The following is a 113,815-nucleotide window of genomic DNA, read 5'->3' on the forward strand; positions in this document are numbered from 1 at the left end:
CGATCCGATGGTGTAGAAGCCCTCGTTGAAGCTGCGCAGCCAGCGGGCGGCGAGGTCGAGGTGGCGGCTGGTGAGCTGGGCGTCGAAGAGCTGGCGGGCGAGGGCGGCGGTGAGGGCGGAGCCGTCGCGCACCGGGTCGTCGCCGGGCCGGGCGGGGTCGCTCCGGCGGGACTCGCCCGGGCGCAGGGCGGCGACGGCGTCGCGGAAACGCTCGTCGAGGTTCTGCGGGGTGGTCACGCGACCCAGCATTGCCGACCATGGCCAGCCCCGCCACCGCGCGCACGACGGCTCCTGACGGGGTGATCCGGTGCCCGTTCCGCCGCGGGCGCCCGGCGGCTCGTGGTCGGCTCGGCGTATGGCGATGTGGGCAGGCGTCGGCCGGGTGGTGCTCTCCGCACTGTGGTTCGCCGCGGTGGGGACGGCCTTCCTGGTCATCGACCTCTACATGTAAGACTCCCGGTCATGGACACCACGGTGATCACCGTCCGGACCGGAGACCGGCCCGTCGTGCGCGACATCACGCGGGAGGCCGAGGAGTTCACCCGCGGCCGCGGCGACGGCCTGCTGCACGTCTTCGTCCCGCACGCGACGGCCGGGGTCGCGATCATCGAGACCGGGGCCGGCTCCGACGACGACCTGCTCACCGCCATCGACGAGCTGCTGCCCGCCGAGGACAAGTGGCGGCACCGGCACGGCTCGCGGGGGCACGGCCGCGACCACGTTCTGCCGGCCTGGATCGCCCCGTACGCGACACTGCCGGTGATCGACGGCCGCATCGCGCTGGGCACCTGGCAGTCGATCTGCCTCGTCGACCCGAACGGCGACAACGCGCAGCGACAGGTGCGGTTCAGCTTCCTGGCCGGCTGACCAGTGCTGAGCAGAAGTTACTGGTCAGTACCTGTGTCGAGCGTCGCGTAGCGGACCGGTAGGCGTGACGCCAGCCACCGGGAGGGGGCAGGATGGAGCCATTAACGTGCGGTTCACACGATGGGGCGCACAGCCCGACACCGACCTAGAGGAATGCCTGTGGCCACGGAGCGCAAGCGCCCGGTGATCAGCGACGGCCTGCCGAGCCAGCTTCCGGACATCGACCCCGAGGAAACCAGCGAGTGGGTCGAGTCGCTCGACGGAGTCATCGACGAGAACGGGGCCAAGAGAGCCCGGTACGTGATGCTCCGCCTGCTCGAACGGGCCCGGGAGCGACAGGTCGGCGTCCCGCCCCTGACCTCCACCGACTACATCAACACGATCCCGCCGGAGCAGGAGCCCTGGTTCCCCGGTGACGAGTTCGTGGAGCGGCGGATCCGGGCGTACATCCGGTGGAACGCCGCGATGCTGGTGCACCGCGCGCAGCGACCCGACATCGGTGTCGGCGGCCACATCTCGACGTACGCGTCGAGCGCCAGCCTCTACGAGGTCGGCATGAACCACTTCTTCCGCGGCAAGGACCACCCGGGCGGCGGCGACCACATCTTCTTCCAGGGCCACGCCTCCCCCGGCATGTACGCCCGCGCGTTCCTCGAGGGCCGGCTGAGCACCGACCAGCTCGACGGCTTCCGCCAGGAGCTGTCGCACGCGCCGCACAGCCTGCCGTCGTACCCGCACCCCCGGCTGATGCCGAACTTCTGGGAGTTCCCGACGGTCAGCATGGGTCTCGGCCCGCTGAACGCGATCTACCAGGCCCGGTTCAACCGCTACCTGCACCACCGCGGCATCAAGGACACCAGCCAGCAGCACGTCTGGGCCTTCCTGGGCGACGGCGAGATGGACGAGGTCGAGTCGCTCGGCGCGATCGGCCTGGCCGCCCGCGAGGAGCTCGACAACCTGACCTTCGTCGTCAACTGCAACCTCCAGCGCCTCGACGGCCCGGTACGCGGCAACGGCAAGGTCATCCAGGAGCTGGAGGCGTTCTTCCGCGGCGCGGGCTGGAACGTCATCAAGGTCGTCTGGGGCCGCGAGTGGGACCCGCTGCTCGCCGCCGACACCGACGGCGCGCTGGTCAACCTGATGAACGTCACGCCCGACGGCGACTACCAGACGTACAAGGGCGAGTCCGGCGCGTACGTGCGGGAGAACTTCTTCGGGCGCGACCCGCGCACCCGCAAGATGGTCGAGCACATGAATGACGACGAGGTGTGGAACCTCAAGCGGGGTGGCCACGATTACCGCAAGCTGTACGCGGCGTACAAGGCGGCCACCGAGCACACCGGCCAGCCGACCGTGATCCTCGCCAAGACGATCAAGGGCTGGACGCTGGGCTCGCACTTCGAGGCCCGCAACGCCACGCACCAGATGAAGAAGCTGACCCTGGACGACCTCAAGGGCTTCCGGGACCGGCTCTACCTCGACATCCCGGACAAGCAGCTGGAGGAGAACCCCTACCTCCCGCCGTACTTCCACCCCGGCGAGGACTCCGACGAGATCCAGTATCTCCAGGAGCGGCGCAAGGAGCTGGGCGGCTACCTGCCGTCGCGGCGGACGAGGACGATTCCGCTGGCAATCCCGGAGTCGGCGAGGTTCGGCGACGTCAAGCGGGGTTCGGGCAAGCAGAAGGTCGCCACCACGATGGCGTTCGTCCGCCTGCTCAAGGACATCATGAAGGACAAGGAGTTCGGCGCCCGCTGGGTGCCGATCATCCCGGACGAGGCGCGTACGTTCGGCATGGACTCGCTCTTCCCGACGCGGAAGATCTACTCGCCGCACGGCCAGACGTACACGTCGGTGGACCGCGAGCTGTTCCTGTCCTACAAGGAAGCCACCAACGGGCAGATCCTGCACGAGGGCATCAACGAGGCCGGCTCGACCGCCAGCTTCATCGCCGCGGGCACCGCGTACGCGACCCACGGCGAGCCGATGATCCCGCTGTACATCTTCTACTCGATGTTCGGCTTCCAGCGCACCGCCGACGAGCTGTGGGCGGCGGCGGACCAGATGACCCGCGGCTTCCTGCTCGGCGCGACTGCGGGGCGCACCACGCTCAACGGTGAGGGCCTCCAGCACGAGGACGGCCACTCGATGCTGATCGCGGCGACGAACCCGGCCGTCGTCGCGTACGACCCGGCGTTCGCGTTCGAGATCGCGCACATCGTCGAGAACGGCCTGCACCGCATGTACGGCGAGCAGCAGGAGAACGTCTTCTACTACCTCACCGTCTACAACGAGCCGATCCTGCAGCCCGCAGAACCGTCCGGCGTGGACGTCGAGGGCCTGCTCAAGGGCATCTACCGGTACGCCCCGGCACCGGAGACGACGGGTCCCAAGGCGCAGCTGCTCGCCTCCGGCACCGGCGTGCAGTGGGCGCTCAAGGCCCAGCAGCTGCTCGCCCAGGACTGGGGCGTCGCCGCGGACGTGTGGTCGGTGACCTCCTGGACGGAGTTGCGCCGCGACGCGGTCGAGGCCGAGGAGCACAACCTGCTCCACCCGGGCGACCAGCCGCGCAAGCCGTACATCCAGACCAAGCTGGAGGGCACGGAGGGCCCGGTGGTCGCGGTGAGCGACTGGATGCGCGCGGTGCCCGACCTGATCAGCCGCTGGGTGCCGAACGACTACACGTCGCTGGGCACCGACGGCTTCGGCATGAGCGACACCCGGCACGCGCTGCGCCGCCACTTCCACGTGGACGCGGAGTCGGTCGCCGTGGCCACGCTGCGCCAGCTGGCGCTGCGCGGCAAGGTGCCGTCGCACGTGCCGGCCGAGGCGGCGAAGAAGTACGCGATCGACGACGTGACCGCCGCGCCCGTGGGCGAGACCGGCGGCGACAGCTGAGGTAGCCGTGCGGGATGCGCCCCTGAACCGGGGGCGCATCCCTCAGTACCCCCGTCAGGCCGGGACGTAGGTGATGACCTCGACGCCGGTGGTGGTGGTCCAGGTGTCGGCGAGCTTCAGCGCGATCTTGGTGCCGTCGTGCCACAGCTTGCGGCCCTCGCCGACGACCACCGGGTAGACCATGATCCGGTACTCGTCGACGAGGTTGTGCCGCGTCAGGTGGTTGAGCAGGTCGGCGCTGCCGTTGAGGAGCAGGCTGCCGGGCTCGGTCTTCAGCTTCGCCACCGCGTCGGCGACCTCGCCCTGGAGGAAGGTCGCGTTCCACTCCGGCTCGGTGAGGCTCGTCGTGGCGACGTACTTGGGCATCGAGTTCATCCGCTTGCCGAACTCACCCGTCGCGGCCTCCATCTGCGGCCATGCGGCCTTGAAGCCCTCGTACGTCCTGCGGCCCAGCAGCAGCGCGTCGGTCTCGTGCAGGTTGCGCTCCTGCCAGGCGCCGAGCTCGTCGTTGAAGTAGGGGCCGCTCCAGGCCGGCTCCTCGAAGACGCCGTCGAGGGTCACGTACGACACCGCCACCAGCTTGCCCATGCAGCTCAGCTCCTTCGGATTCACCACCCGGTCAGTCAACTGGTAAGTAGACCACCCTTACGGCAGCGTCCAGCGCTGGTTGGCGCCGGCGAAGCAGTCCCAGATCTGCAGCCGGGTGCCGTTGGCCGAGCTGTTGTTCGAGGCGTCCAGGCAGCGGCCGCTTGCGGGGTTGCGCAGCGTGCCGTCACCCTGCGATTGCCACTTCTGGGCGCCCGTACCGTTGCAGTCGTAGAGCTGCACCAGCGAGCCGTTGGCCGTGCCGGCCGCCGTGACGTCGAGGCACTTGCCGAGCGCGCGCACCGTGGCGTCGGTGCCCACCGTCCACGTCTGAGCGGCGGTGCCGTTGCAGTCGTACAGCTGGACCGGGGTGCCGTTGGCCGACGAGGCCCCGGCGACGTCGACGCACTTGCCGGCGATGCCCGTGATCCGTCCGGTGCGGCCCGACGGCGGGTCGGTCGGCGGGGTGGTGCCGCCCGTCGCGGTCGCGTAGATGGCGCTGACCAGCGAGTTGGCGCCGGTCGCGTCCTGCGAGAGTTCCCAGTTCATGATGCCTCCGGCGTTCGCCATGGCCCACTGGGTCTTGCGCCGGATCGTCGGCAGGCCGTTGTAGCACTCGTTGACGCCGCTGATCGTGGCGCAGTCCTGGTTGGCGAAGGCGGGGTTGACGGCGACGATCTCGGCATACGTCTTGTAGCCGGGCCGGCTGTAGAACGGCACGCCGAGCACCGCCTTGGCGGCGGGCAGGCCGCGACCCTTCCAGAAGTTGACGCTGTTGACGGACCAGTCGTAGTTGGCGTGCGGGCTGCCGCCGTCGTACGCCATGATGTTCAGCCAGTCGACGACGCCGAAGACGGCGGGCTGGACGCCGTTGGCCGTGCCGCCCTCGGAGACGACCGCCGCGGTCAGCAGCTTGCCCTGGTTGTGCAGGGCGGTGCCGAGCTGCTGCATCAGCGCGGTGTAGTTGTTGCCCGAGGCGCCGGGGTCGGGGTATTCCCAGTCGATGTCGATGCCGTCGAGCCCGTACTGGTTGACGACGCTCAGGACGCTGGTGACGAACGTCGTCCGCGAGCCCGAGCCGGCCGCCAGGGACTCGAAACCGGAGTCGTTGCCGTCGTTCCACCCGCCGATGGCCAGCGAGACCTTGACGTTGTTCTGGTGGCCCAGCGAGACGAGCTGGGACAGCTTGGCGGTGTTCTCGATCGGCTGGAGGGTGCCGTTGCCGTTGGGGAGCGCGAACGCGTAGTTGATGTGGGTCAGCTTGCTGTACTGGATGCTGGTCACGCTGCCGGCCCAGGAGGGCATGTAGCCGACGCTCTTGAAGTTGTTCGGCAGCACGGCCGCCTCGGAGGTGCCCTGCACCGCCAGGGCGGTGGCGAAGCCGCCCGCGGCGACGACCAGGGCGGCTGCGGCGGAGGCGAACCTTCTTCTTCCAGGCATGGGGATGGGACCTTCCTTCCGGCGTGGGGGCGCCGTGGGGGACGTGGCCGCCAAATTTTAAGAAGATTAACTAATAGACGTCAATATAAGCCTTGATAAAAGGCCGCCGGAAACCGTCTCGACGCGCGCCGTAGGCTGATCCCGTGACTGTACGAGTACGCTTCGCCCCTTCTCCGACGGGAATGTTCCACGTCGGCGGCGCCCGGTCGGCGCTGCAGAACTGGATCGTCGCTCAGCAGAGCGGCGGCGCCTTCGTCCTGCGTATCGAGGACACCGATGCGGCCCGCAACCGTCCCGAGTGGACCGAGGGCATCATCTCGGCGCTCGACTGGATCGGCATCGAGCGCGGCGCCTACGAGGGCCCCTACTTCCAGTCGGCCTACGCGAGCGAGCACACCGCCGCTGCCACCCGCCTCTACGGCGAGGGCCGCGCTTATTACTGCGACTGCACCCGCGACGACGTCGTGGCCCGCTCGGGCAACACCCACACCGGCTACGACGGTTTCTGCCGTGACCGCGCGCTCGGCCCCGGCGAGGGCCGGGCACTGCGCTTCCGTACGCCGGACGAGGGCGCGACCGTGGTCGTCGACCTGGTCCGCGGTGAGCCCACCTTCGAGAACAAGCTGCTCGAGGACTTCGTCATCGCCCGCAGCGACGGCTCCGCGGTCTTCCTGCTCGCCAACGTCGTGGACGACATGACCATGGGCATCACCCACGTCATCCGGGCCGAGGAGCACCTGCCCAACACCCCCAAGCAGCAGCTGCTCTGGGAGGCGCTGGGCATGAAGCCGCCGGTGTGGGCGCACGTGCCGGTCATCGTCAACGAGAAGCGGCAGAAGCTGTCGAAGCGCCGCGACAAGGTCGCCCTGGAGTCGTACCGCGACGAGGGCTACCTCGCCGCCGCCATGCGCAACTACCTCATGCTGCTCGGCTGGGCGCCCACCGGCGACCGTGAGATCGTGCCGTGGGAGACGGTCGTGCAGGAGTTCCGCCTCGAGGACGTCAACCACTCCCCCGCCTTCTTCGACGTCAAGAAGCTGCGGGCGTTCAACGGCGAATACATCCGCGCGCTGTCGTCCGAGGAGTTCGCCGCGGTCTGCGCGCCCTGGCTGGGCGGCACCGGCACCATCCCCGCCCCGCCGTGGGACCCGGCGAAGTTCGACTCCGCGGTCTTCGCCGCCGTCGCGCCGCTCGCACAGACCCGCATCGCGGTCCTGAGCGAGATCGTCGACTACGTCGACTTCCTCTTCCTCGACGAGCCCGTCTCCGACGAGCAGTCCTGGACCAAGGCCATGAAGGAGGGCGCCGGCGACATCCTCGACGCGGCCGCGGCCGCGTTCGGCGCCCTGACCGAGTGGACGGCCGAGCCGTTGAAGGCCGCCCTGGAGCGGGTCGGCGAGGAGCGCGGCCTCAAGCTGGGCAAGACCCAGGCGCCGGTCCGGGTGGCCACCACCGGGCGTACGGTCGGGCTGCCGCTCTTCGAGTCCCTGGAGATCTTGGGCCGGGAGCGGTCCCTCGCCCGGCTGGCGGCGGCCCGCGCGAAGCTCGGCTGACGTTCGTAACCATTTCGGTATGCGCCCGCCCGGGGTTTCCCGGCGGGCGCATACCGCATCCGGAACCCGCTGGCCATCGCTGACAGTCGTACCGGTACGACTGTCAGCAGCACGAGTGACGCGGTGATCCACGGCTTGCGCGCGCTGGGTACTATTCGCGCGCTGATCAGCAGTCGTCGTACATCCTCACCAGCGATTCCGGATAGCTCCAAAGGTCACGACCTCGGGATGCGCCCGGACGAATCTGCGGGGAGGCTGTGAGAACGCGCGCAGCGGAGCAAGGTCCATCACGCAGGCGGGGGAGGCCGGACGTGGCTCGAGGAACGATCAGGCGGTTGGTGTCCGCGACGGGCATGCTCGCCGCGGCGGTGGCGCTCAGCGCCGGGCTCGCGCCGGCCGCGCACGCCGCGCCGCGGCAGGACTCCACGGTCGAGGCCCCGAAGGCACCGCCCAAGCCGACCACCGTCCAGATCGCGGGCAAGTTCACCGGCGGCAAGATCATCATCCAGCAGACCGAGCGGCCCGAGCTGTTCCAGCGGGTGCTGAGCGAGGTCAACTGGCTCTCCGGCGCCGCGCCGACGACCACCAAGCCCAAGGCGGACAAGCTCGGTCCCAAGTACACGGTGACCGTGCTGATCAAGGACAAAGCCACCCAGCTTTACGACCTCTACCCGATGGCCTCAGGCGGCCCGCGGGCGTACCGGCCGGCGAAGCAGCCCAGCGGCAAGAAGGCGGCCGGCTGGTTCTACGGCCGGCTCACCATGTCGGAGTCGCTGCGGCTCAGCGGCATCCCGCTCAAGGAGAAGCCGGACGTGGTCAGCGGCGGCATCGGGGGCGGCATCGGCCAGGACGTCGAGAACGGCGAGCTCGACCCGATCGCGGTCGGCAGCGACGTGCTCGGCCAGATGCGCCGGCTCCTGCTCATCAACGGGGCGGTGCTGGTAGTGGTGCTCGCCGGCCTCGGCGGCGTCGCGTACCTGATCCGCCGCCGGGTCTAGCCGCTCAGCCCGCCGGGCGGACCGGGATCTTGAAGATGGGGCAGGCCGGGGCCGGGGCGTTGCAGCGCTCCCCCAGGCCGAACCCGTCCGGCAGGCGCGGATCGGTCGCCGCCTCGGCCACCTCGCGCGCGGTCAGCGGCGGCTCGCCCCGGCCGGCGTCGCCGGTGCCGCGCTCCCCGGTCGCCTGGATCGCCACCGTGCGCCCGTCGACCACCCGGCGGGCGATCACCTCGTGCACCTGCCAGTCGACGTCCGCGGTGTCGGCGTAGCGGGCGTACTCGATGCCGGCACGCGTGCGGTCGGGACGCGCGCACGACTGCTCGTCCGCGAGCACCGGCAGGCAGAGCCCGGCCGGCGCGTCGAAGATGGCCACCTCGATCAGGCCGTGGGGGCGCCCGTCCTCGTCCATCACCGCGTACTGGCGCCAGCCGGAGCCCGAGGACGGCATGCGCGGGACGATCCGGAAGCCCTTCTTGTCGACCGGGGGCGCGAGCGCGCCGAGCACCGGGTCCAGCACCGCGGACGGGCGGGGCTGGGCGACCGCCACGGCCGCGGCTGAGCGGGGCTTCGGGCCGGGCAGCAGGACGGTGGCGAGGGCGTACCCGAGCAGGATGACGATCACGACCGCGACCAGCCCGGCGAGGATGACGGTACGGGCCCGCGAGCGACGCAGCTTCACCGCGCGCCGGAAGATCTCCTCGACGGCGTCGCCGACGGGCGGCTCGCTCTCGCACGCCCGCTCCAGGACGGCGGTCATCGCGGCACTCATCGGGCCACCGCCGGGCGGGTGATCCGCATCAGGCCGTCGAAGGCGGTCAGGCCCTCCGCCTCGTACTCGGTGACCTTGCCGCCGTCGATGCCGAGCACGTCCGCGGTGTCGTTGACCGACAGGTGGCAGTAGTGGTGGAGCACCACGACCGCCCGGCACTTGGGTGAGAGGCGGCGCAGGGCGTCGAGGACCAGCACGGTGTAGACGTCACCGAACGCGGCGTCCACGTCGGCCTCCCCCTGGGCCTCCGGCGGGGCGACGAAGACGTGCTCGCGCCGGCCGTGGCTGGGCTTGAACGCGGCCATCAGGTCCCCGTACGCCCACAGGTCCAGGTCGCCGACGTCGGGATCGGTCAGCGCGCGGGCGAGCGTGTCCCGGGCGAGTTCGCCGGCCCGCTCCCAGTCACCACACATGAGGAACGCGGCGCGGCGCAGATGGACGTACCTCTGGGCCACGTAGTCGTCGGTCATCGCGCCTCCTGCGTACCGTTTGCCCCTTTATAGGCCACGAACGGCCCGGCGCGGCGCGGAACGGGGGTCACGCGACCCGGACGGTGACCTCCACGAGCCGGACCAGGTCGTCCAGGTCGGCGTCGAACTCCTCATCGGCCTCCCTCGCGGGCGGTCCTTCGTCGGAGGCAGCAGCAGCTGTGGCAGGGTCGGTGGAGGGCGGCAGGCCGCCGGTGATCTCGCCGGTCGTGTACCCGAGCAGGAACGCACAGATCATCCGGGTCAGCCGCGGCACCTCATCCGCCGGGACGCCGGCGTCGTGCAGCGTCGCCCGCAGCGCCGCGGTCAGCCACGAGTTCCCCGGCGACGGGCGGTTGAGCAGCAACGGGTACGCCCCCGGATGCCGGCGGGACAGCGCCCGTACCGCCCGTCCGAGGGCCCGGAGCCGGAGCCGCCAGTCGATGTCCGCCGGGTCGTCGCCGTGCCTCGAGCCCAGCTCGAGGTGGAGCAGGTCGACCAGGCCGTCGAGCAGCGCGTCCTTGCCGCCGACGTACGGATAGAGTGCCATCGAGGTGAGCCCCACGCGTTCGGCCACGGCCCGCATGGACATGGCGGCCAGCCCGCGTTCGTCGACGAGGGCCAGGGCCTGGTCGAGGATCAGCCGTCTCTTGTCGTCCACGCCCTAACCGTGTCGGCCGGCGGGCCGTACGGACGCCGGACGCGCCGCGGGACGGCCGTCAGTCACTCCCCAGGGTGAGACTCGGTGCTCAGCACCAGCGGCCGGGAGGACGGCCCCGGCCGGCCGCGCGACGCCGCGGGCGGACGGCGCCGTGCAGGTGGGCGCCCGCCCAGCCGCGCAGCTCGGATCGGCAGCCCACGCGGTGCGGGAGATCGTCGACCGGTTCGTCGCCGGCCGGCGCCACAGCGAGCACGGCGGCGTCGGACGCGGAAGCCTGGTTCTCCTCCGCGGCATCGTGCTCCGTCTCGGCGCGTACGCCCTCGTGGTCCGTCACTCCTGCCTCCTTCCGCCCGGTCGCCGGTACCCGTGTCTGATCGGCACCGCGGGGCCCGGGTTGACCCTCGCGGGCACGCGGTCCGCGCGGTGCTAGGACGACACCCTGCCAGGTCACCGACCGGAATCGCGGTGAAGGCGCACCGCTATTACGGACAAAAATCCCAAAGCACCCAGGGATCCGGCCGGCGGCACCGGCCCGGCACGGCCCTGACATGCTGGTCGGGTGGCAGAGCAGGGCAAGTCCGGGGGTACGGCGAAACGGCCGCCCCTCGCCGCCACCCTGCGCCGCGTCGAGCGCAGTGCCGGCGCTCTGGCCTCCGCAAGTGTCGCTCGGATGGACGAGACGCTGCCGTGGTTCCGCGCCCTCCCCGCCGACCAGCGCTCCTGGGTGATGCTCGTCGCCCAGGCCGGCGTGCGGTCGCTGGTCGAATGGCTGCGCTCGGGCGGCACCGCGGCCGGCACCCAGGAGATCTCCGACGAGGTCTTCGCCGCCGCACCCCGGGCCCTCGCCCGATCGATCACGCTGACCCAGACCGTCCAGCTGATCAAGGTCACCATCGACGTCGCCGAGTCGGAGGTCGCCCACCTGGCCGCCGCCGGCGAGGAGGGGGCCCTCACCGAGGCCATCCTCAAGTTCTCGCGCGAGATCGCCTTCTCCGCCGCCCGGGTGTACGCCCGCGCCGCCGAGTCCCGGGGCGCCTGGGACGCCCGGCTGCAGGCACTCCTGGTCGACGCCCTGCTGCGGGGCGACTCCTCCGACGTGCTCGCCAGCCGCGCCGCCGCCTTGGGCTGGGCCGACGCCCCACCCGTGGCGGTGGTGGTCGGGCGCTCCCCCGGCGGCGACCACACCGCTGTGCTGCACACGGTCTACCGGGCCGCCCGGCGCGCCCGGGTCGAGGTGATCGGCGGGGTGCACGGCGACCGGCTGGTGGTGGTGATGGGCGGCGCCGCGGATCCGATGGCGATCGCCGATCAGCTCGCCGGCGCCTTCGGGGAGGGTCCGATCGTGGTGGGCCCGGCCGTACCGTCGCTGGATCATGCCACCGAATCGGCCCGCGCCGCCCTCGCCGGTTTCCGGGCCGCGCCGGCGTGGCCGGGCGCCCCGAACCCGGTCGCGGCCGACGCGCTGCTGCCGGAACGGGCGCTGGCCGGCGACACCGAGGCCCGGCGGGCGCTCAAGCACGACGCATACGGGGCGCTGTCCCGGGCGGGCGGCGGCCTGCTGGAGACCCTCGACGCCTTCTTCGCCACCGGCGGTGTGCTGGAGAGCGCGGCGCGGGAGCTGTACGTGCATCCCAACACGGTGCGATACCGCCTCAAACGCGTCGCCGAAGTGACCGGTTTGTCCCCGCTGGACGGGCGTGACGCGTTCGCCCTCCGGATGGCGCTGACCATCGGGCGGCTCGATCCTGCGAGCTAGATCACGCCAACGAGGCAGCCTCGCGGGGGTGACGGAAGCCCCTTTAAATACCCACGTATCGGGGCAAACCTGGGGGTGGTTTGTAGGAACCCCACAACGCCGATCGTAGGGTTTGGTCTCCGGCAGCAACCGCGGAACCCGCCCTCATCCGGGAGAGTCGAAGACGTGCTCGCCGTATTGTCGCCCGGCCAGGGTTCCCAGAAGCCCGGCTTCCTCTCCCCATGGCTGGAACTCCCGGGCGCCCAGGCCCGGCTCCGGTGGTTCTCCGTGCTCGCCGGCGTCGACCTGATCCACCTCGGCACCGAGGCCGGCCCCGACGAGATCAAGGACACCGCGCGCACCCAGCCCCTGCTCGTCGCCGCCGCGCTGCTCGCCGGTGACCACCTGCCGATGCAGGACGTCGCCGTCGTCGCCGGCCACAGCGTCGGCGAGCTCGGCGCCGCCGCCCTCGCCGGGGTCTTCCCGCCCGAGGCCGCGATCACCCTCGCCGGGGTCCGGGGCCGGGAGATGGCCGCCGCCTGCGCCCTCGAGCCGACCGGCATGAGCGCCGTCCTCGGCGGCGACGCCGACGCGGTGGTGGCCGCCATCGAGGAGCACGGGCTGCACCCCGCCAACCGCAACGGCGCCGGCCAGATCGTCGCCGCCGGCGCCCTCGACGCGCTGGCCAAGTTCGGCGCCGAGCCGCCCGCCGCGACCCGGGTACGGGCGCTCGCCGTCGGCGGTGCGTTCCACACGCCGTACATGGCGCCCGCCGAGCAGGCCCTGGACGCGGTCGCCGGCGGTGTGACGGTCACCGACCCGGCCCGCACCCTGCTGTCGAACCGCGACGGTGCCGCCGTCGCGCGGGGCCGCGAGATGATGCAGCGCCTGGTCCAGCAGGTCACCGCGCCGGTGCGCTGGGACCTGGTCATGGGGACGCTGCGCGACCTGGGCGTCACCGGGATCATCGAGCTGCCGCCCGCGGGCACCCTGGCGGGCCTGGTCAAGCGGGAGCTCAAGGGCGAGCACGCCGCCGAGATCGTCACCCTCAACACGCCGGACGACCTGCCCGCCGCCCGCGACCTCATCGCCCGGCACGGCGGGCATCCCGAGTGACGCACCCCGTCGCGACAGAAGGAGCACTCTCATGACAGCGGGTTCCCGCATCGTCGCGATGGGCCACTACCAGCCCTCGCGTGTGGTCACCAACGACGAGCTGGCCACGATCATCGACACGAACGACGCGTGGATCCGCGACCGGGTCGGCATCGCCGAGCGCCGGATCGCCGACGCCGAGACGGTCGCCGACATGGCCACGTCCGCGGCGGAGAAGGCCCTGGCCGGTTCCGGGCTGACCGCCGCCGACATCGACATGGTGGTCGTGGCGACGTGCTCCTCGATCGACCGCTGCCCGAACGTTGCGACGCGGGTGGCCGCCACGCTCGGGATCAACGCGCCCGCCGCGTTCGACCTCAACACCGCGTGCTCCGGGTTCTCGTACGCGCTGGGCACCGTGGACCACGCCATCCGCGCCGGCGCGTCCCGCAACGCCCTCGTCATCGGCGCGGAGAAGCTGTCCGACGTCACCGACTGGACCGACCGTTCGACCGCGGTGCTGTTCGGTGACGGTGCCGGGGCGGCGGTCGTCAGCGCGGTGCCCGACGGCGAGCAGGCCGGCGTCGGGCCGGTGCTCTGGGGCTCCGCGCCCGAGAAGGGCGACGTGCTGCGGATCGAGGGCTGGCGGCCGTACATCCAGCAGGAGGGGCAGAGCGTCTTCCGCTGGGCCACCACCGCGCTGGCCCCGTTCGCCCTGCAGGCCTGCGAGCGTGCCGGCGTCAAGCCGGAGGAGCTGGCCGCCTTCGTCCCCCACCAGGCGAACACCCGCATCATCGACGGTATCGTGAAGCGACTCGGCCTCGGCCCCCACGTGGTCGTCGCCAAGGACCTGATCGAGTCCGGCAACACCTCCGCGGCCAGCGTGCCGCTGGCCCTGTCCAAGCTCGTCGAGCGCCGCGAGGTGCCCTCGGGCGCCCCGGTCCTGCTCTTCGGTTTCGGCGGCGGCCTCACGTACGCCGGGCAGGTCGTCCGCTGCCCCTGAGCAGCCGGCCCACCCGTCGAGTTTTCCCCACCATCGAGAGGAACATCGCACAATGGCTACCCGCGCTGAGATCACCTCCGGCCTCGCCGAGATCCTGGAGGAGGTCGCCGGGGTGAACCCGGACGACGTCGCCGAGGACAAGTCCTTCACCGACGACCTGGACGTCGACTCGCTGTCCATGGTCGAGGTCGTGGTGGCCGCCGAGGAGAAGTTCGGCGTCAAGATCCCCGACAACGAGGTCCAGAACCTCAAGACCGTCGGCGACGCCGTCTCCTTCATCGAGGCGAATCACTGACATGAGCACTACAGACGTCGTCGTCACCGGGCTCGGCGCGACGACCCCGCTCGGCGGGGACGTCGCGTCCACCTGGGACGCCATGCTCGCCGGCCGCTCCGGGGTGAGTGCCCTCACCCAGGAGTGGGCCGCGCAGCTGCCCGTACGCATCGCGGCCCAGCTCGCGGTCGAACCCTCCGAGGTCCTGGAGCGGGTGCGCCTGCGCAAGCTGGACCGCTCCGAGGCGATCGCGCTGATCGCCGCCCACCAGGCCTGGGCCGACTCGGGCCTGGCCGACTCGGGGCTCGACCCCGAGCGCCTGGCCGTCAGCTTCGGCAGCGGCATAGGGGGTGCCCAGACCCTGCTCAACCAGGACGACATCCTGGAGGCCTCGGGGCCGCGCAAGGTCAGCCCGCACACCGTGCCGATGCTCATGCCCAACGGGCCCGCCGCCTGGGTCGGCATCGACCTCCGCGCGCAGGCCGGGGTGCACTCGATGGCCAGCGCCTGCGCGACCGGCGCCGAGGCCCTCGCGCTGGGCCTCGACATCATCCGCTCGGGCCGCGCCGACGTGGTCGTCGCCGGCGGCACCGAAGCGGTGGTCCACCCGCTCCCGATCGCCGGCTTCGCCTCGATGCGCGCCATGTCGACGCGCAACGACGACCCGGAGAAGGCCTCCCGCCCGTGGGACAAGGGCCGCGACGGCTTCGTCCTCGGCGAGGGCGCCGGCGCCCTGATCCTCGAGCGTGCCGACCACGCCGCCGCCCGCGGCGCCACCGTGTACGCCCGCCTCGCCGGCGCCGGCATCACCTCGGACGGCTACGACATCGTCCAGCCGGACCCGGAGTGCCGCGGCGGCATCCGCGCGATGAAGCGGGCGATCAGCGACGCCGGCCTGACCGGCGCGGACATCGTCCACGTCAACGCGCACGCCACCTCCACCCCGGCCGGCGACATGGGCGAGATCAAGGGGATCCGCGCGGCCATCGGCGACCACCCCCTGCTCACCTCGACGAAGTCGATGTCGGGTCACCTGCTCGGCGCCGCCGGCGCGCTCGAGTCGATCGCCACGATCCTCGCCATCCGCGACAACGTGGTGCCGCCGACGATCAACCTCGACGACCCGGACGACCGCCTCGACCTCGAGGTGGCGGCGCACAAGGCCCGCCAGCTCGAGATCCACGCGGCGATGAACAACTCGTTCGGCTTCGGGGGCCACAACGTGGCGCTCGTCTTCACCCGCGCCTGACGACACCGGTAGGGGGTGTCTCCGCGAGACACCCCCTACGCGCAGGCGCTACGCGGTAGCCCGGGCACTGCGACCGGGGACCGGCCCGGCGCCTTCGCCTTGCCGGCCAGCACCGCCGCCAGCGCGGTCAGCGACAACCGGCTCGACGAGTACGTGGCCACGAGCGTCGGCGACGCCGCGACGGACAGCAGATACGGCGTGTCCATGCTCACCGTCACGGCCGCCTCCGGGCTGAGGTCGACGCGCTTGTCGCCGTACCCGACTAGGTGCACGACCTTGCCCCCCGCGGCCCGGACGTCGACGCCCGCCTTTTGCAATTCCTCGACCAGCGCGAGCCGCGCGGTCTCCCGGTCGCCCGCGGCGGTGACGGTGACCGGCCCGCTGACCAGCGGCCCGGAACAGGCGCCCCGGAGAACGGTGATCGACGCGGCGTCCGCCTTGCCGACCGCCCGGTGATGATCGGGCGAGTCGAGCGAGGACAGGGCGGGCTGCGCCCGGCCGGCCTTGCGGAACCTCAGGGTGAGCACCCGGGTGACGGCCTCGACCAGCCGCGCCCGCGGGAGGCTGCCGTCCTTCAGCGCGGCCACGATCCCGTCCCGGGCGCCGGCGATGTCCGGCGGCATGAGCAGCAGGTCGTTGCCCGCGTTCAGGGCCCGGACCGCCGCCTCGCCCGCGGGCCACTTCATCGCCGGAGCCATGTTCATCGCGTCGGTGACGGCGACCCCGGTGAACTTCAACCGGCCCCGCAGCACATCCGTCATGATCTTTCGAGAGAAGGTGGCGGCCACGCCCTTGTCGAGGCCCTCCACGTCGAGGTGCCCGGACATCACCAGGCCTGCCCCGGCGTCGATCCCCGCATCGAACGGCGGAAGGTCTTCCTTCTCCCACTTCGCCGCGCTCTGCCGCACCACGGGCAGCCCGTTGTGACTGTCTCCGGTGGTGTGCCCATGCCCCGGAAAATGCTTCAGCGCCGCGGAAACCCCGGCCGCCTGCAACCCCCGCACGGCGGCCCGCACCTGCTCACCGTTGGCGTCCGGATCGCCACCGTACGACCGGGAGCCGATGACCGAGCTGCCCTCCGGCCCCAACGTGTCGGCAGCCGGCGCGAAGTCGACGTTGACGCCCATCGCGGCGAGCTCCGTACCGGCGGCGTGCCACGCGGCCTCGGTGAGCGCCGGCTTGCGGGCGGCACCCAGGGCCATCGCGGACGGCAACAGGGTCACCCCGGTCCGGACCCGGGTCACCACCCCGTACTCCTGGTCGGTGCCGATCAGCAACGGAGCCCCACCGGGCAGCCGGGCGGCGGCCGCCTGCAACCCGTCGGTCAACGCGCGTACCTGCGGCGGCGTGTCGACATTGGTCGCCGGATTGGTGGCGCCGGTCGGATCGTCGGGCGCGAACCCGACCAGAATCAGGCCTCCCAGGTGAAACTTCGCGACCAACTCGGCGGGCGTGTTCACCCCGGCGATCCGTTGATTCCCGGCGGCCGCCGCGGCGTCCACCTTGTCGGCGCTGTCCCCGTACGCGTAGGGCATCAGAACCTGACCGGCCAGATCGGCGTCGCTCAAGGTCTTGACGGTCGCCCGCGCGCGGGCAGCGGGGTCGCCGGCCGGGACGGCCACCGGCGAGGCCGGGGAAACCGGGCTGGAGGGCGCGACGCTCGCAGGGGTCACCGGACGGATGGGTGCGTCACTGCCGCATGCGGCAGGCAAGAGCGCGAGGGGTACGGCCACAGCAACGCGAAACGCCTTATTCACGGGCGCCATTGGATCAGCTCCGCCTAACCCTCGACAAACCGGCCGTGGGTCGTGCGGGCCGGGGCCTCACCCTACGGCCCCGCCGCCATCCGCCCGTCCGCGTGCGAGCGGCTCGGAGTTCGTCCCACGGGAACGCGGCGCGGCCGCTTGATTCTGCGGCTGCGCGGCCACTTGGTTGTGGGGCTGCGCAGCCCTCGTTCTGCGGCTCTCAGCCGACGCGGGTCAGGAGGGTGACCGGTGCGCCGTCCCCGGCGTAGCGGTAGGGCTCGAGCTCGGCGTCCCAGGCGGTGCCCAGCGCCTTCTCCAGGGCGTGCGAAAGCGCCTCCGGGGCCCTGGCCGAGGCCATGATCGCGCGGAGCCGGTCCTCACCGATCTGGATGTCACCGGAGGCGCCGATCGTGCCGTGGAACAGGCCGCGGCCCGGGACGTGCATGAAGCGTTCCCCGTCGATGCCGGGGCTCGGCTCCTCGGTGACCTCGAAACGGATCATCGGCCACTGCCGCAGGGCAGCAGCCAGCTCGGCGCCAGTGCCGGGCCTCCCGGTCCAGCTACACTCCGACCGCCGCATGCCGGGATCAACCGGTTGCGCAGTCCAATGCAAGGTGACCGGCGCGGTCAAGACGCGCGCGATCGCCCACTCGACGTGCTGGCACACGGCGAGTGGGGTCGAGTGGACGTATACGACGCCACACGTTGGCACGGTGACCTCCCGGAGACCGAGGTGCGTCTTCCCCTACGACCTCGACCGCGGTTGATCGTGCTCCATGATGCCGGGTGGTACGGATGGTGCGCCAGAGAAACCGCAATATCGACATGTGAATGGCCGCAGTGGCACACCCGACCTAACGGACCAGGTGGCTCCCGCGGTGCGGCCCTGCGCGGCTCGTGTAGGATTGCTCCGGCGTTTTCTGCCGACACCCGTTCTTTCTCAAGGAGTACCGCCGTGGCGAGCAACACCTCGAAGACCGCCCGCGCATCCGTCCGCGCCGGCCAGGCAGGCCAGGGTGGCGCCCTCAGCGTGCTCGGTGAGTTCAAGTACCTCATCCCGCTGGCGGACGGCCGTTTTGCGTACGTGCGCAACCTGACCAACGGCAAGACCAACCACCTCAGGACCGACTCGGACGCGTTCGTCGAGGAGATCCGCAGCCTCGCCGCTGCGGGCCACGGCGCCAAGATCCGCGCCGAACTGACCAACCTCGACGCGACCTTCCCGCAGCACGGCTGGGGCGCCACCGAGAAGCGCCTCGCCGACGCGGGCGTCTTCGAGGGCTGAGCACTTCGCACCAGAGAGGCGCTCCCGGGGTTTCGTGCCCGGGAGCGCTTTTTTGCGCCCTCTGAAGATCACGACAACTTGATCGAGCCCCGACGCCGGCCAAGCGGCTCTCGAACATGCCCGGGCAGAGCCTGGCAAGGCCGTGGGCCTACGCCCGGGCACAGCAGCGGCAGCAGGGTGAACGCCGCCCACCACACGGCGGCCGACACGATGCCGGGGCGGGGCGGGCCCGGCTCAGGGCCGCCGCCGGACGCGGGCCGAGCAGGGCTCGGGGGCGCCCTCCTGCCTACCCGCCGTCCAGCGGACCGTGAGTCGTGCGGACGGCTGACCGCGTCAGGCGAGGAGCTCGACCCGGCCGGTGTCGAGGTCGTACACCGCTCCCGCGATGCTCACCGTGCCCGCCGCCATCGACTCCGGCACTCCGGTCACGTCGCGCAGGCGGCGCACGGTGCGGGTCACGTGGGTGCGCATGGCCTTGGCCGTCACGTCCGGGTCGTCGAGGCCCACGCTCTCCACCGCCGGCGCGATCTCGTCGACCAGGTAGCCCACGTCGCCGTCCGGGCGTACGCCGGTGCGCAGCGCTTGGACCGTCGCGTCCACGGCGCCGCAGCGGACGTGGCCCAGGACCATGATCAGGGGGACCTTGAGGGCCGAGACCGCGAAGTCGACCGAGCCCAGCACCGCCCGGTCGACGACGTGGCCGCCGGAGCGGATCACGCAGATCGAGCCGAAGGTCTGGTCGAAGATCGCCTCCAGCGGGACCCGGGAGTCGAGGCAGCCCAGCACCACTGCGTGCGGGAACTGTCCACCGGAGGCGGCCGCCGCGGCGGAGACCTCGTGGCCGTGCTCCGGATGCCCGCCGACGAAGCGGCGGTTGCCGGCGAGCAGCTCGGCGAGCGCGTCGTCCGGCCGCGTGATCCGCACGGCCGCCACGCCGGTCAGGGGCGCGATCGAGTCCGGCGGCCCGGCCGGGGCCGGGTTCAAGGCCGGAGCCGCGGCAATGGGCGGAGCCGCGGCCGCGGGCGCGGCCGCAGCCGCAGTAGAGGTGGCGGACAGCGCCGTCGGTGCCGCAGTCGAGGGGGCAGGTATCGGACCCGTCATGGCACCGATTCTCTACGAGTCATCGCCCCGGAGCAGCCGGTGCGAGGCAGATCACTTTTCGGCGTCCACCGGCGGCGACCGCGCAACTCAAGATCCTCGATAAAGTCTGGCGTTTTCGGTAATCGTGCGTGATGCTAATTACCCGTGGGTACAACGGGGCCGTGCGACACACGGAGGTACCCATGTTCGAGCGCTCGAAGCTCACTCTCGCCGATGGCGTACGCCTGCACGTCGACGCATCGGGTCCCGCCGACGCCCCGGTGACCGTCGTCTTCCTGCACGGCTGGTGCCTGGACCGCCGCACCTGGCACCACCAGAGCCGGGCGTTGCAGGGCACGAACACGCGTGTGATCGCGTACGACGCACGGGGGCACGGGCGGTCCAGCACCATTCGACGACGCTCCGCGACGCTCGCACAGCTCGGCAAGGATCTTGCGGAGGTGCTCGACGCGTACGCCCCCAGCGGCCCGGTCGTGCTGGCCGGGCACTCGCTCGGCGGCATGACGATCATGGAGTACGCCGACGCGTACCCGCAGGAGTTCGCGGAGCGGGTCCAGGGCCTCCTGTTCGTCTCGACCACCGCCGAGGGTGCCACCCATACGTGTTACGGCCTGCCCACGCCTCTGACGCCGTTCCTGCGGGCAGCGGAGGAGACCGGCGCCGGTGTCCTCGCCCGGCTGGGTGCCTGGCGCCCGCACCGGGCGATGCTCCCGGCCCTGCGTCCGGGGGTGCGCTGGCTGCTCTTCGGCGACGACCACGAGCCGGGTGACCTGGAGCTGACCATGTCGGCGGTGGGCCGCGCGTCGCTGCGCTCGATCGGCGGTTTCCGGGCGTCGGTCGGCGCCCAGCACCGCCTGGAGACGCTTGCCGCCCTCGGCGACGTCCCGGCGGCGGCCCTGGTCGGCGACAAGGACCGACTCACCCCGCCGGCCTGCGCGGAGTCGATCGCCGACGCGCTGCCGGGCACCGAGCTGACCGTCTTGGAGGGCGCCGGACACATGCTGATGATGGAGCGGCCCGCCCAGGTCAACGCGGCGCTGACCGCCGTCATCGACAAGGCCGTCGAGAGCGCCGAGGCACAGCGCCGCCGCCGGCGGCGCCGCGCCGACCGGCGGGCGGGCTACGACCAAGCAGCCTGAGACCCAAGCCCGCGAGAGACCGGCAGCCTGAGACCCGGCACCGGGAGAGGTCCGGGACGCGGGCACTGCGGGAACGGGCGCGCCGCGATCGACGTACGCCCCCCGGTAGGAGTAAGTTCGATTGCCCCCTTCGTACGGCTGGACGCGGGGCGGCAGCCAGCTGATCCACAAGCGGGGAGCATGACCGACTTGAGCGACGCCCACATCCTGCAGCACGAGATCGCCGTCGAGCAGGAGCACGTCGACCGGGTGTATACCCGCCTCGCCGAGCTCCGTCGCGAGGCGTCCCGGGCCGAGAAGGAGGGTTACCAGCTCGCCGGGGTCGGTACGTTCGGCGCCCTGGTCGAGCGCGACGCGATGGTGTTCCACGCCGCCCGGCGACGGCACGCGCTCGACACCGAGTACGAGGGACTGGTCTTCGGCCGCCTCGATCTGCGGACCGGCGCCGTGCACTACGTGGGCCGGATGGGTATCCGCGACGAGGACTCCCAGTCGCTGGTGGTGGACTGGCGCGCGCCGGCCGCCGCCGCGTTCTACCGGGCCACTCCGGCCGAGCCGCTCGGCGTGGTCCGGCGGCGGATGATCCAGTCGACGCGTGAGCACGTCACCGGCATCGAGGACGACCTGCTCGATCCCGAGGCCGCGCCGGCGGACATGCGGATCGTCGGCGACGGGGCGCTGCTGGCCAGCCTCTCCAAGGCGACCGGCCGGGGCATGCGGGACATCGTCGCCACCATTCAGCGCGAGCAGGACGAGGCGATCCGCTCCCCCGCGTCCGGCGTCACGATCGTCACCGGCGGGCCGGGCACCGGGAAGACGGCCGTCGCGCTGCACCGCGCGGCGTACCTGTTGTATTCCGATCGTGGCCGTTTCGCCGGCGGCGGGATTCTCGTGGTCGGGCCGTCCGGGGTCTTCGTCGACTACATCGCGACCGTGCTGCCGTCGCTCGGCGAGGAGACCGCCACCCTGCGCTCGCTCGGCTCGCTGGTCAACGGCTACGACGCGACGCGGGTCGATCCGACGGCGGTCGCGGCCGTCAAGGGTTCGCTGCGGATGCGCCGGGTTCTCGAGCGGGCCTCGCACGACGCTGTCCCGGGCGCGCCGACGGAGTTACGCCTGCTCTACCGCGGCACGCTGCTGCGCCTCGACGCCGCCGAGCTCGACCGGGTCCGGCGTAAGGCGCTGCCCCGCGGGGCGCGGCGCAACGAGGTGCGGGGTACCGGTTTCGACCGGGTCTTCGACGCCCTGTGGTCGCAGGCCCGGCAGTCCATCCGCAACCTGCCCGAGAAGCCGGAGTTCGAGTCCGAGCTCGCCGACCGTACGGACTTCCGGGAGTTCCTGAAGGCCTGGTGGCCACGGTTCACCCCGATGCGGGTGCTGGAGTGGCTGGCCGATCCGGGACGGCTCCGGGCGTACACGAACGGGCTGTTGTCGAACGAGGAGATCGCCCTGCTGCGGGGGTCGTTCGACGGGCTCGCCGAGCACGGCCCCACGATCGCGGACGTGGCGCTGCTCGACGAGCTGGACGAGCTGATGGGCCGCCCGCGCAGGCGGCATCAGAAGACCAAGAACCCGTTCCACATTCGCGACGGCGTGCAGGAGGTCAGCACGTTCGCCGACCGCCAGGCCGCCGCCCGCGCGCAGGCTGCGCAGCGCGACGACGACTACCGCGACTACGCGCATGTGGTCGTGGACGAGGCACAGGACGTGTCCCCGATGCAGTGGCGGATGATCGGCCGGCGGGGTGCGTACGCGTCCTGGACGATCGTCGGCGACCCGGCGCAGACCGCATGGTCGGGCGATGTCGCCGAGCTGGACCGGTCCCGGGAGCGGGCTCTGGGTTCGCGCAAGCGCAACACCTACGCGCTGACCACCAACTACCGCAACTCGTCGGAGATCTTCGCGGTCGCCGCCCGGGTGATCCGCACGATCATGCCGGACCTGCCGCTGCCCCGCGCGGTGCGCAGCACCGGCGTGGAGCCGGTCGACCAGGTGGTCGGCGCGGCGGATCTGCCGGAGGTCACGCGGCACGCGGCGGAGAAGCATCTGGCGGACGTCGACGGCACGATCGGCGTGATCACGCCGGTGCCGCGCCGCGACGAGATCGCGGCGTGGGTGGCCGGGCTGCCGGAGCGCGTGCGGGTGGTGACCGCCCTGGAGGCCAAGGGCATGGAGTACGACGCGGTCGTGCTGGTGGAGCCGGCGGAGATCGCGACGGACGCCAGCGGGGTGCGCACGCTCTATGTCGCGCTCTCACGGGCCACGCAGCGCCTCACCACGATCGGCACAAGATCATGGAACGAATCGGTGTCGTAGGTCCCGCCCTTCCTTCTGCGTGAGAACCCTCAGGGCCTCCGCACCGCGACGACTGTGTAGGACGCGTGGGAGTGGGCGGGGTGGTGAAGCGCGCGTTCGGCAGGTAGAGCCGCTTGCCGTACTCCGCGATGGTGGCCTGCGGCCGCGCAACCACAGGCCCGTCCGGGGTGGCCGTGATGCCGTTCCGGCAGGTGGATGACGTCGGGCCCGAGGCCGGGCTGGTGCGTGACATGGGCCGCTGCGGGTGCCGCTGAGGCCGCGGTGGACGGCGCGGCGGCGCTGAATGCGAGGGCGGGCCGCTGCGGATGTCGTCTGTTTCATACCCCGGCGATGACAATCGGGTTCAAGTTGCATACATAGCGATGTGACAATATATTGGCCGGGGCGAGACCCCGCGACGGAAGGTGGGCTCATGGGAGCCGGGCACGATCACGGTGGTCAGGCGCTGCGCGCCGGCGAGCGGCACCGGTCGCGGCTGTGGTGGGCCGCCGGGCTGCTGGCCGCGTTCATGCTGGTCGAGGCCGCCGCCGCGCTGTTCACCGGCTCGCTGGCGCTGCTCTCCGACGCCGGGCACATGTTCACCGACGTGCTGGGCATCGCGATGGCCCTCGCCGCGATCCACGCCGCCGGACGGGCCGGCACCGACTCCCAGCGTACGTTCGGCCTCTACCGGCTCGAGGTGCTCGCCGCGCTGGCGAACGCGGTGCTGCTCACCGGCGTCGCGATATTCGTCCTCGTCGAGGCGGTCCGCCGTTTCGCCGAGCCGTCGGCCGTCCCCGCCACCCCGATGCTGGTCGTCGCGGCCGGCGGCCTGATCGTCAACCTGATCGCCTTCGCGCTGCTCCGCTCCGGTGCCGAGGAGAGCCTCAACGTCCGCGGCGCCTACCTCGAGGTGGTCGGCGATCTGCTCGGCTCGGCCGGGGTCATCATCGCGGCCCTGATCATCGCGATCACCGGCTGGACGTACGCGGACCCGATCGTCGCGGTCGCGGTCGCCCTGATGATCCTGCCGCGCACCTTCGGCCTGGGCCGCTCGGCGATCAGGATCCTGGTCCAGGCGGCCCCGAAGCACCTCGACATGGCCCGGGTCCGCGACCGGCTCGCCGCCGTGCCGGGCGTCTGCGACGTCCACGACCTGCACATCTGGACCCTCACCTCGGGCATGGACGTGGCCTCGGCGCACCTGAGCCTCGAGCCCGCGGCCGAGCTGGGCGCGGTGCTGGCGTCCGCCCGCGAGGCGCTGCACGAGGACTTCCACATCGACCACGCCACGCTGCAGGTCGAGCCGGTGGCCGCCGGCGGCGGATCCTGTACGCCCGTGGGCTGGTGATTTGCGGCCACTCGGCGCACCCTGAGCACACGCGTCACGGAGTCCGTCCACTCCCCGCCGCCGCAACCCCACATCCCTACACTTGGTGACTAGCCAACAGCGGAGGGACACCATGAGCCAGTCGGTCACTCATCAGCCGAGGGTGGCCTGGGACGCCGCCCGGGCCTTCGTCAGGGCGGCCGGCGGACCGGGCTACGACGCCTTCTCCGGTCGCGTACTCAGCCGTCTCGGGACCGACCTGTACGGCGAACTCGCCGACACCCGTCAACGCCTGCTCACCGCCTCGGTGGAGAGCAGCGACAGCGACCGCTTCACCGTCGACGTCGAGGCCAGCAAGTGGCGGGTCCGCCTCGAGGACCTGCTGCGCACCCGCCCCGACCTGATCGGCGCGGTCCGCGAGCTCACCGACGCCGCGCCGCACTAGCTCGTCCTCCGCAGGCCCTCGGCGCCGCCCGGGGGCCTTCGGCATGCTCCCCGGCACCGGCGGGCAGCCGTAAATTGCGGATCAGGCCCGCACTCCTGGCCAATGGCGTAAGACTGTGCGCATGGGTAACAAAGGGGTCATGGTATTCGTGCCTGCGCCCCAGCTCACCGTGACCATCGAGCAGCAGCACGACAAGGCCGAGCTGCACGTTCACCCCGGCGGGCAGGGCGTCTGGCAGGCCCGGATGATCACGTTGCTGGGCGCGCCGGTCACCCTCTGCGCGGCCGCGGGCGGCGAGGTCGGGCGGGTTCTGGAGCCACTGCTCAAGTTCCACGGCATCACGCTGAAGACCATCAAGCGCGAATCGGGTACGGGCTGGTACGTGCACGACCGGCGCAGCGGCAAGCGCGAGGAGCTCGCGGAGGACCCGGGCCAGCCGCTGTCCCGCCACGAGATGGACGAGCTGTACAGCCTCGCGCTGGCCGAGGGCCTGCGGGCGGGCATCGCCGTCCTCAGCGGCCCCGCCCACCCGTCCGTGGTGCCCGCGGAGGTGTACCGCCGGCTCGCGACCGACCTGGGTGCGAACGGCTGCAAGGTCATCGTCGACCTCTCCGCCGCCCACCTGGCCGCCGCGCTGGAGGCCCGCCCGTACGTGGTCAAGGTCAGCCACGAGGAACTGCTGCGCGACGACATGATCGCCGACGCCTCCGTCGAGGCCCTCACCAAGGCGCTGTTCAAGCTCCGCGACGACGGCGCCGAGACGGCCCTGGTGTCCCGCGCCGACGAGGGCGCACTGGCCCTGATCGAGGACACCGTCTACGAGGTCGACATGCCCCGCATGGTCGCCGCCGAATCCCGCGGCGCGGGTGACTCGATGACCGCGGGAGTGGCCGCTGTGCTGGCACAGGGCGGAACCCTGTGTGACGCTGTCCGTACGGGGGCGGCCGCGGGCGCCCTCAACGTCACCCGCCACGGTCTCGGCACGGGCCGCATCGACGCCGTCCAGGTGCTCACCGAGCGGGTACGCCTGACACCCGTCGAGGCAAAGGTATCCGCATGACCGACTGCACCGAACTCGCCCTCCGGACGGAGGAGGCGACCGCTCGGGCCGAACCTGGCTTTCCCGCCGGGTCGGCGGCCATGCCGGTGAGGGCCAGGAGGGCATGCCAGGAGGGCACAGCATGACCCCACGCATTCTGATCACCAACGACGACGGTATCGACGCCCCTGGGATCAGATGGCTGGCCCGCGCGGTCGTACGCCAGGGCTTCGACGTCGTGGTGGCCGCGCCGCTCACCGAGGCGAGCGGTTCCAGCGCGGCCATAACCGCGGTCGAGAAGGACGGGCAGATCTGTGTGCAGCCCCGCGAGCTGCCGGGGGTGAAGAACGTTCCCGCGTACGCGGTGGCGGCGTCCCCGGCGTTCATCGTGCTGCTGGCCCTGCGCGGCGCCTTCGGCCCGGTGCCGACCCTCGTCCTGTCGGGCATCAACCGCGGCGCGAACGCGGGCGCGGCGGTCGTCCACTCGGGCACCGTGGGTGCGACGCTCACGGCCTCACACGCCGGCCTGCACGGCATGGCCGTGTCGCTCGACGTCCTCTCCCCCAGCAACGGTACGGCGGCCAGCGGCGGCCAGGCGATCGCGGACCTGGACAAGGCGGACGACGAGAAGCGCCACTGGATCAGCGCGGCGGAGCTCGCCGTGAAGCTCCTGCCGACCCTCACCCACACGCCGCCCGGCACGGTGCTGAACGTGAACGTGCCCGACCTGCACGTGGACGGCATCCGCGGCCTGCAAAGGGCCCGGCTCGCCAAGTTCGGCCAGGTGCAGATGAGCATCGCGGAGGCGGGCGAGGGGTTCGTCCGTACGGCGGTGCAGGCAGCGGACGAACCCCTCGAACCGGGCACCGACCTTGCGGCGCTGGCCGAGGGCTTCGCGGTGGTGACGCCGATCCGGTCCCCGGGCGAGGCCACGGACGTGAAGATCAACCTCGAGAACATCGTGGTGCAGACCCCGGCGATCTAGGTCCTCCGCCTCGCCGGATCCGGCTCAGATCACCGAGTCGGCCGGGCGGGTTCGCCCCACCAAGCCGGCTCAGATCATCGAGAGGGCCGGTGGGCGGGCGTCGGCGTGGATTCGGTGGAGGGTCAGGGCTACGTCGGCGCTCGGCGGGCGGTCTTCCGGGCGTTTCGCCATGCAGGCGCGGACGAGGTTTCTCAGGGCGGGTGGGAGGCCGGGGATGGCCAGCACCGGTGTAGGGGCCAGGTGGCCGACGCGGCCCGCGGCGACGATCGTGGCCGCCACCGCCGGTGGGTACGGTGAGCGGCCGGTGAGCATCTCGTAGAGCAGCACGCCCAGGGTGTAGACGTCGTCCGCCGGGCTGGCGAACAGGGTCTTCGGGTGTGAGGGCAGCGCTCGCCGGGGGCCGTTGCCGATCGCGCGGAAGTATGGATTCTCACGGTGGGTGTGGGGTGCCCTGACGCCGCCGGCCACGGTATCGGCGGGGGCTTGTGGCGGCGTACCGTATCGGGATTTCCGGTCGCCCGGATGGAGAGCCGCGGTGGCCAGGCCGAAGTCAATGATCTTGATGCCGTCGGCCGTGACCATGACGTTGCGGGCGGTGAGGTCGCGGTGGACGACGCCGCGGCGGTGGGCGACGGCCAGGACGTCGGCGGCGGCCGCGGCGATCCGCACCGCCTCCGGCCATTCCAGGCGGCCGCGGGCCAGGCGTTCCGTCAGGGGCGCTCCGTGAAGGAGCTCGAGCACCACGTACGGGACCACGGTGCCGTCCGGGAGCGGGGCGTCACCGTAAGCGAAGACGCGGGGGACGCTGGGGTGCCGCAGCCGATCGGTGATCAGAGCCTCACGGCGCGCATCGTCGTGGGCTCCCGGATCGTCGGCGCGGGTGGCGGCCAGGATCTTGACGGCCAGCTTGCGGCCGCGGCGGGCGTCGACCGCGGCATAGACGGTCGAGACTCCGCCCTGGCCGATGGCGCGGGTCAGGACGTAGCGCCGCAACAGGGCGGTGCCGATCGGAAGTCGCGCCACGAGAGCACTATTCCGTAGCGGCCGTGACCCGAACAAGTGGGCACAGGAAGGCTTAACGCACCGATCACTCGCGGTCATCGGGGTGGCTTGTTCGGGTCAGGGCCATCGATGGAACGGCTCCGGGGAGCAGTCGTCCGGCTCCGGGAAGCATTGAGCAGGCCGGACTCCGGGACGCGTTGGTCCGGTCCGGGCTGTGGGGCGTGGTGGTCCGGTCAGGCTCCGGGGACCAGGGGGCGGTGCGCCGGGTCGCCGCAGTCGGTGCAGGGCTCCGGGGCGCCGAAGAGACCGAGCAGGCCCGTCACCCACAACTGACGGTGAGCGAAACGACTCGGACGGGTGACGACGAGCTTCACCCCGCTGACCCTGGCGAGCTGGAAGGCTGCCACGAGGGCCGAGATGCCCACGGAATCGATGAAGGTGACCCCGTGCATGTCGAGCTCGATACGGTCGGGCGTGCCGGCGTTGAGCTGTGCCGCCACGGCGTCCTTGATCTCGTACGCGTTCTCGACGTCGATCTCACCCAACGGTGAGAGCTCCACCACTCCGGTGGACCTCGCCGACGTCGTTATCGACAGCGTCACGCCTTACCTCCACCCGCCCGGATCGCCCCGGGCGTCTTCTCCATGGCACGAGAGAGTCGCTGACCTGCGATACTCCCTCGCCGGGGGCGGCGGTGACTACCCCCATCGGGTCCGGTGAAACCGCACCGAACATTAGCGCTCGAACCTGGCAGCTGGCTGTGTGCCGCGGGCCGAACCGGAGCAAGCCTACCCAGCAGCGTCCACCGGATTACGCGCGCAGGCGGTCCACAGCCGACAGACGGTGCACCGGCCACCCTTCCTCTTTCCGGCAGACAGCGGCTGTTCAGGGGACGTTTGCGCGCCGACACACCTGGGCACCTCCGCAGACAGGCATCGGCTATCGCAGGAGGTAGGAGACGATGTTCTCTCGCAAGAGCACGGCCGAGCGCACTGCCGCCGAGGCCTGGGACTACCTGTCCTCGGCCATGGCGTCCGCCGGTGAGAGCGCCAAGGACGCCGGCAAGATCACCGCAGGTCTGGCCGGCGCGAAGGCCGCGGAAATCGCCGGCAAGGCCTCCAAGGGCAGCAACAAGCTGGCCGGCAAGGCGTCCCGGCAGAGCCAGAAGCTGGCCGGCAAGGCCGGCGCCCGGATGAACGCCGCGACGGAGGAGGCCTGGACCCGCGCTCACCTGGCCGCGAACGCCCTCGCGGGCCGCAAGCCCGGCCTGCCCTGGAGCTTGATCCTGGGCGCCGGCCTGGTGGGGGTCGCGCTGGGATGGGCGACCGCTACGACGGTACGGGCGGCAGCCGAGCGCCGGGCGGAGAACGAGCAACTGGAGCTGGCGGAGACCGCGATCGTGGTTGCGCCCACGTACGACAACTGAGGTCCCCTGATTCCTCGGGGGCGGGTTACCCCGAGGGGGCGGCTTTCCTCGAGGGGCGGCTTTGCTCGGGGTAGCGGGACGATCGTGGTCGCCGGACGGAGCCCTTTGCCGCCCGGCAACCACGATCGTGCCGGGCACGGTTGGTGATCGTTTTCCGACGCGCCGGTCCCGTCGAACGACACGCCGTTTCTGTCGTACCCGGGGCCTAGGTTCTAGGCATGGAACCCGTGTTCTTCGCCTCCGAGGCCGAGCTGCGCGCCTGGTTCGAGAAGCACCACGCCGACGAGCCGGAGCTGTTCGTCGGCTACTACAAGAAGCACACCGGCACGCCGACCGTGCAACACACCGAGGCCATCGCGCAGGCCCTGTGCTTCGGGTGGATCGACAGCATCGGCCGCCGCATCGACGAGGACCGCTACCAGGTCCGCTTCACGCCGCGGCGCAAGGGCAGCGTGTGGAGCTCGATCAACATCGCCAAGGTGGCGGAGCTGACCGAGGCGGGGCTGATGCACCCGGCCGGCCTCCACGCGTTCGAGTCGCGAAAGCCGGAGAAGGTCGCCACCTATTCGTACGAGCAACCGGTTGATGCGGTGCTCGACGAGCAGCAGGAGGCCCGATTCCGTGGGGAGGAGGCGGCATGGCGATGGTTCAGTGCGCAATCGGCTTCTTACCGCCGGGCTGCGGTGCACTGGGTGGTGAGCGCGAAACGGGTGGAGACGCGGGAGCGGCGGTTCGCTCAGCTCGTCAGCGACTCCGGGGCCGGGCGTACCGTCCCGCCGCTGACTCGCCGATGAGCTTGCCGCCTTTGCCTCGAATTTCCCTCTCGGTCTCGATGAGGATGCATTCTTCCTCTCTGTTTTGCGCCTTTTCGCCGGGCGCGCGCGATTGTGCCCGGGTTGGGTCTGTGCGGCGTGTCACCCACTCGATCCGGTGGGCGTCGCGGCAGGCCGTTCGGGCCCCCTCACCTGGCCTCGGGTGCCGTCGGGCGTGCCCTTTCCGCAACCCACCGACCTCGCCGCGGGAGGTGAGGAATCTGTATCGTGGTGCGCGGCTCGCGCCGTGGCGAGCCCTCATGGTCCGGTCGTGGCGACACCCGAGTAGATAGGTCCGCTGGTGCTCAGTTCGGGAAGTCTCCTGGACAACCGCTACCGGTTGGACGAGCGTATCGCCACCGGTGGCATGGGTGACGTGTGGCGGGGCACCGACGTGGTGCTCGGCCGGACGGTCGCCGTCAAGGTGCTGCGCACCGCCATGCTCACCGATCCCGAGTTCGCCGCCCGCTTCTACGGCGAGGCCCGGATGATGGCCGCGTTCCGGCACCCGGGTGTCGTGGAGGTCTACGACTACAGCGCCGGGGACGCCGGCGACGAGGACCAGTGTGCATACCTGGTCATGGCTTTCGTCGATGGGGAGCCGCTTTCCGCGCGGCTGAAGGAGCAGGGCCAGCTCGCCGCCGGCGAGACCATGTCGATCGTCGCGCAGGCCGCCGACGCGCTGCACGCCGCGCACGAGAACGGCACCGTCCACCGTGACGTCAAGCCCGGCAACCTCATCGTCAAGCCCACCGGCGCGGTGATCCTGGTCGACTTCGGCGTGGCCCGGTCCGCCGCGGTGACCAGCGTGACCGGTCTCAACGCCATCGTCGGCACGGCCCTCTACATGGCTCCCGAGCAGGTGGCGAAGGGCAACGTCACGCCTGCCACGGACATTTACGCACTGGGCGCTGTGGCGTACCACTGCATTGCGGGTGTTCCGCCCTTCGACGGCGACAACGCCCTCCAGGTGGCGCTGCGCCACCTCGAGGACGACCCCGAGCCGCTCCCCGACGACCTTGCGCCGCCGGCCGTGCGCGAGCTGATCGGCCGGGCGATGGCGAAGAACCCGGAGGACCGGTTCGCCAGTGCCGCCGAGTTCGCCGAGGCCGCGCTGGCTGCCGCCGGGACGCTCGACTGGCGCACGCAGACCGGGACGAGCATGACGCGTACGGCCCTGGTCCGGCCCTCCGTGGCCGGGGCCGCGCTGGCCGGGGCGGCCGGCGCGGGGATGAACGGGCAGTCGATGACCGGGACCGCCTTGACCCGGCCGATGAGCCCCGGCGCCCCCGCCGCCCGCACCATGCCGGTGCAGCGCAACCTGCTGGAGGCCGCACCGCCGTTCGCACCGGCCCGGCCACGGCAGTCGAGGAGCCAGCTCGCCGTCCTGTTCACCGTTATCGCCCTGTTCCTGGTGGCGGGCGGACTCGGCGTGGCGATCTGGCTCTCGAGCAACACCAAGGACGACACCCGCTCCCCCGGCACCGCGGTGGTCCCGACCGAGTCGCAGACGGCGGACGAGACCGACGAGCCCATCGAGCCGTCCGAGGAAGCGCCGACCCGGTCTACGCAGCGTCCCAACGGCGGCCAGCCCCAGCAGAGCCAGACGAAGAAGCCGAGCAAGCCGGCCTCCCCGTCGACCAGCGTCTCTCCCACGACGCCACCCACCCATACCCCGACGTCGACGCCACCGCAGACCGAGCCGACGAAGACCGACCCGCCGGCCAGCGACCCCCCGGACCCCACCCCCACCGAGGGCGACGACGGCGGCGACGCGGGCGGCGGCGGCACCGTCACCAAGTGACGCCTTTCCCGCGACCAGGGCACCCTGGGGACGGGCGCGGAATCGCCCGGGGCGAGACAGCCAGGCGCGGGTATGAGCGCCAAGCATGCCGAGGACGTCGGCCTGCTCAAGGACGCCGGCTCAAGGCCGCGGGCCGGGCAGGGCGGCCAACCGCGGCACCGGGAAACCCGACATCCGGGCGACCCCAGCGGCAACCCACCGCAGCAGTGTTTTCTCATGTCCACCGCGACACAGCCGATAAAGGGGACCTGGCACGGCGCTGCTGCACCCGAGCCGCTACCGGAAAGGCCCCCCTGAATGACCACGCAGATTCCGTACGGCCCAGCGGGCGCGGACTACCCTCAGTTCGCGGCGGGCCACGCGCAGTACCCCCCAGCCGGCTACCAGCACCCCGTGCACCACGCCGCCCCGCACCACGCCGCGCCGCAGCACCCCGCAGCGCAGCAGCCGGTAGCGGACGTCCCGGCGCAGGTCCCGCACCAGCAGCCCCATCCCCCGTCGGCCTACCCGACCGCGCCTCCGTGGGCAACCCAAGCCCAGGCCCCGGCTCCGGCCGCCCCGGGTAGCCCGGCCACCGCCGCCGGCCCAGGCATCCCGGCCCACGCCGCCGGCCCTGGCGCCCCGGGGACCGCGCACCCGGATGCTGCGGTCATGGCGCCGTACGGGTATGTGCCGCAGGTCGGTGGCCTGCTGGTCCCGTACCCGGAGGAGATCCGGAATGCGGCCCGGGCACAGGCGCCCTCCGCCTGGCCGGTGGCCGCCTTCACCTTCTTCTTCAGCGTGTTCGGGGCGATCTCGGCCACCCGCCGCGCCGATCGGGCCCGTTACGGTCGCAACGGCGTGGCGAAGTACTGGATCACCTTCGTCGTCACTCTGGTGGTCGGCGCCTTCTTCTGGAACACCGTGGTGGCTAACGTCGTCGTGCCGCTGTACCTGCAGGTACGGGAGGGCGCGACGGTCAAGTCGCTCGAGGACAACGTGCTGCACGACGGGCAGCTGGCCAAGGCGAACGTCAGCGCGAGCAAGGCCGACTGCCGGCCTGCCGGCGAATGGGCCGGTGGGAAGCGCGAGTACCTGTGCGAGCTGACGCTGAACAACGGGAAGACCGGCCGGGTGCTGGTGACCGCCGACTCGCAGGGCAACTGGAAGTCGCTCGAGAAGCGCTGACCCCGACCGTCGTGGCGCACCCCGCGGGGACCGGGTGCGCCACGACGTTCGTTGAAGGACCGACCTAGAAGACCGGGACGCCCTCGCGGACGAGGCGCCAGTTCGGCACGAAGAAGTCCGCGGGGTTGATCTCGCCCTTGGCCTGTGCCCAGTCGATCAGCAGCTGCCTGATCTCCTGCTGGGCGTTGTAGACCTGCTCCTTGACGATGCCGGGGAAGTTTCCACCGCCGCTGCGCCGGTAGTTGTTCACCGCCACCACGAAGCGGGCGTCTGCCGGCACCGGTGCACCCGCGATGTCCAGGCGGATGATGCGGGAACCCGCCGGCTTGCTGATGTCGATGTCGTATTCGATGCCGGAGATCACGTCGTAGTTGTAGTCCGGGATCGCCGGGTCGCTGATCGTCTCCGGGTCCGGGGTGGCGCCGACCGGCAGCGTCACGAAGTATCTGGCCGAGAACTCCAGGTAGGCCCGCACCTCGGCGCCCGTGAGCACGACCGCCTCGAGCGTGTTGTCGTAGATGTAGAGGCCGGCCACGTCCTTGATCTTGACGTCGCCCTTCGGGAAGACCGCGGTACGGCTGAACGGCGCCGCGATCGAGAGCACGGGCAGCCCGGCGTTCGGGGTGCCGGCCAGCGCCGCGGTCACCGTGTCGGTCTGCACCTTGTTGATGTAGTCCAGGATCGGCGTGTCCTTGTACCTCGACTCGGCGGCGGACAGCTCCTCCGTGGAGGTGGCGACGACCTGGTTGACATACGCGACGGTCTTGGCGTGCTGGGACCGCACCGCCGCGAGCACCTTCGGGTCCTCGGGGACCGTGTTGGTGTTCAGCGACGCCGACTTCTTCTCCGTGATCGTCCACCGGCCGCGGTCGCGAACCAGCGTGAAGTCCATCCGGGTGAGGCGCTGGCCCCACTTCGACGGCTCGGAGAGCAGCACCTGCGCGCCCGTCTTCGTGTTGGTCACGAAGCGCTGCGGGACCTCGCGGTGCGCGTGGCCGAACAGGATTGCGTCGATGCCCGGGACCTGCTCGGCGATCAGCGCGCTCGGGTTCTCGTTGGGCAGCTCGGGGCCGTAGCTGCTCGTACCGCTGTCGCCGCCGTGGGCGGAGATCAGCACGAGGTCGGCGCCGCGGGCGCGCATGACCGGCACCCACTTCGCGGCCGTCTCGATCATGTCCTTGAAGGCGAGCTTGCCCTCGACGTTCGCCCGGTCCCAGATCGCCACGCCCGGGTTGGTGAGACCCAGGATGCCGACCCTCAGGGTGGGTGCCCCCGGACCGAGACAGACCTTCTTGATCAGGTACGGGGTGAAGGCGGGCCGCCCGGTCTTCGCGTCCACGGCGTTGGCGGCGAGCGCGGGGAAGCCGAGCTGGCGGATCCAGAGGTTGAGCAGCGGCAGGCCGTAGTTGAACTCGTGGTTGCCCAGCGTCACGGCGTCGTAGTGCAGCACGTTCATCGCCCGCGCCATCGGGTGCCGCTCGCCGGTCTCCGTGATCGGCTCCTGCTTGGCGTAGTACGTGGCGAGCGGCGTGCCCTGGATCGTGTCGCCGGCGTCGAGGACCAGAGTGGCCCTGCCCCGCCGCTCGGCACGGATCTGGTTGACCAGCGCCGCGAGCTTCGCGACCCCGACGTCGTTGTGCGCGCTGTCGTCGTACTCGAGATCCCTGTAGTAGTCCCAGTTGTAGACGTTGCCGTGCGTGTCGGAGGTGCCGAGCACGGTGAGATCGTAAGTCCGGCCGGAGGCGGAGGCAGCGCCGGACGCGGAGGCAGCGCCGGACGCGAAGACGGGGGCGGCGGCACCGGCGGCGGCAGCCGCCAGCACACTGCGCCGCGAGACGCCTGCGGGGAGGGTCATACCGAACCTTTCGACGAAATTGTCCGAGCGCCTCGTGAGCACCCGTCGACGCACGATAACCGCCGATGTATCGATGGGCGAGACCGCGTCACCGCACGGCGAGGGCGAGCAGACCCCGGTCGAGCCCGACGACGAGCATCCCGCCGACGTACGCGCATGCGAGCGCCCGGTGGTGCACCGGGATGATGCGGACGAGCCGGCCGGTCCGCGGCTCCCACAGCCGCACGGTGCGGTCCAGGCCGACGGACGCCAGGAGGGTACGGCCGCCGAATTCGATCGGGCACACCCCGGTCACCGGCGCCTTGTGCCCGCTGAGCACACCGAGCGGGCTGAGGTCGTCGAGGCTCCACAGCCGGATCGTCCGGTCCACGCCGGCCGACACGAGCACCTCCCGGTTGCCCAGCGGATATGCGGCCAGCGCGTTCACGGCATCGTGGGCTTGTCGTTCCCGGAGCAGCTCGCCGCGCGGGTCCCAGAGCCGGATCATGCCGTTCTTGTCCGCCGAGACCAGCAGGTCAGTGTCCTGGTGGCGCACGGCGACCAGGGCGGTGACCCAATTGGCGTGACCGAGCAGCGGCCTGGCCCGGTCGTTTCCCGGAGCCTGGTGGACGTCCCAGACCCGCACGATCAGGTCGTCGGCTCCCGAGGCGAGCAGCGTGCCCACCGCGCACACCGCGTTCACGCGCTCGTGGTGCTGCTTGAACTCCTTGACCAGCTCACCGCGGTCGGCATCCCACACACGGACGACCCGGTCCTCGCCGGCCACCGCCAGCAGGTGCAGGTCGTCCTCGGCCAGCGCCGCGACGTCGGTCACCGTGGTGCCGGGCGCCGGCATGGCGAGCCGCTGGTCGCCGGTCGCCGGATCCCACAGCCGCGTCATACCGTCGCCGCTGGTGGACGCGACCAGGGTGCCGTCCGCGACCGGCGTCTCGGCCAGTGCGCCGACCGCGCCCAACCGGCCACCGTCCATCACCGTCTCCGTGCGGCCCGTCGCGGTGTCCCAGAGGCGTACCGTGCCGTCGTCGCCCGCGGTGGCGAGGAGGTGACGGCCGCCGACGGGCAGCTCGCAGATGGCCCGGATCCAGCTCGCATAGCCCTCGATGGACGGCCGTTGGACGCCCGTACGCATGTCCCAGAGCCGGATGATGCCGTCCTCGGCGGTGGCGGCGAGAAGCACCGTGTCGTCGCCCAGATGGCGCAGTTGCTGATGGCCACCATGGTGAACGATCCGCTCTTCGGCGGGCAGGGTGCGCCGACCGATCCGGGACTGCTGCTGACGCCACGCCCCGGTTACCGGGCACGGGTCTCCGTGATCAACTTTGTCGGGCTCACCGACGACGGCCAGCGGCAGAGCTTCGTCAACCAGCTGCAGCTCGCGCTGTTCGGATGGATCAAGCAGAACCCGGCGGGTGACCGGCCACTCGGCGGAATCTTCGTGATGGACGAGGCGCAGACGTTGGCACCATCCGGTCCGATGACCGCGTGCACGCACAGCACCCTGGTGCTCGCCTCGCAGGCTCGCAAGTACGGCCTCGGCCTGGTGTTCGCCACCCAGGCACCGAAGGGCCTGCACAACCGCATCCCCGGCAACGCCGCCACCCAGTTCTTCGGGCTGCTGAACGTTCCGACCCAGATAGCGGCGGCGCGTGAGCTGGCCCGGGCCAAGGGCAGCGACGTCTCCGACATCGCTCGACTGAAGGTCGGGCAGTTCTACGCCGCGGTCGAGGGAGGCCAATTCGTCAAGCTTCAGGCGCCGTGGTCGCTTTCGTATCATCCGCCGAGCCCGCCGACGACCGAAGAGGTGCTCGAGCGCGCCCGGGCGGGCTGAGCGACGGCAACGCCCACGAAGGATGCCTCGATCGCCTAGGATCGCCGCCATGTCCGCGCAGCCCGATCTGCCGCTGCGTCCCATGACGCTCGGTGAGCTGCTCGACGCCGCCATGACGTTGCTCCGGGCCCGGGCGCGGCCGCTGCTGCTCACCGCCGGCGTGCTGGCCGTGCTCGAGCAGGCCCTGCTCATGCCGATGCGTGCCGCCGCGATCGCGACGCCGCCGGTGTACGGGCCGGCGAAGCAGCACTTCGGGGCGTGGTGGGTGCTCGTCGCCGCCGGGTTCGCCGCCGAGGGGTTCATCATCTGCGTGCTCGGGGCGATCGCCGCGGCCGCTGCCGGGCCCGCGCTCCTCGGCCGGCCGCTGCGCGACCGTGACGTGTGGAAGCGGGTACGCCCGGTGCCGACCCTGCTCGCCGCCGTCGCGTTCGGGGCGGTCTGCGGGGTCGCGGCGTTCGTCGGGTTCGCCGGGTGGGTCTTCGTGTACGGGGTGTTCGGCCTGGTCAGCGCCGTCATCGTGATCGACCGGTCGGGGTCGTTCGGTCGGGCCGCGCGGCTGGCGATGCGGGGCGGGATGCGCGGCGCCTGGACGCGGCTGGCGGCGTACGTGACGTGGTTCGCGGTGCGGATGGCGCTCGGCGCGGGGTGGGTCGCCGTGCTCGCCTGGCTGACCGGCGACCGGCCGGAGTGGCTGGCGTGGACCGCCCCGGCGGCGTGGGCGGCCGCCAACACGGTCGCGTACGCGGCGCTGGCCTGCGTCGACGGGGTGCTGCTGCTGGAGACGCGGATCCGTACCGAAGGCCTCGACATCGCCATCAGCCGGGCACGCAGCCGCGGCCAGGACGAGGCGGCGGTCCTGGTGTACGCGCCGTGACCCGGGCATGGGACGAGTTCGCGGCGGCCGTCTTCGACCGGATCTCCCCGCAGCTCCTGCTGTTCCTGCTGCTCGTGGCCGCGGGTGTGGCCGGCGCGCTCTGGTACTGGTATCCGGCCTGGGTGCCGCGGCGGATGCCCCGGTGGCGGGTCCGGCGGCCCCGCTGGCGGCTGCCGCGCTTCCGCCGGCGGAAGAGGAAGCGGACGAAGAAGACCCGCACCGGCGCGGAGGAGACCGCGGCGCCCGTCTTCGAGCCCAGCGTCGTGCTGCCCGACGGCACGCTGCTCGCCGACCGGCTCGCCGCCGAGGGCCGCTATGCCGAGGCGATCCGGCAGCGGCTGCGCGACCTGGTCGGCGACCTGGCCGTGGCCGGCATCGTCGCGCCGCTGCCCGGCACGACCGCCGCCGAGGTCGCCGCCACCGCCGCGGCGCAACGCCCGGCGATGGCCGTCCCGCTCGGCGGCGCCACCGACCTGTTCTCCGAGATCTGGTACGGCGACCGTCCGGCCCGCCGCGACCACGACGACAACATGCGCGCCCTGACCGGCGAGGTCCGCACGCGGATGAGGGGCGGTACGCCGTGAGGAACCCCCGGATGCTGCGCCTGATCGTGCCGTTCGCGGTGGTCGTCGGCCTCGCCACCATCACCGGCGCCGCGCACGCGGTGCAGCAGCCCGATCCGACCGACGCCACCTTCCTGTCCCCCACCAGCGGCGAGGGCGAGGGTGCGCGGCTACTCGCCCAGGGACTCACCGGCAAGGGCGTCGCGGTCGACGTGCGAGCCAGCAGCCAGGAGGCCCTCGACTCGATCGGCACCCTCGGTGACGCGACGCTGTTCGTGACGGCTCCGGGGCTGGTGCACCCGGCGTACCTGGAAAGGTTTGCCGCCCTGCCGCCTCGGGTGCGGGTCGTGCTGGTGGCTCCTCGGGAGAACGAGCTGCGCAAGGCCGGGCTCGACGTCCCGGTCAGCGGCCCGCGCTGGACCGCCGCCGCGCCCGCACCCGGATGCGCCGCGGACTTCGCCGGGGCGGCCGGGCCGGCGGCGGCCCTGCGCTGGCGCTACGACGCGGCCGAGTACGCGCCGCTGACCTGCTACGACGGGGGCCTGACCGAGTTCCGGGCCGGGGGCTTCGCCGAGATCACGCTGGTCGGCGCGGTGGACCCGTTCCGCAACGACCGCGCCGACGAGCACGGCAACCGGGCGCTCGCCGTCGGGCTGCTGTCGCGCAGCCCTCGGCTGGTCTGGCTCGATCTGCACGAACGGGAGCCCGCCCCGCTGATCCCTCCGGAGCCGTCGACGGGACAGGGGTCGGATCCGGGCGACTACAACGCTGACCAGGGCTCGACGGGCGACGGCGACCGTGACGACGAGCCCGCTGAGGAGCCGACCGGCACACCGCCGACCGGCGAGAACGAGGGCGGCGGCACCGAGGGTGACGGAACGGTGGCCGGCAGCCCGCTCGCCCAGGCCTTCCCGCCCTCGGTGTGGGCCACGCTGGCCCTGCTCGTGCTCGCGGCGGTCGCGCTGGCCCTGGCGTCGGCCCGGCGTCTCGGTACGCCGGTCGCCGAGCCGCTGCCGGTGCAGGTCCGGACCGCCGAGACCGTCCGGGGCCTCGGTGGCCTGTACCGTCGGGCGCGAGCGCGCGGCACGTCGCTGGCGACCGTACAGTCGGCGGCGCGGACCCGGCTCGCCGACCACTTCGATCTTCCGCCCGGCACGCCCGTCGACGAGCTCGCCGCCCGGGTGGCGGCGTACACGGCGCTGCCGGAGGACGACGTCCGGCACCTGCTCGGCGGCGGCGTCGAGGACAGTGACGCGGAGCTGGTCCGCGCCGCGACGGCGGTGCAGGATCTGGTCCGGTCCGTCACCGGGCAGCAGAACTGGCAACAAGCACCGGACGAGGGGAATGTGACGTGACGTCTTCGCTATCCGTGGAGGCCCTCGCGGCCCGCGACGCGCTCCAGCGCCTGCGGACCGAGGTGGCCAAGGCGGTCATCGGGCAGGACGCGGTGGTCGGCGGCGTGGTCATCGCCCTGCTCTGCGGCGGCCACGTGCTGCTGGAGGGCGTGCCGGGCGTCGCGAAGACGCTGCTGGTGCGGGCCATGGCGGCCGCGCTGGACGTCGAGACCAAGCGGGTGCAGTTCACGCCCGACCTGATGCCGGGCGACGTGACCGGTTCGCTGATCTACGACGCGCGCTCCGCGGCGTTCAACTTCCGGCCCGGCCCGATCTTCACCAACCTGCTGCTCGCCGACGAGATCAACCGCACCCCGCCGAAGACCCAGGCCGCGCTGCTCGAGGCGATGGAGGAGCGCACGGTCAGCACCGACGGCGAGTCCCGGCGCCTGCCCGAGCCGTTCATCGTCGTGGCCACGCAGAACCCCATCGAGTACGAGGGCACGTACCCGCTGCCGGAGGCGCAGCTGGACCGGTTCCTGCTCAAGCTGGCCGTACCGCTGCCGGAGCGCCACGAGGAGCTCGGCGTGCTGCGCGCCCACCACATGGGCTTCGACCCGCGGGACCTGAAGGCGGCCGGGGTGGGCCCGGTGGCCTCCGCCGCCGACCTGGCCGCCGGCCGCGAGGCGGTACGCCGGGTGGCCGTCGCCGAGCCGGTGCTGGAGTACATGGTCGACCTGTGCCGCGCCACCCGGGTCGCTCCGGCCCTGGAGCTGGGGGCGTCGCCGCGCGGCACCACCGCGCTGCTGGCCGTGGCCAAGGCCCGCGCCTGGCTCAGCGGCCGCGAATACGTCATCCCGGACGACGTGAAGGCCTTCGCGGTCCCCGTCCTGCGGCACCGGGTGCGGCTGCGCGCCGAGGCGGAGCTGGACGGGGTCACGACCGGCTCGGTGCTGCAGTCCGTGCTCGGCGCCGTCCCCGCCCCCCGGTGAGCCGACCGTGGTCACCAGGCGCTTCGCGCTGCTGCTGGCGCTCGGCGTGCCGCTGCCGGCGCTGCTGCCCTCGCCCTGGCTGCTGACCCTGGCGGTGCTGGGGCTCGCGCTCGGTGCGGCGATGCTGGACGCGCTGGTCGCGGCTCCCCTGACCGCCGTCTCCCTGCGGCGCGACGGCGTCGAGACGCTCTGGCTCGGCGAGACGGCGACCATGACGCTGACCGTCGGCAACACCGCGCGCCGGCCGATGTGGCTGCGGCTGCGCGACCGCTGGGTGCCGTCGGCGGGCGCGGACCGCACCGAGCACCGGCTCAACCTCCTCGCCGGCGAGGAACAGCAGGTCACCACCACGCTCACGCCGACGCGGCACGGCGACCGGGCGGCGGTACGGGTGACGCTGCGCTCGTACGGGCCGCTCGGGCTCGCGTACCGGCAGCGGTCGCAACGGTGGAACGAGCGGGTGACGCCGAAGTGGACCCTGCGGGTGCTGCCGCGCTTCCCGTCGCGCCGGTTGCTGCCGGAGAAGCTGGCGAAGCTGCGCATCTTCGACGGCGCGGTGGTCACCCGCGGCCGGGGGCAGGGCACCGAGTTCGACGTGCTGCGCGAGTACGTCATCGGCGACGACGTGCGCTCGATCGACTGGCGGGCGTCCGCGCGTACCCATGACGTGGTGGTCCGGACCTGGCGCCCCGAGCGCGACCGCCGGGTGGTCTGCGTGCTGGACACCGGCCGCACGTCGGCGGCGCGGATCGGCGACGAGCCCCGGCTGGACGCCGCGATCGACGCGGCGCTGCTGCTGGCGGTGCTGGCCTCGAAGGCCGACGACCGCGTCGACATGGTCGCGGTGGACACCGCCGTACGCGCCAAGGTCGAGGGCGGCGGCCACCGCACCAAGCTGCCGCGTCTGATCAGCTCGATGGCGTCCCTGGAGCCGGCCCTGGTCGAGACGGACTTCGGCCTGGTCGCCGGCGATCTGCTGCGCCGCGACCACAAGCGCGCCCTGGTGGTGATCTTCTCGGCGCTCGACGCGGCACCGATCGTCGAGGGCCTGCTGCCCATCCTGTCCCGGCTCACCACCAAGCATCGGGTCATGCTCGCCGCGGTCCGCGACCCTGAGACCGCCCGGCTCGCCCATCTGCCGGAGACCGGCGCCACCGCGGAGGACGTCCACCTCGCCGCGGCCGCGGAGCTTGCCCTGGGCGAACGCGACCGGGTCCGGGCGCTGCTGACCCAGCAGGGGGTGATCGTGGTCGACGAGCCCCGGGAGACCTTCGCCTCCAAGGTCTCGGACGTCTACCTCGCGCTCAAAGCCGCCGGCCGACTCTAAGAAGATTTAATAGAAAGGTAAGACGCACTGTATGCGGCTTTAGGGCAACTTCCGCTTAGCTGTGGCGATGCGCAGACACAGAGCAGCATCGATGTACGCGGTGATCGTCGGGGCGATGCTGATCCCCGCCTCCTTCGCCGGTGCGCAGGCACGGCCCGACACCCCGGAGGCCGTCGCGCGGCCGGCGTCCTTCGCCCACCCCGGCGTGCTGGTGAGCCGGGCACAGCTCGACGTCGTGCGGTCCAAGGTCAAGGCCGGCAAGCAGCCGTGGAAGTCCGCGTACGACCAGCTGCGCTCCGACCCGCTGGCGTCGCTGTCGCGAACCCCCAAGCCGCGCACCACGGTGGAATGCGGCCCGTCCTCGAACCCCGACCACGGCTGCAGCGACGAGCGCACGGACGCGCTGGCCGCGTACGCGGACGCGCTCATGTGGTCCATCACGGGCGACGGCCGGTACGCCGACAAGGCCATCCAGCTGATGGATGCCTGGTCAGGCACGCTGAAGGGACACAGCGGCCACAATGCGCCACTGCAGACCGGCTGGTCCGGGGCCGGCTGGTCGCGGGCCGCCGAGCTGATCAAGCACACGTACCCCGAGGGCTGGCCCAAGGCCGCGCGGTTCGCCACGATGCTGCGTACCGTCTACCTGCCCGGCCTCCTCAAGGGGTCCGGCGCGAACGGGAACTGGGAACTCATCATGACCGACGCCGCCCTCGGGATCGCGGTCTTCCTCGACGACCGGGCGTCGTTCGACCGGGCCCTCGCCCTGTGGCGCGGCCGGGTGCCGGCCTACATGTACCTTCGATCCGACGGCCCCGCACCGCTGTCGCCTCCCGGACGGCCGAAGTCCGGCGCCGCGCTGACCAAGTACTGGTACGGCCAGACCAAGCTGGTCGACGGCCTGGGCCAGGAGACGTGCCGGGACTTCGGGCACGTCGCGATGGGCTTCAACGCGGCGTTCCACGGCGCCGACACCGCCCGTATCCAGGGCGTCGACCTCTGGCGGGAGCAGGCCGGCCGGTTCGCCGCCGGGCTGGAGTTCCACGCCGGGCACGAGACCGGTACGCCCGTGCCGTCCTGGCTGTGCGGCGGCTCGGTCACCAAGGGCACCGGCCAGTACTGGGAGGTCGGGTACAACGCGCTGCACACGCGGCTGGGCATGGAGCTGCCCCGTACCCGAGCGCTGCTGGAGTCCAGGCGCCCGATGGGCACGGACAAGCACTCCACCGGTTGGGAGACGCTGACCTCCGCTGACAACCCGGCCTGATCAGGCCGTCGGGACCTCGGCGACCGTGTGCTCCGGCGCCAGCTCCGAGCTCTCCCCCCGCCGGTGGGCCGCGCCGCCCACACCCAGGGCGTACCCGAGGAAGGCGAGCCAGACCGCGAACCCGATGCCGATCCGGACCGGGTCCGGCCACCCCGACGGCGTCACGTACGCCTCCAGGACGCCCGACACCAGGAGCATCGCGACCAGGCCGAGCGCCACCAGCATCCCCGCGCGGGCGTGCTCCGCGAGCGCCCGGCCGCGGGTGCGGTGCGGGCCCGGGGCGATCCAGGCCCAGCCGATGCGCAGGCCCACGCCGGCCGCCACGAAGATCGCGGTCAGCTCGAGGAAGCCGTGCGGGAGGATGTACGCGAAGAACGTACCGCCCTTGCCCGCGTTCATCATCAGGGCGCCGGTCAGGCCCAGGTCGAAGGTGTTCTGGGCGAGGATCCACAGGACCGGCACGATCAGTACGCCGGAGGCGAGGCACTGGCCGGCGATCATGGCGTTGTGCGTCCAGACGTTGGCGGCGAAGTTCTGGGCCTGGAACTCGCTGTAGTAGCCGACGAAGTCCTCGCCGGTGTACTGCTCGAGGGCCGACGCCGGGACGAAGGTCTCGATGATCTCCGGGTGGGTGGCGAAGTACGCCATCAGCACCCCGGCGACCAGCACGTCCAACGCCGTCACCGTCAGCCACCAGCGGCGCGCCCGGTAGAGCTCCAGCGGCAGGGTCGTGGTGAAGAAGCGGGCCACCGGGCGCCAGGAGAATCGGCGGCCGCCGGTGACCGCCGAGCGGGCGGCGAGGACGAGCTGGGACAGCGACGCCAGCAGGATCGGATCGGGCGAGTGGCTGCGCACCACCGACAGGTGGGTGGCCGCGCGCTGGTAGAGCAGCACGAGCTCGTCGGCCTCGGCGGCCGACAGCTTGCGCCGGCGGGTCAGCGCGTCGAGGCGGTTCCACTCCCCGCGGCGCTCGCTGACGTAGGCGTCCAGGTCCACCGGCGCAGCGTATCGGGCGGCGATCGGGTTAACTACACGCGTGACGATGGCGGTGCCGGCGACCGGCGGACGGGGTGAGCAGCTCGTCAACGGCGAGGCCGTGGAGGTCGACGTCCGGCATGCCCGGATCGGCTCGCGGGGGCTGGCGCTGCTGCTCGACATGGTCGTGCAGGTGCTGCTCGGTCTGATCCTGTTCACGCTCACCGGGGCGATCAGCTCGTCGCTGCTCGGCAGCTCGGTCGACGAGGCGCTGATCGAGGCCCTCGCGACCGCCTCGGTGATCCTGGTCTTCGTCGCGTACCCGACGGTGGTGGAGACGCTCAGCAACGGCCGCAGCCTCGGCAAGCGGGCGATGGGCCTGCGCGTGGTCCGGGAGGACGGCGGCCCGATCCGGGTACGCCACGCCCTGGTCCGCAGCCTCGTCGGGGTCGCCGTCGAGTGGCCCGGGCTGCTCTTCCCACCGTTCACCTGGGCCGTAGCGCTGACCACGATGCTGTTCTCGCCGCAGGGCCGGCGCCTGGGCGACCTGGCGGCCGGCACATTCGTGATCCACGAGCGGTCCCCCGCACCGTGGGGCTGGGTGCCCGCGATGCCGCCGCAGCTCGCCGATTGGGCCGCGAAGCTGGATCTGACGAATCTCGACGACGACCTGGCCCTGGCCGCCCGGCACTACCTGGCCCGGGCGGCGGACATCCGGCAGCCGATGAACGGGCGCTTCGCGAACGGGCTGGCCGCCGAGATGAGCGAGCGGATCGCCCAGCCGGTCCCGCCCGGGGTGCCGCCGTGGATGTTCCTGACCGCAGTCCTGGCCGAGCGCCGCCGCCGGGCCAACCAGCGGGTGCACGCCAGCCGGGCGCTGACCCAGCGGATCTGGCCGGGCTTCGGCCGCCTGGAGTGGGCCCGCGCCACCGGTCCCACCTGGGATCCGGCGGGCACGAACCCACCCCTGCTCGGCGTCGTCAAGGAAGAGGGCCGGCCCTCTTAGAGCTGTGCGGGGGTGGCGATTCCCAGCAGGTCGAGGCCCCGCCGCAGGGTGCGCCCGGTCAACAGACAGAGCGACAACCTGCTTTCGCGTACGCCGTCCGCCGCCTTGAGCACCGGGCACTGCTCGTAGAAGACGCTGAACAGCGACGCGAGCCCGTACAGGTGGGCGGCCAGCCGGTGCGGCTCGAGGGTGGCGGCGACGGACTCCACCACCGGCTCGAACGCCAGCAGCTCCAGGGCCAGCGCCCGCTCGGAGGGATGGCCGATCCGCACCGACGGGTGGAACTGTCCGGCGCGGTCCAGGATCGAGCGGATCCGGGCGTACGCGTACTGCATGTAAGGCCCGGTGTTGCCGGTGAGGGCGAGCATCCGGTCCCAGTCGAACACGTAGTCGGACATGCGGTCGCCGGCCAGGTCGGCGTACTTGATCGCGCCGATGCCCACCGCGGCGGCGATCGCCGGGCGGGGATTCCGCACGGAGGCCCGGGCCACCGCCTCGTCGAGCACGGCCGAGAGCTTGACCGAGTCGCCGGACCGGCTGCGGAACATCTTGCCGTCGGTGCCCAGGATCGAGCCGAAGGCGACGTGCTCGGCGGTGACGCCCTCGGGCAGCCAGCCGGCCTGCGCGGCGACGGCGTAGACCATCTGGAAGTGCGTCCGCTGAGGCGCGCCGACCACGTAGAGCAGCCGGGTGGCGCCGAGGTCGCGGACCCGGTGGCGCAGGGCGGCGAGGTCGGTGGCCGCGTACCCGAATCCGCCGTCGCTCTTGCGCACGATCAGCGGCAGCGGCCCGCCGTCGCGACCGGTGAAGCCGGCCGGGAACGCGCACAGCGCGCCGTCGCTCTCGACGAGCAGGCCCTTGGCGTCGAGCTCGTCGACGACGGACGCCAGCATGCCCTGGTAGCCGCTCTCCCCGGCGAAGTCGACCGCCGTGAGGGTCACCCCGAGCCGCTCGTACGCCTCCAACAGGTAGCGCTGCGATTCCGCGACGAGCGTGCGCCACAACGCCAGCGTCTCCTCGTCGCCGGCCTGCAACCGCACGACGCGCAGCCGTGCCCGCGTCCGGAACTCCTTGCTGTCGTCGAACTCGGCGCGAGCCGCCTGGTAGAACGCGGTGAGGTCGCCGGCCTGCGAGATCCCGGTCGCGCCCACGTCGAGCAGGTGCTCGATGAGCATGCCGAAGGCGGTGCCCCAGTCCCCGACGTGGTTGGCGCGGACGACGTCGTGGCCCAGCCACTCCAGCGTACGGGCGAGCGCGTCGCCGATCACGGTCGAGCGCAAGTGCCCGACGGTGAGCTCCTTCGCGATGTTCGGCGCCGAGTAGTCCACGACGACGGTCCGCGGCTGCTTCGTCTGCGCGACACCGAGCCGGGCGTCGGCGCTCACGTCGTCGAGGGCGGACGCGATCAGCTCGTCGGCGACCGTCAGGTTGAGGAAGCCCGGCCCGGACACCTCGGCGGTCGCGATCCCGGCGAGGCCGGCCCGGGCGACCACCTCGGCGGCGAGGTCGCGGGGCGAGCGGTCCAGCCGGCGAGCGAGCGGCAGCACCGCCCCGGACTGGAAGTCGGCGTGCTGCGAGCGCCGCACGGCGGGATCGACGGTCGCCTGCGCGACCTCGGCGAGCGCGGGCGCGAGCCGCGCGGAGAGCAGAGCTTCGAGATTCATGGCCAACCCATCGACGGTACGGCGGGGAGGCGGGCCGGCCGGGAGCCGGCGACACCGGCGGACGACCCGCCGGGAGGACACGTGCTAGCTCAGCAGCTGCTAGCCAAACCGGGGGGTGATGGTCCGGCGTCGGTCGCGGCTGATGCTGTGCACGCCGCCGAGCGTAGCGATCCGGCACCGACCAGGCGAGCACAATAGGCGGGTGGCGACCGACGAGGGCTGGGATCCGGCGGCGCCCGGCGTGCTGCACCTGCCGTCCGGGCGGCTCGTCCGCGGTCGTGCCCTGCGCCGGCCGGTGCCGCCGGGCGCCGAGCCCCGGTTCGGCGTGTACCTGCTGGGCACCGCTCCCCCGGCGGTGGCCTGGGAGAGCCGGTGGCTGCGCTGGCCCGACTTCCGGCTTCCGGCCGACCGCGACGCCGCCGCGGTGGTCCTGCGCGAGGCGTGGCAGCGGGCGGCCGGCGAGCGGGTGGAGATCGCCTGCGGCGGGGGGCGTGGCCGCACCGGAACGGCGCTGGCCTGCCTCGCGGTCCTCGACGGCGTGGCGCCCGGGGAGGCCGTCGCCTACGTCCGTGACCGCTATGACCGCCGAGCGGTGGAGACGCCTTGGCAGCGCCGCTACGTCCGGGGTTTCACGGCACCCGCTGCGCGCCGGCGCGGGTGAGTTCTTCCAGGTAGCGGTCGATCCGCTCGGCGGTCCGCCCGTCGGTGATCATGAGCTGGAGCCCGGCCTCGTCGTTCCCGGCGCCGCCGCGCAGGCTCTCGACGCGCGCCCGGACCGGGATGGGATCGTCCGGCCGGCCGAGCCCGTCGACCTCGACCAGCTCCCCGACGGCCAGGCCGGCATCCAGGGGCCGGACCCGCAGCCCACCGCTGCTCATGTCGATCAGCGACGCTTCGACCGGGTCGCTGCCGCGCCGGAGCAGCCGGACCGTCCCGGCCGCGGTCACCCGCTCCGCCTGGCGGCGTTCGAGCTGGGCTGCGAGGCCCGACATGCCCTCGACCCGGTCGATGGTCAGGCCCACCCGCTCGCTGAGCCGGCCGACGACGGTGCCCTGGTCGGCGGCGACCGCCCGCAGCGAGGTGGCCGCCGCACCGACGCCGCCGATCCCGGCGACCATCGCGGCGATGGTGCCGGCCATCAGCGCGGTGTCGCGCTCCAGCTCGGCGATGGTCGCGGCGATCTGCTCGGTGGAGTCCGCGGTGCTGGTGGCCAGGTCCTTCACCTCGTCGGCCACGACCGTGAAGCCCAGGCCCAGTTCGCCCGCACGGGCCGCCTCGATCGTCGCGTTGAGGGCCAGCAGCCGGGTCTGCCCGGCGATGCCCTGCACCAGCTGGGCGGTGGAGGCGACCCGGCGCAGGCTCTGCTCGAGAGACGCGATGACCTCTTCCGCCCGGCGGGCGTGGTCCACCACCGCGGAGGTCGCCGCGTCGGTGGCCGCGATGCCGCCGTCGATGGTGTCGGCGGCCCGGCGTACCTCGGCGACCTGGTCGGTGACCTCGCGCAACTCCTCGGCGATCACGGAGGTGGACTCGTCGATGACGGCCTGCGCGCGTTCCCGCAGCCGCAACTCGGCCTGCTTCTGATGCTGGAAACCGACCTGGAACTGCTCCTCGCGGGTGGCCTGGAGCTCGCGCTGCCGGCCCTTGCGGGCGAGCATCCGCGACCGCGCCGCGTCGACGGCCCGGCCGACGTCGCCCAGCTCGTCACTTCCCCCGGGCAGCGCCCGTTCCTTGAAGTCCCCGTCGCCGACCGCCTTCACCGCCCGGACGATCAGCGCGGCGTCGTGCCGGACGCGCCGGAGCACGACGGCGGCGAACCCGACGGCCAGCAGGATGCCGGCGGCGCCGGCAACGAGCATGACGATCCGGAGCGCGCCGGAATCCCGGAGGCAGCCGTAGGTGGCCGCGGCACCGGAGGCCGCCCCGAGCAGCGCCGGTGCGGCGAGCCGGGCGCCGGTCGGCGTCCGGCCGGCAGCGGCGAGGACGCGACGCAGGGGGACGGGCGGGGCCGGGTCACTGCCCATCGCGGCCGCTACAGCCGGTCCGCGTCCGCGAGGATGTCCGGCCCCAGCAGCCGCTGCGCGCCGAGCACCTCGACGCCGAGCAGGTGACCGTCGGCGTCGAAATCCAGCACGATCATCCCGTCCGGCCGGTCCACGGTGATGTTCTCCACGGACCGGTGCTCAGCGCTCGCGATCTCCATGTACGCCGCGTCGGCGTCGGCGTCCAACGTCATCCGCATCACCCGATTCCATCACGGCCGGGCGCCGCCCAGACCCGGTTCCGGTCAGACGGTGAACGCGGCGACCAGCTTCTCCAGCTCGGCGCTCGTACGGGCCAGGTCGTCGGCCGAGACCTGGGCCTCCCGCACCACGGTGGTGGTCTCACCGACCGCGGTCGAGACGCCGGCGATGTTCGCCGCGATCTCCCGGCTGCTCTGCGCCGCCTCGGCCACGTTGCGGCCCATCTCGCCGGTGGTCGCGGTCTGTTCCTCGACCGCCGCGGCGATCTGGGTCTGGTAGTCGCTGATCCGGGCCACCACGCTGCTGATCTGCGCGATCGCCCCGACCGCGTCGCCGGTGTCGGCCTGGATGGTCTGCACCAGCCGGCCGATGGTCTCCGTCGCCTTCGCGGTCTCCTGCGCCAGGTCCTTGACCTCGCCGGCGACCACCGCGAACCCCTTGCCCATCTCGCCGGCACGGGCCGCCTCGATGGTGGCGTTGAGGGCGAGCAGGTTGGTCTGCTCGGCGATCGACGTGATCAGGCCCACCACGGCGCTGATCTCGGCGGACGACACGCCCAGCTTGCCGACGCTGACGTTGGTCTTGTCGACGACGGTGACCGCCTCGGCGGCGACCCGGGCCGCCTCGCCTGCGTTGCGGCTGATCTCGTCGATGGCGGAGCCCATCTCCCGGCTGCCCGCCTCGAGGGTCCGGACGTTGCCGGAGACGTCACCGGCCGCCCGGGCGACCGCGACCGCCTGGGAGTCGACGTGTTCGCTGGATTCGGCGACCCGGCCGGAGATCCGCGAGAGGTCACCGGAGGCGGCGGCGATCGTGCCGGCGTGCCCGGCGATCGCGGAGACGGTGTCCCGCAGCGACTCCGCGGTGGTGTTCAGCGCCTCGCCGAGCCGGCCCAGCTCGTCGCGGCGCTTCAGGTCGGTACGGACGGTGAGGTCACGCCGGGCCAGGCGGCCGAGCGCGGTGACCACGACGGCGAGCGGACCGACCACCGAACGGGTCGCCCAGATGGCCAGCAGTCCCGCCAGGAGCAGGGCGAGCACGAGCGTGCCCCCGAGCACCTCCTCGCTCGTCTTGCGGACGTCCGCCGCATCGGCACTCACCTTCTCGGCCCGCGTACGGACGGACTTGTAGAGCTCGCTGGTGACGTCGAGCACCAAGCCCCACGAGTCGGCCGCGTCGCCGTCGTTGATGCTGTCCATGACCTTGCGGAGGGTGGCCTGGCTGTCGTCCGCCTCGAGCCACTTCAGCATCTTGTCGTCCCAGGCGAAGAAGTCGTCCCAGGCCGGCTTGAGCTTGGCGAACGTCGCCCGCTCGGGCTCGGTGAGGTTCTTGGTGTCGATCTTGGTCAGGAGCTCGTAGACCGAGTCCTTGGAGTCCAGCAGCCCCTGGCGGTTGAACTCGTCCTCCCCGCTCAGGTAGTCGAACCCGTAAGCGGCGACGTCGTTGACCCACAGGGACTGCCACCCGGAGAGGTCGGCGGCGTAGTACTCGACGTCCTGGATCTGGCTGCGAAGCTTCTCCAGGACGGCCACGCGGCGCTGGGAGTCGCTCTGCTGGTTCATGCCCCGCCAGCCGGCGGCGGCGGCGACCACGATGAGCAGGACCAGGACCAGGAAGGACGCGCCGAGGCGCCTACCGACGCTCAGATTCGAGAAATGCACACCTGTCCCTTCGGCAGCACCCTCCTGACATGTGAGCAAGTGTCATCTGGATCGCCTTTGCCGAGCCGCCTCGTAAAGGGCGACGGTCGCCGCTGAGGCGGCGTTGAGCGAGCTCGCCGCCCCGGTGATGGGTATCCGCACCATCCGGTCACAGGCGTCGCGCCAGGCGGCGCTCAGGCCCTGCGTCTCGTTACCGACGGCCAGCACGGTCGGCCCGGTCAGGTCATGCTCGGCGATGTCGACCGGCCCGCGCTCGTCGGTGCCCACGACCTGCACGGGTACGCCCACAGCACCCACCCACTCCAGCACCTCCCGATGGCTCGGCACCCGCACCACGGGCAGGGCGAACAGCGAGCCGGTGGAGGCGCGCACCGCCTTCGGGTCGTACGGGTCGGCGGCGTGCCCGGTGACGATCACGCCCGTCGCCCCGAACGCGTCCGCCGAGCGCACCAGCGTGCCGATGTTGCCCGGGGTCGTGGGCCGGTCGAAGACCACGACCAGCAGGTCCGGGCGTACGGGCACCCGGGCCAGGTCGTCGCCGGGCAGCCCCACGACGGCCACCAGCTCGGGCGCCTCCTCGTCCTTGCCGCCCAGCTCGCCCAGGAGCGCGGCGGAGAGCAGCGCCCGGGGCGCGCCGGCCGTCTCGATCAGGTCGCGCGCCCACCGGGACAGCCCGGGACCCTCGGCGGTGAGCAGCGCCCGGATCTCCCAGCCGTGCTCGACGGCCAGCGAGATCGGGCGTACGCCCTGGACGAGGAATTCGCCCGCGCGCTGCCGCTTGGTGCGGTTGCCGAGCAGCGCCTGCCACTGCTGGAAGGTGGCGTTCCGGGTGGTGATCCGCAAGGTCCTGGGCACGCCGTCCGAGGTTACGGCGTGGGCGGGAAGCTCGTGTAGTCGGGGAAGTTGCCGTACAGCCGCTCCCCCGGCGCCCCCACGGTGACGGCCTGAACCAGCAGGTCACCGCCGACGAAGGCACCCTTCCAGGACGCGCCGCGCCCGCCGAAGGTCTCCTCCCGGTCGCCCCGCGAGCGCGGCTTGTTGATACCGACCTTGTACGCCTGCACGTCCTGAGCGAGTTTCGCGGCCAGCTCCTCGTCGTCGACGGCCAGGCTCGCCACCAGCGCCCCGTTGCTCGCGTTCATCGCCGCCAGCAGCTCGTGCTCGGTGTCGACCACGATGATGGTGTCGACCGGCCCGAACGGCTCCGAATGCATGAGCCGGGAACGTCCGGGCGGGGCCAGCAGCGCCGTCGGGCCGACATACGCGCCGATGTCCTGCCCGTCGAGGAACCGCCCCCGCTCCGCAGCGCCCCGGTACAGCGGCACCGCCCCGCCCTTGATCGCCTCATCCACCTTCCGGCGCAGCCCAGCGGCCCTCGCGGCGCTGATCAGCGGCCCGAAGTCGAGCTCCGGCAGCGGGTCGCCGGCCCGCTCGACGGCGAGCGGGTGCCCGAACCGTACCGACTTCACCACGGGCAGGTAGACGTCCAGGAAGGCGTCGACGAGGTCGCGCTGCACCACGAAGCGGGGGTACGCGGTGCAGCGCTGCTTTCCGTACTCGAAACCCTTGCGCAGGTGCCCGGCGAGCAGGTCCCACTGGGAGAACTCCCAGATCCCCCACGCGTTGAGCCCCTCCTGCTCGATGAAGTGCCGCTTGTCGGAGTCGAGCAGCGCGCCGGCGACCTTGCCGCCGTTCGACCGCCCGCCGACGAAGGCCACGGCACCGATCTCCGGGGCGGTGACGAGCACCTCGGAGAGCTCCTCGCCGCTGCCGGAGAGCAGGGTGACGGGCAGGCCGGCCCGGACCATCAACGCGTGCGCCAGGGTCAGGCAGACCGCGCCGCCCTGCGACGGCGTCTTGGCGATCACCGCGTTGCCCGCGAGCAGCTGCACGAGCTCGGCGTGGACCAGCACGCTCATCGGGTAGTTCCACGAGGCGATGTTGCTGACCGGGCCGGGCAGCGGCTCCCGCCCGGCGACCTGCCGTTCGATCTGCTCGGCGTACCAGCGCACGCCGTCCAGCGCCCGGTCGACGTCGGCGCAGGCGAGCCGCCACGGCTTGCCGATCTCCCAGGCGAGGATGAGCGCGAGCAGATCCCGGTGCACGGCCAGCGCCTCGACGGCCGCCGCGACCCGGGCCCGGCGCTCGGCGAGCGGGGTCACGGCCCACCGGTGATGGGACCGCGCGGCGGCCTGCACCGCATCGGCCGCGTTCACCGCGTCGACCCGGGAGACCTGAGCGATCACGGACCCGTCCACAGGGGTACGCACGTCCGCCGGCGCGCCGCTGTCCTGCCACCTGCCGGCGCACAGATTGCGCAGCCGGCCGGCTGAGAACGCCTCCGGGGCGGCGGCCGTCACCCGGGCGAGAACATCGTTCCAAGCGGTTCCGGGCGCGAGGATCAGGCTCATACCCCACTGTGCGAACCACGCCGGCCGGCCGCCACAAATTTCCGCCGCGCCGAGCGTTCATTCTTGTAAACGAAGAAAGATTGGCCGAACTTCTATGAACCCGCCCCGGAAGCACTGTCGATCTTCCGTTCAATGCATCGCGGTACGGCCTCGCCGCCGCACTTCCTCGAGGAGGTCCAGTCCTTCGAGCCCGTCGCCGGCGAAGCGCACGCCCTCCTCCCGCAGGTTCGCCACCGCCCGCCGGTACGGGGTTCGAGCCGCGAGGGCCGCGTTGACCGCCGGCACCACGACGACCGGCACGCCCCGCCCGATCACCTCGGCCACCGAACTCAGCGGATACGTGTCCGCGATACCCAGCGCGAGCTTGTTGATGGTGTTGAACGTCGCCGGCACGGCGAGCAGCGCATCCGCTACCGGCGAGACCCGCGTGCCGTCGGGCGCGTACTCGTAGGTCGTGCGGATCGGCCGCCCGCTGATGCGGGCCAGGGCGGGGGCGTCGATCATCGAAACCGCGTTCGCCGTGGCGGTGATGTCGACGCTCCAACCGCGGGCGACGGCCGCGCCGACCACCTCACCGACCGTTCCGGCGCTGCCAGCTCCGCAGACGAGGATGCGTAGATCGTTACCGGTTCCCGCTTTCGTCACGGCGAGAAGAGTACGCAGCACCGCCCGCGGCGCCATGTTGTGATGTCCGGATGTCAAAGCTGCTGTACTCGGCCACCATGTCCCTGGACGGCTTCATCGCGGGGCCCGACGGCGACATGGCGTGGATGACGCCGTACCTGGGTCCGAACCCGCTGATCGACGAGCTCGTGCGGGACATCGGCGCGATCCTCGTCGGCAACCGGACGTTCCGTGGCGACGACCCGTACCGTGACACCCCGGCGGAGGGGCAGGCGTTCGGCGGGGCGTGGTCGGGGCCCGAGGTGGTGCTCACCCATCACCGGCCCTCCGTACCGTGGCCGGGGGTGGCCTTCGCCGGCGACCTCGCGACGGCGGTCGCGCTGGCCAAGGAGGCCGCGGGCGGCAAGTACGTCAACGTGCTCGGCGCCGACGTGGCCCGGCAGTGCCTGGCGGCGGGCGTGCTCGACGAGATCCTGGTGGGCATCGCCCCGATCATGCTGGGGGCGGGCACCCGGCTGTACGAGCGGGAGGACGGCACCTCCGTGAAGCTGGAACGCATCCGCTCCGCGGAGGTGCCGCACTCGTCAGACCTCTGGTTCCGGGTCCTGCGCTAGGTCGGTGAGCCCCGCACGCAGGTGCCGGTTGTGGCGCGGCTCCTGCTTGGTCTTCTGGTCGTTCAGGCGCCGGCGCAGGTCGTCGCGAACGTCGTGCAGGGCCGCGTGCAGGTCCTCCAGAGCCGACGTCGTGACGATCTTCTCGCGCCCGGCGATCCAGCACTCCAGCGTGACCTTCTGGCCCCGGGCCTCCCGGTCCTTCACCGAGACCTCGAGCTCGGTGGTCTCGGCCGGAAACGTGGCGAGCCGGGCGTCCAGCGTGACGAACTGCTCCGCGATCCACTCACGGTCGCCCTGCGAAAAGCCGGCACCCGCGCGCAGGCACTGGTCGACGGTGGCCGGGTCTGCCGCGACACTCATCGGGTCTCCCTTCGATCGGACTTGCCTGATCACCCCCTACCCGTTCCGTACCGGAAAAGCACTTCGCGTCCGTCGGCACTGCGAATCGTGACCGGCAGGCGGCCCCGGGCCGCCTGCCGCCCGGTGAGAACGTCGGCCAGGGCGACGATCGAGGGCATCTGATATCCGTACGCGGCCAGATACGTGCTCGCCCCCGGGAAGTACGCGATGTCGTACGGCCCGCCCACCGCGGCGACGGCGATCGGCTTGCCGGTGGCCAGCAGCGCCGCGACGAGATTCTGCTGATTGACGTCGCCCCACGCGTTGTACGTGGTCACCACGGTCAAATCGGCACCCCGGGCGGCGGCGACGGCCTGGGCGATGACGTCGGCGTTCGGCGATCCGGTGTACAGCCGGGTCACGGTGATCCCCCGCGCGGTCAGGGCATTGGTGAGGTTGGTGGTGGTACCCACACCCCACCCGGTGACCAGCACGCTGCGACCGGCCTCCAGGGGCAGCGCGGCGTCGCGCAGCCGGGTGATGGAGCCGGCGGCGATCCCCGCCATGACGTCGAGGTGCTCGGGCGTTCCGACGACGGGCTGCTCAGGCACGTACGGGTCGTCGAACAGCCCCAGCCCCAGCTTCATCCGTAGGATCCGCCGCACGGACCGGTCGATCCGCGCCTCGCTGACAGTGCCCTGGTCCACAGCGTCCAGCACGGTACGGATGGCGCCGGGCACGTCCTTGGGCATGAGCAACTGATCGACCCCGGCATCGACGGCGTCGAGCACGATCCGGTCGGCGGGAATGTCGTTCAGCGCCGCGGCGTCCAGAGCGTCGGTGATCACGACCCCGTCGAAGTGCAGCTGCTCGCGCAGCAGCCCGGTGACGATCGGCCGCGACAAACTGGCGGGCCGCCCGCTCGGATCCAGCGCCGGAGCGACGATGTGCGCGGCCATGACGCTCTGCACCCCGGCCGCGATCGCCGCCCGGAACGGCGGCACATGCGTAGCCAGAATCTGCTCCCGCGACTCGTCCGTGACGGCGACCCCGTTGTCGGTATTGACGGTGGTGTCCCCCAGCCCAGGAAAATGCTTGGCCTGCGCCCCGATCCCGGCGGCCCGATACCCGGCGACGGCCTCACCCCCGAAGAGCGACACCTGACGAGTACGGTCACCGAAAGCACGAGGCCCATCGGCGGCATTCCGAGCATTGGTATTCACATCCACGACAGGCGCATCCACCACATTGATCCCGAGCGCCCGCAACTCTGTGCCACTCACCCGGGCCGCCCCGTACGCCTCCCGCGGCCGGAACGTGGCACCGATCGCCATGTTGCCGGGCGACACGGCGAGCGGCGCACCGATCCGGTTGACGACGCCGCCCTCCTGATCGGTGCTGATCTGCAACGGGATCCCGGTGTCGGCCACGGCGGCCCGCTGCAACCCGTTGGAAAGCCCGGCGATCTGCCCGGGGTCGGCGAGATTGTCACTCCACGAGAAGTAGATGATGCCCCCGAGGTGGTACTTCGCCACGACCTCGGCCGGAGTCGCCACACCGTAGAGACTGGTATTGGCGGGCGAAGCGGTTGCGGCGCTGCGTCCGTACACGTAGGAAACGAACATCTGCCCGACCTTCTCGGCGAGCGACATGCGCGCAAGGAGCGCGCCGACCGGGTCCTTCGCCCCGGCGGGCAGCGAAAGGCCGGCGATCACAAGACAAAGGACGGAGAGCAACACTCCCGAGCGGCGAACCATGCGTCCGAGCATAGGACGCGCCGTCTTGATCGGATCACGCTCGACTAATGCCGCCGCTTGAGCATGAGGCCGACGACGAGACCGCCGATGAGCAGCACGACGACGGCGGCTCCACCGGCGAACACTAGCGGGCTCACCCGCTTCACCGGTTCGCTTCCGGCTTCGTCCGTCTGCTTTCCAACCGTCGAAGGGGAAGCCTCCGGGAGTGGGGGCACGTCAGCGGTCAGGGCCTTCAGTAGGTTGAGGCGCCCGTAGCCGTAGGAGTCGTCGCGGCCCGGTGCGCCGGCGTCCGTCGCCGTGGCAGTCAGGCGATGAACGACCTCGACCGCGCTGAGTTGGGGGAACTTCGCGCGGATCAGCGCGGCGGCCCCGCTGACCACCGCCGTCGCCTCGCTCGTGCCGCTTCCCTCGTGATAGCCCGATTCGTAGATGCCGGTGCTGACGATGTCCGCGCCGGGTGCGGTGAGATCCACCTGCGGACCCGTCTCGGAGAACCCCGCGACGTTGCCGGTGCGGTCGGTAGCGCCCACGGTGAGGACCTCGGATCACTTGCCCGGGAAGCCGTTGCCGACATCGCTACGGTTTCCCGCCCCGGCGACGAGCACCATGTCGGCCGCCTGCGCCGCGCGGATGGCGTCGTGCAGGACGCGGTCATCGCCGGCACTGAACGACATGTTGATCACCCGAGCGCCGCGTTCCTTGGCGAAGGCGACCGCTTCGGTCATGAAGTCGCTCGTACCGAAGCCGTCGATCGCACCGGTGATCGGCAGGATCTTGGCGGCGGGCGCGATGCCGAGTACGCCGTTCTCCCGACCCCTTCCGCGTGCCGCAATGATGCCGGCCATGGTCGTGCCATGGCCCTCGAGGTCTTTACGGCCGTCGTCAGTGGCTCGGGGCAGCAGATTGACACCGGGCAGCACGGCACCGGCCAGGTCCGGATGTTTGGCATCGACACCCGTGTCGATCAACGCGACAGTGACCCCAGCACCTCGAGTGAGCTCGTGCACCTTGCCGATCTCGAGCGCCGACAGATGCCACTGCCGGCTCCTGATCGAATCGGCGGCGGCCGGGGCGGCCGTCCAACCCCACCAGAGCCAGCGTTGCCGCGACTGCGAATACGACGCGGCAAGTGCTGGAGTAGTTCACCGCGACAAACCGATGATGCCTGGACCCGGATCGTGGCGGGGCTTGCGCCTGTCCGGCTCGATGACCGGCGCGACGCCACGCTCCACGTCCCAGGTCTGATCGGCCTTGCCCTCGATCGAATCATCGTCCGCGGCGCCCTGCGGCTCCGATTCTGCGGCGCCGCCTAATTCGGCAGCGGCTGAGCCGTCACTGAACGGCCGTCCGCACCCGGCTTGTTCGCCCCGCGTAGGGGCGCTTCGCGTCGAGCATCGTGTCTCCCGGCATCCTCGCCCCGAAGACCACCCGTGCTGGTGCAGGTGGCACGACAGGGGTTCGGGTCTTCAACACCGCAGCCGCCTTCCACACCATCGCGATCGACTAGCGCCGGCGTCTGAGCATGAGGCCGACGACGAGCCCGCCGATGAGCAGCACGACGATGGCGGCCCCGCCTGCGAACAGCAGGGGACTCACGCGCTTAGCCGGCTCCGCCTCGGCTTCCCTAGCGGGCGCCTGCTTCCCCTCCGTCGAGGGGGATGACGCCGCGAGCGGGGGAACGGCGGCGGTTAACGCCTTCACGAGATCGAGGCGTCCGTAGCCGTAACTGTCGTCGCGTCCCGGGGCTCCCGCGTCGGTAGCGGTAGCGGTCAGCCGGTGCGCCACCTCGGCCGCGCTGAGGTCGGGGAACTTCGCACGGATCAGAGCGGCCGCTCCACTGACCACCGCCGTCGCCTGACTCGTGCCGCTGCCCTGTTGATAGCCGGACCCGTAGATACCCGTCGTGGCGATGTCCACGCCCGGTGCGGTGAGGTCGACCTGGGACCCGGTCACCGAAAGCTCGGCGACTTTGCCGTTGCGGTCCGTCGCGCCGACGGTCAGGACCTCCGGGTACTTTCCCGGATAGTCATCCCCCGGGGCGCCCTTGTTCCCCGACGCTGCGACGAGGACGATGTCGGCGGCCTGGGCGGCGCGAACCGCCTCCCGCAGCGGGACGTCGTCACTTGTGCCGAACGACATGTTGATCACATCGGCGCCCTGCTTCTTCGCGAAAGCGACCGCTTCGCGCATGTAGCCGGAGCTGGCGTAGCCGTCGATGGGCGCACGGATCGGCAGGATCTTGGCCGCAGGGGCGATCCCCAGCACGCCGTCCGAGGTGCTGTGGCCTCGGGCGGCGATGATGCCGGCCATCTCCGTGCCATGGCCGGCGAGGTCCTCCCTGCCGTCACCCTTGGCATTCGGATAGACGTCGAGGCCCGGCATCACCGCACCGGCCAGATCGCGATGCCCGGCGTCCACGCCGGTATCGATCACCGCGACCGTCACACCGCGTCCCTCGGTGAGACCGTGGGCGCGGCTCACCTGGAGTGCCGTGAGGTACCACTGCCGGTCCCGGATCGGGTCGGCGGCGGCCGGGACCGCCGTCAACCCGACCAACGCCGCTGCCACCAGCAGGGATCCTGTGGTCCGACCCGCGCGCCACGCGAAGGTCACGAGGACAGGCCGATCACGCCGGGGCCGGGGTCGTGGCGCGCCGGACGGGTGTCCGGAGCGATTACAGGCTCGACGCCGTGCAGCACGTCCCACGCCTGATCCGCCTTGCCGTCGATCGACTCGCTGACGGCATCACTTCTGCGTCCGCGCTGACCCGGAGCCGTCTGAGCGAGCGGCTGACCCGCCGTTCCCCGCCCCCCGACGCCGCCGCCCCGGGCTGCGCTCGGGGACCTGGCTCCCGTCGACGGCGCCCCGAGAACGGTGCCTGACGGCATCGCGGTCCGCACCGGAACGGCCTGCCGTCCTCTCGGCGCTCCACCGCCGAGAGGCACCGGCGTAAGGGCACCACCGGTGCCCATCCCCGGCGTGACACCGAAGAGCCCACCGCCGCCGATCACCGATCCGGGCAACGCCCCTCCACCCAAGCCACCGGGCGCAGCCGCCACGGGAGGGATGCCAGGGCCCGCGACAGGTGCGGGCACCGTGGAAGGCGCCGGAAGAACACCGGCAAGGTCGATGCCTGTGCCGCGAGAATCCGCGGTCGATGGTCCTGTGCCCAGCGGCAGCTCGCCGCCGCTGCCCGGAATACGTGTCTCCACAGGCGGATCGTGCGGTACCGGTACCGAGATCGGCGTCGCTCGAACCGACCCTGCGGAGGCGTGCGAACCCGACCCGTCGGAGGATCCGGTTCCGTGTCCGTCGGTCCCCGTGCCGTCGCCCCCGATGGGCTGGTCAGAGCCTCCCCGTCGACGCCCGGGGTCATAGAGCTCAGGGGGTTGGATCTGAGTGCTGTGGTCCGCGATGGCGGCTTCCGCCTTGCGCATCGCCTGACGGGCCTTGTCGTCGTATTCGTCCTCGGCGTGGTCCGCCCAGCGGGGAATGAGGTCGTCACTGACCTCCTGGCGCACCTCCACCCAGGGCTGAACGGCGGCCTGCGCCTCGCTGAGGGCCTCGAGGATCCCCCGCAGTCCGGCGCGCGTGTCCTCGGCACGGGTCAGCGTGTGCGCCATGGATTCAGCCAGGACGTTCATGCGCTCCAGGAAGATGCGAGCCGAAGCGTTCTTGTCCGGCGACCACACCGCCGCCAGACTTTCGCTCGCGTCGAGCAGGCGACGATGCTGGGTGCGGACGTCGTGAGCAAGTCCGTCCCAAGACAGGACGCGGTCCGCACCGGTGCAGGCGTTCTCCTGCTTGAGCATCGACCAGATGGCCGGCAGGTTGTACGCGTCCCAGTTCGCGCCCGCCATCAGATGGCCCTTCCGTCTTTGACCTCGCCGGCCTCGACGACGGCCCCTTGGAGCAGTGCGTCAATTCGACGCTGCGCCGCCTCCGATGAGATGTCGGCGGTGGCGAACTCCTTGGCGATCTTCTCCGCCACGTCCGCGAAGATCATGGCCATCTGCTTGTACGCCCGCAGGTTGGCATCCGTGTTCGCCAGCGCCTCCGCATAGCGGCGCTTTGCGTCGAGCACCGTGTCTCCCGGGATCCTCGCCCCGAAGACCACCCCGTGCTGGTGCAGGTCGGCACCGCGGTCGGCGGCCGAGGCGAAGCCCTTGTCGGCCTCCGCGCGCATGCCCTGCGCGAACTCGCCCACCTGCTCGGTGTCTATCTGGATACCGTCCGGCATCTTGCCTCCCCGTCGCCGCGACACCACAGCATATCGATCGATCGGTACCTATGTGTGCCGGATGTGGCGGTCGCCGTGTTTGTCACACGTACGGCGGGCGCGATGCGTTCAACGGCGCGCCAGCCTACCTCCGGCCTGTGCGGGATGTGGCTTTTATTGGGTCCAGACAGCTACCGGACTCAAAGATACCGATCGGTCCGGATCGGGTTAGTTTTGTGCCGATTCACAGTCAACTGTCAGGCCAAATGTTCAGACAGAAACGGGGAGCACAATGTTTTCGGTTACGCGTCTTGTCACCCTGTCGGCGGTCGCCGCCGTCACGATGATCGTCCAGATTCCCGCTACGTCCGCCGCGGCGGCACCGCCCGCCGGTGGCGGATTCAGCGGCGTCGCCGGGGATTTCAACGGCGATGGGCGCGACGACATCGTGACCTTCACCCGCGGTTCCTCCGCCGACGTGTACGTGGCCCTGTCCAACGGCGCGGGTTTCGTGGGTACCGGCTGGAAATGGCATGACTATTTCGCGGCCGGCACGGAGACACCGTTGGTGGGCGATTTCAACGGTGACGGGCGCGATGACATCGCCACCTTCACCCGCGGCGCGGCCGCCGACGTCTACGTAGCCCTCTCCACCGGGTCGAGTTTCGTCGGCACCGGATGGAAGTGGCACAACTACTTCGCCGCGGGCACCGAGATCCCGGCCGTCGGCGACTTCAACGGCGACGGCCGCGACGACATCGCGACCTTCACCCGCGGTGCCGCTGCCGATGTCTACGTCGCCCTCTCCACCGGATCCTCTTTCTCGGGTACGGGCTGGAAGTGGCACAACTACTTCGCCGCCGGGGCCGAGATCCCCGCCGTCGGCGACTTCAACGGCGACGGCCGCGACGACATCGCCACCTTCACCCGCGGCACAGCCGCCGACGTCTACGTCGCCCTCTCCACCGGATCCTCTTTCTCGGGTACGGGCTGGAAATGGCACAACTACTTCGCCGTCGGCAGCGAACTGCCCTCCGTGGGTGACTTCAACAACGACGGGCGCGACGACATCGTGACCTTCACCCGTGGCTCGGCTGCGGACGTCTACGTCGCCCTCTCCACCGGATCCTCTTTCTCGGGTACGGGCTGGAAATGGCACAACTACTTCGCCGTCGGCTCCGAGATCCCCGGCACCGGCGACTTCACCGGCGATGGGCGTACCGATATCGTGACCTTCACCCGCGGTGCGGCCGCGGATGTCTACGTGGCCCGCTCCACCGGCAGCAGCTTCCTCGGCACCGGATGGAAGTGGCACGACTTCTTCGCCGTCGGCGCGGAGATCCCGCAGCCTGGAATTCTCTGGTGATGTCCTGATCCACACCCTGACCGGTGGCGCCGATCCGGCGTCACCGGTCGCCCATGCGAAACGGAATTCTCCCGTCGTGCCCGACACCGCGCCCGCCCGGCCCCGCGTCTCCTCCGGCGCGATCTTCTTCGACGACGACGGCCGCGTGCTGCTCGTCGATCCGGTGTACAAGGACTTCTGGAATCTGCCCGGCGGCGGCGTCGATGCGGGCGAAACCCCTCGGGCTGCTTGCGTTCGGGAAGTGCGCGAGGAACTGAGCCTCACGCCGCCGATCGGCCCCCTGCTGGTCGTCGCGTGGACGCCCGACGGGCCGGACGGCAAGCTGTTCTTCGTCTTCGACGGCGGTATCCTCCCCGCCGCTCAACGGGCCGCGATCGAGCTCAGCCCCGACGAATTGGCGGACCACGCGTTCGTGACAGCCGAAGAAGCGCACACCATGCTGCCGCCGATACACCGCGCATTGCTGGCCGAAGTGATCCGCGCGCGGGCCGACGGAGCGACCCGCTACGTGGAAGTGACCGGGTAGCCCGGGTTCACGAGGCGGCGCGCAATTCCATCCCTCTGCCATCCGTACCGGTAAGCACCAAAGTGTCGCCCGTGATGCGGAAGGAAACCTGCCCGCTGAGCCGGCTCCGGACGGCCTCGTCCAGCGCCTCGAGCTGCTGAGCGCATTTCCGTGCCCGGGTGGTGAGGGGCGAGAAGGAGATCGTGCCCTGCCCCACGGACGCCGCGCCGTCGAACTCGTTGCAGCCCGTCGCACCCTTCACCCGGCCGTCGCCGAGCGTCAGGTGCACCTCGGCTCCGGCCGGGACGGAGGAGGCCGCTGAGCCCTCGAGCAGCGACTCCAGCGACCAGCGAGTCCCGGACAGCGGCCGGTCCGGCTCCGCGGAACGTACGTCGACCAGGCGAAGCCGGTCGGTCCCGCTGCTCAGCACGAGCGTGCCGCCGTCCAGTTCCCAGCGGGGACGCGCCTGGAGGAAGGCGGTCAACCAGGCGTCCTGCTCCATCAGCTCCGGCGAGCAGGCCATCAGCGTGCCGCCGACATCCGTCACGACGAGCTGGTCGCCCTCGACCGTGAGCTTGCCGGTGAGATGGTTGCAGCCACCCTCGGCCGTCAGGGTGCCCGGCCGGAACGTCAGCCGCACGCGGGTGCCCGGGACGAGATTCGCGCCGGGGTCCTCCGCCGAGACGAACGTCCGCTCCCAGAGCTGGGAGGCCGCCGGCGGGGGCGCCGCCGCATCACTCTGGCCACCGCATCCCGTCATCGCCATGATCGTCACCACCGCCAGGAAGTGCCACCGTCTGGTAGTCATGCCGGCTGAGACGGCATTCTTCCGCCCACCGTTCCCATGATTCTTTTTCGATCCGCGGGGAAGACCCCGGCGCCGTTGCCGGGGTCTCCTGATTCACCGACCGATCGTCACGCGGGCGACAATCCCTCGGCGTAGTCGTAGAGGCTCTTGATGTCGTCGTCGAAATACGGCCCGTCCATCTGGTTCGGGTCGTCGTGCCGGTGGCTCACGACGCTGTTCGTGTAGCCGAGACCGTTCTGATCGTTGTATTCCTGCAGCCACGGTCCGCCGCTCGAGCCCTGGGTCATGTTGCACCAGGCCCGCACCTGCTGGTTGTGGCCGTTCCACGTGGTGCCCTGGCAGAAGTACTGGACGTCGCCCGGGAACCCACCGGCGGCGGGGTAGCCGAGAATGGTCACGGCGACCGAGTAACCCCAGTTCCACCGCAGCCCGTTGCCGCCGACCGTGTCGACGACCTTGGCACCGTAGATGCCACCGTTGTTCATGATCGCGATGGCCATGTCCTCATCGCTGTTGCTGCTGTTGATCCACGCAGTACGGGTGGTCAGGTTCCCCGCGACGAACCGGCCGACCGGCTCGCTGGCCTGCCGCTTGCCGGGAACGAAAATGAAGTTGGAGTACCAGCCGCCCCCGGCACCGGCGTGCACGCAGTGCCCCGCCGTGATGACCAGCCGGCGCTTTCCGCTGTTCAGCGCGCTCGCCGAACACTGACCGGTGCCGCCGGGCACCGAGACGTACACCTTGCCGACAGTGATGGACTGGTTCAGCGCGGCCAGCCCGAGCTTGGGCAGGGCCGGGGCGACGCTGCCCGACTTGCCCTGCGGCGCCGCCGGGGCACCGGTGCCCGCGGAGTCCGGAACCTTCAGGTTTAGATCCACGGCGGCGGCCATGCGCTCCGGGGTCCAGAACGCGTCGACCGCAGCGATCGCGGCCCGGTCGGTGACCGCTTTGCCGTCGGACGTCCGGGCGACGGTGCTGACGTTTCCGGACGCCCCCGCGGACGGCTGGGCCTGCGCGGCCACCGCGCCGGCGACCGTCAGAGCGAGGCTTGCCCCCGTCACGATCACCGATCTGACGATTGATCTCATTGCGGCTTCCCTTTCTCGAGAGCCATTCGATAAAAGGAGCCTATAGATCCATCTATATGAATGGGTGTCCGAAGGACGACTCGAGAAAGAGACGGTACGATGAATCAGACTAAAGGCCGTCGACATCGTTCCCGAAATGGATCTCAAGAACGGGCGGAATACCCACCCAAATCGGAATCATTCCCGAAGAAGGGCCCGCTGCCGCGATTCGCCGAGCGGGCAACCGTCCATTGGGGAGATTCGCGGCGAACCCGGCTTCCGATGGCGCGGAACGTCAGGTTCGCTCGATCGTCGCGAGCCAGGCCGGCGCGCCGTCGGAGTGGTATCTCGTCTGAACCCGGTCCGCCTCGACGGCAGCGACCCGCCATCCGCTGCCGGGATGGAACGCCGCCCCCAGCTCGTCCTGCCCGACCGGGTGCGGGCCGGTGTCGGGACCCTGGTCGCTGAAGCAGAGCACGAAGAGCGTTCCTCCGGGCTTCGTGACCGAGGCCAGGCTCGCCACGTACTGGGGGCGCTCCTCAGGGTCGAAGGTGTGGAAAAGTCCGCTGTCCAGGACCGTGTCGAAGGTGCGCCCCAACCGCTCCAGGCGGAACGCGTCGGCCACGCCGAACTCGACCTCGACCCCACGGTCGCCGGCCCTCTCCCGGGCGATCGCGAGTGCCGTCTCGGCGACGTCCACGCCCAGCACCGGCAGCCCCAGGGAGGCGAGGTGGAGGGTGTTGTCCCCGGTTCCGCAGCCCGCGTCGAGCACCGATCCGGAAAACCTGCCCTCATCGGCGAGACGCACCACCGCCGGCTGCGGCCGGCCGACGTCCCAAGGCGCGGGCCCTTGCTGGTACGACGCATCCCACGGCAGACCCGTCATCCGCTCGTGACTGGTCGGGGCCCGGCCGCCGTACGGATCACTCGAACGGTCTTCGAAGGAACTCATCCGACGATCCTGGCACTTCGCGTACGTGTGTCGTCAACCCGCCAGCACGCACGCTTCGGTACGGCCGCTCGGGGTCCCGGACTTCCGCACCGCCACCAGATCAAGCCGGCCGTCGCCGTTCCAGTCGGCGATCTCCGTCTCGTCCGCGGCGCCCAGATCGGTGCGAGCCTTCAGCAGATCCCGCTGGAAGGTCGAGGCGCCGTCCAGCACCCGTACCTCGGTCTTCGAACCGGCCTTGCCGCCCTTCCGCACCGCGACCAGATCGAGCTTGCCGTCACCGTTCCAGTCCGCGATCTCGGTCTCGTCCGCGGGACTCAGGGCGGTGACGGTCTCGGCAAGATACTGCCCGAAGCCCGCCGCCCCGTTCAGAATCCGGATCTCCACCTTGTGATTCGCCGTGCCGGACTTCTGCACCACCACGAGATCGAGCTGCCCGTCACCGTTCCAATCGGCCATGGAGAACGCCTCACGCTCGTCCGTCGGCCCCAGCAGAGTGGCGCTCTCCAGCAGATAGCGTTGGAACCCGGAAGCACCATCGACGACCCGCAGCTCCGTCCGGCCACTCGCCGTACCGGACTTCTGCACCACCACCAGATCGAGCCGGCCGTCACCGTTCCAGTCCGCCATGGAGAACGCATGCCGCTCGTCGGTCGGGCCGAGCACGGTGCCGGTGTGCAACAGAAGGTGCTGGAAGCTCGACGCCCCGTTGGGCAAGGCCGACGTCGCATCAAGAATGAAGAGTTCGGTACGGCCGGTGCTCGTGCCGGAACGCTGCACCACCACCAGATCGGGGCGGCGGTCACCGTTCCAGTCGGCCGTCGACATGTCATACCTGGCATCGGTCGGGCCCAACCCGGTCGCGGCCGACATCAGGGTCCGCTGGAAGGGCCCGGTCGGCGTCTTCGGCTTCGCCTGCTTCGTCGGCCCGGCCTCTTGCGACGTGGCTTTCTGCGACCACAATTGAGCCACGATCAGCGCTGCGTCGTGCGCCTCAGGCGCGTACGCGAGGGGGAAGGCCGACCCCTGCACCCGCTGGCAGATCTGTCCGATGTCGCCGGTCAGCCAGCCGTCGAAGGGATGCTTGCGAATCATCGCGTTGAGAAACGCAAGGGTGGAGAACCGAGGATCGACGACCTGACCGGGTCGCCCCCATCCCTGCGACGGCCGCTGCTGGAAAAGCCCGAGACTGTCGTGATCGACGGCAACGGTGTAGTTGTGCAGCGTGCTCTCGGCAATGGCCGTGGTCACGGCGATCACGGCTGCGCGCTCGTTCAGCCCCCGGGCGCGGACGTTACTCACGATCGCTCGGGCGCAGGAGATGTTGTAGCCCGTCACGGATCGGCCGAGGCGTACGCCGTTCATCCCAGGCCGGATGCTCTCGGCGACCGCAGCGTCGGCTGTGGAGACGCCGTCGGGCTGGCAGGGTGCGTACGGGATCGCTGCCACTGCCATTGCCGGACCGACCGCGGTGAGGGTGAGCGTGGTTGCGACGAGGAGGGAGATGAGGGCGCTACGGCGGCGTCGACGGTCCACAAGAGTCGTCGGACCCGCTGCCATGTTCGGTCCCCCTGCCTGATGGCTGCCTCGCTGCCCCAAACTTGCCATATGCCGGGGCCGCGGGAAAGACGGCCCGGCTGGGAGGTGGCTGTGAGAAGCTCTCATCGAGGATGGGCGATGCTGCGGAACCGGTTTGCTGTTGTTCACCCACTCGCGGGACAGCAAGTGCTGGCAGAGCCAGCCGAGGACCGGCAGGCTGCCGAACCGCGCCGCCATCACCGATGGGGCGTCGTCGATCACCCCAGCGGGATTCGCACCTCGCTCCACGACGGCTGGATGCGTCCTGGGCTGCGCCGCCCTGACCGGCGCTCGATCCCGGCCGTCCCGCCCTGGCGTACTCCGCCAGCATGTCGTGCGCCTGCGCCACATTGCCTGCCGCCCGCGGTGTCGTGGTGCTTCCGCTATCGCGTCCTGGGTGAGCCGGCGGAGGAGTGGCTTCGCTTCCTCCGCTGTGGGGCGCGTGGCCGTCCGGTCACAGCCCACTCATCCGAGGTCCTCCACAGCGCGAAGCTCGCCACCGCACCGAACGGGCTTCCTGCCAGCCTCGGCGCCGCGCTCCTGTCCGGCGAGGCCGGCAGGGCGTCGGGTCCTACACCTCCGGCTCCCAGGCGAAGAGCTGGTCGAAGATGCCCCGGTCGCCCTCGACCCGCAGTGACTCCGTCGGAATCCGGCCGTAGAAGAACATGACCAGCTCGTTGGCGGTGCCCCAGGCGGCGACGTCGGCCGTCTCCGGGCTCTCACTGGCGGCAGCGTCGTGCGGGAGTCGGGCGGCGCGCGCGCCGTCGGCGGAGAGCCAGACGCGCCAGGAGTGGCCCTCGGTGGCGTGGTAGTCGACGACCGCCGGCTTGTGCGGCCACGGGGCCGTCGTCGCGCAACAGGTGGTCAGGAACTCGTCGACCCCGTCGAGCGCCACCTCGCTGGACAGCGGCTGCGGGGCGCCCACCGTGACCTGGGCGTCGTAGGTGTGCACGGCGAGCTGCTGGAGCTGGTGCCGAGCGACGGCACCGCTGGTCTGCGGCGACTGCGACGGGCCCCACCACGTCCAGCAGCCACGATCCGGTCCGGCCTTCCGCAGCTCGTCCAGCAGCTCCCGCACCGAGGCGGCGTACCAGGCCAGCAGCGCCTCGCGCTCCCGGGGTGCCGCCGGGACGGACACGGCCGCAGGAGCGTCGGCAGGCCCCGCGGCGACGGTGGCGGCCCATTTGTGGCGCCCTTCCCCCAGGTGCTGCACCAGGTCGAACAGCGTCCACTCGGGGCACGTCGGCACCCGCACGTCGAGGCTGGACGCGGCGGCGACCGCGGCCTGGAAGGCGGTCGATCGTTCGTCCATCAGGCGCAGCCGGTCCGCGAACTCCAAAGCGTTTTCCACCGTGGCTTTGTACCACCGCACACCGACAATCGACAGCGGGTTTCACCTGTGCCACAACGTGAACGTCAACAACAGCCAACGGCTGTCGCCCGAGATCTCTCGAAGCAAGAGGGCGCACCGACTGGAGGAGATCCGCCGAGGTGGAGAATTCAGCCATCAATGATGGAGCCGGTTTGAACGGTTCTCGCCATTCGGTGCTGTTCCGCCGCTACTCAAGCCACCTCGCCGCGCGGCTTGAACTTACCTTGAGGCTCAGGTCGAGCGTCGCCGCCAACCGCCCCGGCACCGACAAGGTCGGCCCAGGCCCGCCCGCTGGGAACCGAGCGACCGTCGACTGAGTCATTCCCGATTCCCTAGCAAGTTGCTTCTGACCAGCACCGTCGCTCACGAAGCTCTCGAACAGAACGACCCAGTTCGAACGCCAGCCGCGCCGCATCATAGGCCTCTGCAGCACCCGGGCATGCCGACGCAGCATTCCCGCGGCCGCGGTCACCGCACGGTGCGCGAGACTCCCGGAACCGCTCATTACGTGTCCGCCGTGGTCAGCGGCGACCGAACGCTCCAACGGAACATTGACTCACCTGACTGTATTCGGTTAGGTACGCTGTGTGATCCGTCTTACCAAGACGCGAAAGTCGCGTTCGCCCACTCTTGCCCTGCTTGCTGGGATGGGCGGGACCGCCTTGTGCTTGTCGCTGCTGGCGTGGGTGCTTCGTGCCCGGGGCCTAGCGACAGCGGCGAACCTGGCGCAGCTGATCTCGATCCCGTTGACCCTGTTGCCTTTGGTGATTCCGCTGCTGCGTTGGTGGCATCACGCCCGCCGACCGACGCGGGTCACCGCATACGACATCGCCCAGCTGCGCGAGGAACTGGCTCCGCTTGTCTACGACCGGTGGCGTACCGAATCTCGGATCAGGGCGTTGGATGACCCTGATCCGATTCCGGTGCAATGGCGTAGGACGGACGATCAACGAATAATCGACGCTCCCGGCAACCTGACGAGCGATGTGCTCACTGTCGCATCGAGCGCCGACGTCGCCGCGCTGATAGTGGACTTCCGTCAACTGCGGCGTAGCCGTCTCGTGATTCTGGGCGGAGCCGGGGCCGGCAAGACAACGCTGGCCGTGCAGATTCTTCTGGAGCTCCTCCGAGATCGTGTGGACGATCGAGCCACGCCGGTTCCCGTGCTGCTGTCCGGGGCGAGTTGGGACCCGGAGCGATACCGCACGCTGTGGGACTGGGTTGCCTATGCGATCGAACAGGACTATCCCGAGCTGCTCGGGGCGGGGCACCGAGCTCAGGCGGTTCATGATCTTGCCGTTCAGGGGCACATATTGCCCGTGATTGACGGGTTCGACGAGGCCACCCCCGAGATTCGGCCGAGGCTGTTGGAAGCCGTGCACAACGCCATGGACGGCAACACGCAGCTGATCGTGACGAGCCGGGCCGATGAATACCTGGCCGCGGTCGAGGCGTACGGGCGCGTCTTGCCGTCCGCGGTCGTGATCGAGCCACAGCCGCTCTCGGCTGACGCAGCAGCCGACTACATCGAGCGTTGCCTACCCGCTGAGCCAGGGCCGAGTTGGCGGATCCTGCTCACCAGGCTGCGCATGGCAGACGACCTCGACAAGCCGGCCAGCGCCATCGCGGAAGTCGCATCCGCTCCGCTCGGCCTTTGGCTACTACGTGTCGCCTACCTCACGCCGCGGACCGACCCAGCGGCACTGCTCGACGACGCACGGTTCGTCGAGGCCGACGCGCTGCGAGCGCACCTGTTCGACCAGCTCATTGCGGCGACCGTCATGACTCGGCCACCGAGTGACAACCCCGCCGACTTTTTCCGGCCCCGCAGCCAATACGACCCCAACGACATCGAACGGTGGCTGCGTTTTCTTGCCGGGAATCTGGACCGATGGGGCACTAAGGACTTCGACTGGGCGCGCGATGCACCTGCGCTCACGGCGCCGGCGCACCCGGAGCGAATCGCGGACCGGCTGACATTGATCGTCACCGCTGTCAGGGCCTACGTCGACGTCGTTCTTGCTCAGCGACCTCGCCTCGGTATTCCGCTGGCCTTGTTGCCGCTGGTGCCTGCCGCTTTTGCGTGCTTCATTTTCGGGAGATTGACCGCAGCGGTGCTCGGCCTGTTCCTAGGCGAGGGGGCTAGCAACCTACTAGGCGCCGTCGTTGGGATAGGCGCGGCGCTCGGCTTGATCGTCGCAGCAATGCGCCTTCTCGCGATGGCGGCGGACTATCGCCAGAACGCAGAGATGGACTGGACAGAGTCCTTGCTCACCGATTGGGCGAATGTTCGAGAATTCCTCATTCATATCCTGCCGGGGCTGACTTTTGCGCTCACTTATGCGCTGCTGGTCGGGGTCGGCACCGGCATCGCGATAGGCGTAGTCGCTCCTGACGCGAGTGTTGGATGGGTGGTCGTCAGTGTCGCAGTCACGGTCGGATTACTGGCGATGTCGGGCTACCAAATCGATTCGTTTATACCTCCCGGCCCCGGGACCACGGCCCCCTGGTATGGGATTTCTCCAGTGTCCGGACTGCGTGGCAGCCTTCTCGGGGCGCTGCTGTTCGGCTTGCTCGGCGGCGTGTTGATCGTCACCGTCGGGGGTCAGCAAAGCGCTTTCCTCGCGATGACCGTGCTCGCCACCGCCATCGCTTGCAGTTTCTTGGTCCCACTGTTCGTGATCGTGATCCCAGTGCTCTACGGACTGACCAGCCTGGGCGTGGCAACAGTACGCTATCTGCGATACGCCACCATTCTTGAAGGCGCGCCCGGCCTGTGGCACGCCACCGCCGTCGGCCACAAGCTGCGCCTGCTACGGACCGTCCTGCTCGCCACGCTACTGAGCACCACAGCGGCGATCGGATGGCGCCTATTACAGGCGCACCCGATCGGCGCTGACCTGCTAAGACAAGGACCCACCGACTGGCTTGGCTCCCACATGCATGACTTCCGGATGGTCTGGGCAGGCCAACTGCGATACGTCGCAGCCGTGCTGCTGGCCTGGGCACTCACCATCCCGGGCCGCGGCCGCCGAACCTGGAAACGCTGGCTCGCCTGGCTCGCCATCGCCGGCGCAGTCGTCACCATTTGGACCCGCCACGGTCCATCCGACCCCTTCAGGCTCATACTCACCGGCCAATTCACCGGCTTGAACGGCAAATTCACCCTGCAAGCTAGCGGCAGCCTCGATGCCTATGTCGGCACCCACACCGTCAACAGCTCTCTCAATTTCGCCGACCTGCTCACCCCAGGCGACCTGCGGGTAACACTGGGAATTTGGCTTGCCCTCCTACCGCTGGCCCTAGTTGTCACACTGTTTAGTGAGATCGACATGGGTCAGCCTCGCACCTGGTGGACGAACAAGGTGGTCAGCCTGCCGCACGTGCTGGCCGGAAGACTCCCAGGGCAACTGCCGGCCTTCCTGGACGACGCACACAGGCTCGGACTACTGCGCACGGTTGGCACCACCGTCTACCAGTTCCGGCACGCAGACTTCCAGGATCACCTGGCCCGGACAGCCGATGAACGCGATGCCGCAGTCCGTCTGACCAAGGAGGATCTGCCTTAGCCTCACCCCTTGGTTAACGGGCTGTCCAAGGGGTGGGCTGGAAACGTAGAAGTGCGTCCTGATCAGGAAATAGGGCTTGTCGAAGGTCCCATGTTCCTGTCACGGAGGCACCTACAGGATGAAGGCCACCCCAGCAAGTCCGAGGATCGTGGTCACCGGTGGCGGACGGTGCGTGGTCGGTCGCGGGCTTGGGGAAGCGCTCAAGCGGATCAGGGAGCCGTTGGCGTGAAGCCCGTTGCTGTCCTTCGCTGTTGTATGAAGCCCGTCTTCCGGATCCCAGCCGAGGATGCGGACGACACCGATGACGCGGTTCGCGCAATGCCTAGCTTGGTGGGGCGGGCGGGACTCGAACCCGCGACCGAGGGATTATGAGTCCCCTGCTCTAACCCACTGAGCTACCGCCCCCGTACCGGCGGCGATCCTATCCCGCGCCGTCCAACCCAAGCCAGCGATCTATCGCTCGTCGCCCTGCGATGGGGCCTCCGTCACCTGCTGGCCCGTGTCATCCACCAGGCCCGGAGCCATGCTGCCTCCATGCGCCTCCTGGGCCGGGTGCTCTTCCTCCGGGTCACCGGCGACCGGGCGGGCTTCTTCTTCTCGTGCTTTCTTCTCGTCCATACCGCGCCTTTACCCGCCGACGACTTGGTTCAACGTCCCGCGCCCGCCATGGCGCCGAGTGATGCGAGGACCGCTCCGGCCGTGCGCCATCCGCCGGCAAGAGCGCCCTGGATCGATGGGCTGTCTCGGTGGTCTCCCGCCACGAAGAGGCCGTCGCCGAGGTCGACCGCCTTGCGCAGGCGGGCTTGTGGCGCCGGGGCCGCCGGGAGGGCGTGCGGGATCGGTACCACTTCGAGGAGATCCCACTCGTCGGTGGGGACGCCGTACATGCGGGCCAGTTCCACCCGGATGACCGTCTCCGAGGCTCCCGACGGGGCCGCCACCCCCACCGTCGAGGCGGCGATCAGCGATTTGCCGGCCGGCGCGTACTCCGGGGCCGCGTTGGAGACGACGACGCTGTTGGCCACGATCTCCCGGCGGTCGCCGTCCAGAAGGAGGGTAGGTTCGTCGATGGGCGCATGCTGCGCGCCGAAGTAATAGGTGGTCAGGCCGTGCATGTCGGGGCGTGGCAGCGCCGGCAGGAGCTCCGAGGCGGTGACCGGGTCGGTGGCCACGACCACCGCTCGGCACCGGATCTCGCCGCCCTCGGTGACGACCCGGCCGGGTGCGACGGCCAAGGTCCGTGCATTGACCAGCAGCTGCGGGTACGGGAGCGGCCCGGCCACCGCGGCGGGCAGCATGGCCATCCCGTTCGCCGGCACCCCGATCCGCCCCCGGGCGAACGACCGGAGCACCATCGCCAGCACATGGCTCGAGGTGTCGAGGGCGCGGTCGCCGAAGACGCCGGACAGGAACGGCCGCAGCACCTCCTCGATGATCCGGTGCGACAACCCCGCCTTGCGCAGGGCCTCCTGCGTCGTCATCTCCGGGCCGTCGAGCAACCGAGACGGAGGGTACGTCGCACAGCGGGTGGCCAGCGCCGCGAATTTGAGGCGGTCGGCGAGCGAGCCCACCCCGCTGTTGAGCGTCTGCGGGGCGGCCATCGGGTCTCGGAGCGGGTTCTCCAGCCGGTGCAGCCGCCCACCGCGGCGCACGAGCACGCCGGGAGTGAAGTAGCGCATCTCCAGGGCTTCGATGTCGACCAGGGCGGGGACCCTCGGGTACGCCGTGTTGAGCACCTGGAAGCCGCGGTCGAGGCGCCATCCGTCCACGACATCGGTGGCGACCCGGCCGCCGATGCGGTCGCTCGCCTCGACGAGCAGCCATTCGACACCGGCCCGGTCCAGCCGCCGGGCAGCAGCGAGCCCGGCCAGACCGCCGCCGATGATGACGACGTCCACCTCTACCGGCTGCGACACAGGCACCTCACAGGAGGACAAACAACGCAGGCCTCAGCCTAACGGCGTACGCCGCCCGGGGCAGGAGAAAAGTGAACCTCCCGGCGCAGCGCGCACCGCCGGGCCGCGGGTACCAGGTGAAGGGGCAGAATCGGCCGGTGACGATCGAGACAACGATGCTGCTGGCAGAGCATGCCTCCGACACCCGCCTGGTTGCCGAGCTCACCGCCATGGCCAACCACGCCTACGCCGAGGGTGAGAAGGGCCTCTGGTCCGACGGCGCCGCCCGCACGTCGCACTCCGAGATGGCTGAGCTGATCGCGTTCGGCCAGATCGCGGTGGGCCGTCTCGACGGCGAGCCCGTGGGTCTCGTACGCGTCCACCAGCTCACCCCCACCCTCGGCGAGTTCGGCATGCTGGTCGCCGCCGCACAGCACAAGGGCAGCGGGGTCGGGCGGGAGCTCGTCCGGTTCGCCGAGGGTCGCGCCCGCGGGCGGGGGTTGGGGACGATGCAGCTCGAGCTGCTCGTACCCGAAGTGGGCACGCATCCGGTCAAGGAGTTCCTTCGGGCCTGGTACACCCGGCTCGGCTATCGGGTCGTCGGCAGCGGAGACGTGACGGAGGCGCATCCGGACCTCGCTCCCCTGCTGGCGGTTCCCTGCCGGTTCCTGGTCTTCCACAAGGATCTGGCACCGGGACGCTAGTTGAAGAGATCCGGGATGGTGCGGAGGTTGGCGATCAGCGGGTACGGGCTGAGGTTGAGCCAGGACCACGGGTTGACGAGCCCGATGACGGCGATCGCCGTACCTGCTGCGAACGCCGTGAAGAACAGGATCTTCAGGGTGCGGGACGGGCCGGCCAGGATCGGATGGAGAAAGAAGAACAGCAACGGCAGCAGGGGTACGAACCAGCGGATGCTGTAGCTCCAGCCGCCGTAATTGTTGGAGAAGAGCAGGTAGTACCCGACGATCGGCACCGTCACGAGGCACACGACCCGCGACTCGCGAACGAAGCGGGAGGAGCGGGAGGAGCGCAGCAGCAACGGTACGGCCAGGAACAGCAGCGGGTTGTAGAGCAGGAACCCGCGCTTACCGACGAGGCAGTGGAACGCGTACTCGGCGAGGAACGCGCCTCGGTTCATTCCGGCCCCGGTGAGCGCCGACGGCTTCCACGGCGTACCCGGGTATTGGAAGTAGGCCGTGACCAGCTGGACCGGGACCAGGCTTCCGGAGATGCGGTAGTTGACCCACAGCGCCGGGAGCGCGGTGAGCGGCAGTGGGAGCAGATATAGAGCCGCGTGGGGGCGCAGGCGCCGGTCCGTGAGCACGTACAGGAGGAAGCCGCCGAAGACGGCCAGGATCGGCACGTCCGAGCCGCCGGCCAGGGCGAAGAAGAGTCCCGCGGCGAAGACGCTTCGGCCGGTGCGGATGCCCTGCCGGGCGCGCATCAGGAAATAGAAGCCGATGGCCACCCACGATGCCGCCAGCGAGTGGTTGTTGAACGTCGCCGACCAGGTGAAGTACAGCGAGCCGACGCCGAGCGCGAGCGTCAGCCAGATGCGCTTGCGGTCGGTGAGCGGCGTGATCGCCAGCGTCCGGTAGAAGGCGACCAGGCCCGCCAGCCAGAACGCTTTGACGGTGAGCAGTGTGATGACGTAGTACGCGAGGTTCCAGCCGTAGCCGAGCTTGAATCCGAGCGCCGACAGGGGCAGATAGATGATCGCGCCGAGGAGCGATGGCACCGCGAGCTTGTCGGAGTAGAAGTGGCCGTCGACGAAGACCTTGTCTCCGGTGCGGTGGAAGACGGACTGGTCGATCGAGAGGGTGTGGAAGTCGACCAGGGATTGGATGGTCGCCATCCGGCTGGCGTCGCTCCAGCTGGTGACGGTCGGCAGGACGGTCAGGATGCCCACGACGCCGAGGACCACGAAGACCCATGTGGCGCGTCGCGACACCGGCGCCCACGAGGAGGCGTGCGAGGTCTGACCGGTTTCGCGATCATTCAAGGTCGATATGCCGTCGGCCATTCCACCGCCAGAGCCCGATTACGTTCCGGGCATGATAGCCGCCCCGCAAGCAGCGGCCGGCTGCGGAATCAGGGCAGCGTGAAGCGGTCGACCAGGGTGCGCATGTCGTGGGAGGTGTCCCGGAGCGACTCCGCGAGCTGATGGGTCCGGTCCGCCCGCGCCGAGGCGTTCCGCGCCGCGCCCGCCACGCCTGTCACCCCTTCCGCGATCTCCGAGCTGCTTCCCGCCGCGTCCGCGATGCCCCGGCCGATCTCCCCGGTCACCGCGGTCTGTTCCTCCACCGCGGCCGCGATGGTGTTCTGCAGGGAGCTGACTTCGGCGATGATGCCGTTGATCTTGTTGATCGCCTCGACCGCGTCGCCGCTCTCGGCCTGGATGGCGGCGACCCGCTGGCTGATGTCCTCGGTCGCGTCCGAGGTCTGCTGGGCCAGGGCCTTGACCTCGCCCGCGACCACGGCGAAGCCCTTGCCGCTCTCGCCGGCGCGGGCGGCCTCGATGGTGGCGTTGAGCGCGAGCAGGTTGGTCTGGGCGGCGATCGCGGCGATGGTACGGACGACGTCGTGGATCGCCGTGGAGCTCTCCCCCAGTCTCCCGACCACCTCGTTCGTGTGGGCGGCGACGGTGACACCGCTGCTGGAGACCCGGGCGGCCTCGGTGGCGCTGCGGGCGATCTCGCCGATGCTGCCGCCCATCTGCTCGATGCCCGCGGCGACCGACTGCATCGTGCTGCTGACCTGGCCCGCGGCGGACGACACGACGCCGGCCTGGGTGGAGGTCGACGAGGCGTCGCCGCCGAGCTCGCGGCTGACGGCCGTCAGCTCCTCGGCAGAGCGGCTCAGCTCTCCCGCGCTGGTGCTCATGCCGCCGACGGCCTCGGCCAGGATGTCCGTCATCCGGTTCAGGCCTTCCGCGATCCTGCCGACCTCGTCGCGCCCGTCCACCGGCATGCGGGTGCTCAGGTCGCGGGCGACGAGGCGGTTCAGGAAGGCCAGGGTGTCCCGCAGCGGCCGGGTGACCGCCAGTGAGACCCAGAAGACGACCAGCGACACCACGAGGACCGAGACGACACCCACCGCCAGTTGCCGGCGCAGGAAGGAATCGAACTGGGCGTCCGTCAGTGTGTCGCGAGTGAAGATCATCGCCGCAACGGTCTGGATGGCCACCACGAGGGCGCTGAGGCTGGTCGCCAGCGTCATGAGCAGGGCTCGCATGCTGGGAAAGAGCCGCCAGACGCGGTAGAGGACCGAGGTGGAAGCGGGAGAGGTCACGACTGGACTATCGGCACAGTCGGGCGAAAAGCTGAACCGCCTCCCTCAAGCGGGCCGCCGGCGGCCACCGAGCAGGAAGATTCCGGGCACGAAGAGCACGTTGCAGAGCAGCGCGATGAGCAACCACCGGCTCCAGCCCGGGCCACCGGCCGCCACCACCGGCGCGGCGATCAGCACTCCCACGATCATGGTCCGGACCGCCAGGCCGAACGCGCCCCACGCCGTGGCCTGCAGGTCCGGGCGCAGGTCCTCCACGTCCTCGGAGAAGAGCGCCATCCAGGGCCCGAACGTGACCCCCGTGCCGATGCCGAGCAGGACACCGACCCCGATCAGGTGGGCGAGGCTCGCCCGGCCGCCGTCGACCAGGCCGACGAAGTAGGCCATGCCGGCGATCCCGCCGACCGCGCCGGCCAGGATGACGGGCCTGCGCGCCTGGAGGCGGTCGGAGAGCCGCCCGGCCGCTACGAGCGCGACCATGGTGCATCCCCAGATCACGGCCATGACGACCGCGGCCTCGCTCGCCGTCATCCGGAACGCCTGGACCAGCAGCGTCGCTCCGAAGATGTTCAGCGTCCAGTACCAGACCAACCACAGGGTGATGCCCAGAAGGTGGGCCCAGAACACCGGGTACGCCATGAGCCCCCGGGCGTGGCGCAGGTCGGCCGGGTCCACGTCGGGGAGCGCCATGTCCGATTCCGAGGTGATGACGCGGGCCCGGAGGCGCGGCGACAGGTCTGCGATGAAGGCCATGACCACGACGCAGGACGCCAGCGCGATGGAGCCCATGATGATGAGCTGTGACCGCCAGCTCGTGAAGAGCGGCAGCGTGACGCCCGCGATGCCGGCGGCCAGGAAGTTGGCTCCGATCGGCCCCCAGGTCCAGAACCCGTACGCGGTGGCCCGTCCCAGCCGGGGCGAGAAGTCCCGGACCAGGCCGGCGGTCGTGGTGGTGGCGGCGCCCTCGATGAACAACAGCAGGCAGCGCAGCAGCAGGAACTCACCCGGCGTACGCACCAGGACGGTCGCGAAGGTGCACACGGCGGCGAGCACCAGCGCGGGGACGAGGAGCAGGACGCGGCCGTGCCGGTCGGCCAGCCGGCCACCGATCGCGGCCGAGACGCCTCCGACGGCCACCGCCAGCGCGCCGATGAGGCCGTAGGTGCTCAGCGACATGTCGAGGTCGTCGAGCAGCAGCGGCACCACGGGCGAGATCTCGCCCTCGAAGTTGACGACGAGGCTGGCCAGTACGGCCATGAGCAGGTACCGCAACCGCCGGGAGCCGGTCGGGTACTGCGCCAGTTCCCGCGCGTAGAAGGGTCGCATCACTGGCCGAACCGCATGGCACCGTCCTCGATCGCGCCGTGCCGCAGCTTCAGCAGGTCGTGCGCGTAACTCATGCCGAGCTGCCAGGGGGACCGCGAGCCGGCCTTGGGGAAGTCGTCGATCGACCGCAGCACGTAGCCCGCCTGGAAGTCGAGCAACGGCCGCTCGGTGACGGTCGGGTCGTCGTTCGCGGGTACGCACCAGGCGTGGCCGTGGCGGTCCATGTGGCGCAGCAGCCGCACGACGTACTCGCCGACCAGGTCGGCCTTCAGGGTCCAGGAGGCGTTGGTGTAGCCGACGGTGAAGGCGAGATTCGGCACGCCGCTGAGCATCATGCCCTTGTAGGCCATCGTCTCGGGCAGGGCGACCTCGCGCCCGTCGACGGAGAGGGTGATGCCGCCGAGAGCGAGAAGCTGGAGGCCGGTGGCGGTCACGACGATGTCCGCCTCAAGGCTGTCGCCGGATTCCAGGCGGAGCCCGGCAGCGGTGAACTCCGCGATGCGGTCGGTGCGCACGGATGCCCGGCCCTGGCTGATCGCGGCGAACAGGTCGCCGTCCGGTACGAAGCACAGCCGCTGGTCCCAGGGGCCGTAACGCGGACGGAAGTGGGTGTCCACGGCGTACCCGGGTGGAAGCTGGCGGATCGTCGCCCGCCGCAGCATGGCCCGGACGAGATCGGGACGGCGCCGGCTGAGCTGGTAGACCAGCGTGCTGATGGTCACGTTCTTCCACCGCACGACCGGGTAGGCGCGCCGGGCCCCGATCATGCGCCGCAGCCTCGTGGCGATCGGGTCCTCCGCCGGCAACGTCATGACGTACGTGGGCGAGCGCTGCAGCATCGTCACGTGTGCCGCCCGCTGGGCCATGGCGGGTACGAGCGTGACAGCCGTGGCGCCACTGCCGATCACGACGACGTTCTTGCCGGTGTAGTCGAGGTCCGCCGGCCAGTGCTGGGGGTGGACGACGCTTCCGCCGTACCGTTCGATGCCGGGCAGGGGCGGCGTGTAGCCGGCGTCGTAGCGGTAGTAGCCGGTGCAGAGATAAAGGAAGCGGGTGGTCAGCCGCAGGGTCTCGCCGCGGTGGCGCACTTCCACCGTCCAGCGCGCGTCCGCGGTGGACCACTGCGCGCCCACCGTCCGGTGTCCGAAGCGGATGTGCCGGTCGATGCCGGCCTCGGCGGCGGTGGCCCGGATGTAGTCGAGGATGGCCGGCCCGCCGGCGATGGCCCTGGCCTGCGTCCACGGCCGGAACCGATAACCGAGCGTGTGCATGTCGGAGTCGGACCGCACGCCCGGATAGCGGAACAGGTCCCAGGTGCCCCCGATCGCGTCGCGCGCCTCGAGGATCGCGTACGTCCGGCCGGGGAAGGCCTTTTGCAGATGGTATGCGGCCCCGATGCCGGACAGGCCGGCACCGACGATGAGCACGTCGAAGTGTTCGGTCATGACAGCCCGGCGGCGGTACGGCGGCGAACGACCGCGCGGCCTCCCCGAGCCGGCGCGCTGGCGACGCCGCGGGAATGCCAGCGCTCATCGGGCTCGCCGGTCGGCAGCAGGGTGACGTCCCGGAGCATGGTGCGCAGGACGACGCTCAGCTCCATGTTCGCGAACGCGGCGCCGAGGCAGCGCCGGACGCCGCCGCCGAACGGGATCCATCGGTACAGGTCCGGCCGGGTGCCGAGGAACCGCGTGGGATCGAACGTCCGCGCGTCCGGGAACACCGATTCGTCGTCGTGGATCAGGGCGATGCTGACCGCCACCACGTACCCCTTCGGCACGGTCCACCGGCCCACCGAGAAGCCGTCGACCCGCACCTGCCGGCCCACCAGGTCGATCACCGGCCGGGTCCGCTCGACCTCCAGGATCGTCGCTTCGCGCAGGGCGCTCTCGCCCGCGTCCACCTCGGCGACGAGGGCGTCCAGGACCGCCGGATGGCGGCGCAGCCGCTCGACCGCCCAGGCGAGGGTCGTCGCCGTCGTCTCGTGCCCGGCGGCGAGCAGCGTGAGCAGCTGGTCGGCGATGTCGGCGCGGCTCAGCCCCGTGCCGTCGTCGTAGCGGCTGCGCAGCATCAGTGCGAGGATGTCGTCGTGCTCGTCGAGGGCGTCGCCCCGCTCCGCCTCGGCTATCAGCCGTGCCACGATCGCGTCGTAGTCCCGGCGCATAGCGCGGAACCGGCCCCAGGGACCGCGCCGCCCGAGGCCGGTCCGCGGTTCGGGCAGCACCGTGAGCCAGGAACCCAGCCTGATCATCCGCGGCAGGAGCTCGCGAAGCTCGTCGAACTCGGTGCCCTCGGCGCCGAACACCGCGCGCAGGATGACGTTCAGGGTGATCCGGGTCATCGAGGGCAGAGTGGCGAAGGCGCGGCCTTGCGGCCAGGACGCCAGCTCGCGCGCCGTCTCCTCCTCGACGATTTTTTCGTACGCCGTGAGCCGGCGCCCGTGGAACGGCGGGGCGAGCACCTTGCGCTGCCGCCGATGCTCCTCGCCGACCAGCGCGAACAGCGATCCCGGCCCGAGCACGCGCCCAAGATTCCGATCAGGCTTGTCCGCGGCGTCGGCACCGGCCAGGAAAAGTTGCTTGACCTCCCCGGGATCGCTGATGACCAGGGCCCGCCCGTACGGCGGCACGTCGATGGTGAAGGCGTCGCCGTAGCGGTCCCGCATCCGGTGCATCCCTCGCCGGGGAGTGGTCAGTGCGCGCAGGGCCTGCACGAACTGGGGGGTCGTCGGACCTGGAGGAAGCGTGACGGCAGTCATCTGACAACACCTTCTTCGGTGGTACGTTCTCCGCCTGGTACGCGGACGTACCAGGGCCACGGTACGCTTACGTACCGATGCGGACAAGGGCTCCGGCGGGTAAGGAGTAGGGCGTGACCACCGTGCGGCACGAGGCGGCGGCTCCGGTACAGGAGGAGGCGGGCCACTTCCGCGGGCGCCTGCTCGACGGCCTGGCCGCGTCGATCGTGGACGTCGGCTACCGCAACACCACGGTCGCCGACATCGTCCGGCGTGCGCGTACCTCCCGGCGTACCTTCTATGCGCACTTCCCGGACCGGGAAGCGTGCTTCGTCGCGCTGCTCAGCGACGCCAACGCGGAGATGATCGACCAGGTCTCCGCCGCCGTCGACCAGGCCGCACCGTGGACGACCCAGGTCCGGCAGGCCGTCGAGGCCTGGATCGGCTGCGCCGAGTCGCGCCCGGCGATCACCCTCAGCTGGATCCGAGAGGTGCCGTCGCTCGGCGCGGCGGCCCGGGGCCTGCAGCGCGACCACCTCGAAGGCTTCATCACCATGATCCAAACGCTCTGCAGCACTCCTGCCTGGAGCGCCGTCCGCACCAGCCCGGTGTCCCGGCAGCTCGCGATCATGGTGCTGGGCGGGCTCCGCGAGCTGACGGCCACCACCGTGGAGGACGGCGGGCGCCCCAGCGACAACACCGAGTTCGCCATCCAGGCCTGCATCGCCCTGCTCGGGCCCCCGAACGGATAGCGCTCCGCGCTTCAAACCCGCATGTGGCACGCCGTCGCCGCGCGATCGGACTACGATCGGGCCATGCCAGGTACGGACTCAGCACAGGCGCGCGACCAGCAGGATGCCGACATGCTGCGACTGGCCCGGAGCCTGCGCGATGTCGCATCGGCCGCCGAGCGGAGCGAGATCGTCAGCCTCATCGACGAGATCATCCTTCTGATCGACCGGCCGGAACGCTCGGCGTCACCCGTCGATCAGGAGCAGGACGAACGGGGCGCGCCCGCTGCTCTCCGCCTGATCGATCGCGTGCTGCAGGGCATCCCACTGTGAAGTCGCCGACCGTCTAGAGTTCCTGTTCCCGGCGACGCAGGTCGCGATCGCGGGCGTCGGCAAGTTCCTCACGGACGTCTTCCCAGCGCTGGTGCTCCTGGACTTTCTGCTGCCGTTCGTCGAGGAGATGGTTTCGTTCCTGCGCGAGCCGTTCCCTGTCGTCCGCCCATTCCTCGCGATCGTCGGCCTGCCTGTCACGTTCGTCGGCGGTGTCGTCGCGCATGTCGGCGCTCCTGTCGCGTTCGTCCGCCCGCCTGTCGCGCTCATCGGCCCGCTCGTCACGGCGACCGGCCCGCTTGTCTCGGCCATCGGCCCGGTCGTCACGGCCATCGGCCGCGTGCGGGACCATCGCGGGCTCGCCCTCCGGTGCCAGAGGTGCACCGAGCAGCAGGTCCGCGGCCTCCGTTCCCCGCAGCAGCCAGACGACGTGCGGCTGGGGATCCTGCAGCAGAAACACGACACCGCGGCGCTTCCCGACCTGGTGAGCTCGCAAGAGCACGCGCACGCCGCCGACATCGACGAATCCCACCTGGGCCATCGACACGCAGACGTGCCTGATACCACCGTCCATCGCGGCGTCCAACACATCGGCCAGCGGTGGACCACTGACCCGGTCCAGTTCGCCGGTGAGAGTGACGGTGATCCGGTTGGACTCGTGCTGCACCGCCACGTGCAACCGGGCCCCGCCGTCGGTGAAGAACGTCATCACACCTGCCTCAGCGCCGCCGCAAGGGGTCGCCAAGACCACCTTGCCGTCCGAACTCGGCAGGGCACCCCAGGCGGTAGCCGTGGCCGCGACGATCCGCAGTCCCATCCCCGGTGCCCACACCCCGCCGGGCCGGGTCGGATCGGACCCGCGCAACAGCGGAGGACGCGTACTCCGGTCCTGGACGGCCAGATGCACCGTCGCGCCGCGCATCGACACCCACACATCAATCTCGGTGCCGGCGTGCTCGACGGCGTTACCTACCAGTTCCGACATGACGAGGCGGCCCGCGGCGTGCTCGACACGACAAATGCGTTGATCATGAAAATCACGGCCTCCGAGACGGTGCTCCAGCGTCACTCTTCTCCTCGTCGCCCGACACCGCCATAGCCACCGCACATGTCCCACTATCGCGTTTGCCTCCCGCAAATGCGTACCCCGCTCACGTCTCAGCCGGAGTTCAGGCGGCCCAAAGCGCGGCAAGGCAGCCTGAGCAGCCTCGGACCATTGAAAGGCTGACACCATGGCTTTCGTTGTTGCGGTATTCCCCACCACGCTGAGGCGACGGGTGGCCGAGGAAGCCCTGCGGCGGGCCGGGCACACGTGTGTGCTCTTCGGTGAGGCTGCGACCGCTGTGGCGGAAGTGGCCGCCGGGACCGCGGATCTGCTCCTCGTCGACGGGCGGCTCCCCGACCTGAGCATCCTCCAGGTGTGCGACGCGATGTGGTCCCGGCCCGCGACCGCCGACACTCCGATCGTGGTCTGCGAGCCCGCCGGGCCTGCCGATCTCCCCGGCGACCGGCGGGTCCTGCGTACCGCACTGGATCCCGCGGCGCTGCAGGCGACGGTGGCGACCGCCCTGGCTTCGGGCCCGGCCGGCACCGCGGCGGTACGCGATCGGGTCCTGCTGGTGGAGGACGACGACGCGATCGCCGAGCCGCTGATCGACGGGCTGGCCCGGTACGGCATCCAGGCGGACCGGGTGTCCACCGGGATGGCGGCGCTGGCGGCCCCGCCCGCGACGCTGGTGCTCCTGGACCTGGGATTGCCGGACATGGACGGGCTGGAGGTGTGCCGCCGCCTGCGGTCCGCCGGGGACGTACCGGTGATCATGTTGACGGCCCGCGGCGACGAGACCGACCGGGTGGTCGGGCTGGAACTGGGCGCCGACGACTACCTGGCCAAGCCGTTCAGCGTCCGCGAGCTGGTCGCACGGATCCGCGCCGTGGGCCGCCGCACGTACGCGGGGCAGCTCGGATGACCAGCCGGCTGCTGGTGACGTACCTGACGTTCGCATTTCTGATCGTCGTCGGCCTGGAGGTTCCGCTGGGTCTCCTCCAGCAGCGCAGTGAGCAGCACCAGGCGCTGGCGCAGCTGGAGCACGACGCCGAGGTGCTGGCGGTGGTCGTCGACGCGGACATGCATCGGCACGACATCCCCCACGTCGACGCGCTGGCCCAGTCGGCCGCCCGCCGGCTGGGCGGCAGCGTGGAGATCGTCGATGCTCTCGGCCAGGTTCTGGTGAGCACCCGGCCTGCGGCCGACGTCACCGAGGACGCCGACATCCGTGCAGTGCTACGCGGTCAGGGGCGGGTGAGCTCACGCATCGCCGGTTCGGCCGGGGCGCACATGATCTCGGTCGCGGTGACCGTGCACCCCGGGCTGGTGCCGCAAGGCGCCATCCGGGTCACCGTCCCGTCCACGGTGATCGACCGCCGCGTCCACCAGGTGTGGCTCATCCTGGCCACCGTCGGGCTGTTCGCCCTGATCGCCGCCGCCCTGATCGCCGTCGCGCTGGCGCGGTGGATCAGCCGCCCGGTCCGTGCGCTGGAGCAGGCCACCCGGAGGCTCGCCGACGACGCGACCTCCGCATCCCCGGTGTGCACCACCGCCGGCCCTCCGGAGCTCCGCCGGCTCGGGGCGACGTTCGTCGCCACCGCCGAACGGCTGCGCGGCCTGATCGCTTCCCAGCGGTCCTTCATCGGGCACGCCTCGCACCAGCTGAAGACCCCGCTGGCCGCGCTGCGGCTCCGCCTGGAGAACCTGGAGCCCGACATCGCCCCGGCCGGGGACAAGAACCTGCGGGCGGCGCTGGTCGAAACCGACCGGCTGGCCCAGATGGTCGAGGCGCTGCTGGTGATGGCCCGCTGCGAACAGACCACCCTGCCCCGCGAACGTGTCGACCTGCATTCGGCGGTCGCGCAACGCATCTGCTTCTGGACCCCGCTGGCCACCAGCCGGGCCGTCCAGCTGACTGCCTCCGGTCCGGCCGCGCACGTGTGGACGGTATCCACCGCCGTCGACCAGATCCTCGACAACCTGCTGTCCAACGCCCTGCGCGCGACACCGCCCGGCGGCACTGTCGCGATCTCCTGGCAGCCGATGACCGATGGCGAGCCGACGATGCAGATCCAGGTCGCCGACGAGGGGCCCGGGCTGAGCGCCGAGCAGTGCGTACGAGCCATGGACCCGTTCTGGCGGGCACCCGGCAGCGGCAACGACGGCACCGGTCTCGGCCTGTCACTCGTCCGGAAACTCGCTGAGGCCAGCGGCGGCCACGCCCGGCTGCGACCGCGAACCACGACCGGGCTGGACGCCATCGTCGCCCTCCCCGGCGCCACCGACCCGCTTTCCCCGGACACCGTTACGGCCGAGATGGCCGCCCACAGCGCGGCGGTGTGATCAGGCCGACGTGTCGAAGCGCGCGCTCATGCCGACCAGCTTCCCGCCGATCAGGGACGAGACAGCGGAGGCCGCGCAGGACCGGGGAGAACACTTGAGGACGCTTCGACGCATCGGTACGGCGGTCGCTGCGGCCATCGGCGTCACCCTGACGGCATCCGGCTGTGCGGTGCTGACCGGCTCGACGGCGACCCCGGCCGCGTCGGCGGTCCCTGCGGTGATGCCGAGCGGGTCCGCCGCCCCGCTGCCGGTTCTCGTCGCCTCGACGCCGCCACCGCGCTCACCGGCGCCGGCGCTGAAGCAGACCGGGACCACCTGGCCGGCGATCCTCGCGTCCCTCAGCGGTTACGGGCAGTGGCTGCTGGCCAACCCTGATCCGGCGCGGACCCGTACCATCGCCGAGCCGGGTTGCGCCATGTACAACCTGGTCTACGACCAGGCCAACAGCTTGCTGCGCGACAAGACCTATCTGCAGCCCGCCGCCCCGACTTTCGGTACGGTCGTCGGCCCGTCCCCCGCGCCCGGCGCCACGGCCGGCGCGCTCGGCGGCAAGGTCGTCCTCGACGTCACCGCCTCCCGGCCGGCCGAGCCGGTGCTGAGCCGTACCGGGGCAGTCCGGATCAGCACCTTCGACCAGCTGCCGCCGACCGCATTGCAGATCACCCTGTTGCGGGGGTCCGACGGCCGGTGGCGGTTCTGCACCGTCGACGCGCAGGCGGACAGCGGCGCGGCCGACGACCCCTCGGTACCCCTGCTGTAAGGCCCGGCCTCTTACGCAACACTTAGGAAAAGAGGCATCGGATCTCACCCGGCCCCGCCAACCTGAGGTGGCGACGGCTGAGACGGAGGGGTTCATGCGGGTTCTGGTGGTCGACGACGACGCGGCGGTACGCGACTCGCTGGCCAGAACGTTGCGGTTCGAGGGCCACGAGGTCGACACCGCGTGCGACGGGCAGGAAGCACTCGACGTCGTCCGCGCGGGAGAGCCGGACGCCATGATCCTTGACGTCAGCATGCCGACGATGGACGGGCTCGAGGCCTGCCGCCGGCTGCGGGCGGACGGGGTGCTGGTCCCGGTGCTCATGGTGACCGCCCGCGACAGCGTCGGGGACCGGGTGCCGGGCGTCGACGGCGCCGGGGTGACCTGGTCGTCGTCCCGGTCCCGCTGGTGCCGGTCCCCGTCGCGGTCGTCCCCGTCGCGGCCGCCGCCCGCTCGTCGCGGCTGCTGTGGCTGCCCCGGGTCGTCGCCGTGGTGGCCGTCGGCGATCAGGGCGCCCAGGCCCACGATCCCGCCGCCGAGCAGGCAGCCCAGCAGCAGCGCCGCTGACCAGCAGCGGGGTGCGGCGGTGATACCACCGGCTGCGGGCCGGGGCGGTGGTGGCCGGCGCCGGGCCGGCAGCGGAGCCGGTCTGGTCCCGCGTGGCGTCGTCGGCGGTGTGCGCCGCGGGCGCCGCGTCGAGGGCGGTGGCGTCGTCGTGGTCGCGCGCCGGGCGAGGCGTCTGGTCGCTCATGTCGGTTCCCCGTTCGTCAGTCGATGGCGCCGGTATCCCCGGCACTCACCATGATCGGCCTCGGCGATAAGAGACCCTGGCAGGTGTTTCTAAGCGTTGCGTAAGAGCTGCCCCGGGGACCTCTGTGCGGTCCAGCAGACCAGGCCGATGGGCAGGACCGTCCAGCACGAGAGCAGCCGGTAGACGAGTACGGCGGCAGCGGCCGGGCCCACCCCCACCGCCTCCAGCTGAACCCACGCCCGCCGGACCCTAGGAAATCGCTGACGGGGGCCGCAGTGACCCGGCGGCGACCAGCTCCACGGTGACGCCGACCGCGATGGCTTCCACGGCCAGCAGCGCCACCAGGACCAGCAGCTGGGTCGCGCCCGCCTGCACCGCCGATCCGCCGCCGAGCAGCACGCCGACGAACGCGCCGGGCAGCGTGACCAGGCCCACCGTGCGGGTCTGGTCCAGCGCGGGCACCAGGGCCCGGCCCGACGTCGGGCGGCAGATCTCCAGTGCCGCGTCGCGCGGCAGGAAGCCGAGGGCCAGGGCCGCCTCGTACTCGCCGTGCCGGGTCCTCAGCTCATCGAGGGCCCGGCGGCCGGCCAGCGACGTGGCGGTCATCGACCCGCCGATCAGGATTCCGGCGATGGGCAGGACGGCCACCTCCGTCAAAGGCACCGTTCCGGCCGCGACGACGAGCACGCCGACCGGCACGACGCCGGCCGCGATCGGCAGGATCGCCGGCCGGCCGAGCCGCAGGGTGGTGATCCGGCGTGCTGAGGTGGCCGCCGCCACCAGCAGCATCAGCGTGATGAAGGCGGCGGTCGCCCACCACGACCGCAGCACCGCGGCGATCAGGACCGACACCGCGGCGAGCTGCAGGACTGCCCGCACGGAAGCGGTGACCACCGCGCGGCTCACCCCGAGGCCGCCGATCCGGGCCGCCACGACGGCGAGGAGGACGAGCCCCGCCAGGGCGGCGCCGAAGGGCAGGTCGATGGAGACCGCGGGCTCGCTCACCTTGACAACTCCCATACGTAGGACTCACAGCGGCCGCGTCAGCCACCGGCCCGGCTCGGGAGGCGGCGTAGCAGCGAAGTGTCGTCGGCCGTACTCACCGACGCCGAAGCTATCCTGAGCGCGGAGGTCAGCGACTGTGGCGACGAAGGACCGACGTCGGGCGCCGGGCACCCTCGAGGCCGAGGTCATGGCGGTGCTCTGGGCCGCCGAAGCCGCGCTGACCGCCGCCGACGTGCACCGCGAGCTCAGCGGCGACCTGGCACGCCGTGCTCCAGCAGTTCGCCGCGTCGCTCGACGAGTCCGACGCCGAGGTGCTGCGACAGCTGCTGTCCGACGCCCGGGGTGAACGGCCCTCGTGAGGATCGCCGTCTACCTGCCGCTGCTGATGGCGTTGCCGCTGACCTTCGCCGCGCGCAGGATCGCCTCCCGTGGCGCACCGGGCGCGGCTGCGTGGACGCTCACCGTCACCGCGGTTGTCGCAGCCGCCTGTTCCACGTGGTCGCTGACCCTGCTGGCCCTGACCATGCTGGACGATCTGCCGCCGCTGTCGCGCCTGGACGACCACTCGGCCCTCGAGCTGCCCGAGCCGGTGCCGGGGCCGGTCGCCCTGGCCGCGGGCATCGTGCTGCTGTGGGGTGGCCTGCGCCTGCTGCGCGACGTACGGCAGCGGATCACCACGCATCGTGAGCTGCGCGCCATCGGCGTACCGCAACACCAGCTCGTGGTCGCCGACTGGTCCGCACCGATGGCCGTGGCCGTGCCCGGCACCGCCGGGCGGCGCGGGCACCTGCTGGTGACCACCGGCATCCTGCGGCTGCTCGACGCCGACGAACGACGCGTCGTGCTCGCTCACGAGCAGGCCCACCTGCGACGTCACCACCACCGGCTCACCGCCGCCACGGCGGCCGCAGCGGCGCTGAATCCGCTGCTGATCCCGGTGCGCGACGCCGTGGCGTACCTGGTGGAACGCTGGGCCGACGAGGACGCCGCGACCGACGTCGGTGACCGGGGCCTGACCGCTCAGGCCGTCGCCCGCGCCGCGCTCGCCACCACCGGTTCGGCCCTTCGCGCCGGGCTGGGAATCGGCGGCGGCACGGCGGTGCAGCGCGTACGGGCACTGACGGCTCCCGCCCCCACACCATCGCCGCGCCGCCTGATCGCACCGATCCTGCTCGGCATCGGGTTCCTGGCCGTGGCCACGGTGACCAACGTGGAATTCGTCGCGCTGGCCCGGGCCTGGCTGTAGGACCGTCTCACGCACCGGTCCACACGGGCGGCAACCCCTTCACCCGGGCCGCATTCCCGGCGAGCGGGAGCCCGTACATGCGCTGGAGGGTGCGCAGCAGGTCGTAGTGGTGCAGGTGAGCACCGTAGGAACCGGGTTTGACACCGGCACCGGCCACGATCGTCGGGATGTGGTTGTGGTCGGTCTGGTCGTCCTCGTCGAAGGTCAGGATGAACAGGCTGTGGTGGGTTTTCGCCCACGCGACGTATGGCGCGAACCGCTTCTTGAGCCAGGCGTCGGCCTGGTCCTTGGGACAGTCGTGCATGTCGTGGCACAGGTTCGGGGTCACGAACGAGACGGTCGGCAGCTTGCGGTAGTCCTCGGGGAACGTGGTGAGCGGCCGGTTGGCCGACGCGGGGACGTTGCTGAAGTCGACCCAGGGGTTGTGCCGGCGTACGTAATTGCGATGGGCGCAGCCGCGCCAGCCCGTCGACGGCAGGTCCTCGGAGTAGCCGGCGAAGGTGTGTCCGCTGTCGAACAGCTGGCGGGCGAGGTTGGGCCGGCTGCCGGATGGCCGATCACCGCGTCGTAGCGCTTGTTCTCCAGCATCACGATCACGACGTGCTCCGGTCGCGGCACGGCTGCTGCCGTCGGGGTACGGGCCGGAGGCGGCACGGCGGCCACCTCGACGACCGCCATGCCGCCGGTGAGCACGCCTGCCGCGGCACCCGCCAGCATCGCCCGTTGAAACCGATTCACGCCGTTCTCCCGCCATGGTCGATGTCCGCTTCCTCCTACATTTTGTAGGTATAAGCGGAATCGGCTCGGCGGACACGCCGGTTCAGCGCGATTCGCGCTCGGCCCTGCGGGCACTGCCAACGACGATCTCCCCGTGCCCGCCGCGGGCCCCGAGCCGGATCGTGACGCTGTGGCGGGCGTGACGCATCGCGTTGTCGACGAGGTTGCGCACCACCCGATGCAGCCGATCGGCGTCGTCGCCCTGAAATGTGGCCGAAAGGTCCCGAGAGATCGCTGAAGCTCGGAGACGGCCCGTGAAAACCGGAGCGGATACGGAACGAGGCCCCGCGTGAGGGCCTCTGACCTGGGAAGATGCTCCCCCGATTGGACTCGAACCAATAACCTGCCGGTTAACAGCCGGCTGCTCTGCCAATTGAGCTACAGGGGATTGCTGTACAGCGCTTGCCGTCTGACCTCCCGCTTCGCGGGCTGTCAGGGCGACCCGAGAAACAATACAACACCGGACGGGCCGCCGCCGACAGGGGTGGCCGACACACCCGGGAAGACCGCAACAGGCACGAAACGCCGACGGGGGGAATGACTGAGCGGCAGGATGGGTATGGACCGGACCAGACGCACGCGCGTCATCGAACGGAAGGAGCCGCCATGCGCGGAAAGCTCATGTTCATCACGGGTCTCGCGGCGGGCTTCGTCCTGGGCAGCCGTGCCGGCCGGGAGAAGTACGAAGAGATCGCGGCCAACGCCAAGAAGGTGTGGGAGCACCCGACGGTCCAGGAGGCCGCCGGCGTCGCCCAGGCCCAGGCCAACAAGCTCTACACCGAGGGCAAGGACAAGCTCAACCAGTCCAAGCTCGGTGAGAAGCTGCACTCCGCCAGCACGTCGTCCTCGTCGTCCAGCGACGACCTGTCGACCTCCAGCGTGAGCGCGAACAGCACCGGTACGACGTACTGACGCTCGCCCCAGCAGAGAGCCCGGCCCGCGAGGCCGGGCTTTCTGCGTCTCACCACCTCAGGAAGACGAGGAGAAGGCGGCGTCGAAGGCCGCCGACGGCGCGTCGAACGCGAGCCGGCGCACGAACCGGAGCGCCTCGGGCGCGCCGACCAGGCGGTCCATTCCGGCGTCCTCCCACTCGATGGAGAGCGGGCCGTCGTAGCCGATCGCGTTCAGCGCGCGGAAGCAGTCCTCCCAGGGCACGTCTCCGTGGCCGGTGGAGACGAAGTCCCAGCCGCGGCGCAGGTCCGCCCAGGGCAGGTGGGAGGACATCCGGCCGCGGCGGCCGTCGCCGGTGCGGACCTTCGCGTCCTTGCAGTCGACGTGGTAGATCCGGTCCTGGAAATCGAGGATGAAGTTGACCGGATCCAGGTCCTGCCACACGAAGTGCGAAGGGTCCCAGTTGAGGCCGAACGCCGGTCGGTGGCCGATGGCGTCGAGGGTGCGCCGGGTGGTCCAGTAGTCGTACGCGATCTCGCTCGGGTGCACCTCGTGGGCGAAGCGGACGCCGACCTCGTCGAAGACGTCCAGGATCGGGTTCCAGCGGTCGGCGAAGTCCTGGTAGCCGCGTTCGATCATGGCAGGCGGCACCGGCGGGAACATGGCCACGGTGTGCCAGATCGACGACCCGGTGAAGCCGACCACCGTCTTCACGCCGAGCTTGGCGGCGGCGCGGGCGGTGTCCTTCATCCGCTCCGCGGCGCGTTCCCGCACCCCCGAGGGGTCGCCGTCGCCCCAGATCGCCGCCGGCAGGATGTCCTGGTGGCGCTCGTCGATCGGGTGGTCGCAGACGGCCTGGCCGACCAGGTGGTTGGAGATCGCGAAGACCCGCAGGTTGTGCTTGGCGAGCTGCTCGCGCTTGCGGTCGACGTAGTCGTCCTCGGCGAGCGCCCGGTCCACCTCGAAGTGGTCGCCCCAGCAGGCGATCTCGAGGCCGTCGTACCCCCACTCCGAGGCGAGCCGGCAGACCTCCTCGAACGGCAGGTCGGCCCACTGGCCGGTGAAGAGCGTGATGGGTCGCGCCATGTCATCTCCCTGTTCGCAAGCGTGACGAAGAGGGTTCCGGGCCGGCGCGAGGAGGACCGGCGGCGGCACGGCGTCGGCGGGCGTCGCGGCCGCACCGGGTCTGCGCCTCCCGGCGGGCCCGCCCTCACCGGGAGGTGCCAGGTTGAACTCTAGGTGTGCGGGCGCCCCTCAACAAGGGAGGCGGGCCTCCTGCGGCGGAGAGAGGTCCAGCTCGCCCAGGTCGACGGCGCTCTGCCACTCGACGTCCAGATGTTCCGTGCCGGGCACGTCGCCGCCCATCAGATGCCGCAGCGCCGTCCGCCAGATCTCCGTGGTCGCGCTCAGCGGCGCGGGCGGCTCCGATCCCAACGGTACGGGGTGAAGCACCCGCCACGGCCCCGGCGGGAACTCCTGCAGCGCCTCGGCCAGCTCGCCGACGTAGCCGTCGTCCGGGGTGGTGACCGGGTAGTGGTGCCCGTCCGTCACGTACCCGCTCAGCGCCTCGGTGGCGGCGAGTGGGTCGGCGGCCTCCAGCGCGGCGGCGACGTGTGCCTGGATGACCGCGACGCCGGCGCCGGCCAGCCGGTCGAGATAGGCGGCCGGGTCCTCCCAGGTGCACGCCAGGTGCGCCAGGTCCAGGCAGACTCCGAGGCGGTCCTTGTCCAGCCGGGAGAAGGCCGCGGCGACGGACGCGGAGCCGTCGAGCACCGCGCCGGGCTCGGGCCGGAAGCCGACGCGTACAGCGCGGCCCGTCTGCCAGGCCACCTCGGCGAGACCGCCGGAGAGCCGTCCCAGGATGCGCGAGCAGTCCTTCTGCCGGGGGTCGTCCCACTCGTCGCGGCGGCCCAGACCGGTGGTGGTCACCGCGCCCCGGACGGCGTCGTCGGGCAACAGGTCGACCAGGATGCGGGCGAGGTCGAGGGTGTACTCCAGGCGGGCGGGGCTGCTCCAGTCGCACACGTCGGAGCCCTCGTCGCCGCCCTGCCCGTAGGGCACTCCGCTCAACGTGACGATCTCGAGCCCGCGGGCGTCGAGCTCGGCGCGAAGCCGGGCACGGGAGCGCGCATCGATCGCCAGGGCGGCGGCGAGGGTGGGCGGGAGCCAGAGGCTCACCCCGAGGGTGTCCACGTCCTGACGGGCCCGGACGGCGGCGGCGTACGCGTCGAGCTGCTCGACGACGGCCGGGAGATCCCGGGCCGGCCGCAGGTCGGTGCCGTGGCTCAGGTGGACGACCCGGCCCGAGTGGTGGCGCAGACGCATCAGAATCCCTCCTGGAGCGGGGCGTCACCGGTGCATTCGCACGTGCATCGGTTCGTGCGCGCTCCAGTATGGATCATCCGGCCGCGGGTCACCGCTGCCGCCGTGGCGGACCGACGGTATGCCATGACGCCTCCATCCGTGGGGTTGTCTGCCCCCGGATACGAGCCTCAACCGGCGCCCGGATCAGCGGCGTACTCGCCGTGCGACGCCGTGACCGGGAGGAACATGATCCACATAGGTCAGCTTGATCGACAGGCGCCGATGCGGCCGCCCTCGGTGAGCAGGCCGGAAGGCTCCGGAAAGGCAAGTCGGCGCACCGAACAGGAGAGCGCTATCCGTGCATCAAATGCACACTCGGACACGCACTGGACAGCGACACGTGCGAATGCCCCGGATGCAGATGCACACGCCAAACGCCTGCCGCCGGAGACGCACTTCAGCCTGATCGGGGGCACGGCGAGGGCCCGCCCCGTCGACGCGCGAATCATCCAAATGGGCGGGGCCGCCCACCTCGAACGCGCGAGTCAGCCACACGGAGGCACCCGCGGGGGCCGACACCCCGGGCACTCGAGTCAGCCGGATCCCCGCGCGCCGCAAGGGCCGCCCCGCCGCGGACACGCGATGCCACGGAACGCCGGCGCGGCGAGGCCTTGGCCGGCCGCCGGACCCGCGACTCGGGCCGGATGGCGGCGTGGGGAGGCCGGGACGGCAGTGCCCGGGCGTGTGCCACGGGACTTTGCTGTGCCCGTACCTGTGAAATGGTTTTCGGGCTGTCCGGCAAACGATCGGGAACCCGTCGATCCATGCCGGACAGCCGCTCCACCCCGCGTCCCGCGGTCCGGGGCGCAACCGGACCTCCCTCGCGACGCGGCGTGGCGAACCAGGACGCGAACTAGACAGTGGCCAGGGCGGCCTCCACGGGGACCCAGGCGGACGAGGCCGCCGAGCGCTCGACCGCGTCGAGCACGAGCTGGACCTGGAGGGCGTCCGCGAAGGACGGTGCCGGGTTCTCGCCGGCCGCGATCGCCGTGATGAGGTCGTGCATCTCGTGGGTGAACGAGTGCTCGTAGCCGATCGGATGCCCGGCCGGCCACCACGCCGCCATGTACGGGTGGTCCGGCTCGGTCACCAGGATGCGGGTGAATCCCTGTTCGCTGGTGGGGAGCGTGGCGTCGTAGAACTCGAGCTCGTTCATCCGCTCGAAGTCGAACGCCACCGAGCCGAGCGAGCCGTTGAGTTCGACCCGCAGGCCGTTCTTGCGGCCGGTGGCGAACCGGGTCGCCTCGTAGGTGGCGACCGCTCCCCCGTCGAGCCGGGCCAGGAACAGTGCGGCGTCGTCCACGGTGACCTCGCCCGAGCCGGCGTGGCCGTTGCCCGCCGCCGAGAGGCCGGCCGACTCGGCGGGCAGCGGCCGCTCGCGGACGAACGTCTCGGTCAGGGCACTGACGCCGGTGATCTGCTGGCCGGTCACGTACTGGGTGAGGTCGACGATGTGCGCGCCGATGTCGCCCAGCGCGCCCGAGCCGGCGACATCCTTGCGCAGCCGCCAGACCAGCGGGAACTCCGGGTCGACGATCCAGTCCTGGAGGTACACCGCGCGGACGTGGCGGACCGTGCCGATCCGGCCGTCCGCCACGAGCCGGCGCATCAGCGCGACGGCCGGCACCCTGCGGTAGTTGAAGCCGCACATCGTGCGTACCCCCTTGGCCTGCGCGGCCGCCGCGGCCTCGGCCATCTGCCGGGCCTCGGCCACCGAGTTGGCCAGGGGTTTCTCGCAGAGAACGTGTTTGCCCGCGGCGAGCGCGGCCAGCGCGATCTCCGCGTGGGTGTCGCCCGGGGTGCAGATGTCCACCAGGTCGACGTCGTCCGCGGTGACGACCTGCCGCCAGTCCGTCGCGTGCGACTCCCAGCCGAGCTTGGCGGCCGCGGCCGCGACCTTGTCCTCGTCGCGGCCGCAGACCACGGACATCCGCGCCGACAGTGGCAGTTCGAACGCGTGGTTGACGGTGCGCCATGCCTGAGAGTGCGCGGCGCCCATGAACGAATAACCGACCATGCCGACCCGCAGCTGCCCCATCATGCTCTCCGTTCGTGATCGTCAGAAACCGAGCTTGCTGTACTGAGCCGCGTTCTCTTTGGTGATCGTTTCGGAGGAGAGCGTGATCTCCTTGGGCACCTGGAGCTCGACCAGGTCGGCCATGCCCTTGCCCTGCCCGATCAGGCGGGCCAGGGAGATCGCCGAGGAGGCCATCGAGGGGCTGTAGGTGACCGTCGCCTTGAGCGGGGTGTTGTCCGCCTGGATGGCCTGGATCGCGGCCTTGGAGCCCGCGCCGCCGACCAGCAGGAACTCCTTGCGGTTCGCCTGGTTGACGGCGGCGAGCACGCCGATGCCCTGGTCGTCGTCGTGGTTCCAGAGCGCGTCGATCTTCGGCAGCGCCTGCAGGAGCTCGGTGGCGGCGCGCTGGCCGGTGTCGGCGGTGAACTCGGCGGGGCGGCGGTTGGCGACCTTGAAGCCGTACACGGCCAGTGCCTCGTTGAAGCCCCGGGTGCGCTCCTGGGTCAGCTCGAGCGAATCGATGCCCGGGATCTCGCCGATGACCGGGGTGGCGATGCCCTTCGCCTTCATCTGCTCGCCGATGTACGCCCCGGCGGCCAGGCCCATGCCGAAGTTGTCACCCTTGATCTGCAGCCGGTAGGCGCCCCGGTCCGGGAACGCCCGGTCCAGGTTGACCACCGGGATGCCGGCGCGCATGGCCTGCAGCCCGACCGCGTTGAGCTCCTTGCCGTCGTGCGGCAGCAGCACGATCACGTTCGGCTTCTGCGAGATCAGGGTGGAGAGTGCGGCGCGCTGGGCGGCCGCGTCGGCGCCGGCCTCGACGCTGCGGAGCTCCACGTCCTGGTACGCGGCGGCCTGCGCCTTGGCGTTGTTGGTGATGGCGGCGACCCAGCCGTGGTCGGCGGCCGGGGCGGAGAAGCCGATGACGACCTTCTGACCCGGCTCGGCGTTCTTGTTGTTGCCGGAGTTCTGGTTGTTGATCTGGGTGTTCTCGCTCGGGGTGTTGCTGGTGCACGCGGTGAGCAGGGCGCCGGCGCCCACGGCGGCGCCGCCGAAGAGGATGCGACGACGGGACAGATCGTTCATCGTTTTCTCCAGGGGTGACCGGACGGCCGTCGCCGGTCGCCGGGTGAGGGGGTGGGGGGGGCAGGGCTCAGGTCTGCTTGCGCCCGAGCAACTGGCTGAGGGAGCGGTAGCGGAACTGCTGGACGAGCACGGCGGCGACGATGATGCCGCCCTTGACCATGTTCTGGACCTCGGTGGAGAGGTTGTTGATCGCGAAGAGGTTGGTGATCGTGGAGAAGACCAGCACCCCGAACAGGGCGCCGACGATGGTGCCGCGGCCGCCGCTGAGCAGCGTGCCACCGATGATCGCCGCGGCGATCGCGTCCAGCTCGTAGAGGTTCGCCATCGCGGCCTGCGCACTGGTCGCCTGCGCGGTGAGCATGATCGCCGCGATGCCGCAGCAGAGGCCGGAGAGGGCGTACAGCAGCACGGTGTGCAGCCGCACGTTGATGCCGGCCAGCCGGGCCGCCTCCACGTTGCCGCCGACGGCCACGGTGCGCCGGCCGAACGTGGTGCGGTTGAGCAGGACCCACCCCGCCGCGACCACCAGCGCGAGGATGATGACCAGCATCGGGATGCCGGCAATCTTCGTGGTGGCGATGTTGTTGATGGTCGTGTTCGTCGAGACCTGCGTCTGCTTGCCGGAGATCTGGGCGGCCAGGCCGCGGGCCGCGACCATCATCGCGAGGGTGGCGATGAAGGGCACGAGTTTCCCGTACGAAATGAGCACTCCGTTGATGAGCCCCACGACGACGCCGACCACGATCGCGGTGAAGATCATGCCGGCGGTGCCGTAGCTCTGGGTGGCGAGCGTGGTGGACCAGACGCCGGCCACCGCGACGATGGCGCCGACGGAGAGGTCGATGCCGCCGCCGATTATGACGAAGGTCATGCCGACGGTGACGACGCCGATCGCCGACGCCTGCTGGAGGATCGTCCAGACGTTGCCGGTTACCCAGCTCGCGTCGCCGTACAGCTCGGGGCGGGTGACGATGCCGATGATGACCAGGACGACGAGGACGCCGACCAGGCCGATGTTGCGGCGTACGGGCTCCGCGCCGTCCCGCTTCCACCAGCCTTCTTTTCTCGGCGGGGTGCTCTTCGGCTCGACGGGCGGCGACTGCGCCGGCACACTCGGCTTCGTGCTCTGATCCGTCATGCCGGTTCTCCCTCCATGAGGGACCCCGCCATGACGAGGTCCAGGACGGTCGCTTCGTCGATCTCGCCCGCGGGCGCCTCGTGGATGAGGTGGCCCTCGCGCATGACCAGGACGCGGTCGGCGAGGCCGAGCACCTCGGGCACCTCGCTGGAGACCAGCAGCACCCCCACGCCGCCGGCCGCGAGATCGTGGATGACCTGATAGAGCTCCGCCCGTGCGCCGACGTCCACACCGCGGGTCGGCTCGTCGAGCAGGAGCAGTCTCGTCCGGTCGAGCAGCCAGCGGCCGACCACGACCTTCTGCTGGTTGCCGCCGGAGAGCGTCCGCACGGGACGGCTGACGTCGCGGGGCCGCAGCTCCAGCTGGTCCGCCGTCCGCATCGCTGCGGCCTTCTCCTTGCCGGCGTCGGTGAAGCCACCGCGGGAATAGCCGGAGAAGGAGGACAGCGTCATGTTGCGGTAGATCGGCTCGTCCAGCAGCAGCGCCTGACTCTTGCGCTCCTCCGGCGCCATCCCCACGCCGCCGCGGACCGCGCCGCCGATGCTGCGGATCACCTTGCCGTCCACCTTGACCGTTCCCGCGTCCGCCCGGCGCGCGCCGAAGATGGTCTCCAGCAGCTCCGAGCGGCCCGAGCCGACCAGGCCCGCGATGCCGACGATCTCCCCCGCCCGTACGGTCAACGACGCGTCGGCGAACTCGCCCGCCCGCGTGAGGCCCTCCACCTCCAGCAGCGGCTTGCCCTCCGCGGCGCCGACGCGGGGCGGGAAGACGTACTCGATCGTGCGGCCGGTCATCCGGCTGACCAGCTCCCGGGTCGGGGTGCCGCGCGCCGGCAGGTTCGCGGCGGTGGTCCGGCCGTCCTTGAGGACGGTGACGCGGTCGCCGATGTCGCGGATCTCCTCGAGCCGGTGCGAGATGTAGATGACCGCGATGCCGTGCGAGGTCAGCTCCCGGATGATCCGGAACAGGTTCTCCACCTCGTCATGGGCGAGCACGGCGCTGGGCTCGTCCATGACGATCAGCTTGGCGTCGTGCGACAGGGCACGGGCCATGCTGACGATCTGCTTGCCCGCCGCGGGCAGCGAGCGGACCAGGCGGCGCGGCGGGATCTGCGGGTGCCCGAGCCGGGCCAGGATCTCCCGGGTACGGGCGGCGGTCGAGCGCCGGCGCAGGAATCCGCCGCGGGTCTGCTCGTGGCCGAGGAACGCGTTCTCGGCCACCGACAGGTCGTCGACGAGGTCGAGCTCCTGGTAGATCGTGGCGATCCCGGCGCGCATCGCGGCCTGCGGGGTGGCGGGGGCGAATGGTTCGCCCAGCCAGGAGATGCTGCCCTCATCGGCGTGATGCACCCCGGCAAGGATCTTGATCAGTGTGGACTTGCCGGCGCCGTTCTGGCCGAGGAGGCAGTGCACCTCGCCGGCGCGGACCTCGAGCTCGACGCCGTCGAGGGCGCGTACGCCCGGGAAGGTCTTGACGACGCCCTCGAGTTCGAGGACGACCTCCCCTTCTGCCCGGGTGTTTTCCTCCGGCTCGGCTTCGGTGGCCGCTCGCTGTTCCGGGGTGCTGGTGGCGGTGGCTCGCTCTTCGGGGGCGGTCATGATGCTTGCTCGAAGGCGGTGTCGCTGGCCAGGACCGCGGCGCCGGTGACGCCCGCGCGGGCGCCCAGCTCGCTGAGCACCACGGGTAGGTTGCCGGTCGCCAGCGGCAGCGAACGCCGGTAGACCACGCTGCGGATCTCGGCCAGCAGGATGTGGCCGAGCTGCGCGAGCCCGCCCCCGATGACGATCATCGACGGGTTCGCGAAGCTGACCAGCGTGGCGAGGGTGGCACCGACCCTGCGCCCGCCGTCGCGGATGAGCCGGATGCAGGTCACGTCCCCCTCGGCGGCCCCGTCGGCGACGTCCCGCGCGCCGAGCTCACCGTTGGCGGCGAGCCGCTCGGCCAGCGCCGGCGCCTCCCCGCTGCGAGCGGCGGCGAGCGCGTCGCGGGCCAGGGCAGCACCGCTGAACAGCGCCTCGAGGCAGCCGGCGTTGCCGCAGGAACACATCGGACCGTGCGCGTCGACCTGGATGTGCCCGATGTCGCCGGCGCAGCCGTCCACCCCCCGGTAGACGTCGCCGCCGAGGTGGATGCCGCAGCCGATGCCCGTACCGATCTTGACGAAGAGGAAGTCGTCGACCGAGTGGGCGACCCCACCGTGCCGCTCCCCGATCGCCATGATGTTGACGTCGTTGTCCACGACGGCCGGGCAGAGATGCTCGCGGGCGAGCAGCTCCCGCACCGGATAGCGGTCCCAGCCCGGCATGATCGGCGGCGACACCGGCACGCCGTCCCGGAAGCTGACCGGCCCGGGCACGCCGATCCCGACCGCGTCGAGCCGCTCGTACGCCCCGTCGCTGCGCGCCTTCGCCAGCAGCTCGTTGACCCGATGCAGAATCACCTTCGGCCCACTACGGATGTCGGCGCTCTCCCGGTACGCCGCGACAGGCTCGAGCCGGCCGTTGGTGACCTCGATGTCGATGGAGCTGGCACCCAGATCGACGGCGGCGAACCGCAACCGCGGATGCAGCTCGACCAGAGTGGACCGCCGGCCACCCCGCGAGGCGGCCATCCCGGCCTCCGCGATGTAACCGGCGGCAACGAGGCGCTCGACCTCGGCGAGCAGGCGGGGCCGGGTCAGATCGAGCCGGTCACCGAGCTCGGCGCGGGAGATGGGTCCCTCGTCCCGCAACAAGCGGAGGAGGCGCAGATGGGGGGCGTCGACGACATGCACGGGTAACCTCCGGGCCGTTCACACCGTCGCAACGGTACGGTGTCACGCCCGTCACACTAGGGCCCTTCCGCCGCGCTAGTCCATACCTTCTCGTTGATCACCGTAAACTTTTGTTCGGGGATTCAAAAGTTCGGTGAGGGTCTGTCAGGGTTTGCGGCCCGCCGGCGTCTCCCCCGCGTTTCCGGCCGAAGCCTCCCTTGCGTTCCCTGCCGACGCCTCCCCCGTTTCCGGGCCGTCGCCTCTATGCGCGACGGCCGCGCACCCCGGTGGGTGCGCGGCCGTCGATGCTGAGGTGTGCCGGGTCAGGACGTACTCAGGCCCTTTTCGCTGCCCTTCTTGAGCTTGCGGTCGTCACGCAGCTGCAGGAACGGCTCGTCGTCGGGCGAGTGGCCGGCCGCGATGGCCCGTCCCCGCTCCAGCTCCGCGTCCAGCTCGGCGCCGAGCATGATCGCGATGTTGGAGATCCACAGCCAGACCAGGAACGCGATGACACCGCCCAGGGTCCCGTACGTCTTGTTGTAGTTGGCGAAGTTGGCCAGGTAGATCGCGAAGGCGGCGGAGGCGGCGACCCAGACGAGCACGGCGAAGATGCCACCGGGGCTGACCCACCGGAAGCCGCCGGTCTTCGCGTTCGGCGACGCCCAGTACAGGATCGCGAACATCAAGCTGACCAGGACGATCAGGACCGGCCACTTCGCGATGTTCCAGGCGGTCACGAAGCCACCGCCGAGGCCGATCTGCTTGCCGACCGCTTCGGCCAGACCGCCGGTGAAGACGACGATCACGGTCGAGAGGATGAGCATGATGCCGATGACGGCGGTGACGGCGAGCCGGATCGGGATCGTCTTCCAGACCGGCCGGCCCTCGGGCACGTCGTAGATCGCGTTCGAGGCCCGCATGAAGGCGCCGATGTAGCCGGAGGCGGACCAGAAGGCGGCCACGATACCGATGATCGCGGCGAGACCGGCCTTACCCGGCTCCTGCACCTGCGTCAGCACCTGGTTGACCAGATCCTGGATCTGGCCGGGCGCGACCTGCTTCACCGTCTCCTGCACGGTCGCCTGCCCGTTGTTGCTGAGCATGCCGAGCACGGACACGAGGACAAGCACCCCGGGGAAGATCGACAACACCCCGTAGTAGGTGAGCGCGGCCGCCCAGTCGGTGACGTTGTCCTGCGAGAACTGCTTGAACGTCCGCTTCAGCGCGCCGAGGATGCCCTTGCCTTTCAGCTGGGCCGGGCTGTCCGGTCCCGCATCCGGGCTGGGCGCCGACAGATCGTTATCGCGGTCGTCCCCCGTACGCGACGTCGCGGCGGCGTCGATGTCGAGCCCCTTGCTGTCGCGGTCCCGAGCGTCCTTCGCCCCCGCGGAGCGTGCGTCGGCAGCGGTCTTGTCATGGCCGTGATCGTGCGACGTTTCCTCGGCCTTGCGAAGAAGTCTCATCGCGGGATACCTCCAGGGCGCTACGCGTCGTGTCGTTACCGCGTTCCGCTCCCGGTCGGGTCCGTCCCCGCCGGTCGGCAGAATCGCGACCTTGTGGGGTGGTGCCCGTCATCCTGCTGCTTTAATCCCTTTCACCTCGGCTTGCGTTCAGCGGATCTCCAGCTCACCGGGCGTGCCGCCCGGGAGGTGCGACGCCCACCCGGGCCGGTGGGACGCAGCCCGCCGATCGCCCCCGCGGGTCGTGGCGCCGGTGTCACTTGCAGAGCAGCTTCTCCATGCGCCGTCCTGCCACGATCAGGCCGATGGTCACGACTACCAGCAGGTAGGCGATGTCGATCAGCTGGAGCCAGCCCACTCCCCCGGTGGTGATCGCCCGGATCAGGTCGACCGAGCGGTACAGCGGTGTCGCCTCGACCAGCCAGCGCAGGACGGACGGGTAGGCCTCGGCCGGGACGAAGGTGCCCGAGAACAGGAAGAGGGTGAACTGGACCGACGCCACGAGGTCGAAGTCCTGCCAGCTGCGCATGAAGGTGGACAGGGCCATGCCGGCGGCGCCGAAGGCGAAGCCGACCAGGATGGCGCCGGCCAGGGCGGCCAGGGCTCGGGCCGGTGTGGTCAGGTCCATGACCACCATCAGGATGAGGAAGGCGGCCGCGTAGATGTTGCCGCGGATCATCGCCCAGGCCAGTTCGCCCAGGGCGATCTCGATGGGCCGTACGGGGGTGGCGAGCATCCCGTCGTACAGCTTCATGAACTTCATCTTTCCGAAGAAGTTGAAGGTGGTCTCCGACAGCGCTCCCGCCATGGCGGACGAGGCGAGCATCGCCGGGGCCACGAACGCGGCGTAGGTGACGACCCGGCCGTCGGGCAGCGTGAGGTCGCCGACGAGGGTGCCGACGCCGACGCCGATGGAGAACAGGTAGAGCACCGGCTCGAGCAGACCCGAGGCCATGACCAGCCAATACGCGCTGCGCAGGGTCGCGGCGTTGCGCTCGACGACGGACGCCGACCGGCGGCCCGCGCCTTCGAAGGACACGAGCCGTGGCAGAACCAGGGTGACCACGATGCGCTCCTCAGCTAACCGGCGACGGGGACACGGACGGGCAGGTCCGGGGCATGTCAGACCACCAGCCTTCGGCTGAACTGGCGAAGCGCCAGGAACCAGCCTGCGGTTGCCCACAGAGCCAGGTACAGCAGGTGGCCGATGGGTGACCACGCCGGTGCCGTGCCCAGGGTCGCTGCGCGGCTCAGGTCGACGCCGTGCCAGAGCGGGGACGCGTACGCGAGCCAGCGGAGTGCGGCGGGCAGCGACTCGATCGGGAAGAAGACGCCCGAGAACAGGGACATCGGGATCACGCCGAGGCGGAACAGGATGGCGAGGTAGCTGTCGCTGCGGATGGCCGCCGCGTAGGCGAACGTCGGCGTGGCGACCGCGAGCCCCACCGATGCGGCGATCGGCAGCGTGGCCAAGGCCCACCAGGAGTGCATCGTGCCGAAGGCGGTGGCGATCAGGAGGAAGGCCGTGCAGCTGGTCAGGGTTCGGAAGACGATGAACAGCAGGTGACCGTCGAGGATGTCGGCCACCCGCAGCGGGGCGGCGGCCTGGCCGTAGTAGGTGCGCTGCCACTCGAAGCTGCCGAGGACCGGCCAGGTCGAGTCGCCGATAGCGATCTGCATGGCGGTCGAGGCGATCAGGCCCGGCACCATCCAGTCCAGGTACGGCACTCCGTCGACGCCGCCGGTCACGTAGGCGCCGACGCCCACGCCGAAGCCGAGCATCGTCAGCAGCGGCAGCACGAATGACGACAGCACGCTGGAGCGCCAGATGCGGCGGTAGCTCACCAGGTGGTACTCGAGGACGTACCAGGTCATGTCAGTCCACCAGGGTCCGGCCGGTGAGGTGCAGGAAGACGTCCTCGAGGCTGCTGCGGCGCACCAGGACGCTGGCCGGGCTCAGTGCCCGGTGCTGGACCTCTGCGACCGCGGCGTCGCCGTCGGAGACGTAGAGGAGGATGCGGTCGGGCAGGATCTCGAGGCGCTCGCCCACCCCGGTCAGCTTGTCGGCGAAGACCTCCTGGGACTCCACGTTGAAGCGCAGCTCGACCACCTCGCGGGTCGAATACTGCTCGATGAGGGCGCGGGGTGAGCCCTCGGCGACGATGCGGCCGCCGTCCATCACCACGAGCCGGTCGCAGAGCTGCTCGGCCTCGTCCATGTAGTGCGTGGTCAGCACGAGCGTGACGCCCTGCTGCTTGAGCCGGAACAGGCGCTCCCAGACCAGGTGACGGGCCTGCGGGTCGAGGCCCGTTGTGGGCTCGTCGAGCAGCACGATCTCGGGCTCGTTGACCAGGGCGCGGGCGATCGTGAGCCGCCGCTTCATGCCGCCGGACAGCGGCTCGACCTTGCTGTCGGCGCGCTCGGTGAGCTGCACGAAGTCGAGCAGTTCGTCGGCGCGGTGGCGGGCCACCTTGCGGGGGATGCCGAAGAAGCGGGCGTACGTCGTCAGGTTCTCGCGGACGGTCAGCTCCAGGTCGAGGTTGTCGAGCTGGGGGCAGACGCCGAGGCGGGCGCGGATGGCCGGGCCGTCACGCAGCGGGTCACGGTCGAGGATGCGCAGCACGCCGCCGGTCGGCGGGGAGACGCAGCCGATCATCCGCATGGTGGAGCTCTTGCCCGCGCCGTTGGGGCCGAGGAAGCCGAACGCCTCACCGCGCTCCACGTCGACGTCGATGCCGTCGACCGCCGTGAAGTCGCCGAAGCGCTTGACCAGCCCGCGAGCGTGAATGAGGGTCACCCGAGCGACCCTAGTGAAGGGGTCCGACAAAAACTCCTCGAGGAGCAAACAGCGGCACGGTCAAGACGGCGGAGCCGTGGCCACTCTCGCAGCCGCCACCACCTGATCGGTCACCTCGATCACCGGCTCGGCATCCACCGCGGTCTTCGCGTCGTAGCGGACCGACCAGCTCAGCCCGTCGACCCCGCTGATCCGCCGCCCGACGACCCGGACGCCGCCGTGGGGCGGCAGCGGGTGGTGCGTCGTGTACGCGACCGAGCGGGTCACCCGGGTCCGTACCTGATCCGGCAGCTCACCCGGCTCCAGCACCAGGAAACCGATGACCGGCGCGTCGACCAGCACCGTGTAGCCGTTGCGCTCGTGCGCCACCTCGGCGGGGGTGATGCGCAGCTCGCGCCCCGACCAGGCCGCTTTGTGGATCTCGTGCCAGCCCAGCCGCCGGCCGTCGGGCAGCCAGAGGCCGCGGTTGGTGGCTACCAGTGCCTGGTCCTGCGCCTCGCCCACGTGGGCCCAGGCCAGGACGCGCTCGTCGGCCTCGAGCGCGGGTCGCATCGCGGGCGGAAGCTTGGGGCTGCGGCGGAAGAGTTTCACGATGCTCCTGCTGCCTGGTCGCGGAGGGCGCGGACGCGCCGGCCGAACGGTCTCACAACGCACCCGCCGCCTGGTCCCGGAGGGCCCGCGCGTGCTGTTCGAGCGAGAACAATTCCCCCGCCAGCGCCAGGTACTCGTCCTTGTGTGCCACCGGGTTGAGGCGCTGCACCTTCGACTTCAGGTCCTTGATGCGGGTGGTCACCGACCCCACCTGGAGCCGGGCCAGGGTGGTCTGGACGTACCGGAGGTCGGCCTCGCCGTCCACGTGCAGCGGCTCGACCGCGAGCTCGCCGACCAGGGCCTTGCCGCCGAGGTCCGCGCACGCGTCGCGGACCGCTTCGATCCAGACGGCGCCGCCGGTGACCGAGGCGGTGCCGCCCGCCGCCGCGATCGCGGCACGGATGTCGCGCAGGACCGGGTCGCCGTACGAGTCGGCCTCGATGGCGTCGAACATGGGTCCGGCCAGCACCGGCTCCTGCAGGGCGAGCTTCAGCGTCTCGCGCTCGACCTGGCGCTGGGGGCTGTCGGCGGCCCGGCGCCGGGAGACCACGGGGGCGTCGGGCGACATGGCGGCCGCCACGGCCCGCTGCACCGGTTCCAGGTCCATGCCGAGGTCGCCGGCGAGCTTGCGGGCGTACTCGGGACGCTTCTCCCGGTCCTTGATCTTGGCCACCAGGGGTGCCGCCTTGCGCATGGCCTCGACGCGGCCCTCGACGGTGTCCAGGTCGAAGCGGGAGAGGGTGTGCCGCAGCGCGAAGTCCACCAGCGGCTCGCGTCCCGCGATCATGTCGCGGACGGCCAGGTCGCCCTTGGCGAGGCGCAGCTCGCAGGGGTCCATGTTGTCCGGGCTGACCGCGATGAAGGTACGCCCGACGAACCGCTGATCCTCCTCGAACGCCCGCAGGGCCGCCTTCTGCCCGGCCGCGTCGCCGTCGAACGTGTAGATGATCTCGCCGGTGAAGCTGTCGCTGTCCATGAGGAGCCGGCGGAGCACGCCGATGTGGTCGACGCCGAACGCCGTGCCGCAGGTCGCCACCGCGGTCGGCTCCCCCGCCTCGTGGCAGGCCATCACGTCGGTGTACCCCTCGACGATGACCGCGCGGCCGCGCTTGGCGATCTCCCGCTTGGCGTGGTCGATGCCGTACAGGACGTGGCTCTTCTTGTAGAGGGGGGATTCGGGGGTGTTGAGGTACTTCGGGCCGTCGTCGTCGTCGAACAGCTTGCGCGCGCCGAAGCCGATGACGTCGCCGCTCAGGTCGCGGATGGGCCAGAGCAGGCGGCGGCGGAAGCGGTCGATGAGCGAGCCGGACCGGGCCGGTTTGGCGAGGCCGCCGGTCGTCAATTCCTCGGCGGTGAAGCCTTTCTGGCGCAGGTGCTTGGTGAGCAGGTCCCAGCCCTCGGGTGCGTAGCCGCAGCCGTACTTGTCGGCGGCGTCGCGGCCGAAGCCGCGCTGGGCGAGGAACTCGCGGGCCTTGCGGGCGCCGGCCCTGCCGAGCTGGTCGCGGTAGAAGTCCGCGGCGGCGGCGTGCGCGGCGATCAGGCGCTGCTTCTGGCCGGGCTGCTGCCGGGGCGTGCCGGGCCGCTCGTCGGAGGTGTCGTAGCGCAGCTGGATGCCGGCCCGGCCGGCGAGGCGCTCGAGCGACTCGACGAAGGTGAGGTGCTCGGCGTCCATGAGGAACTTGATCGCATCGCCGCCAGCGCCACAACCGTGGCAAAAGTAGACATTGCGGGCGGGCGACACGGTGAAGGACGGGGTCTTTTCGTCATGGAACGGGCACAGTCCCTTGAGGTTGCCGCCGCCCGCCGAGCGCAGCGTCACCGTCTCGCTGATCACGTCCTCGATCGAGGTCCGGTCGCGGACCAGCGCGATGTCTTCGTCCCTGACCCTGCCCGCCACCGCTCCATACTGCCCTGGCCTCAGCCGGGGCGGCGCAGGAGGGTCCGATGCCACGCAACGGCCGCCGGATCGGTCAGCGAGGCGACCTGGTCGACCACCACGCGCAGGCGGGCGGCGTCGTCTCCGGCCGCCTTCCACTCCGCCGCGAACATGGGGTCGAGGTGGTCGGGGGCCCGGTCGCAGAGGAGCTCGACGAGGGAGGTCAGGATCTCGCGCTGCTGCTCGTACCAGTCCTCCGCGGCGCGGGCGCGCATCACATAACGCAGGGCCATGCCCTTGAGCAGGGCGCATTGGTTGCGCACCGTACGCGGGACGGTGAGGTCGGCCTCGTAGCGGCGGACCTGGCCGTACCCGTGCCTGCTGTTGGTGGCCCCGACCGCCGAGGAGACGAAGCGGCCGGTGAGCACGCTGGTCATGCGCTTGAGCGCGACCTGGGCGCTGTAGGTGCCGTCGTAGTCGACCGCCGAGGTCACCACTTCGTCGGCGAGCAGCAGGTCGAGGGCCTCGCCGAGGGCGTCCGCGCTCTCGTCGGAGTACGCCGCCGCCACGTCGGCGCACAGGGCGGCGCGTTCCCCGGCGTCGTCGAGCAGCGGGCGCAGCGACAGGTAACCGCCGTGGATCCCGTCCTCGACATCGTGCACCGAGTAGGCGACGTCGTCCGCCCAGTCCATGACCTGGGCCTCGAGGCAGCGGCGGTCGCCGTCGGGGGCGGTGGCACGGATCCACGTGAAGACCGGCACGTCGTCGGGGTAGACGCCGAACTTGCGCGTGCCGGGACGGCGCGGCCAGGGGTACTTGCAGCTGGCGTCGAGGGAGGCCCGGGTGAGGTTGAGACCGGCGCCCTCCACCTTGGCCTCCAGGCGGGTGAGGACGCGCAGCGTCTGGGCGTTGCCCTCGAAGCCGCCGCAGGGCCGGGCCACCACTTCCAGGGCCGCCTCGCCGTTGTGCCCGAACGGCGGGTGGCCGATGTCGTGCGCCAGCCCGGCGACGTCCACGACGTCCGGGTCACAGCCGAGCCGGGCGCCCATCTCCCGGGAGATCTGGGCGACCTCGAGGGAGTGCGTCAGACGCGTACGCAGGAAGTCGTCGGACCCGGCCGTATGCACCTGCGTCTTGGCCGCCAGCCGGCGGAAGCCCGCGGAGTGCAGCACCCGGGCCCGGTCCCGTTCGAACTGCGTACGGCCGTACCCGCTGTCCTTGGCGGGTTCGCTCACCCATCGCTCCGCGTCCCGGCTCATGGATCAACCCTAGGCCGGACGGGTACGCGGACTAGCCCCGTTTCGAGGCCAGCACGCAGAACTCGTTGCCCTCCGGATCGGCGAGCACGACCCAGCTGACCTCGTGCTGGCCGATGTCGACCGGGCGGGCGCCCATGTCGACCAGCCGCTCGACCTCCGCCTCCTGGTCGTCGGGGCGCAGGTCGATGTGGAGCCGGTTCTTCACCGTCTTGGCCTCCGGCACGGGGGTGAAGAGCAGGCCGGGCAGCGAGTCCGGGGTACGCCGGATCTCTATCTCGTCGGGCTCCTCGTGCACGATCACGTAGCCCAGCGCCTCCGCCCACCAGCGCGCCAGCCGCGCCGGGTCCTCGGCGTCGACCACGACCTGCTCCCAGGTGCTCGGCATAGGGCAACCTCCATGAGACGCCATCGAAAGTGGCGATCATGTTACGCGCAGGCGGCCGTCCCGGCGCGGCAGCGATGAACAACGCACTCGTCGTGCGTCATCCCCCGGCCCGCGGCGCCCGACACTGGCGATGAGGAGGAGGGTCACATGATTTCCCTGAGCCGCCGTCTCACCGCGCTGGCCGAGGCCGGGCGCACCGGGGCCCTGCACATCGCCGGTACGCCGGGCGGCATCGTCTATCTCGTCGCCGGCCGGATCACCCACGCCGAGTCGCCCGGCTGCCCCGGCATCGGCGAGCGGCTCGTCGGCTGCGGCCGGCTGTCGGCGGCGCAGTGGCAGGCGGCGTACGAGGCCGGCCACGGCTCCCGGCAGGTCGGCCACATCCTGCTGCGCGACGGTCATCTCGGCCACCACGAGCTCGCCAGCCGGGTAGTGGCAACCATCACTGCGGCCACCCACGCGCTGTTGCTGGGCGACGACGCGCCGATGTGTTTCGTCTCGGGCGAGCGGCACTGGTTCGGCACCGTCGCGCACGCCGACCTGGGCAATCTCGGGCCCGAGACCGCCCGGCGCCTGCTGGCCCGGCCGGCCCCGCACGGCCCTCGATGGGTTCGGTGCCGGCGGCCGGCTCCGGTGCCCGGATGACCATCGATATCCATGACGCACACGGGGTGCGACCCGAGATCGCAGCGTGCCCGCAGGATGGCCCATTGTGACGGCGGGGCCGACGGAATCCCGCCCGAACGGCATCAGGGGAAACACCCGAAACCGTCGGCGGCGGGAACCAGCCCCCGGCGGGAGCATCACTCGGCTGAGGAGAGATGTGCCCGGGGTCGAGAACTGTCTGCAGGAGGCCATGGCGATTCCTGGCGCGATCGGCGCCAGCATCGTCGACTACACCACCGGCTTCCCGGTCGCCACGACCGGAGCCGCACCCAACGAGGACCACGAGGCCGCGGCGGCCGGCACCGCCGACGTCGTGCAGGCCGCGCAGAGCAGGTCGCTCTTCGTCTCGGCCGTACCGCACGACCTCCTCGAGGACCTCATCATCACGACCGCGGGGGGCTACCACCTGCTGCGGCTCGTCCAGACCGACTTCGACAGCCGGCTGGTGCTCTACGTGTGGCTGGACCGGCTCCGCGGCAACCTCGCCGTGGCGCGTCGGCGCATGCAGACCCTCGCCGACGAGTTGACCGCGACGTAACACCGCCCACATGTGAGGAGCCCAGGTGAAGCAGCCGAAGTCCGCGGCGCCCGGCCGCCTGCTCACGCAGGTCGCGGGCGGGCGGAGGACCGGCGCCCTGATCGTCGGCGGCCCGCCCGGCGGCACCGTCTACGTCGTCGACGGCCAGGTGACGTACGCCGAGTCGGCGGCCGCACCGGGCGTCGGCGAGCTGCTGACCGCCTCCGGCCGGCTCGCGCCGCGCACCTGGCAGGCCGCGCTGGACGCGGGCAGTTCACAGGCGACGGTCGGGCGGCTGTTGCTCGATCAGGGGCACATCACCCAGGGAGAACTGGAGTTGTGTGTGCTCGGCGCCACGTACGACGCGGCGTACTTCGCGCTGTCGCCGGCGACGGCACAGGTGGACTTCCTCGACGGCGCGACGCACTGGCTCGGCCCGGTGGTCCGGGTGGACGCGGCCGCGATCACCCGCGAGTCCCGGCGGCGGGCGCGGCTGCTCGACGAGATCTTCCCGTACCCGCAGCTCGACACCGAGGTGGTCGTCCCGGCCACCCGGCCGCCGCGGGAACGGATCACGATGACGGCCGCGCAGTGGGAGTTGCTGGTGCACTCGGACGGCCAGCGCACCCCGGCGGACCTGGCCCAGCTGCTCGGCCGGGCCGGCTACGCCACCATCCAGGAGCTGCGCCGGCTGGCGGCGGCCGGGCTGCTCGAGCTGCCGGCGCCCAGGGAGCCGGCCGGCCGGCCGACCTTCGTCCGCCTTCCCCGCGCGAGGGGCACGGCCGTAGACATCCACCGGCCCGCCGTTCCCGGTACGGACGGACCGACCGTACCCATCGTCACGGGCGCCCGGCCGGGTCTCGCCTCGGGTGACCCTCCCCCGCAGCAGCGCCGTCCCGACCCGGCCACGGCGAACGGCACCGCCTACCGCCAGCCCCGCCTGGCCCGGCGAAAACCCGGCGCCAAGCTCCCCAAGGAGGTCGCCGCCGAACCGGCGCCGCCTCCTGCCAGCACCGACGAAGTCCTGCTGAAGCGGATCCGTACCGCGCTGAGAGCCCTGCGGTGACGCGCGCCCCGCCCGCCCGGCAGCGGCCGACACCAGGAAGGAGCAACCGCGGATGACGGTGGATCCGGCGGTACTGACGGAACTCGGCCATCTCCGGAGCAGGCTGCCCGAGCTGTCCGGCAGTGTCCTCGCCACCACCGACGGCATGGTGGTCGCGCACGACGCCCATGGCATCGAACCCGACAGCCTCGCCGCCCTCGCCGCTGCCCACCTCGCCCTCGCCCGGCGCTTCGCGCACGCCGTCAACCACGGCGACCTGCGGGAGTCGGTCGTGGAATGCGAGGGCGGATACATCACCTCGTACACCGCGGGCCCGAACTGCCTGCTCACGCTGGTCACGTCCGGGAACGCGAACCTGGCCATGGTTCATCTCGAGGCCCGTCGCGCCGTACGCAGGCTCGTCAGGATCCTGGTCCTCGAGGTGCCGGCCGCTGCCCGGCCGGAGATCCCGGCGCAGGCGGGCCCGTCCACGCCGCTCGCCCGGCGGACCCCGATGGCGACGCTGCAGAGCAGCATGCGTGGCCTCTGACCCACCCCGAAACACCCCTACCCACCAGCACGAATACGGAGGAACACCCCATGCCTGACATGGATACCGCACTCAAAGAGGTCATGGACATCGACGGCGCCATCGGCGTCGCCCTCGTGGACCACACGAGCGGCATGGCCCTGGGCACCGCCGGTGGCGGCAAGGACCTCGACCTGACGGTCGCCGCGGCCGGCAACACCGACGTGGTCCGGGCCAAGCTCCGGGCGATGGAGATGCTCAACCTCACCGAGAAGATCGAGGACATCCTCATCACCCTGGACACCCAGTACCACATGATCCGGCCGCTCACGAGCCGCTCGGGCAAGGGCCTTTTCCTGTACGTAGCCCTGCGCCGCGACCGCTCCAACCTGGCGATGGCGCGCCACCAGCTGAAGCGCATCGAGAACGACCTCGACGTCTGAGCACCGTGACCGGCGCGGTGGGGAGGGTGCCTGGCGCCTTCCCCGCCCGCTCACGCCTCAGGTGCGCTTGGCCGCGCAGCCGGGGCACGTACCGAAGATCTCCATGGTGTGGGAGACCTCGATGAAGCCGTGCTTGCCGGCGACCCGCTCCGCCCACGTCTCCACCGCCGGACCCTCCACCTCGACCGTGCGCCCGCAGCTTCGGCAGACGAGATGGTGGTGGTGACCCTGGCTGCAGCGGCGGTAGAGGTGCTCCCCGCCGGGCGGGCGCATCACGTCGATCTCGCCGGCGTCGGCGAGGCCCTGCAGCGTGCGGTAGACGGTGGTCAGGCCGACCCGCTCGCCGCGTTCCCGCAGGATCGCGTGCAGGTCCTGGGCGCTGTGGAAGCCCTCGCAGTCGGCCAGGAGGTCACGGACCGCCGTGCGCTGCCGCGTGTTGCGGACGATGGTTCCCTCGTCGGTCATCGAACCTCCCTCGCGTGGCTGACGGCGTCGGCGACGATGTGGGCGACGTGCTCGTCCACGAGTGAGTATGCGATCTCGCGTCCACTGCGGGCACCCCGCACCACCCCCGCGCCACGCAGCACCCGCAGATGCTGGGACACCAGCGGCTGGGGCGCGCCCAGCTTCTCGACCAGCTCGTGCACGCAGCGCTCGCCGCCGCCCAGCTCGGCGACGATCGCCACCCGGATCGGCGCGGACAGGGCGCGCAGCAGCTCGGCCGCCGCCTCGTACCCCTCGTAGCCGGCCGTCTCTTCGGGCACGGCGTCGGCACTCAATGCGAGACCTCCGACAGCACTACGTCCGGGGGTTCGGCGTGGTCGGCGGGCCGGTCGGCGCCGATGCGGCCGCGCAGGGTCCGCCAGGTCGCCGCGCCCACGGCCAGCGCCAGGAATGCGGCGATCGCCAGGATGACGATGGTCGCCCCGGGCGCGGTGTCGGCCTCCCCGGCCACCCAGACCCCGGCCGCCGCGGCGATCACTCCGATGGCCATCGCCGTCGTCATCGTCGCCCGGAAGCCGCGGGTGACCTGCTGGGCCCCCGCCACCGGCACCACCATCAGGGCGCTGACCAGCAGCAGGCCGACGGTGCGCATGGCGATCGTGACGGTCACGGCCGTGGTCACGGCCATCAGCAGATTGAGGGTACGGACGGGAAGGCCGGAGACCCGCGCATGTTCCTCGTCGTTGCAGACGGCGAACAGGGCCGGCCGCAGCCCCAGCATCGCGACGAGCACGGCGGCGCCGAGGATCGCGATGATCGTCAGGTCCTGCGGGGACGTGGTGAGCAGCGAGCCGAACAGATACTGCATCAGGTTGGCGTTGCCGCTGCCCTTCGACAGTCCGACCAGCACCACACCGCCCGCGATGCCGCCGTAGAAGAGCAACGCCAGAGCAAGATCCCCGGATGTACGCCCACGCTCGCGCACCAGCTCCACGACGATCGCGCCCAGCACCGACACCACGACGGCGGTGATCACAGGGGAGCGTTGCAGCAGCAGCCCGACGCCGACGCCGGTCAGCGCGACGTGCCCGATCCCGTCGCCGATCAGCGACAGCCGGCGCTGCACCAGGTAGATGCCGAGCGCCGGGGCGGTCAGCCCGATGATCAGCGCACCCACTAATGCGCGGAGCATGAAGTCTTGCAGCAGAAGGTCCATGGCTAGTTCGCCGGCATCCGATCCGTGGGGGCCACGCAGATCCGGGTCTGTTCCGGTTCGGCGTGCGGGTGGACGTGGTCGTGGCCCGGCTCGGCGTGGTGCCCGGCCGGTTGCGGAACCCCGCCCTCGTACGCGACCCGCCCGTGGTGCACGACGACGGCCTTGT

At 71.0% G+C, this 113,815-nt stretch carries 107 protein-coding genes, 2 tRNA genes and 4 pseudogenes (2 of these 113 running past the window's edge); 48 read left to right on the forward strand and 65 right to left on the reverse strand.

What is annotated here, in order from left to right; translation table 11 throughout:
- Window positions 1-249: the start of a thiamine pyrophosphate-dependent enzyme gene (locus AB0368_RS24145; RefSeq protein ID WP_366156217.1), read on the reverse strand. The gene continues 2,058 nt to the left of window position 1, outside the view; only the first 249 of its 2,307 coding nucleotides appear in the window; it begins with the start codon at window positions 247-249; the stop codon falls past the left edge of the window.
- Between the two features lie 213 nt (window positions 250-462).
- Here AB0368_RS24145 and AB0368_RS24150 point away from each other — a divergent pair, with 213 nt between their 5' ends.
- Window positions 463-867 carry a YjbQ family protein gene (locus tag AB0368_RS24150; RefSeq protein ID WP_366156218.1) on the forward strand — a complete coding sequence of 135 codons (405 nt, stop codon included), beginning with the start codon at window positions 463-465 and terminating at the stop codon, window positions 865-867.
- A gap of 159 nt (window positions 868-1,026) precedes the next feature.
- Complete coding sequence (aceE, locus tag AB0368_RS24155; RefSeq protein ID WP_366156219.1) at window positions 1,027-3,765, forward strand: pyruvate dehydrogenase (acetyl-transferring), homodimeric type; 2,739 nt, start codon at window positions 1,027-1,029, stop codon at window positions 3,763-3,765.
- A gap of 54 nt (window positions 3,766-3,819) precedes the next feature.
- Here aceE and AB0368_RS24160 read toward each other — a convergent pair whose 3' ends face one another.
- Together AB0368_RS24160 and AB0368_RS24165 are read right to left on the reverse strand one after the other, a co-directional pair.
- On the reverse strand, window positions 3,820-4,392 hold the full coding sequence (locus AB0368_RS24160) for a dihydrofolate reductase family protein (protein WP_366156220.1): 573 nt from the start codon (window positions 4,390-4,392) through the stop codon (window positions 3,820-3,822).
- An 18-nt stretch (window positions 4,393-4,410) separates the two neighbouring features.
- Entirely contained in the window at window positions 4,411-5,790 is a 1,380-nt protein-coding gene (locus tag AB0368_RS24165) for a glycosyl hydrolase family 18 protein (RefSeq protein WP_366156221.1), read from the reverse strand.
- A 143-nt stretch (window positions 5,791-5,933) separates the two neighbouring features.
- On the opposite strand from AB0368_RS24165, the gene gltX reads away from it, so the two are divergent.
- Complete coding sequence (gene gltX / locus AB0368_RS24170; protein ID WP_366156222.1) at window positions 5,934-7,343, forward strand: glutamate--tRNA ligase; 1,410 nt, start codon at window positions 5,934-5,936, stop codon at window positions 7,341-7,343.
- 338 nt (window positions 7,344-7,681) lie between these two features.
- Window positions 7,682-8,341 (forward strand): hypothetical protein, encoded by a 660-nt coding sequence (locus AB0368_RS24175; protein WP_366156413.1) that lies wholly within the window; start codon window positions 7,682-7,684, stop codon window positions 8,339-8,341.
- Between the two features lie 4 nt (window positions 8,342-8,345).
- Here the strand turns inward: AB0368_RS24175 and AB0368_RS24180 are convergent, their stop codons facing one another.
- The 4 genes from AB0368_RS24180 to AB0368_RS24195 form a co-directional block, all read right to left on the reverse strand.
- Window positions 8,346-9,110 (reverse strand): hypothetical protein, encoded by a 765-nt coding sequence (locus AB0368_RS24180; protein WP_366156223.1) that lies wholly within the window; start codon window positions 9,108-9,110, stop codon window positions 8,346-8,348.
- Window positions 9,107-9,580, reverse strand: a complete 474-nt coding sequence (locus tag AB0368_RS24185; protein ID WP_366156224.1) for a sigma factor-like helix-turn-helix DNA-binding protein — start codon at window positions 9,578-9,580, stop codon at window positions 9,107-9,109. The genes AB0368_RS24180 and AB0368_RS24185 overlap by 4 nt, the downstream gene beginning before the upstream one ends.
- A 67-nt stretch (window positions 9,581-9,647) precedes the next feature.
- A complete protein-coding gene (locus AB0368_RS24190) occupies window positions 9,648-10,238 on the reverse strand; it encodes a TetR/AcrR family transcriptional regulator (protein ID WP_366156225.1) in 591 nt (196 codons plus the stop codon).
- 88 nt (window positions 10,239-10,326) lie between these two features.
- The gene (locus tag AB0368_RS24195) at window positions 10,327-10,572 is read right to left on the reverse strand and encodes a hypothetical protein (protein WP_366156424.1); all 246 of its coding nucleotides are present in this window, start codon (window positions 10,570-10,572) and stop codon (window positions 10,327-10,329) included.
- A 225-nt stretch (window positions 10,573-10,797) separates the two neighbouring features.
- Here AB0368_RS24195 and AB0368_RS24200 point away from each other — a divergent pair, with 225 nt between their 5' ends.
- The 5 genes from AB0368_RS24200 (at window position 10,798) to fabF (ending at window position 15,594) form a co-directional block, all read left to right on the forward strand.
- Complete coding sequence (locus tag AB0368_RS24200; RefSeq protein ID WP_366156226.1) at window positions 10,798-11,994, forward strand: helix-turn-helix domain-containing protein; 1,197 nt, start codon at window positions 10,798-10,800, stop codon at window positions 11,992-11,994.
- A 165-nt stretch (window positions 11,995-12,159) separates the two neighbouring features.
- Window positions 12,160-13,089 (forward strand): ACP S-malonyltransferase, encoded by a 930-nt coding sequence (locus AB0368_RS24205; RefSeq protein ID WP_366156227.1) that lies wholly within the window; start codon window positions 12,160-12,162, stop codon window positions 13,087-13,089.
- 31 nt (window positions 13,090-13,120) lie between these two features.
- Complete coding sequence (locus AB0368_RS24210; protein WP_366156228.1) at window positions 13,121-14,071, forward strand: beta-ketoacyl-ACP synthase III; 951 nt, start codon at window positions 13,121-13,123, stop codon at window positions 14,069-14,071.
- A 52-nt stretch (window positions 14,072-14,123) separates the two neighbouring features.
- A complete protein-coding gene (locus tag AB0368_RS24215) occupies window positions 14,124-14,366 on the forward strand; it encodes an acyl carrier protein (RefSeq protein ID WP_364702182.1) in 243 nt (80 codons plus the stop codon).
- Window position 14,367: 1 nt separating this feature from the next.
- Complete coding sequence (fabF, locus tag AB0368_RS24220) at window positions 14,368-15,594, forward strand: beta-ketoacyl-ACP synthase II (protein ID WP_366156229.1); 1,227 nt, start codon at window positions 14,368-14,370, stop codon at window positions 15,592-15,594.
- Window positions 15,595-15,629: 35 nt separating this feature from the next.
- Here the strand turns inward: fabF and AB0368_RS24225 are convergent, their stop codons facing one another.
- On the reverse strand, window positions 15,630-17,360 hold the full coding sequence (locus AB0368_RS24225; protein WP_366156230.1) for a glycoside hydrolase family 3 N-terminal domain-containing protein: 1,731 nt from the start codon (window positions 17,358-17,360) through the stop codon (window positions 15,630-15,632).
- Window positions 17,361-17,559: 199 nt separating this feature from the next.
- On the reverse strand, window positions 17,560-18,051 hold the full coding sequence (locus AB0368_RS24230; RefSeq protein ID WP_366156231.1) for a DUF3145 domain-containing protein: 492 nt from the start codon (window positions 18,049-18,051) through the stop codon (window positions 17,560-17,562).
- A gap of 243 nt (window positions 18,052-18,294) precedes the next feature.
- On the opposite strand from AB0368_RS24230, the gene AB0368_RS24235 reads away from it, so the two are divergent.
- Window positions 18,295-18,624, forward strand: coding sequence for a hypothetical protein (locus AB0368_RS24235; RefSeq protein ID WP_366156232.1), 330 nt, complete (start codon window positions 18,295-18,297; stop codon window positions 18,622-18,624).
- A 333-nt stretch (window positions 18,625-18,957) separates the two neighbouring features.
- On the opposite strand, the gene AB0368_RS24240 is transcribed toward AB0368_RS24235, so the two are convergent.
- Complete coding sequence (locus AB0368_RS24240; RefSeq protein WP_366156233.1) at window positions 18,958-19,725, reverse strand: carbonic anhydrase; 768 nt, start codon at window positions 19,723-19,725, stop codon at window positions 18,958-18,960.
- A 182-nt stretch (window positions 19,726-19,907) separates the two neighbouring features.
- Here AB0368_RS24240 and AB0368_RS24245 point away from each other — a divergent pair, with 182 nt between their 5' ends.
- The 6 genes from AB0368_RS24245 to AB0368_RS24270 all read left to right on the forward strand — a co-directional run bounded on the left by AB0368_RS24245 (window position 19,908) and on the right by AB0368_RS24270 (window position 26,958).
- Window positions 19,908-20,864: an alpha/beta hydrolase gene (locus tag AB0368_RS24245; protein ID WP_366156234.1), complete on the forward strand. Its 957-nt coding sequence runs from the start codon at window positions 19,908-19,910 to the stop codon at window positions 20,862-20,864.
- Window positions 20,865-21,044: 180 nt separating this feature from the next.
- Window positions 21,045-23,180: an AAA family ATPase gene (locus tag AB0368_RS24250; RefSeq protein WP_366156235.1), complete on the forward strand. Its 2,136-nt coding sequence runs from the start codon at window positions 21,045-21,047 to the stop codon at window positions 23,178-23,180.
- A 412-nt stretch (window positions 23,181-23,592) separates the two neighbouring features.
- Window positions 23,593-24,510, forward strand: coding sequence for a cation diffusion facilitator family transporter (locus AB0368_RS24255; RefSeq protein ID WP_366156236.1), 918 nt, complete (start codon window positions 23,593-23,595; stop codon window positions 24,508-24,510).
- 112 nt (window positions 24,511-24,622) lie between these two features.
- Window positions 24,623-24,934 (forward strand): hypothetical protein, encoded by a 312-nt coding sequence (locus tag AB0368_RS24260; protein ID WP_366156237.1) that lies wholly within the window; start codon window positions 24,623-24,625, stop codon window positions 24,932-24,934.
- 139 nt (window positions 24,935-25,073) lie between these two features.
- Window positions 25,074-25,994, forward strand: coding sequence for a PfkB family carbohydrate kinase (locus tag AB0368_RS24265; RefSeq protein ID WP_366156238.1), 921 nt, complete (start codon window positions 25,074-25,076; stop codon window positions 25,992-25,994).
- 121 nt (window positions 25,995-26,115) lie between these two features.
- Entirely contained in the window at window positions 26,116-26,958 is an 843-nt protein-coding gene (locus tag AB0368_RS24270; protein WP_366156239.1) for a 5'/3'-nucleotidase SurE, read from the forward strand.
- 69 nt (window positions 26,959-27,027) lie between these two features.
- Here the strand turns inward: AB0368_RS24270 and AB0368_RS24275 are convergent, their stop codons facing one another.
- On the reverse strand, window positions 27,028-27,981 hold the full coding sequence (locus AB0368_RS24275; protein ID WP_366156240.1) for a serine/threonine-protein kinase: 954 nt from the start codon (window positions 27,979-27,981) through the stop codon (window positions 27,028-27,030).
- Between the two features lie 212 nt (window positions 27,982-28,193).
- A complete protein-coding gene (locus tag AB0368_RS24280) occupies window positions 28,194-28,562 on the reverse strand; it encodes an STAS domain-containing protein (RefSeq protein ID WP_366156241.1) in 369 nt (122 codons plus the stop codon).
- A gap of 359 nt (window positions 28,563-28,921) precedes the next feature.
- Here AB0368_RS24280 and AB0368_RS24285 point away from each other — a divergent pair, with 359 nt between their 5' ends.
- The 4 genes from AB0368_RS24285 to AB0368_RS24300 all read left to right on the forward strand — a co-directional run bounded on the left by AB0368_RS24285 (window position 28,922) and on the right by AB0368_RS24300 (window position 33,169).
- On the forward strand, window positions 28,922-29,386 hold the full coding sequence (locus AB0368_RS24285) for a hypothetical protein (RefSeq protein WP_366156242.1): 465 nt from the start codon (window positions 28,922-28,924) through the stop codon (window positions 29,384-29,386).
- Window positions 29,387-29,604: 218 nt separating this feature from the next.
- The gene (locus AB0368_RS24290) at window positions 29,605-30,180 is read left to right on the forward strand and encodes a YdeI/OmpD-associated family protein (RefSeq protein ID WP_366156243.1); all 576 of its coding nucleotides are present in this window, start codon (window positions 29,605-29,607) and stop codon (window positions 30,178-30,180) included.
- A gap of 319 nt (window positions 30,181-30,499) precedes the next feature.
- Entirely contained in the window at window positions 30,500-32,002 is a 1,503-nt protein-coding gene (locus AB0368_RS24295) for a serine/threonine-protein kinase (RefSeq protein ID WP_366156244.1), read from the forward strand.
- 297 nt (window positions 32,003-32,299) lie between these two features.
- On the forward strand, window positions 32,300-33,169 hold the full coding sequence (locus AB0368_RS24300) for a hypothetical protein (protein WP_366156245.1): 870 nt from the start codon (window positions 32,300-32,302) through the stop codon (window positions 33,167-33,169).
- A gap of 64 nt (window positions 33,170-33,233) precedes the next feature.
- On the opposite strand, the gene AB0368_RS24305 is transcribed toward AB0368_RS24300, so the two are convergent.
- A complete protein-coding gene (locus AB0368_RS24305) occupies window positions 33,234-35,024 on the reverse strand; it encodes a 5'-nucleotidase C-terminal domain-containing protein (protein ID WP_366156246.1) in 1,791 nt (596 codons plus the stop codon).
- Window positions 35,025-35,112: 88 nt separating this feature from the next.
- Complete coding sequence (locus AB0368_RS24310) at window positions 35,113-36,201, reverse strand: WD40 repeat domain-containing protein (RefSeq protein ID WP_366156247.1); 1,089 nt, start codon at window positions 36,199-36,201, stop codon at window positions 35,113-35,115.
- On the opposite strand from AB0368_RS24310, the pseudogene AB0368_RS24315 reads away from it, so the two are divergent.
- From AB0368_RS24315 to AB0368_RS24345, 7 genes and pseudogenes are all read left to right on the forward strand, one after another.
- Window positions 36,202-36,852, forward strand: a pseudogene (locus tag AB0368_RS24315) (AAA family ATPase); the annotation flags it as partial.
- Window positions 36,853-36,901: 49 nt separating this feature from the next.
- Window positions 36,902-37,726 carry a hypothetical protein gene (locus tag AB0368_RS24320; protein ID WP_366156248.1) on the forward strand — a complete coding sequence of 275 codons (825 nt, stop codon included), beginning with the start codon at window positions 36,902-36,904 and terminating at the stop codon, window positions 37,724-37,726.
- Window positions 37,723-38,310 carry a DUF4129 domain-containing protein gene (locus AB0368_RS24325; RefSeq protein WP_366156249.1) on the forward strand — a complete coding sequence of 196 codons (588 nt, stop codon included), beginning with the start codon at window positions 37,723-37,725 and terminating at the stop codon, window positions 38,308-38,310. Before AB0368_RS24320 ends, AB0368_RS24325 begins: the two co-directional genes overlap by 4 nt.
- Before the next feature lie 11 nt (window positions 38,311-38,321).
- Window positions 38,322-39,644 (forward strand): DUF4350 domain-containing protein, encoded by a 1,323-nt coding sequence (locus AB0368_RS24330; RefSeq protein ID WP_366156250.1) that lies wholly within the window; start codon window positions 38,322-38,324, stop codon window positions 39,642-39,644.
- Window positions 39,641-40,615: a MoxR family ATPase gene (locus AB0368_RS24335; RefSeq protein WP_366156251.1), complete on the forward strand. Its 975-nt coding sequence runs from the start codon at window positions 39,641-39,643 to the stop codon at window positions 40,613-40,615. Before AB0368_RS24330 ends, AB0368_RS24335 begins: the two co-directional genes overlap by 4 nt.
- 7 nt (window positions 40,616-40,622) lie before the next feature.
- Window positions 40,623-41,942 carry a DUF58 domain-containing protein gene (locus tag AB0368_RS24340; RefSeq protein ID WP_366156252.1) on the forward strand — a complete coding sequence of 440 codons (1,320 nt, stop codon included), beginning with the start codon at window positions 40,623-40,625 and terminating at the stop codon, window positions 41,940-41,942.
- A gap of 91 nt (window positions 41,943-42,033) precedes the next feature.
- Entirely contained in the window at window positions 42,034-43,209 is a 1,176-nt protein-coding gene (locus AB0368_RS24345) for an alginate lyase family protein (RefSeq protein WP_366156253.1), read from the forward strand.
- Here AB0368_RS24345 and AB0368_RS24350 read toward each other — a convergent pair whose 3' ends face one another.
- Window positions 43,210-44,205 carry a stage II sporulation protein M gene (locus AB0368_RS24350; protein WP_366156254.1) on the reverse strand — a complete coding sequence of 332 codons (996 nt, stop codon included), beginning with the start codon at window positions 44,203-44,205 and terminating at the stop codon, window positions 43,210-43,212. It abuts the gene before it with no gap.
- Between the two features lie 46 nt (window positions 44,206-44,251).
- Between AB0368_RS24350 and AB0368_RS24355 the strand changes: the two genes are divergently transcribed.
- A complete protein-coding gene (locus tag AB0368_RS24355) occupies window positions 44,252-45,190 on the forward strand; it encodes an RDD family protein (RefSeq protein ID WP_366156414.1) in 939 nt (312 codons plus the stop codon).
- On the opposite strand, the gene argS is transcribed toward AB0368_RS24355, so the two are convergent.
- Complete coding sequence (gene argS, locus AB0368_RS24360; protein WP_366156255.1) at window positions 45,187-46,854, reverse strand: arginine--tRNA ligase; 1,668 nt, start codon at window positions 46,852-46,854, stop codon at window positions 45,187-45,189. The two genes, AB0368_RS24355 and argS, sit on opposite strands and share 4 nt — an antisense overlap.
- 202 nt (window positions 46,855-47,056) lie before the next feature.
- Here argS and AB0368_RS24365 point away from each other — a divergent pair, with 202 nt between their 5' ends.
- A complete protein-coding gene (locus tag AB0368_RS24365; RefSeq protein WP_366156256.1) occupies window positions 47,057-47,515 on the forward strand; it encodes a protein phosphatase in 459 nt (152 codons plus the stop codon).
- Here AB0368_RS24365 and AB0368_RS24370 read toward each other — a convergent pair.
- From AB0368_RS24370 to AB0368_RS24395, 6 genes are all read right to left on the reverse strand, one after another.
- The gene (locus AB0368_RS24370; RefSeq protein ID WP_366156257.1) at window positions 47,484-48,878 is read right to left on the reverse strand and encodes a methyl-accepting chemotaxis protein; all 1,395 of its coding nucleotides are present in this window, start codon (window positions 48,876-48,878) and stop codon (window positions 47,484-47,486) included. The genes AB0368_RS24365 and AB0368_RS24370 overlap by 32 nt on opposite strands.
- Window positions 48,879-48,886: 8 nt before the next feature.
- Window positions 48,887-49,090, reverse strand: a complete 204-nt coding sequence (locus AB0368_RS24375; RefSeq protein ID WP_366156258.1) for a DUF2283 domain-containing protein — start codon at window positions 49,088-49,090, stop codon at window positions 48,887-48,889.
- Between the two features lie 51 nt (window positions 49,091-49,141).
- The gene (locus AB0368_RS24380) at window positions 49,142-50,758 is read right to left on the reverse strand and encodes a methyl-accepting chemotaxis protein (RefSeq protein WP_366156259.1); all 1,617 of its coding nucleotides are present in this window, start codon (window positions 50,756-50,758) and stop codon (window positions 49,142-49,144) included.
- Between the two features lie 42 nt (window positions 50,759-50,800).
- Window positions 50,801-51,613 carry a TrmH family RNA methyltransferase gene (locus AB0368_RS24385; RefSeq protein WP_366156260.1) on the reverse strand — a complete coding sequence of 271 codons (813 nt, stop codon included), beginning with the start codon at window positions 51,611-51,613 and terminating at the stop codon, window positions 50,801-50,803.
- 11 nt (window positions 51,614-51,624) lie between these two features.
- The gene (locus AB0368_RS24390; RefSeq protein ID WP_366156261.1) at window positions 51,625-53,169 is read right to left on the reverse strand and encodes an aldehyde dehydrogenase family protein; all 1,545 of its coding nucleotides are present in this window, start codon (window positions 53,167-53,169) and stop codon (window positions 51,625-51,627) included.
- Between the two features lie 129 nt (window positions 53,170-53,298).
- On the reverse strand, window positions 53,299-53,814 hold the full coding sequence (locus AB0368_RS24395; RefSeq protein WP_366156262.1) for a flavoprotein: 516 nt from the start codon (window positions 53,812-53,814) through the stop codon (window positions 53,299-53,301).
- Window positions 53,815-53,864: 50 nt separating this feature from the next.
- On the opposite strand from AB0368_RS24395, the gene AB0368_RS24400 reads away from it, so the two are divergent.
- On the forward strand, window positions 53,865-54,407 hold the full coding sequence (locus tag AB0368_RS24400) for a dihydrofolate reductase family protein (RefSeq protein ID WP_366156263.1): 543 nt from the start codon (window positions 53,865-53,867) through the stop codon (window positions 54,405-54,407).
- Here the strand turns inward: AB0368_RS24400 and AB0368_RS24405 are convergent.
- The 6 genes and pseudogenes from AB0368_RS24405 to AB0368_RS24430 form a co-directional block, all read right to left on the reverse strand.
- Window positions 54,378-54,767 carry an HPF/RaiA family ribosome-associated protein gene (locus AB0368_RS24405; protein ID WP_366156264.1) on the reverse strand — a complete coding sequence of 130 codons (390 nt, stop codon included), beginning with the start codon at window positions 54,765-54,767 and terminating at the stop codon, window positions 54,378-54,380. The genes AB0368_RS24400 and AB0368_RS24405 overlap by 30 nt on opposite strands.
- Window positions 54,768-54,796: 29 nt before the next feature.
- Window positions 54,797-56,461 carry a glycoside hydrolase family 3 N-terminal domain-containing protein gene (locus tag AB0368_RS24410; protein WP_366156265.1) on the reverse strand — a complete coding sequence of 555 codons (1,665 nt, stop codon included), beginning with the start codon at window positions 56,459-56,461 and terminating at the stop codon, window positions 54,797-54,799.
- 86 nt (window positions 56,462-56,547) lie between these two features.
- Window positions 56,548-57,510 (reverse strand): annotated as a pseudogene (locus AB0368_RS24415) (S8 family serine peptidase).
- A gap of 496 nt (window positions 57,511-58,006) precedes the next feature.
- Window positions 58,007-59,209: a type VII secretion-associated serine protease mycosin gene (mycP, locus tag AB0368_RS24420; protein WP_366156266.1), complete on the reverse strand. Its 1,203-nt coding sequence runs from the start codon at window positions 59,207-59,209 to the stop codon at window positions 58,007-58,009.
- Window positions 59,113-60,363: a hypothetical protein gene (locus AB0368_RS24425; protein WP_366156267.1), complete on the reverse strand. Its 1,251-nt coding sequence runs from the start codon at window positions 60,361-60,363 to the stop codon at window positions 59,113-59,115. Before AB0368_RS24425 ends, mycP begins: the two co-directional genes overlap by 97 nt.
- Window positions 60,363-60,743, reverse strand: coding sequence for a hypothetical protein (locus AB0368_RS24430; protein ID WP_366156268.1), 381 nt, complete (start codon window positions 60,741-60,743; stop codon window positions 60,363-60,365). Before AB0368_RS24430 ends, AB0368_RS24425 begins: the two co-directional genes overlap by 1 nt.
- A 271-nt stretch (window positions 60,744-61,014) precedes the next feature.
- On the opposite strand from AB0368_RS24430, the gene AB0368_RS24435 reads away from it, so the two are divergent.
- Both AB0368_RS24435 and AB0368_RS24440 read left to right on the forward strand, forming a co-directional pair.
- Window positions 61,015-62,088, forward strand: a complete 1,074-nt coding sequence (locus AB0368_RS24435) for a VCBS repeat-containing protein (protein ID WP_366156269.1) — start codon at window positions 61,015-61,017, stop codon at window positions 62,086-62,088.
- 76 nt (window positions 62,089-62,164) lie between these two features.
- A complete protein-coding gene (locus AB0368_RS24440; RefSeq protein ID WP_366156270.1) occupies window positions 62,165-62,614 on the forward strand; it encodes an NUDIX hydrolase in 450 nt (149 codons plus the stop codon).
- A 7-nt stretch (window positions 62,615-62,621) separates the two neighbouring features.
- Here the strand turns inward: AB0368_RS24440 and AB0368_RS24445 are convergent, their stop codons facing one another.
- The 5 genes from AB0368_RS24445 to AB0368_RS24465 form a co-directional block, all read right to left on the reverse strand.
- A complete protein-coding gene (locus tag AB0368_RS24445; protein ID WP_366156271.1) occupies window positions 62,622-63,401 on the reverse strand; it encodes an META domain-containing protein in 780 nt (259 codons plus the stop codon).
- A 107-nt stretch (window positions 63,402-63,508) separates the two neighbouring features.
- Window positions 63,509-64,489 carry a hypothetical protein gene (locus AB0368_RS24450; RefSeq protein WP_366156272.1) on the reverse strand — a complete coding sequence of 327 codons (981 nt, stop codon included), beginning with the start codon at window positions 64,487-64,489 and terminating at the stop codon, window positions 63,509-63,511.
- A gap of 274 nt (window positions 64,490-64,763) precedes the next feature.
- Complete coding sequence (locus tag AB0368_RS24455; protein ID WP_366156273.1) at window positions 64,764-65,420, reverse strand: class I SAM-dependent methyltransferase; 657 nt, start codon at window positions 65,418-65,420, stop codon at window positions 64,764-64,766.
- A gap of 33 nt (window positions 65,421-65,453) precedes the next feature.
- Window positions 65,454-67,217: a VCBS repeat-containing protein gene (locus AB0368_RS24460; protein ID WP_366156274.1), complete on the reverse strand. Its 1,764-nt coding sequence runs from the start codon at window positions 67,215-67,217 to the stop codon at window positions 65,454-65,456.
- Between the two features lie 349 nt (window positions 67,218-67,566).
- On the reverse strand, window positions 67,567-68,346 hold the full coding sequence (locus tag AB0368_RS24465) for a maleylpyruvate isomerase family mycothiol-dependent enzyme (RefSeq protein ID WP_366156275.1): 780 nt from the start codon (window positions 68,344-68,346) through the stop codon (window positions 67,567-67,569).
- Between the two features lie 608 nt (window positions 68,347-68,954).
- Here AB0368_RS24465 and AB0368_RS24470 point away from each other — a divergent pair.
- Window positions 68,955-71,936, forward strand: coding sequence for an NACHT domain-containing protein (locus AB0368_RS24470; protein ID WP_366156276.1), 2,982 nt, complete (start codon window positions 68,955-68,957; stop codon window positions 71,934-71,936).
- Window positions 71,937-72,264: 328 nt separating this feature from the next.
- Here AB0368_RS24470 and AB0368_RS24475 read toward each other — a convergent pair.
- From AB0368_RS24475 to AB0368_RS24485, 3 genes are all read right to left on the reverse strand, one after another.
- Window positions 72,265-72,341, reverse strand: a tRNA-Ile gene (locus AB0368_RS24475).
- A gap of 48 nt (window positions 72,342-72,389) precedes the next feature.
- The gene (locus AB0368_RS24480) at window positions 72,390-72,554 is read right to left on the reverse strand and encodes a hypothetical protein (protein ID WP_366156277.1); all 165 of its coding nucleotides are present in this window, start codon (window positions 72,552-72,554) and stop codon (window positions 72,390-72,392) included.
- Window positions 72,555-72,583: 29 nt separating this feature from the next.
- Window positions 72,584-73,852: an NAD(P)/FAD-dependent oxidoreductase gene (locus AB0368_RS24485; RefSeq protein ID WP_366156278.1), complete on the reverse strand. Its 1,269-nt coding sequence runs from the start codon at window positions 73,850-73,852 to the stop codon at window positions 72,584-72,586.
- 137 nt (window positions 73,853-73,989) lie between these two features.
- On the opposite strand from AB0368_RS24485, the gene AB0368_RS24490 reads away from it, so the two are divergent.
- Complete coding sequence (locus AB0368_RS24490) at window positions 73,990-74,535, forward strand: GNAT family N-acetyltransferase (RefSeq protein WP_366156279.1); 546 nt, start codon at window positions 73,990-73,992, stop codon at window positions 74,533-74,535.
- On the opposite strand, the gene AB0368_RS24495 is transcribed toward AB0368_RS24490, so the two are convergent.
- From AB0368_RS24495 to AB0368_RS24515, 5 genes are all read right to left on the reverse strand, one after another.
- On the reverse strand, window positions 74,532-75,836 hold the full coding sequence (locus tag AB0368_RS24495) for a hypothetical protein (RefSeq protein ID WP_366156280.1): 1,305 nt from the start codon (window positions 75,834-75,836) through the stop codon (window positions 74,532-74,534). The genes AB0368_RS24490 and AB0368_RS24495 overlap by 4 nt on opposite strands.
- Before the next feature lie 89 nt (window positions 75,837-75,925).
- Window positions 75,926-77,125, reverse strand: coding sequence for a methyl-accepting chemotaxis protein (locus tag AB0368_RS24500; RefSeq protein ID WP_366156281.1), 1,200 nt, complete (start codon window positions 77,123-77,125; stop codon window positions 75,926-75,928).
- 45 nt (window positions 77,126-77,170) lie between these two features.
- Window positions 77,171-78,448, reverse strand: coding sequence for an MFS transporter (locus tag AB0368_RS24505; RefSeq protein ID WP_366156282.1), 1,278 nt, complete (start codon window positions 78,446-78,448; stop codon window positions 77,171-77,173).
- Complete coding sequence (locus tag AB0368_RS24510) at window positions 78,448-79,893, reverse strand: NAD(P)/FAD-dependent oxidoreductase (protein WP_366156283.1); 1,446 nt, start codon at window positions 79,891-79,893, stop codon at window positions 78,448-78,450. Before AB0368_RS24510 ends, AB0368_RS24505 begins: the two co-directional genes overlap by 1 nt.
- Window positions 79,890-81,203, reverse strand: a complete 1,314-nt coding sequence (locus AB0368_RS24515) for a cytochrome P450 (protein ID WP_366156284.1) — start codon at window positions 81,201-81,203, stop codon at window positions 79,890-79,892. Before AB0368_RS24515 ends, AB0368_RS24510 begins: the two co-directional genes overlap by 4 nt.
- A 113-nt stretch (window positions 81,204-81,316) precedes the next feature.
- Here AB0368_RS24515 and AB0368_RS24520 point away from each other — a divergent pair, with 113 nt between their 5' ends.
- Window positions 81,317-81,934, forward strand: a complete 618-nt coding sequence (locus AB0368_RS24520) for a TetR/AcrR family transcriptional regulator (RefSeq protein WP_366156285.1) — start codon at window positions 81,317-81,319, stop codon at window positions 81,932-81,934.
- A gap of 63 nt (window positions 81,935-81,997) precedes the next feature.
- Window positions 81,998-82,246 carry a hypothetical protein gene (locus AB0368_RS24525; protein WP_366156286.1) on the forward strand — a complete coding sequence of 83 codons (249 nt, stop codon included), beginning with the start codon at window positions 81,998-82,000 and terminating at the stop codon, window positions 82,244-82,246.
- A 13-nt stretch (window positions 82,247-82,259) separates the two neighbouring features.
- Here AB0368_RS24525 and AB0368_RS24530 read toward each other — a convergent pair whose 3' ends face one another.
- Complete coding sequence (locus AB0368_RS24530) at window positions 82,260-83,312, reverse strand: STAS domain-containing protein (protein ID WP_366156287.1); 1,053 nt, start codon at window positions 83,310-83,312, stop codon at window positions 82,260-82,262.
- 163 nt (window positions 83,313-83,475) lie between these two features.
- Here AB0368_RS24530 and AB0368_RS24535 point away from each other — a divergent pair, with 163 nt between their 5' ends.
- The 4 genes from AB0368_RS24535 (at window position 83,476) to AB0368_RS24550 (ending at window position 87,199) form a co-directional block, all read left to right on the forward strand.
- Window positions 83,476-84,213 carry a response regulator transcription factor gene (locus tag AB0368_RS24535; protein WP_366156288.1) on the forward strand — a complete coding sequence of 246 codons (738 nt, stop codon included), beginning with the start codon at window positions 83,476-83,478 and terminating at the stop codon, window positions 84,211-84,213.
- A complete protein-coding gene (locus AB0368_RS24540; protein ID WP_366156289.1) occupies window positions 84,210-85,634 on the forward strand; it encodes a HAMP domain-containing sensor histidine kinase in 1,425 nt (474 codons plus the stop codon). The genes AB0368_RS24535 and AB0368_RS24540 overlap by 4 nt, the downstream gene beginning before the upstream one ends.
- Before the next feature lie 94 nt (window positions 85,635-85,728).
- Window positions 85,729-86,394, forward strand: coding sequence for a hypothetical protein (locus tag AB0368_RS24545; RefSeq protein WP_366156290.1), 666 nt, complete (start codon window positions 85,729-85,731; stop codon window positions 86,392-86,394).
- A gap of 94 nt (window positions 86,395-86,488) precedes the next feature.
- Entirely contained in the window at window positions 86,489-87,199 is a 711-nt protein-coding gene (locus AB0368_RS24550; protein WP_366156291.1) for a response regulator, read from the forward strand.
- A 195-nt stretch (window positions 87,200-87,394) separates the two neighbouring features.
- Here the strand turns inward: AB0368_RS24550 and AB0368_RS24555 are convergent, their stop codons facing one another.
- Window positions 87,395-88,150 (reverse strand): ABC transporter permease, encoded by a 756-nt coding sequence (locus AB0368_RS24555; RefSeq protein WP_366156292.1) that lies wholly within the window; start codon window positions 88,148-88,150, stop codon window positions 87,395-87,397.
- A 187-nt stretch (window positions 88,151-88,337) separates the two neighbouring features.
- On the opposite strand from AB0368_RS24555, the pseudogene AB0368_RS24560 reads away from it, so the two are divergent.
- Together AB0368_RS24560 and AB0368_RS24565 are read left to right on the forward strand one after the other, a co-directional pair.
- Window positions 88,338-88,409 (forward strand): annotated as a pseudogene (locus AB0368_RS24560) (hypothetical protein); the annotation flags it as partial.
- A 96-nt stretch (window positions 88,410-88,505) separates the two neighbouring features.
- On the forward strand, window positions 88,506-89,396 hold the full coding sequence (locus AB0368_RS24565) for a M56 family metallopeptidase (RefSeq protein ID WP_366156293.1): 891 nt from the start codon (window positions 88,506-88,508) through the stop codon (window positions 89,394-89,396).
- Between the two features lie 7 nt (window positions 89,397-89,403).
- On the opposite strand, the gene AB0368_RS24570 is transcribed toward AB0368_RS24565, so the two are convergent.
- The 3 genes from AB0368_RS24570 to AB0368_RS24580 form a co-directional block, all read right to left on the reverse strand.
- Complete coding sequence (locus AB0368_RS24570; RefSeq protein ID WP_366156294.1) at window positions 89,404-90,210, reverse strand: alkaline phosphatase family protein; 807 nt, start codon at window positions 90,208-90,210, stop codon at window positions 89,404-89,406.
- Window positions 90,211-90,216: 6 nt separating this feature from the next.
- Window positions 90,217-90,348, reverse strand: coding sequence for a hypothetical protein (locus AB0368_RS24575; protein WP_366156295.1), 132 nt, complete (start codon window positions 90,346-90,348; stop codon window positions 90,217-90,219).
- Between the two features lie 140 nt (window positions 90,349-90,488).
- Window positions 90,489-90,561 (reverse strand) — tRNA-Asn (locus AB0368_RS24580).
- Window positions 90,562-90,779: 218 nt separating this feature from the next.
- Between AB0368_RS24580 and AB0368_RS24585 the strand changes: the two are divergent.
- Window positions 90,780-90,998: pseudogene (locus AB0368_RS24585) on the forward strand (hypothetical protein); the annotation flags it as partial.
- 144 nt (window positions 90,999-91,142) lie between these two features.
- Here AB0368_RS24585 and AB0368_RS24590 read toward each other — a convergent pair.
- The 15 genes from AB0368_RS24590 to AB0368_RS24660 all read right to left on the reverse strand — a co-directional run bounded on the left by AB0368_RS24590 (window position 91,143) and on the right by AB0368_RS24660 (window position 108,789).
- Window positions 91,143-92,150, reverse strand: coding sequence for a sugar phosphate isomerase/epimerase family protein (locus AB0368_RS24590; protein ID WP_366156296.1), 1,008 nt, complete (start codon window positions 92,148-92,150; stop codon window positions 91,143-91,145).
- Window positions 92,151-92,318: 168 nt separating this feature from the next.
- Window positions 92,319-93,389 carry a xylose isomerase gene (locus AB0368_RS24595; RefSeq protein ID WP_366156297.1) on the reverse strand — a complete coding sequence of 357 codons (1,071 nt, stop codon included), beginning with the start codon at window positions 93,387-93,389 and terminating at the stop codon, window positions 92,319-92,321.
- An 892-nt stretch (window positions 93,390-94,281) separates the two neighbouring features.
- Window positions 94,282-95,469 carry a Gfo/Idh/MocA family oxidoreductase gene (locus AB0368_RS24600; protein WP_366156298.1) on the reverse strand — a complete coding sequence of 396 codons (1,188 nt, stop codon included), beginning with the start codon at window positions 95,467-95,469 and terminating at the stop codon, window positions 94,282-94,284.
- 18 nt (window positions 95,470-95,487) lie between these two features.
- A complete protein-coding gene (locus tag AB0368_RS24605; protein WP_366156299.1) occupies window positions 95,488-96,531 on the reverse strand; it encodes a substrate-binding domain-containing protein in 1,044 nt (347 codons plus the stop codon).
- Window positions 96,532-96,598: 67 nt separating this feature from the next.
- On the reverse strand, window positions 96,599-97,669 hold the full coding sequence (locus AB0368_RS24610; protein WP_366156300.1) for an ABC transporter permease: 1,071 nt from the start codon (window positions 97,667-97,669) through the stop codon (window positions 96,599-96,601).
- Window positions 97,666-99,267: a sugar ABC transporter ATP-binding protein gene (locus AB0368_RS24615; RefSeq protein WP_366156301.1), complete on the reverse strand. Its 1,602-nt coding sequence runs from the start codon at window positions 99,265-99,267 to the stop codon at window positions 97,666-97,668. The genes AB0368_RS24610 and AB0368_RS24615 overlap by 4 nt, the downstream gene beginning before the upstream one ends.
- Window positions 99,264-100,442, reverse strand: a complete 1,179-nt coding sequence (locus AB0368_RS24620; protein WP_366156302.1) for an ROK family transcriptional regulator — start codon at window positions 100,440-100,442, stop codon at window positions 99,264-99,266. The genes AB0368_RS24615 and AB0368_RS24620 overlap by 4 nt, the downstream gene beginning before the upstream one ends.
- A gap of 302 nt (window positions 100,443-100,744) precedes the next feature.
- On the reverse strand, window positions 100,745-101,884 hold the full coding sequence (locus tag AB0368_RS24625) for a YihY/virulence factor BrkB family protein (RefSeq protein WP_366156303.1): 1,140 nt from the start codon (window positions 101,882-101,884) through the stop codon (window positions 100,745-100,747).
- Between the two features lie 253 nt (window positions 101,885-102,137).
- A complete protein-coding gene (locus AB0368_RS24630; protein WP_366156304.1) occupies window positions 102,138-102,947 on the reverse strand; it encodes an ABC transporter permease in 810 nt (269 codons plus the stop codon).
- Between the two features lie 56 nt (window positions 102,948-103,003).
- Entirely contained in the window at window positions 103,004-103,756 is a 753-nt protein-coding gene (locus AB0368_RS24635; protein WP_366156305.1) for an ABC transporter permease, read from the reverse strand.
- A gap of 1 nt (window position 103,757) precedes the next feature.
- Entirely contained in the window at window positions 103,758-104,678 is a 921-nt protein-coding gene (locus AB0368_RS24640) for an ABC transporter ATP-binding protein (RefSeq protein ID WP_366156306.1), read from the reverse strand.
- A gap of 60 nt (window positions 104,679-104,738) precedes the next feature.
- Window positions 104,739-105,269: a hypothetical protein gene (locus AB0368_RS24645; RefSeq protein WP_366156307.1), complete on the reverse strand. Its 531-nt coding sequence runs from the start codon at window positions 105,267-105,269 to the stop codon at window positions 104,739-104,741.
- Between the two features lie 52 nt (window positions 105,270-105,321).
- On the reverse strand, window positions 105,322-107,166 hold the full coding sequence (gene dnaG, locus AB0368_RS24650; protein WP_366156308.1) for a DNA primase: 1,845 nt from the start codon (window positions 107,164-107,166) through the stop codon (window positions 105,322-105,324).
- A 20-nt stretch (window positions 107,167-107,186) separates the two neighbouring features.
- Entirely contained in the window at window positions 107,187-108,404 is a 1,218-nt protein-coding gene (locus tag AB0368_RS24655; protein ID WP_366156309.1) for a deoxyguanosinetriphosphate triphosphohydrolase, read from the reverse strand.
- A gap of 31 nt (window positions 108,405-108,435) precedes the next feature.
- A complete protein-coding gene (locus tag AB0368_RS24660) occupies window positions 108,436-108,789 on the reverse strand; it encodes a VOC family protein (protein WP_366156310.1) in 354 nt (117 codons plus the stop codon).
- Between the two features lie 147 nt (window positions 108,790-108,936).
- On the opposite strand from AB0368_RS24660, the gene AB0368_RS24665 reads away from it, so the two are divergent.
- The 5 genes from AB0368_RS24665 (at window position 108,937) to AB0368_RS24685 (ending at window position 111,989) form a co-directional block, all read left to right on the forward strand.
- A complete protein-coding gene (locus tag AB0368_RS24665) occupies window positions 108,937-109,434 on the forward strand; it encodes a DUF4388 domain-containing protein (RefSeq protein ID WP_366156311.1) in 498 nt (165 codons plus the stop codon).
- A gap of 178 nt (window positions 109,435-109,612) precedes the next feature.
- Window positions 109,613-109,993 (forward strand): hypothetical protein, encoded by a 381-nt coding sequence (locus AB0368_RS24670; RefSeq protein WP_366156312.1) that lies wholly within the window; start codon window positions 109,613-109,615, stop codon window positions 109,991-109,993.
- Window positions 109,994-110,018: 25 nt separating this feature from the next.
- Window positions 110,019-111,038: a DUF4388 domain-containing protein gene (locus AB0368_RS24675; RefSeq protein ID WP_366156313.1), complete on the forward strand. Its 1,020-nt coding sequence runs from the start codon at window positions 110,019-110,021 to the stop codon at window positions 111,036-111,038.
- 52 nt (window positions 111,039-111,090) lie between these two features.
- The gene (locus AB0368_RS24680; protein WP_366156314.1) at window positions 111,091-111,567 is read left to right on the forward strand and encodes a roadblock/LC7 domain-containing protein; all 477 of its coding nucleotides are present in this window, start codon (window positions 111,091-111,093) and stop codon (window positions 111,565-111,567) included.
- Between the two features lie 50 nt (window positions 111,568-111,617).
- Window positions 111,618-111,989, forward strand: coding sequence for a hypothetical protein (locus tag AB0368_RS24685; RefSeq protein WP_366156315.1), 372 nt, complete (start codon window positions 111,618-111,620; stop codon window positions 111,987-111,989).
- Window positions 111,990-112,046: 57 nt separating this feature from the next.
- Here the strand turns inward: AB0368_RS24685 and AB0368_RS24690 are convergent, their stop codons facing one another.
- The 4 genes in view from AB0368_RS24690 to AB0368_RS24705 are tightly spaced (at most 2 nt apart) and all read right to left on the reverse strand, a layout consistent with a single transcriptional unit that may run on beyond the window.
- A complete protein-coding gene (locus AB0368_RS24690; RefSeq protein WP_366156316.1) occupies window positions 112,047-112,454 on the reverse strand; it encodes a transcriptional repressor in 408 nt (135 codons plus the stop codon).
- Window positions 112,451-112,768 carry a metalloregulator ArsR/SmtB family transcription factor gene (locus tag AB0368_RS24695; protein ID WP_366156317.1) on the reverse strand — a complete coding sequence of 106 codons (318 nt, stop codon included), beginning with the start codon at window positions 112,766-112,768 and terminating at the stop codon, window positions 112,451-112,453. Before AB0368_RS24695 ends, AB0368_RS24690 begins: the two co-directional genes overlap by 4 nt.
- Window positions 112,765-113,649 (reverse strand): metal ABC transporter permease, encoded by an 885-nt coding sequence (locus AB0368_RS24700; RefSeq protein WP_366156318.1) that lies wholly within the window; start codon window positions 113,647-113,649, stop codon window positions 112,765-112,767. The genes AB0368_RS24695 and AB0368_RS24700 overlap by 4 nt, the downstream gene beginning before the upstream one ends.
- A gap of 2 nt (window positions 113,650-113,651) precedes the next feature.
- A protein-coding gene (locus tag AB0368_RS24705) for a metal ABC transporter ATP-binding protein (protein ID WP_366156319.1) crosses the window boundary here: on the reverse strand, window positions 113,652-113,815 show its 3' end. Its footprint extends 616 nt past the window's final position; the window shows 164 of its 780 coding nt (coding positions 617-780); its start codon lies beyond the right edge, outside the window — the gene reads right to left on this strand; it ends in the stop codon at window positions 113,652-113,654.

It is taken from the genome of Actinoplanes sp. NPDC051475 (assembly GCF_040689425.1).
Taxonomy (GTDB): domain Bacteria; phylum Actinomycetota; class Actinomycetes; order Mycobacteriales; family Micromonosporaceae; genus Actinoplanes.

Bases quoted from the DNA above. Each gene is read 5' to 3' on its own strand.
- AB0368_RS24375 (WP_366156258.1), bottom strand. From the start codon at position 49,090: ATGACGTTGGACGCCGACGCCGACGCGGCGTACATGGAGATCGCGAGC.
- AB0368_RS24680 (WP_366156314.1), top strand. From the start codon at position 111,091: ATGACGGTGGATCCGGCGGTACTGACGGAACTCGGCCATCTCCGGAGC.
- AB0368_RS24305 (WP_366156246.1), bottom strand. From the start codon at position 35,024: ATGACCCTCCCCGCAGGCGTCTCGCGGCGCAGTGTGCTGGCGGCTGCC.
- AB0368_RS24390 (WP_366156261.1), bottom strand. From the start codon at position 53,169: ATGAGCCTGATCCTCGCGCCCGGAACCGCTTGGAACGATGTTCTCGCC.
- AB0368_RS24505 (WP_366156282.1), bottom strand. From the start codon at position 78,448: ATGCGACCCTTCTACGCGCGGGAACTGGCGCAGTACCCGACCGGCTCC.
- AB0368_RS24240 (WP_366156233.1), bottom strand. From the start codon at position 19,725: ATGACGGGTCCGATACCTGCCCCCTCGACTGCGGCACCGACGGCGCTG.
- AB0368_RS24550 (WP_366156291.1), top strand. From the start codon at position 86,489: ATGCGGGTTCTGGTGGTCGACGACGACGCGGCGGTACGCGACTCGCTG.
- AB0368_RS24270 (WP_366156239.1), top strand. From the start codon at position 26,116: ATGACCCCACGCATTCTGATCACCAACGACGACGGTATCGACGCCCCT.
- AB0368_RS24625 (WP_366156303.1), bottom strand. From the start codon at position 101,884: ATGAGACTTCTTCGCAAGGCCGAGGAAACGTCGCACGATCACGGCCAT.
- AB0368_RS24480 (WP_366156277.1), bottom strand. From the start codon at position 72,554: ATGGACGAGAAGAAAGCACGAGAAGAAGAAGCCCGCCCGGTCGCCGGT.
- AB0368_RS24445 (WP_366156271.1), bottom strand. From the start codon at position 63,401: ATGACTACCAGACGGTGGCACTTCCTGGCGGTGGTGACGATCATGGCG.
- AB0368_RS24700 (WP_366156318.1), bottom strand. From the start codon at position 113,649: ATGGACCTTCTGCTGCAAGACTTCATGCTCCGCGCATTAGTGGGTGCG.
- AB0368_RS24540 (WP_366156289.1), top strand. From the start codon at position 84,210: ATGACCAGCCGGCTGCTGGTGACGTACCTGACGTTCGCATTTCTGATC.
- AB0368_RS24265 (WP_366156238.1), top strand. From the start codon at position 25,074: ATGGTATTCGTGCCTGCGCCCCAGCTCACCGTGACCATCGAGCAGCAG.
- AB0368_RS24660 (WP_366156310.1), bottom strand. From the start codon at position 108,789: ATGCCGAGCACCTGGGAGCAGGTCGTGGTCGACGCCGAGGACCCGGCG.
- fabF (WP_366156229.1), top strand. From the start codon at position 14,368: ATGAGCACTACAGACGTCGTCGTCACCGGGCTCGGCGCGACGACCCCG.
- AB0368_RS24430 (WP_366156268.1), bottom strand. From the start codon at position 60,743: ATGCCGGACGGTATCCAGATAGACACCGAGCAGGTGGGCGAGTTCGCG.
- AB0368_RS24615 (WP_366156301.1), bottom strand. From the start codon at position 99,267: ATGACCGCCCCCGAAGAGCGAGCCACCGCCACCAGCACCCCGGAACAG.
- AB0368_RS24255 (WP_366156236.1), top strand. From the start codon at position 23,593: ATGGGAGCCGGGCACGATCACGGTGGTCAGGCGCTGCGCGCCGGCGAG.
- AB0368_RS24210 (WP_366156228.1), top strand. From the start codon at position 13,121: ATGACAGCGGGTTCCCGCATCGTCGCGATGGGCCACTACCAGCCCTCG.
- AB0368_RS24685 (WP_366156315.1), top strand. From the start codon at position 111,618: ATGCCTGACATGGATACCGCACTCAAAGAGGTCATGGACATCGACGGC.
- AB0368_RS24595 (WP_366156297.1), bottom strand. From the start codon at position 93,389: ATGCGTCTGCGCCACCACTCGGGCCGGGTCGTCCACCTGAGCCACGGC.
- AB0368_RS24165 (WP_366156221.1), bottom strand. From the start codon at position 5,790: ATGCCTGGAAGAAGAAGGTTCGCCTCCGCCGCAGCCGCCCTGGTCGTC.
- AB0368_RS24215 (WP_364702182.1), top strand. From the start codon at position 14,124: ATGGCTACCCGCGCTGAGATCACCTCCGGCCTCGCCGAGATCCTGGAG.
- AB0368_RS24345 (WP_366156253.1), top strand. From the start codon at position 42,034: ATGTACGCGGTGATCGTCGGGGCGATGCTGATCCCCGCCTCCTTCGCC.
- AB0368_RS24180 (WP_366156223.1), bottom strand. From the start codon at position 9,110: ATGAGTGCCGCGATGACCGCCGTCCTGGAGCGGGCGTGCGAGAGCGAG.
- AB0368_RS24690 (WP_366156316.1), bottom strand. From the start codon at position 112,454: ATGACCGACGAGGGAACCATCGTCCGCAACACGCGGCAGCGCACGGCG.
- AB0368_RS24535 (WP_366156288.1), top strand. From the start codon at position 83,476: ATGGCTTTCGTTGTTGCGGTATTCCCCACCACGCTGAGGCGACGGGTG.
- AB0368_RS24515 (WP_366156284.1), bottom strand. From the start codon at position 81,203: ATGACTGCCGTCACGCTTCCTCCAGGTCCGACGACCCCCCAGTTCGTG.
- AB0368_RS24600 (WP_366156298.1), bottom strand. From the start codon at position 95,469: ATGATGGGGCAGCTGCGGGTCGGCATGGTCGGTTATTCGTTCATGGGC.
- AB0368_RS24665 (WP_366156311.1), top strand. From the start codon at position 108,937: ATGATTTCCCTGAGCCGCCGTCTCACCGCGCTGGCCGAGGCCGGGCGC.
- AB0368_RS24260 (WP_366156237.1), top strand. From the start codon at position 24,623: ATGAGCCAGTCGGTCACTCATCAGCCGAGGGTGGCCTGGGACGCCGCC.
- AB0368_RS24150 (WP_366156218.1), top strand. From the start codon at position 463: ATGGACACCACGGTGATCACCGTCCGGACCGGAGACCGGCCCGTCGTG.
- AB0368_RS24590 (WP_366156296.1), bottom strand. From the start codon at position 92,150: ATGGCGCGACCCATCACGCTCTTCACCGGCCAGTGGGCCGACCTGCCG.
- AB0368_RS24225 (WP_366156230.1), bottom strand. From the start codon at position 17,360: ATGGCGCCCGTGAATAAGGCGTTTCGCGTTGCTGTGGCCGTACCCCTC.
- AB0368_RS24250 (WP_366156235.1), top strand. From the start codon at position 21,045: ATGACCGACTTGAGCGACGCCCACATCCTGCAGCACGAGATCGCCGTC.
- AB0368_RS24635 (WP_366156305.1), bottom strand. From the start codon at position 103,756: ATGACCTGGTACGTCCTCGAGTACCACCTGGTGAGCTACCGCCGCATC.
- AB0368_RS24510 (WP_366156283.1), bottom strand. From the start codon at position 79,893: ATGACCGAACACTTCGACGTGCTCATCGTCGGTGCCGGCCTGTCCGGC.
- AB0368_RS24290 (WP_366156243.1), top strand. From the start codon at position 29,605: ATGGAACCCGTGTTCTTCGCCTCCGAGGCCGAGCTGCGCGCCTGGTTC.
- AB0368_RS24400 (WP_366156263.1), top strand. From the start codon at position 53,865: ATGTCAAAGCTGCTGTACTCGGCCACCATGTCCCTGGACGGCTTCATC.
- argS (WP_366156255.1), bottom strand. From the start codon at position 46,854: ATGAATCTCGAAGCTCTGCTCTCCGCGCGGCTCGCGCCCGCGCTCGCC.
- AB0368_RS24610 (WP_366156300.1), bottom strand. From the start codon at position 97,669: ATGACGGATCAGAGCACGAAGCCGAGTGTGCCGGCGCAGTCGCCGCCC.
- AB0368_RS24605 (WP_366156299.1), bottom strand. From the start codon at position 96,531: ATGAACGATCTGTCCCGTCGTCGCATCCTCTTCGGCGGCGCCGCCGTG.
- AB0368_RS24450 (WP_366156272.1), bottom strand. From the start codon at position 64,489: ATGAGATCAATCGTCAGATCGGTGATCGTGACGGGGGCAAGCCTCGCT.
- AB0368_RS24330 (WP_366156250.1), top strand. From the start codon at position 38,322: ATGCTGCGCCTGATCGTGCCGTTCGCGGTGGTCGTCGGCCTCGCCACC.
- AB0368_RS24285 (WP_366156242.1), top strand. From the start codon at position 28,922: ATGTTCTCTCGCAAGAGCACGGCCGAGCGCACTGCCGCCGAGGCCTGG.
- AB0368_RS24435 (WP_366156269.1), top strand. From the start codon at position 61,015: ATGTTTTCGGTTACGCGTCTTGTCACCCTGTCGGCGGTCGCCGCCGTC.
- AB0368_RS24370 (WP_366156257.1), bottom strand. From the start codon at position 48,878: ATGGGCAGTGACCCGGCCCCGCCCGTCCCCCTGCGTCGCGTCCTCGCC.
- AB0368_RS24300 (WP_366156245.1), top strand. From the start codon at position 32,300: ATGACCACGCAGATTCCGTACGGCCCAGCGGGCGCGGACTACCCTCAG.
- AB0368_RS24185 (WP_366156224.1), bottom strand. From the start codon at position 9,580: ATGACCGACGACTACGTGGCCCAGAGGTACGTCCATCTGCGCCGCGCC.
- AB0368_RS24405 (WP_366156264.1), bottom strand. From the start codon at position 54,767: ATGAGTGTCGCGGCAGACCCGGCCACCGTCGACCAGTGCCTGCGCGCG.
- AB0368_RS24355 (WP_366156414.1), top strand. From the start codon at position 44,252: ATGGCGGTGCCGGCGACCGGCGGACGGGGTGAGCAGCTCGTCAACGGC.
- AB0368_RS24320 (WP_366156248.1), top strand. From the start codon at position 36,902: ATGTCCGCGCAGCCCGATCTGCCGCTGCGTCCCATGACGCTCGGTGAG.
- AB0368_RS24425 (WP_366156267.1), bottom strand. From the start codon at position 60,363: ATGGCGGGCGCGAACTGGGACGCGTACAACCTGCCGGCCATCTGGTCG.
- AB0368_RS24455 (WP_366156273.1), bottom strand. From the start codon at position 65,420: ATGAGTTCCTTCGAAGACCGTTCGAGTGATCCGTACGGCGGCCGGGCC.
- AB0368_RS24655 (WP_366156309.1), bottom strand. From the start codon at position 108,404: ATGAGCCGGGACGCGGAGCGATGGGTGAGCGAACCCGCCAAGGACAGC.
- AB0368_RS24525 (WP_366156286.1), top strand. From the start codon at position 81,998: ATGCCAGGTACGGACTCAGCACAGGCGCGCGACCAGCAGGATGCCGAC.
- AB0368_RS24245 (WP_366156234.1), top strand. From the start codon at position 19,908: ATGTTCGAGCGCTCGAAGCTCACTCTCGCCGATGGCGTACGCCTGCAC.